Origin of the sequence: Nitratidesulfovibrio sp. D1 (genome assembly GCF_051133415.1) — a bacterium.
Lineage (GTDB): Bacteria > Desulfobacterota > Desulfovibrionia > Desulfovibrionales > Desulfovibrionaceae > Cupidesulfovibrio.
The window spans coordinates 326,920-442,262 of record NZ_JBPGNZ010000004.1 but is presented as its reverse complement, the minus strand read 5'-3'; the positions used below and the strand labels follow the sequence as shown (position 1 = coordinate 442,262).

At 68.1% G+C, this 115,343-nt stretch carries 86 protein-coding genes, 7 tRNA genes and 2 riboswitches (2 of these 95 only partly in view); of the genes, 29 read left to right on the top strand and 64 right to left on the bottom strand.

The features are described 5' to 3' along the window. The 6 genes from ACR4XJ_RS09900 to ACR4XJ_RS09875 form a co-directional block, all read left to right on the top strand. Positions 1-197 carry the 3' portion of a hypothetical protein gene (locus ACR4XJ_RS09900; RefSeq protein ID WP_333505246.1) on the top strand. Its footprint begins 76 nt before the window's first position, so only the last 197 of its 273 coding nucleotides appear in the window; the start codon falls outside the window, past its left edge; it ends in the stop codon at positions 195-197. A gap of 321 nt (positions 198-518) precedes the next feature. After that, entirely contained in the window at positions 519-1,799 is a 1,281-nt protein-coding gene (locus ACR4XJ_RS09895; RefSeq protein ID WP_434755059.1) for an MlaE family lipid ABC transporter permease subunit, read from the top strand. Between the two features lies 1 nt (position 1,800). After that, positions 1,801-2,649, top strand: coding sequence for an ABC transporter ATP-binding protein (locus ACR4XJ_RS09890; RefSeq protein ID WP_434755058.1), 849 nt, complete (start codon positions 1,801-1,803; stop codon positions 2,647-2,649). A 23-nt stretch (positions 2,650-2,672) separates the two neighbouring features. Next, entirely contained in the window at positions 2,673-3,596 is a 924-nt protein-coding gene (locus ACR4XJ_RS09885; RefSeq protein WP_434755057.1) for an MlaD family protein, read from the top strand. Further along, positions 3,596-4,297, top strand: a complete 702-nt coding sequence (locus ACR4XJ_RS09880; RefSeq protein WP_434755056.1) for an ABC-type transport auxiliary lipoprotein family protein — start codon at positions 3,596-3,598, stop codon at positions 4,295-4,297. The genes ACR4XJ_RS09885 and ACR4XJ_RS09880 overlap by 1 nt, the downstream gene beginning before the upstream one ends. Positions 4,298-4,441: 144 nt before the next feature. Next, entirely contained in the window at positions 4,442-6,502 is a 2,061-nt protein-coding gene (locus ACR4XJ_RS09875) for a methyl-accepting chemotaxis protein (RefSeq protein ID WP_434755055.1), read from the top strand. A 249-nt stretch (positions 6,503-6,751) separates the two neighbouring features. Here the strand turns inward: ACR4XJ_RS09875 and cobI are convergent, their stop codons facing one another. The 5 genes from cobI to ACR4XJ_RS09850 are packed head-to-tail and all read right to left on the bottom strand — an operon-like array spanning position 6,752 to position 11,654. Then, positions 6,752-7,540 carry a precorrin-2 C(20)-methyltransferase gene (cobI, locus tag ACR4XJ_RS09870; RefSeq protein ID WP_434755054.1) on the bottom strand — a complete coding sequence of 263 codons (789 nt, stop codon included), beginning with the start codon at positions 7,538-7,540 and terminating at the stop codon, positions 6,752-6,754. Between the two features lie 20 nt (positions 7,541-7,560). Then, positions 7,561-8,568, bottom strand: coding sequence for an ABC transporter substrate-binding protein (locus tag ACR4XJ_RS09865; RefSeq protein WP_434755053.1), 1,008 nt, complete (start codon positions 8,566-8,568; stop codon positions 7,561-7,563). Next, positions 8,561-9,493, bottom strand: coding sequence for an ABC transporter ATP-binding protein (locus ACR4XJ_RS09860; RefSeq protein WP_434755052.1), 933 nt, complete (start codon positions 9,491-9,493; stop codon positions 8,561-8,563). Before ACR4XJ_RS09860 ends, ACR4XJ_RS09865 begins: the two co-directional genes overlap by 8 nt. Continuing rightward, positions 9,490-10,668, bottom strand: a complete 1,179-nt coding sequence (locus ACR4XJ_RS09855) for a FecCD family ABC transporter permease (RefSeq protein ID WP_434755051.1) — start codon at positions 10,666-10,668, stop codon at positions 9,490-9,492. The genes ACR4XJ_RS09860 and ACR4XJ_RS09855 overlap by 4 nt, the downstream gene beginning before the upstream one ends. Then, positions 10,668-11,654 carry a sirohydrochlorin cobaltochelatase gene (locus tag ACR4XJ_RS09850; protein ID WP_434755050.1) on the bottom strand — a complete coding sequence of 329 codons (987 nt, stop codon included), beginning with the start codon at positions 11,652-11,654 and terminating at the stop codon, positions 10,668-10,670. Before ACR4XJ_RS09850 ends, ACR4XJ_RS09855 begins: the two co-directional genes overlap by 1 nt. Positions 11,655-11,843: 189 nt before the next feature. Next, positions 11,844-12,024: riboswitch (cobalamin riboswitch) on the bottom strand. Positions 12,025-12,492: 468 nt separating this feature from the next. Between ACR4XJ_RS09850 and ACR4XJ_RS09845 the strand changes: the two genes are divergently transcribed. Continuing rightward, positions 12,493-20,025, top strand: a complete 7,533-nt coding sequence (locus ACR4XJ_RS09845) for a VCBS domain-containing protein (protein ID WP_434755049.1) — start codon at positions 12,493-12,495, stop codon at positions 20,023-20,025. A gap of 280 nt (positions 20,026-20,305) precedes the next feature. Here the strand turns inward: ACR4XJ_RS09845 and ACR4XJ_RS09840 are convergent, their stop codons facing one another. The 4 genes from ACR4XJ_RS09840 to ACR4XJ_RS09825 all read right to left on the bottom strand — a co-directional run bounded on the left by ACR4XJ_RS09840 (position 20,306) and on the right by ACR4XJ_RS09825 (position 27,426). Further along, positions 20,306-20,671, bottom strand: a complete 366-nt coding sequence (locus tag ACR4XJ_RS09840; RefSeq protein ID WP_434755048.1) for an addiction module antidote protein — start codon at positions 20,669-20,671, stop codon at positions 20,306-20,308. 362 nt (positions 20,672-21,033) lie between these two features. Beyond that, complete coding sequence (locus tag ACR4XJ_RS09835; protein ID WP_434755047.1) at positions 21,034-22,383, bottom strand: TolC family outer membrane protein; 1,350 nt, start codon at positions 22,381-22,383, stop codon at positions 21,034-21,036. A gap of 697 nt (positions 22,384-23,080) precedes the next feature. Continuing rightward, the gene (locus tag ACR4XJ_RS09830) at positions 23,081-24,628 is read right to left on the bottom strand and encodes a sigma-54-dependent transcriptional regulator (protein ID WP_434755046.1); all 1,548 of its coding nucleotides are present in this window, start codon (positions 24,626-24,628) and stop codon (positions 23,081-23,083) included. Further along, positions 24,628-27,426, bottom strand: a complete 2,799-nt coding sequence (locus ACR4XJ_RS09825; protein ID WP_434755045.1) for a response regulator — start codon at positions 27,424-27,426, stop codon at positions 24,628-24,630. Before ACR4XJ_RS09825 ends, ACR4XJ_RS09830 begins: the two co-directional genes overlap by 1 nt. A gap of 325 nt (positions 27,427-27,751) precedes the next feature. Between ACR4XJ_RS09825 and ACR4XJ_RS09820 the strand changes: the two genes are divergently transcribed. Further along, positions 27,752-28,231, top strand: a complete 480-nt coding sequence (locus ACR4XJ_RS09820) for a cytochrome c3 family protein (protein WP_333505173.1) — start codon at positions 27,752-27,754, stop codon at positions 28,229-28,231. A gap of 40 nt (positions 28,232-28,271) precedes the next feature. After that, complete coding sequence (locus ACR4XJ_RS09815) at positions 28,272-29,825, top strand: ammonia-forming cytochrome c nitrite reductase subunit c552 (RefSeq protein WP_434755171.1); 1,554 nt, start codon at positions 28,272-28,274, stop codon at positions 29,823-29,825. Positions 29,826-30,168: 343 nt separating this feature from the next. Here the strand turns inward: ACR4XJ_RS09815 and ACR4XJ_RS09810 are convergent, their stop codons facing one another. The 3 genes from ACR4XJ_RS09810 to ACR4XJ_RS09800 form a co-directional block, all read right to left on the bottom strand. Further along, positions 30,169-31,491: a serine dehydratase subunit alpha family protein gene (locus ACR4XJ_RS09810; RefSeq protein WP_434755044.1), complete on the bottom strand. Its 1,323-nt coding sequence runs from the start codon at positions 31,489-31,491 to the stop codon at positions 30,169-30,171. 180 nt (positions 31,492-31,671) lie between these two features. After that, a tRNA-Glu gene (locus ACR4XJ_RS09805) sits at positions 31,672-31,749 on the bottom strand. 6 nt (positions 31,750-31,755) lie between these two features. Beyond that, a tRNA-Gln gene (locus tag ACR4XJ_RS09800) sits at positions 31,756-31,830 on the bottom strand. Positions 31,831-32,470: 640 nt separating this feature from the next. On the opposite strand from ACR4XJ_RS09800, the gene ACR4XJ_RS09795 reads away from it, so the two are divergent. After that, on the top strand, positions 32,471-32,992 hold the full coding sequence (locus ACR4XJ_RS09795) for a GNAT family N-acetyltransferase (protein WP_434755043.1): 522 nt from the start codon (positions 32,471-32,473) through the stop codon (positions 32,990-32,992). A gap of 62 nt (positions 32,993-33,054) precedes the next feature. Further along, entirely contained in the window at positions 33,055-34,134 is a 1,080-nt protein-coding gene (rsgA, locus tag ACR4XJ_RS09790) for a ribosome small subunit-dependent GTPase A (RefSeq protein ID WP_434755042.1), read from the top strand. 122 nt (positions 34,135-34,256) lie between these two features. On the opposite strand, the gene ACR4XJ_RS09785 is transcribed toward rsgA, so the two are convergent. Together ACR4XJ_RS09785 and ACR4XJ_RS09780 are read right to left on the bottom strand one after the other, a co-directional pair. Further along, positions 34,257-35,966: a glutamine--tRNA ligase/YqeY domain fusion protein gene (locus tag ACR4XJ_RS09785; protein ID WP_434755041.1), complete on the bottom strand. Its 1,710-nt coding sequence runs from the start codon at positions 35,964-35,966 to the stop codon at positions 34,257-34,259. Between the two features lie 148 nt (positions 35,967-36,114). Further along, a complete protein-coding gene (locus ACR4XJ_RS09780) occupies positions 36,115-38,322 on the bottom strand; it encodes a molybdopterin-containing oxidoreductase family protein (RefSeq protein ID WP_434755040.1) in 2,208 nt (735 codons plus the stop codon). A gap of 253 nt (positions 38,323-38,575) precedes the next feature. Between ACR4XJ_RS09780 and ACR4XJ_RS09775 the strand changes: the two genes are divergently transcribed. The 7 genes from ACR4XJ_RS09775 (at position 38,576) to ACR4XJ_RS09745 (ending at position 46,791) form a co-directional block, all read left to right on the top strand. Next, positions 38,576-39,463: a branched-chain amino acid ABC transporter permease gene (locus tag ACR4XJ_RS09775; protein ID WP_434755039.1), complete on the top strand. Its 888-nt coding sequence runs from the start codon at positions 38,576-38,578 to the stop codon at positions 39,461-39,463. After that, entirely contained in the window at positions 39,460-40,497 is a 1,038-nt protein-coding gene (locus tag ACR4XJ_RS09770) for a branched-chain amino acid ABC transporter permease (RefSeq protein ID WP_434755038.1), read from the top strand. The genes ACR4XJ_RS09775 and ACR4XJ_RS09770 overlap by 4 nt, the downstream gene beginning before the upstream one ends. After that, on the top strand, positions 40,494-41,273 hold the full coding sequence (locus ACR4XJ_RS09765; protein ID WP_434755037.1) for an ABC transporter ATP-binding protein: 780 nt from the start codon (positions 40,494-40,496) through the stop codon (positions 41,271-41,273). Before ACR4XJ_RS09770 ends, ACR4XJ_RS09765 begins: the two co-directional genes overlap by 4 nt. Next, positions 41,266-42,060 carry an ABC transporter ATP-binding protein gene (locus ACR4XJ_RS09760; RefSeq protein WP_434755036.1) on the top strand — a complete coding sequence of 265 codons (795 nt, stop codon included), beginning with the start codon at positions 41,266-41,268 and terminating at the stop codon, positions 42,058-42,060. The genes ACR4XJ_RS09765 and ACR4XJ_RS09760 overlap by 8 nt, the downstream gene beginning before the upstream one ends. Continuing rightward, positions 42,060-42,800, top strand: a complete 741-nt coding sequence (locus ACR4XJ_RS09755) for a GntR family transcriptional regulator (RefSeq protein ID WP_434755035.1) — start codon at positions 42,060-42,062, stop codon at positions 42,798-42,800. The genes ACR4XJ_RS09760 and ACR4XJ_RS09755 overlap by 1 nt, the downstream gene beginning before the upstream one ends. 95 nt (positions 42,801-42,895) lie before the next feature. Beyond that, on the top strand, positions 42,896-44,125 hold the full coding sequence (locus tag ACR4XJ_RS09750; RefSeq protein WP_434755034.1) for an ABC transporter substrate-binding protein: 1,230 nt from the start codon (positions 42,896-42,898) through the stop codon (positions 44,123-44,125). A 518-nt stretch (positions 44,126-44,643) separates the two neighbouring features. After that, positions 44,644-46,791, top strand: a complete 2,148-nt coding sequence (locus ACR4XJ_RS09745) for a sensor domain-containing diguanylate cyclase (RefSeq protein ID WP_434755033.1) — start codon at positions 44,644-44,646, stop codon at positions 46,789-46,791. On the opposite strand, the gene ACR4XJ_RS09740 is transcribed toward ACR4XJ_RS09745, so the two are convergent. The 3 genes from ACR4XJ_RS09740 to ACR4XJ_RS09730 form a co-directional block, all read right to left on the bottom strand. Beyond that, positions 46,778-47,137, bottom strand: a complete 360-nt coding sequence (locus ACR4XJ_RS09740; protein ID WP_434755032.1) for a DMT family protein — start codon at positions 47,135-47,137, stop codon at positions 46,778-46,780. The genes ACR4XJ_RS09745 and ACR4XJ_RS09740 overlap by 14 nt on opposite strands. Before the next feature lie 211 nt (positions 47,138-47,348). Next, positions 47,349-47,786, bottom strand: a complete 438-nt coding sequence (locus tag ACR4XJ_RS09735) for a hypothetical protein (protein WP_434755031.1) — start codon at positions 47,784-47,786, stop codon at positions 47,349-47,351. A 367-nt stretch (positions 47,787-48,153) separates the two neighbouring features. Next, positions 48,154-49,017: a flagellin gene (locus tag ACR4XJ_RS09730; RefSeq protein ID WP_434755030.1), complete on the bottom strand. Its 864-nt coding sequence runs from the start codon at positions 49,015-49,017 to the stop codon at positions 48,154-48,156. Positions 49,018-49,704: 687 nt separating this feature from the next. On the opposite strand from ACR4XJ_RS09730, the gene ACR4XJ_RS09725 reads away from it, so the two are divergent. After that, a complete protein-coding gene (locus tag ACR4XJ_RS09725) occupies positions 49,705-51,819 on the top strand; it encodes a ribonucleoside triphosphate reductase (RefSeq protein WP_434755029.1) in 2,115 nt (704 codons plus the stop codon). 115 nt (positions 51,820-51,934) lie between these two features. After that, positions 51,935-52,276 (top strand): hypothetical protein, encoded by a 342-nt coding sequence (locus ACR4XJ_RS09720; protein ID WP_434755028.1) that lies wholly within the window; start codon positions 51,935-51,937, stop codon positions 52,274-52,276. 103 nt (positions 52,277-52,379) lie between these two features. Here the strand turns inward: ACR4XJ_RS09720 and ACR4XJ_RS09715 are convergent, their stop codons facing one another. From ACR4XJ_RS09715 to ACR4XJ_RS09650, 14 genes are all read right to left on the bottom strand, one after another. Next, entirely contained in the window at positions 52,380-53,291 is a 912-nt protein-coding gene (locus ACR4XJ_RS09715; protein WP_434755027.1) for a hypothetical protein, read from the bottom strand. Next, positions 53,291-54,589: a L,D-transpeptidase family protein gene (locus ACR4XJ_RS09710; protein ID WP_434755026.1), complete on the bottom strand. Its 1,299-nt coding sequence runs from the start codon at positions 54,587-54,589 to the stop codon at positions 53,291-53,293. Before ACR4XJ_RS09710 ends, ACR4XJ_RS09715 begins: the two co-directional genes overlap by 1 nt. Before the next feature lie 186 nt (positions 54,590-54,775). Beyond that, on the bottom strand, positions 54,776-55,336 hold the full coding sequence (gene pyrE / locus ACR4XJ_RS09705; protein WP_434755025.1) for an orotate phosphoribosyltransferase: 561 nt from the start codon (positions 55,334-55,336) through the stop codon (positions 54,776-54,778). Between the two features lie 66 nt (positions 55,337-55,402). Next, positions 55,403-56,701 carry an adenylosuccinate lyase gene (purB, locus tag ACR4XJ_RS09700; protein WP_434755024.1) on the bottom strand — a complete coding sequence of 433 codons (1,299 nt, stop codon included), beginning with the start codon at positions 56,699-56,701 and terminating at the stop codon, positions 55,403-55,405. A 160-nt stretch (positions 56,702-56,861) separates the two neighbouring features. Next, complete coding sequence (locus ACR4XJ_RS09695; RefSeq protein ID WP_434755023.1) at positions 56,862-57,296, bottom strand: FmdB family zinc ribbon protein; 435 nt, start codon at positions 57,294-57,296, stop codon at positions 56,862-56,864. A 607-nt stretch (positions 57,297-57,903) separates the two neighbouring features. Next, positions 57,904-58,716: an ATP-dependent sacrificial sulfur transferase LarE gene (locus ACR4XJ_RS09690; protein ID WP_434755022.1), complete on the bottom strand. Its 813-nt coding sequence runs from the start codon at positions 58,714-58,716 to the stop codon at positions 57,904-57,906. 318 nt (positions 58,717-59,034) lie between these two features. After that, positions 59,035-60,207 (bottom strand): homocysteine biosynthesis protein, encoded by a 1,173-nt coding sequence (locus ACR4XJ_RS09685; protein WP_434755021.1) that lies wholly within the window; start codon positions 60,205-60,207, stop codon positions 59,035-59,037. Positions 60,208-60,351: 144 nt separating this feature from the next. Then, positions 60,352-61,716, bottom strand: a complete 1,365-nt coding sequence (locus ACR4XJ_RS09680) for a tetratricopeptide repeat protein (RefSeq protein WP_434755020.1) — start codon at positions 61,714-61,716, stop codon at positions 60,352-60,354. 247 nt (positions 61,717-61,963) lie between these two features. Beyond that, positions 61,964-62,725 (bottom strand): 2,3-diphosphoglycerate-dependent phosphoglycerate mutase, encoded by a 762-nt coding sequence (gene gpmA / locus ACR4XJ_RS09675; protein ID WP_434755019.1) that lies wholly within the window; start codon positions 62,723-62,725, stop codon positions 61,964-61,966. Positions 62,726-62,766: 41 nt separating this feature from the next. Beyond that, the gene (locus ACR4XJ_RS09670) at positions 62,767-64,254 is read right to left on the bottom strand and encodes a sigma-54-dependent transcriptional regulator (RefSeq protein ID WP_434755018.1); all 1,488 of its coding nucleotides are present in this window, start codon (positions 64,252-64,254) and stop codon (positions 62,767-62,769) included. 34 nt (positions 64,255-64,288) lie between these two features. Further along, entirely contained in the window at positions 64,289-65,800 is a 1,512-nt protein-coding gene (locus ACR4XJ_RS09665) for an HD domain-containing phosphohydrolase (RefSeq protein ID WP_434755017.1), read from the bottom strand. A gap of 87 nt (positions 65,801-65,887) precedes the next feature. Next, complete coding sequence (locus ACR4XJ_RS09660; protein WP_434755016.1) at positions 65,888-66,838, bottom strand: TIGR01777 family oxidoreductase; 951 nt, start codon at positions 66,836-66,838, stop codon at positions 65,888-65,890. 108 nt (positions 66,839-66,946) lie between these two features. Then, entirely contained in the window at positions 66,947-69,355 is a 2,409-nt protein-coding gene (locus ACR4XJ_RS09655; protein ID WP_434755015.1) for an ATP-binding protein, read from the bottom strand. A 14-nt stretch (positions 69,356-69,369) separates the two neighbouring features. Next, positions 69,370-70,038: a DUF4390 domain-containing protein gene (locus ACR4XJ_RS09650; protein WP_434755014.1), complete on the bottom strand. Its 669-nt coding sequence runs from the start codon at positions 70,036-70,038 to the stop codon at positions 69,370-69,372. Between the two features lie 530 nt (positions 70,039-70,568). Between ACR4XJ_RS09650 and ACR4XJ_RS09645 the strand changes: the two genes are divergently transcribed. Then, a complete protein-coding gene (locus ACR4XJ_RS09645) occupies positions 70,569-70,961 on the top strand; it encodes a helix-turn-helix domain-containing protein (protein ID WP_434755013.1) in 393 nt (130 codons plus the stop codon). A gap of 930 nt (positions 70,962-71,891) precedes the next feature. Here the strand turns inward: ACR4XJ_RS09645 and rpoC are convergent. From rpoC to rpmE, 20 genes are all read right to left on the bottom strand, one after another. Further along, the gene (gene rpoC / locus ACR4XJ_RS09640; RefSeq protein ID WP_434755012.1) at positions 71,892-76,049 is read right to left on the bottom strand and encodes a DNA-directed RNA polymerase subunit beta'; all 4,158 of its coding nucleotides are present in this window, start codon (positions 76,047-76,049) and stop codon (positions 71,892-71,894) included. 261 nt (positions 76,050-76,310) lie between these two features. Further along, entirely contained in the window at positions 76,311-80,429 is a 4,119-nt protein-coding gene (gene rpoB, locus ACR4XJ_RS09635; RefSeq protein WP_434755011.1) for a DNA-directed RNA polymerase subunit beta, read from the bottom strand. Positions 80,430-81,081: 652 nt separating this feature from the next. Then, positions 81,082-81,465 (bottom strand): 50S ribosomal protein L7/L12, encoded by a 384-nt coding sequence (gene rplL / locus ACR4XJ_RS09630; RefSeq protein WP_012612583.1) that lies wholly within the window; start codon positions 81,463-81,465, stop codon positions 81,082-81,084. A 56-nt stretch (positions 81,466-81,521) separates the two neighbouring features. Further along, complete coding sequence (gene rplJ, locus ACR4XJ_RS09625; protein ID WP_012612582.1) at positions 81,522-82,043, bottom strand: 50S ribosomal protein L10; 522 nt, start codon at positions 82,041-82,043, stop codon at positions 81,522-81,524. 185 nt (positions 82,044-82,228) lie between these two features. Then, on the bottom strand, positions 82,229-82,936 hold the full coding sequence (gene rplA / locus ACR4XJ_RS09620; RefSeq protein ID WP_333505219.1) for a 50S ribosomal protein L1: 708 nt from the start codon (positions 82,934-82,936) through the stop codon (positions 82,229-82,231). A gap of 141 nt (positions 82,937-83,077) precedes the next feature. After that, a complete protein-coding gene (gene rplK / locus ACR4XJ_RS09615) occupies positions 83,078-83,500 on the bottom strand; it encodes a 50S ribosomal protein L11 (protein ID WP_434755010.1) in 423 nt (140 codons plus the stop codon). A 64-nt stretch (positions 83,501-83,564) separates the two neighbouring features. Continuing rightward, positions 83,565-84,119, bottom strand: a complete 555-nt coding sequence (nusG, locus tag ACR4XJ_RS09610) for a transcription termination/antitermination protein NusG (RefSeq protein WP_434755009.1) — start codon at positions 84,117-84,119, stop codon at positions 83,565-83,567. An 11-nt stretch (positions 84,120-84,130) separates the two neighbouring features. Further along, positions 84,131-84,382, bottom strand: coding sequence for a preprotein translocase subunit SecE (gene secE / locus ACR4XJ_RS09605; protein ID WP_012612579.1), 252 nt, complete (start codon positions 84,380-84,382; stop codon positions 84,131-84,133). 154 nt (positions 84,383-84,536) lie between these two features. Then, positions 84,537-84,613, bottom strand: a tRNA-Trp gene (locus ACR4XJ_RS09600). 14 nt (positions 84,614-84,627) lie between these two features. Further along, positions 84,628-84,777 carry a 50S ribosomal protein L33 gene (gene rpmG / locus ACR4XJ_RS09595; protein WP_007523971.1) on the bottom strand — a complete coding sequence of 50 codons (150 nt, stop codon included), beginning with the start codon at positions 84,775-84,777 and terminating at the stop codon, positions 84,628-84,630. A gap of 3 nt (positions 84,778-84,780) precedes the next feature. Beyond that, a complete protein-coding gene (gene tuf, locus ACR4XJ_RS09590) occupies positions 84,781-85,974 on the bottom strand; it encodes an elongation factor Tu (protein ID WP_333505222.1) in 1,194 nt (397 codons plus the stop codon). 53 nt (positions 85,975-86,027) lie between these two features. Then, positions 86,028-86,103 (bottom strand) — tRNA-Thr (locus ACR4XJ_RS09585). A 33-nt stretch (positions 86,104-86,136) separates the two neighbouring features. Continuing rightward, positions 86,137-86,213 (bottom strand) — tRNA-Gly (locus ACR4XJ_RS09580). Between the two features lie 85 nt (positions 86,214-86,298). Beyond that, positions 86,299-86,384 (bottom strand) — tRNA-Tyr (locus ACR4XJ_RS09575). A gap of 4 nt (positions 86,385-86,388) precedes the next feature. Then, positions 86,389-86,464, bottom strand: a tRNA-Thr gene (locus tag ACR4XJ_RS09570). Positions 86,465-86,805: 341 nt separating this feature from the next. Then, positions 86,806-87,756 (bottom strand): UDP-3-O-acyl-N-acetylglucosamine deacetylase, encoded by a 951-nt coding sequence (gene lpxC / locus ACR4XJ_RS09565; RefSeq protein ID WP_434755008.1) that lies wholly within the window; start codon positions 87,754-87,756, stop codon positions 86,806-86,808. A gap of 208 nt (positions 87,757-87,964) precedes the next feature. Next, entirely contained in the window at positions 87,965-89,029 is a 1,065-nt protein-coding gene (prmC, locus tag ACR4XJ_RS09560; RefSeq protein WP_434755007.1) for a peptide chain release factor N(5)-glutamine methyltransferase, read from the bottom strand. A gap of 130 nt (positions 89,030-89,159) precedes the next feature. Next, positions 89,160-90,233: a peptide chain release factor 1 gene (gene prfA, locus ACR4XJ_RS09555; RefSeq protein WP_434755006.1), complete on the bottom strand. Its 1,074-nt coding sequence runs from the start codon at positions 90,231-90,233 to the stop codon at positions 89,160-89,162. 3 nt (positions 90,234-90,236) lie between these two features. After that, on the bottom strand, positions 90,237-91,169 hold the full coding sequence (locus ACR4XJ_RS09550) for a DUF1385 domain-containing protein (RefSeq protein WP_333505248.1): 933 nt from the start codon (positions 91,167-91,169) through the stop codon (positions 90,237-90,239). Positions 91,170-91,428: 259 nt separating this feature from the next. Further along, entirely contained in the window at positions 91,429-91,644 is a 216-nt protein-coding gene (rpmE, locus tag ACR4XJ_RS09545; RefSeq protein ID WP_434755005.1) for a 50S ribosomal protein L31, read from the bottom strand. A 314-nt stretch (positions 91,645-91,958) separates the two neighbouring features. Here rpmE and ACR4XJ_RS09540 point away from each other — a divergent pair, with 314 nt between their 5' ends. Beyond that, positions 91,959-92,858, top strand: coding sequence for a TlyA family RNA methyltransferase (locus ACR4XJ_RS09540; RefSeq protein WP_434755004.1), 900 nt, complete (start codon positions 91,959-91,961; stop codon positions 92,856-92,858). Between the two features lie 110 nt (positions 92,859-92,968). On the opposite strand, the gene gap is transcribed toward ACR4XJ_RS09540, so the two are convergent. Together gap and ACR4XJ_RS09530 are read right to left on the bottom strand one after the other, a co-directional pair. Then, complete coding sequence (gene gap / locus ACR4XJ_RS09535) at positions 92,969-93,985, bottom strand: type I glyceraldehyde-3-phosphate dehydrogenase (protein ID WP_434755003.1); 1,017 nt, start codon at positions 93,983-93,985, stop codon at positions 92,969-92,971. 11 nt (positions 93,986-93,996) lie between these two features. Then, complete coding sequence (locus tag ACR4XJ_RS09530) at positions 93,997-94,560, bottom strand: GAF domain-containing protein (RefSeq protein ID WP_333505228.1); 564 nt, start codon at positions 94,558-94,560, stop codon at positions 93,997-93,999. A gap of 334 nt (positions 94,561-94,894) precedes the next feature. Beyond that, a riboswitch (yybP-ykoY riboswitch) is annotated at positions 94,895-95,071 on the top strand. Positions 95,072-95,090: 19 nt separating this feature from the next. Here ACR4XJ_RS09530 and ACR4XJ_RS09525 point away from each other — a divergent pair. Next, positions 95,091-95,678: a TMEM165/GDT1 family protein gene (locus tag ACR4XJ_RS09525; RefSeq protein WP_434755002.1), complete on the top strand. Its 588-nt coding sequence runs from the start codon at positions 95,091-95,093 to the stop codon at positions 95,676-95,678. 69 nt (positions 95,679-95,747) lie between these two features. Here the strand turns inward: ACR4XJ_RS09525 and ACR4XJ_RS09520 are convergent, their stop codons facing one another. Both ACR4XJ_RS09520 and ACR4XJ_RS09515 read right to left on the bottom strand, forming a co-directional pair. Beyond that, positions 95,748-96,164 (bottom strand): MarR family winged helix-turn-helix transcriptional regulator, encoded by a 417-nt coding sequence (locus ACR4XJ_RS09520; protein WP_434755001.1) that lies wholly within the window; start codon positions 96,162-96,164, stop codon positions 95,748-95,750. 172 nt (positions 96,165-96,336) lie between these two features. Continuing rightward, the gene (locus tag ACR4XJ_RS09515) at positions 96,337-97,179 is read right to left on the bottom strand and encodes a cobalt transporter (protein ID WP_434755000.1); all 843 of its coding nucleotides are present in this window, start codon (positions 97,177-97,179) and stop codon (positions 96,337-96,339) included. 571 nt (positions 97,180-97,750) lie between these two features. Between ACR4XJ_RS09515 and ACR4XJ_RS09510 the strand changes: the two genes are divergently transcribed. After that, positions 97,751-99,049, top strand: a complete 1,299-nt coding sequence (locus tag ACR4XJ_RS09510; RefSeq protein ID WP_434754999.1) for an iron-containing alcohol dehydrogenase — start codon at positions 97,751-97,753, stop codon at positions 99,047-99,049. A gap of 147 nt (positions 99,050-99,196) precedes the next feature. Continuing rightward, positions 99,197-99,898: a hypothetical protein gene (locus ACR4XJ_RS09505; protein ID WP_434754998.1), complete on the top strand. Its 702-nt coding sequence runs from the start codon at positions 99,197-99,199 to the stop codon at positions 99,896-99,898. Between the two features lie 73 nt (positions 99,899-99,971). Here the strand turns inward: ACR4XJ_RS09505 and rlmN are convergent, their stop codons facing one another. From rlmN to ACR4XJ_RS09490, 3 genes are all read right to left on the bottom strand, one after another. Next, positions 99,972-101,066 (bottom strand): 23S rRNA (adenine(2503)-C(2))-methyltransferase RlmN, encoded by a 1,095-nt coding sequence (rlmN, locus tag ACR4XJ_RS09500; protein WP_434754997.1) that lies wholly within the window; start codon positions 101,064-101,066, stop codon positions 99,972-99,974. Positions 101,067-101,266: 200 nt separating this feature from the next. Continuing rightward, on the bottom strand, positions 101,267-102,766 hold the full coding sequence (locus tag ACR4XJ_RS09495; protein WP_434754996.1) for an MFS transporter: 1,500 nt from the start codon (positions 102,764-102,766) through the stop codon (positions 101,267-101,269). Then, the gene (locus ACR4XJ_RS09490) at positions 102,763-103,287 is read right to left on the bottom strand and encodes a MarR family winged helix-turn-helix transcriptional regulator (RefSeq protein WP_434754995.1); all 525 of its coding nucleotides are present in this window, start codon (positions 103,285-103,287) and stop codon (positions 102,763-102,765) included. The genes ACR4XJ_RS09495 and ACR4XJ_RS09490 overlap by 4 nt, the downstream gene beginning before the upstream one ends. 228 nt (positions 103,288-103,515) lie before the next feature. On the opposite strand from ACR4XJ_RS09490, the gene ACR4XJ_RS09485 reads away from it, so the two are divergent. Then, on the top strand, positions 103,516-104,361 hold the full coding sequence (locus ACR4XJ_RS09485) for an acyl-[acyl-carrier-protein] thioesterase (protein ID WP_434754994.1): 846 nt from the start codon (positions 103,516-103,518) through the stop codon (positions 104,359-104,361). Between the two features lie 160 nt (positions 104,362-104,521). Here ACR4XJ_RS09485 and ACR4XJ_RS09480 read toward each other — a convergent pair whose 3' ends face one another. The 4 genes from ACR4XJ_RS09480 to ACR4XJ_RS09465 form a co-directional block, all read right to left on the bottom strand. Continuing rightward, positions 104,522-105,847 carry an HD domain-containing protein gene (locus ACR4XJ_RS09480; protein WP_434754993.1) on the bottom strand — a complete coding sequence of 442 codons (1,326 nt, stop codon included), beginning with the start codon at positions 105,845-105,847 and terminating at the stop codon, positions 104,522-104,524. A 1,186-nt stretch (positions 105,848-107,033) separates the two neighbouring features. Further along, on the bottom strand, positions 107,034-108,314 hold the full coding sequence (locus ACR4XJ_RS09475; protein WP_434754992.1) for a dihydroorotase: 1,281 nt from the start codon (positions 108,312-108,314) through the stop codon (positions 107,034-107,036). Continuing rightward, a complete protein-coding gene (locus ACR4XJ_RS09470) occupies positions 108,311-109,288 on the bottom strand; it encodes an aspartate carbamoyltransferase catalytic subunit (RefSeq protein WP_434754991.1) in 978 nt (325 codons plus the stop codon). The genes ACR4XJ_RS09475 and ACR4XJ_RS09470 overlap by 4 nt, the downstream gene beginning before the upstream one ends. Before the next feature lie 14 nt (positions 109,289-109,302). Continuing rightward, positions 109,303-110,553 (bottom strand): amidohydrolase family protein, encoded by a 1,251-nt coding sequence (locus tag ACR4XJ_RS09465; protein WP_434754990.1) that lies wholly within the window; start codon positions 110,551-110,553, stop codon positions 109,303-109,305. Positions 110,554-110,910: 357 nt separating this feature from the next. On the opposite strand from ACR4XJ_RS09465, the gene ACR4XJ_RS09460 reads away from it, so the two are divergent. Then, positions 110,911-111,777: a WcbI family polysaccharide biosynthesis putative acetyltransferase gene (locus ACR4XJ_RS09460; protein ID WP_434754989.1), complete on the top strand. Its 867-nt coding sequence runs from the start codon at positions 110,911-110,913 to the stop codon at positions 111,775-111,777. Positions 111,778-111,802: 25 nt separating this feature from the next. Here ACR4XJ_RS09460 and ACR4XJ_RS09455 read toward each other — a convergent pair whose 3' ends face one another. Continuing rightward, positions 111,803-112,597 carry an amidohydrolase family protein gene (locus ACR4XJ_RS09455; RefSeq protein ID WP_333505243.1) on the bottom strand — a complete coding sequence of 265 codons (795 nt, stop codon included), beginning with the start codon at positions 112,595-112,597 and terminating at the stop codon, positions 111,803-111,805. Positions 112,598-112,704: 107 nt separating this feature from the next. Continuing rightward, positions 112,705-113,115 (bottom strand): acyl-CoA thioesterase, encoded by a 411-nt coding sequence (locus ACR4XJ_RS09450; RefSeq protein WP_434754988.1) that lies wholly within the window; start codon positions 113,113-113,115, stop codon positions 112,705-112,707. On the opposite strand from ACR4XJ_RS09450, the gene mltA reads away from it, so the two are divergent. Further along, complete coding sequence (mltA, locus tag ACR4XJ_RS09445) at positions 113,116-114,465, top strand: murein transglycosylase A (protein ID WP_434754987.1); 1,350 nt, start codon at positions 113,116-113,118, stop codon at positions 114,463-114,465. Positions 114,466-114,620: 155 nt separating this feature from the next. Beyond that, positions 114,621-115,343, top strand: partial view of a sensor histidine kinase gene (locus ACR4XJ_RS09440; RefSeq protein WP_434754986.1) — the 5' portion only. It continues 891 nt past the right edge of the window; only the first 723 of its 1,614 coding nucleotides appear in the window; its start codon is at positions 114,621-114,623; its stop codon lies off the right edge, out of view.

The window sequence follows — 115,343 nt, the reverse complement described above, 5'->3', positions numbered from 1 at the left end:
TGGCCGTGGCCGCCGGGGATACCGAGTTCCACATCGTCCCGCGCGGTGCCGGGGCCGACCTTGCGGCGCACATCAACGCCCACGTGGAGATCGTGGGCACGGTGCGCGAAAAGGACGGGGAGTTGCTGCTGCAAGTGCGCAGCTACAAGCTCACCGACGGCTACGAGCACGAGTGGTACGACGACGACGTGGAATAGCCGTCGCCGTCGCATCGCCGCCATCGGAGAGTCGCCATCGAAGGTTCGCATGGTGCGCGCGGGCTCGGGCCGCGCGGCTCTTGGCGTTTGGCTGCCGCCGGGGCCGCATGGCGCGGCGCGGTTCGCGGGCCGCTCTCCGGTCCGGCGCGCATGTCGGTTTGCGTTCCCTCCTCTCCCTTTCCGCCCCTTCCTCAGGACATCCCGCCCCCCTTCCATCTCCCCTTGGCCCCATTCGGCCCCGTCCAATTCCGCCCAGTCCCGTCGGGTCCCGTCCGGTCCGCAGCCCTTGGCGCTGTCCCTGGGGCGTGGTAGATTGACCCGATGCGCGAAACCGTCCCCCCGTTCCGGGAACCCACCCTCAAGGGCGACTACCGGCGTCCCGACCCGGACGCCCATGCCGGGCCGCACGAGCCGGGGCTGACCTGCGCGCCCGCCGCGCCGGGCATGGACGCGGCCCACGGCGGGGCGGCGGAAGCCTGCGCGCGCGAACAGGTGTTCACCTTTTCCGGCGCGTGGGAGGTGGGCTCCATCGGCCGCATGACCGCCCGGCTGCTGCGCCGCTGCGCCGAGGTATGCCAGAGTTGCGGCGCGCAGGGCGATGCCCCCGTGGTGCATCTGGACCTTTCCGGGGTGACCCGCCTGGACACCGCCGGGGCGCAACTGCTGTGCCGGGCCGCTGCCAACATGGCGGCGGCGGGGGCGCAGGTGGCGTGGCGCGTGCCCGATCCCGGCCAGTCCGTGCTGCTGGACCGGGTGCGGGCCATCGACATTTCCGTGGTGCCGCGCGAGCGCCGCGTCTCGCCGGTGCTGGGCGCGCTGCACGCCATTGGCGGCTCCATCGTCGAGGAACTGGAGCAGGCCCGCTCCATCGTGGGGTTCCTGGGCATGTTCCTGGTCTCGCTGGCCGCGTCCGTGGCGCGTCCGTGGCGGCTGCGCTGGGTGTCCATCGTGCACCACATGGAGCAGACCGGCATCCAGGCCGTGCCCATCGTGGCCCTGCTCACCTTCCTCATCGGGCTGGTCACCGCGTACATGGGGTCGGAGCAGTTCACCCGCTTCGGCGCGCAGGTGTTCGTGGTGAACCTGATCGAGGTCTCCACCCTGCGCGAGCTTGGCGTGCTGCTGACCGCGCTCATCGTGGCGGGCCGCTCCGGCTCGTCGTTCACCGCCCAGATCGGGGCCATGGTGGCCAACGAAGAGGTGGACGCCATGCGTTCCATGGGGCTGGACCCCATGGAAGTGCTGGTGATCCCCCGCGTGGTGGCGCTGGTGCTGATGCTGCCGGTGCTGACCTTCATCGCCGACTTCATGGGCGTGCTGGGCGGGGGCATCGCCTCGTGGCTGTCGCTGGGCATCTCGCCCGGCGCGTTCGCCGTGCGCTTCCAGGAGATCACACGGCTGACCAACTTCGTCACCGGGCTGGTCAAGGCCCCGTTCTTCGCGCTGATCATCGGCATCGTGGGCTGCTTCCAGGGCTTCCGGGTGACCGGCAGCGCGGAGTCGGTGGGCCGGCTGACCACCCAGGCGGTGGTGGAGTCGATCTTCCTGGTCATCGTGGCCAACGCGGGCTTCGCCATCCTGTTCATGTCGCTGGGGGTGTAGGGTGGGGGGTGCGCCGATCATCTCGCTGCGGGGCATCGCCAACCGCTTCGGCCCGGTGACGGTGCACGAGAACCTCGACCTGGACGTGCAGCCCGGCGAAGTGCTGGGGCTCATCGGGGGATCCGGCTCGGGAAAGTCCGTGCTGCTGCGCACCATCCTTGGCCTGCGCCGCCCCCAGGCGGGCGACGTGCGCGTGCTGGGGGTGGACATCACCCGCGCCGACGAGAACGCGCGCCGCGCCGTGCGCCGCCAGTGGGGGGTGCTGTTCCAGGACGGGGCGCTGTTCTCGTCGCTGACGGTCATCGAGAACATCAAGGTGCCCCTGCGCGAGTTCACCAACCTGCCGCCCGACGCCATGGACGACGTGGCCGCCATGAAGCTGCGCATGATGGGCCTGGCGCCGGAGGCGGCGCTGAAATATCCTTCCGAGCTTTCCGGCGGCATGCGCAAGCGGGCCGGGCTCGCCCGCGCGCTGGTCATGGACCCGGCGGTGGTGTTCCTGGACGAGCCCACGGCCGGGCTGGACCCCATCGGCGCGGCGGCCTTCGACGCGCTGCTCGCCGACCTGCGCGCCGCGCTGGGGCTTACCGTGGTCATGATCACCCACGACCTGGATTCGCTGTACGCCGTGTGCGACCGGGTGGCCGTGCTGGCCGAGAAGCGTATCTACGCCGTGGGCACCATCGGCGAGTTGCTGCGGGTGGACCACCCGTGGCTGCGCGAATATTTCACCGGACCGCGCGGGCGCGTGGCCGCCGGGGTGTCCGGCCACGCCGGGCATGGCGGCCTACCCGCCGTGCGCCCATCCGACGGACGCGCGGCGGATGGCGGCGCGGACGGGACACGCTAGGGGCTGTTTCCAAGGGAGAACGCATGGAAATCAGAGCCAGTTACGTACTGGTCGGGGTGTTCACGCTCATGGCCGTGGTGGGGGCGCTGGCCTTCATCCTGTGGACGGCCGGGCGCGGCGGCGGCGTGAACCTGGTGCAGTACGACATCAACTTCACCGGGCACGTTTCCGGCCTCAGCGTGGCCAACGACGTGCTGTTCAACGGGGTGAAGGTGGGCACGGTGAAGGCCATCACCATCAGCCCCACCGACCCCGGCCGGGTCAAGGTGCGCATCGAGATCGCGGCCGACACCCCGGTGCGCGAAGATTCCATGGCCTCGCTGGAGGCGCGCGGCATCACCGGGGTGACCGTGGTGCAGATTTCCGGCGGCACGGCCACCAGCCCGCTGCTCAAGCCGCACGACGGCGAGGATGTGGCGGTGATTCCCGCCCAGCTTTCGCGGCTGGAAGCCCTGTTCGCCGGGCTGCCCGCCGTGGTTTCCGACGGCCGCGAACTGATCCAGCGCATCGCGGGCATGGCCGACGACGAGAACCGCCGGGCCCTGGCCCAGACCCTGCAATCGCTGGACATGCTCACGGCGCGCCTTGCCGCGCGGGCCGACGCCATGGACCGCATCATCGGCAACCTGGACGTGACCACCCGGCGCCTGGCCAACGCCTCCGCCGGGCTGGAGGACGCCACCGGCGACCTGCGCGACTACCTGCGCACCGACCTGCGCGACTCCACCCGCGCCGTGGGCGACATGGCCCGGCGCATGGACGGGCTGGTGGCCCGGGCCGAGCCGGGCGTGGCCAAGTTTTCCGGCGAAGGGCTGGAGGACATGCGCCGCCTGCTGGCCGAGGCGCGGCAACTGGTGGCCACGCTGGACCGGCTGGCCCACAAGGTGGAAAGCGACCCCCGCCGCTTCCTGTTCGGCAACCCCGTACCGGAGTATGATGCCCGATGATGCCCGCCACCCATACGCGCGCATTCGCCCCGTACGCATTCAATCGGCCCGCGCCTCTTTCCGCCCGCCGGGGACTGCTGCTTTCGCTGTCGCTGGCCTGCCTGCTGCTGGCCGCGCTGTCCGGCTGCGCCCGCGTGCTGGACCCCGGCCCCGCGCCCACCCACCTGCTGCTGGCCCCGGCCATGCCCGCGCCCGGCGCGGGCGGTGCGCTGCCCCTGCAACTGGCCGTGTCCCTGCCGGAAACCAGCCGCATGCTGGATACCGACCGCATCGCCCTTGTCCTGGGGGGCGTGACCGGGCGCGAGGTGCGCTACTATGCCGGGGCCAAGTGGACCAGCCCCGCGCCGCGCCTGGTGCAGCGGCTGCTGGTGGAAGCCTTCGAGCGGAACGGGCGTCTGGACGGCGCGGCCGAGGAATCGGCGGGCATCTACCCCGACTACCGGCTGATGAGCGACCTGCGCCGCTTCAACACCCGCATGACCGGCGGCGCGTCTGCGCCCACGGTGGAGGTGGAACTGGCCCTGCGCCTGGTGGACCTGAAGACCGGGCGTATCGTGGCCTTCACCGCCATCGGGCGCGACTGCTCCGCCGCCGGGTCCGGCCTGCCGCAGGTGGCCGAAGCCTTCGAGACCGCCATGGGCGACGTGCTGGCGCGGGCCACCGCGTGGAGCCTGGACGCCATGGCCGCCACCCGTTCCTGACGCGGCGTCCGGCCCCATCCCGTTTTCCGCGCAGTATTTTTTGCAGCGCGGGACTATCGCCTGCCCGGCCGGCATGGTATGCTGGCACACTCGGGCTTTGATGCGATGCTCTCGGGGGAGGGCTGCAACAGGGCGAGGTGCTCCATGGGCTGGAATCTTCGCAACCGCTTCCTCGTGCCAACGCTGGGGTTGGTGCTGGCGGGCATGGCCGTGTCTTCGTGGCTGTCCTATTCCGTGTCGGAAAACGCCCTGCACAGCGCCATCAAGGCCCAGTCGGAAATGATGGTGCGCGCCGCCGTGGGCGAACTTGGCAGGCGCATCCAGGACCAGCGCGGGGACATCGCCACGCAGACCTCGCGCAACGTGCTGCTGGACGTGCTGCGGACGCCGCCGGGCGGCGACCCTGCCGCCCCCGACCGGGCCGCGGCCGTCCGCCGCGCCAATGAGGCGTTGCGGCAGGTGGTGGCCACCTACGACGTGTACCAGGTGGTCAATGTGCTGGGGCCCGACGGCGTGGTGGCGGCCAGCAACCTGGACGAATCCGTGGGCAAGGAGAACCGCTCCGGCCGCGACTACTTCAAGCGGGGCATGCAGGGCGAGGCCACCGTGTCCGAGCCGCTCATGAGCATGACCACCAACACCCCCGTGATCGTGGTGGCCGCGCCCATGACGGTGGACGGCAAGGTGGCGGGCGTGCTGTACGGTTCGGTGGACCTTGCCAAGTACGCCAAGGAGTTCATCAATCCCATCAGGATCGGCAAGACCGGCTATGCCTTTCTGGTGGCGCGCACCGGCAAGATCATCGCCCACCCCGACGCCTCGCTGATCCTGAAGACCGACATCGGCGAACTGGAATGGGGCAAGCAGGTGCTGGCGCAACGCACCGGCAGCATCGCCTACCCCTGGCAGGGCATCACCAAGTTCGCCTATTTCATGGAAGAACCCTCCACCGGATGGATCATGTGCGTCACCGTGGACGAAAGCGACATCCGCGACCCGGTGGCGGCCATCCGCAACGTCAGCGTGGCCGCCACCACGGTCATTCTGGTGCTGGTGGGCACGGTGATCTTCTTCATCGTGCGCAACATCGCCAACGCGCTGGGCAAGGGCGTGGAATTCGCCAGCGCCGTGGCCGGGGGCGACCTTTCGCGGCGGCTGGACCTGGCCCGCTCGGACGAAATCGGCACGCTGGCCACCGCCTTGCGCACCATGGTGGACCGGCTGAAGGACATGATCGCCACCTCGGAGCAGAAGACCCGCGAGGCCGAGGAGCAGGGCGCGCAGGCCCGCCGGGCCATGGCCGAGGCCGAGGCCGCCCGCGCCGAGGCGGAACGCGCCAGGAGCGAGGGCATGCACCAGGCCGCCGCGCGGCTGGAAGTCATCGTGGACCGGGTGGGCTCCGCGTCGGAGCAGCTGGCCGCCCAGATCGAGCAGGCCAGCCGGGGGGCCGACGTGCAGCGCGAACGCACCGGAGAGACCGCCACGGCCATGGAGGAAATGAACTCCACGGTCATGGAGGTGGCCCGCAACGCCTCGTCCGCCGCCGACAACGCGGAAAAGGCCCGCCGCCAGGCGGAGGACGGCGAGGGCATCGTGCGCTCGGTGGTGGAGGCCATCGAGGACGTCAACGACAAGACCGCCCTGCTCCGGGGCAGCCTGCACGAACTGGGTGACCGGGCCGAGTCCATCGGGCAGATCCTGAACGTGATCAGCGACATCGCGGACCAGACCAACCTGCTGGCGCTCAACGCGGCCATCGAGGCCGCCCGCGCGGGCGACGCCGGACGGGGATTCGCCGTGGTGGCCGACGAGGTGCGCAAGCTGGCCGAAAAGACCATGAACGCCACCCGCGAGGTGGGCGACGCCGTGCGGGCCATCCAGGGCTCGTCGCGCGAGAACGTGCAGGGCATGGAAGAGGCGTCCATGTCCGTGGGCCGCAGCACCGAACTGGCCACCATGGCCGGGGATGCGCTGGGGGTGATCGTGACCGTGGTGCAGGAAACGGCCGACCGGGTGCGGGCCATCGCCACGGCGGCGGAGGAACAGTCCGCGGCCAGCGAGGAGATCAACCGGGGCACCGAAGAGGTCAACCGCATCGCGGCCGAGACGGCGGAAGTCATGGAGCAGTCGGCGCAGGCCGTGGCCGAGCTGGCCCGCATGGGGCAGGAGTTGCGGCAGTTGGTGGAACAGTTGAAGCAGGGGTAGGGGCTGTTTCCAAATAGTCCTTTCGCCCGTTGGCTACGTCAAACTTCGCCTGCCATGTCGGTCGAATACGAGAAGAGTATACTCCCTCATGGCAGGCTTGTTTTCCTTGCCAACGAACGAAAATCCTGATTTGGAAACAACCCCAAGCGGCACACCATCCATATATTATGATGCGCACGAGAACGGGCCGTCCGGCGATGCCGGGCGGCCCGTTGGCGTTGCGGGAGCGGAACGGGGAACCGGGGGAGGCTACGCCCCGCCGGTGTCGTCGCCGCTGCGGGCCTTGGGCACCAGCAGCAGGGTCAGGTAGTGGGGCGCGTCCGGGGCCTCGGCCAGCGAGGGGGCGATGAACTCGCCGGGCAGGCCCAGGCGCGAGACGAACACCGCCTGTTCCGCCGCGCCCTGTTCGGCCAGCACCCGGCGGATTTCCGGAAACTTGCGGTACGCCTTCAGGATCACGGCGTTGTCCGCTCCGGCCACGTCGGCGGCCAGCTTGTCCATGCCGTTCACGCCCGGCACCAGCAGCAGGGTTTCGTCCGCCTCGCACAGGATGGTGCGGGTGCGGGCGGCGGCCGCCTGGTACGAGGTGACGCCCGGCACCACCTGCACCGCGTCGCCGGGCAGGTCCGGGGCCACCCGGCGCAGGGTGCGCAGCAGGTAGCCGAAGGTGGAGTAGATCAGCGGGTCGCCCAGGGTCAGGAAGGCGGCGTCCTCGCCCTTGCGCAGGGTGTCGGCCACGGCGCGGGCGTTGGCCTCCCACGCGGCGGCCAGGGCGGCCCTGTCGCGGGTCATGGGAAAGCCCAGGGTCTCGATGCGCGCGTCGGCGGGCAGGTGGGGCCGGGCGATGTCCAGCGCCACCGAGTAGTCGTTGCGCGTGGACGAGGCGGCGAACACCACGCGCACCCGCGACAGCGCGTTGGCGGCGCGCAGGGTGAGCAGGTCCGGTTCGCCGGGGCCCACGCCGATGCCGTACAGGGTGCCGCAGGCGGCGGGCGCGTCGTTGGGGGCGGGGCGGGAAACGTCGTTGGGGGCGGGCATGGAAAACCTCTTGAAGGATGCTATGGCGCGGTCGGCGCGGTCGTGGCCGGGGTGGGAGCCCATACATCGGGGTGCAGGTACCGGGCAAGCTCCTCCACGGCGTCCACGGCCCGGGGGCCGGGGCGGGAGTAGCGGGCCTCGTCCACGCCCAGCACGCGCCCGTTCCGGACGGCGGACAGGGTGGCGTAGTGGGGCCGGGCGGCGGGCGGCTCCGGTTCCGGGTTCATGGGGCCGCGTTGCAGCAGGTACACGTCGGGATTCAGGCGCAGCAATTCCTCTTCGCTCAGGCGGGCCACCCGGCCTTGGGCGGTGACGGGGTTGCGGCCGCCCGCGCGGGCGATGATGTCGGTGACGATGGAGTCGGCCCCGGCGGCCAGCAGGTTGGGGTGGCGCACCTCGAAGAACACCGTGGGCCGGGGGCGGTCCGCCACCCGCGCGGCCACCGCGTCCAGCCGGGCGCGCAGGGCCGCTTCCAGCGCGGCGGCGCGGTCCGGTTCGCCGGTCAGGACGCCCACGCGGCGCAGCACGCCGAACAGTTCGTCGAACGAGCCCACGCGGAACACCGCCACGGGAATGCCCAGCGCGCGCAAGCCCTCCACGGCTTCGCCCGCCTCGCGGCGGCCCTCCATCTGCAACACAAGGTCGGGGGCCACGGCGGCCACCATTTCCGGACTGGGCCGCATGTGCGTGCCGATGACCGGCAGGTGGCGGATGGCGGCGGGTTCCTCGTCGGCGGCGGTGCGCGCGGCGATGCGCCCGGTCAGGTCCATGGCCGCCAGCAGTTCGTTGAACGCCCCGTACAGGGCCACCATGCGCCGGGCGGGATGGGGCAGGCGCACCTCTCGCCCGGTGTCGTCGGTGATGGACACCGGCCCGTCCGGCTGCCCGGCGCGGGCGTCGGGAGGCGCGGTCAGCAGGAGCAGGGGCAGGAGCAGGGCCACGGCCAGCGTCCGGCCGGGGCGAAGGGGGCGCGCCGTGGCCGGGACCGTGGCGGGCAGATGAACGGGCGGATGCATGCGGTCAGTCATCCTGTGCCTCCGTGGGGAGGGGCGGAGTCTGTACGGAAATTCCGGACACGCCGGACGGCTCCGGGGGCGTTGCGGAAAGGGGAGAAGCGTGTCCGGAAAAACCGGACAGTGACGATGCAGGTTTCGAAAGCGGCACACCCGGCATGTAGCTGGCCTGCGGCGCGCCGGTGACCGGGTGCGGCCGGACCACCACCGGGGCCTCGTAGACCTCGGACAGGACGGCGGCGGTGAAGGTGCGGTCCACCGGGCCGTCTTCCACCACGCGGCCGTGCTTCAGGAATATCAGCCGGGTACAGTACAGCGCGGCCAGGTTCAGGTCGTGTACGGCGGCCACGATGCGCGCCCCGGCCAGATGGCGGGCGTGCAGCAGGTTCAGGATGTCCAGCGCGCGGGCCACGTCCAGCCCGGCCGTGGCCTCGTCCAGCAGCAGGGTGTCCGCGCCCTGGGCCAGCGCGCGGGCCAGCAGCACCCGTTGCAGTTCGCCCCCGGACAGGGTGTGCGCCCCGCGCGCCGCAAGGTGGGCGCAGCCCGTGTCGCGCAGGGCGGCCACGGCGGCGGCATGGTCGTCCGGGCCGTAGCCGCGCAGCAGCGTGGTGTGCGGGTAGCGGCCCATGAGCACCAGCGACAGGGCGTCCAGGTCGGGGATGTGCTCCGGCCGTTGCGGCACGGCGGCGATGCGCCGGGCGCGCTCGCGCGGGCGCATGCGGTGCAGGGGCGCGCCGTCAAGGGTCACCGAGCCCGAGCGCGAGGCCAGCACGCCGGACAGCACCAGCAGCAGGGTGGTCTTGCCGCTGCCGTTGGGTCCCAGCAGGCCCACCAGCTCGCCGGGGGCCACGGACAGGGACACGCCGTGCAGCACGTCGCTTCCGCCGGGGGCGTCGGCCCGGCGGCCGTACCCGGCATGCACGCGGGAAAGTTCGATCATGGCGCGCCCTCCGCCGCGGCCGCCGTCCGGGCTGCCGGGCCGCGTCCGCCGCGCACCAGCAGCAGGCAGAAGAACGGCCCGCCCAGCAACGCCGTGACCACGCCCACGGGCAGTTCCGCGCCGCCGGGCAACAGGGTGCGGGCCAGCACGTCGGCCCAGGCCAGCAGCACGCCACCCCCGAACCAGCCTGCCGCCAGCAGCGGCCCGTGGGCCGCGCCCAGGCGCAGCCGCGCCAGATGCGGCACCACCAGCCCCACGAAGCCGATGACCCCGCTTACCGCCACGCAGCCCGCCGTGATCAGGCTGGCGCCCACCAGCAGTTGCAGGCGCACGCGGGCCGTGTCCATGCCCAACTGCCGGGCCTGCACGTCGCCCAGGGCCAGGATGTCCAGTTCGCGGAAGCGCGGCAGCACCAGCAGCAGGCCCAGCGCCAGCCACGGCAGCAGCACCGCCGCGTGCGCCCAGCCGCGCCCTTGCAGGCTGCCCATGATCCAGAACACGATGCTGGACACCGATTCCTCGTCCAGAGCCTTGACCAGCGAGACCAGCGCCGAGAGCACGGTGGACACCACCACCCCGGCCAGCACCACGGTTTCGCGGCGAAAGGTTCCGCCGCCCGCCGCGCCGCCCAGCAGCAGCACCGCGCCCAGCGAGGCCAGCGCCCCGGCCAGCGCGGCCAGCGGCAGCAGGGCCTGCGGCGACAGCGCCGCGAACGCGGGCAGGTGCAGGGCCAGCCACGCGGCCAGCGGGCCGATGCCCAGGGTCAGCGCCAGCGACGCGCCGAAGGCCGCCCCGCCGGACACGCCCAGGGTGAACGGGTCGGCCAGCGGATTGCGCAGCACCCCCTGAAACACCGTGCCCGCCACGGCCAGCCCGCCGCCCGCCAGCAGGGCCAGACAGACTCGGGCCAGGCGGATGCGGGTGACCACCAGCATGTGGGTGGCGTCGGGCGCGGCGTCGGCCCCGCCGGTGAGAGCGCCGGGCAGCGCCAGTTCGGCCAGCGCGCGCAGCACGTCGTCCACGGGAATGCGGAACGGCCCGAACAGGCAGGCCAGCACCGCCGTGGCCGCCCAGAGCAGGGCGGCCAGCAGGATGCTGCGAAGGACGCGGCGCGGCCGCGCGGCCCCGGCCCCCGCCTGATGCGGCGCGGACCGGGGCGCGGTGGCGTTGTGCATTACTGGTTCGGCCGGTCCAGTTGGTCCAGCTGCTTCAGGGCGTCGTCCAGGTGGCGCAGCCAGATGGCCGCCACGGCGTCGGACGAGGCGGTGCCGCGCAGCACCGGGCGCGGGGTGATGCCCCGCTCGCGCAGTTGCGAGGCCCACGATTCCGGATCGTCACCGGCCATGTCGTTGCGGGCGTGGTCGCCCGCCACGGCCATCAGCGGCACCAGCCACGCGGTGCGCACCTTGCGCTCGGACAGGGCTTTGGCCACGTCGTCGAACGAGGGGGAGCCCTCGACCACGCCGACGAAGGCCAGCGGGTCGGCCTTGGTCAGGTAGAACTGCATGGCCGGGTAGCTCAGCGCGGCGGGGTGGTGCGGGTTGCCGTGGCCCAGGAACACCACGGCCTCGCCGGGCTTGCGCTCCTTGGGCAGCAGCGACTTCAGGGCCACGGCCAGGGATTCGGCGTCGTCGGTGGAAGCCAGCAGCGGCAGGCCCACGGCGATGCGGGTCAGCCCCTTGGGCAGCCCTTCCATGGCCCTGGCGGTGGCCAGCAGGCCGTGGAATTCCTCGCCGGTGATGGTGTGGAACGACTGCACGGCCACGTGGGTGAAGCCTTCCTCGGCCATGTCGGCCAGGGCCTGCTGGGGCGAGGCGGCGGGCTTGCCTTCGCTGATCAGCGAGGCGCGGGCCTTGCGGGCCGACCACGCCCAGCGGATTTCGGCGTCGGGATGGGCGGCGCGCACCAGCCGTTCGATGTTGTCCAGCGCGGGCCGGGCTTCTTCCACCGTGGTGCCGAAGGCCACCAGCAGGATGCCGTCCTTGCGGGCGGCTTCGCCGCCGTGCCCGGCCAGGGCGGCGCCGGGCAGTGACAGGCACAGGGCCAGCAGCAGGGCGGCCAGCAGCGGCAGGGGCAGGATGCGGGAGAGGGGGGGCGTCGCAAGGGCGCGCGAAAGGGCATCCCGCCGCGTGGCGGGCATGCCGGCAGGCACGTGAAGCATGGGGACCTCCGAAGAGGCAGGCGGGCAATTGGCGAGGCGGCGGGCACTGCGGGTGCGGCCCGGCACGGCCCCATGCGTCCGGCGGACCCGGCGGATATGCCGGGCGCGGCGCGACGGAATGGGGTGCGCGGGCGCGCGGAACGTGGCCGCCGGTCCCGGAAGGGCAAAAGCCCCGTTGCCTTCCGGGCATGGCCGATGACGCGTCAGGCAGGTCTTCCGGCTTGCCCGGCCTGCTCCGGCCTTCCCGGACCAAGGTCCAGTGGCGCTCGGGGGAGCAGGCGTTCCAGCGGGCTTACGGCGGCGGGTCCGCTCCCGATTCGCACGGGATTCCCTATCAAGTCCCAGGGACACCTGAATGGAGATGGATAGGCTTGGCGCGGCGAGGCTGTCAAGCGGCCTCGCCGCGCCCCTTCGCCCCCCCTCATCCCCCTCGTCCGGCGCATCTGCCTTATCCGGGCAATCCGGATGCGGCGCATCGGAATATCTTCGTAATACGCCTGTAATACAGGACTAATCAGGTTGGCATCGCCGTTGCAAAACAGTCGTTAGTCGCACTCCCGAATCCGGCTTGTCCGGACACGGCCGGATTGTGGGGAGCGGGCATGAAGGGAAATGAAAACAGCTTGGCATTCCTGAATAAAACATGAATGGCAGGCCAGTCCCGAAACGAATTTACGGTTGGATTCGGGGATTCCGGAAAAGCCGGACGGAAACGCGGCACACCGGATAACAGGCTGAACGCAGGCGGGGCGCGCCCGGAATCGGATTCCGAACGGCATTCCCGCACAACGCAAGGTCGGAGTGCGCAGCGCGCCTTCGCCAACATGGGGAGATAGCCATGGTTACGCAGAACACCACCACCGCAGGCGCCGCATCGGCGGCCCGCCACATCCAGCTGACCGAGCCGCAGGCAAACCAGCAGATCGTCATCGACAACATCGCTGGTGCGGCGCTGGACATGGGCTTCCCGTCCGAAGCGGCGCAACTGGAGCAGTCCGGCCAGGATCTCGTGTTCCTGTTCGAGAACGGCGGCCGCATCGTCCTTTCCAACTTCTTCGGCCTGTTCGAATCCAACCAGCTGCCCGCCTTCAACCTTGAAGACGGCCAGACGCTGCCGGGCGACGCGTTTCTCGCGGCCCTGCGCGAAGACCTGCTGCCCGCCGCCGGTCCCGGCGCGGGCGCGGCCGCGGGCAGCGGCGGCGTGGGCGACTACGACGACAACGCCGGCGACCTCATCGGCGGCGTGGACCGCCTTGACCCGCTGGGCACCGGCACCTTCGGCGTGACCCCGCTGGCGACCATCGAGGATGAAGGCATCATCGACCCGGCCAACGGCACGCTGCTGGTCAGCATCACCACCGGCGTCACCACCGAGATTCCGGGGCAGAACGGCGAAGTTCCCCTGCACCCCGATCAGGTTCCCCCCGGCACCTACGTGGGCGCGTTCGAAGACTGGCAGCCCAACCAGCACCTTGGCTTCACCGAAGCCTTCGCCGCTGCGTTCGGCTTCACCTTCACGCCCGACGACAACGAAGTGCTGAACTCCATCACCTTCATCGGTCCCATCGACGGCCACCTGCTGGTGAGCGGCGTGGAAGTGTTGCCCAACGGCGCGGGCAACTACGTCATCGCCGCGGCGGACATCGGCAACGTCACCCTGCTGCCCAACGCGGACAGCGGCACCGACATTCCGCTCTCCGGCTTCGCCAGCATCACCGACCCCGACTCCGGCCTGACCGGCACCGTGCCCTTCGCCTTTACGGCGGTGGTGGATGCGGTGGCCGACCGGCCCCTGGAACTGGGCGCCGAGGTCACCTACGGTCCGTTCGAGAGCATTCCCGGTGGCGAGGAAGAGGCCATGGAACAGCTCGCCCGGTGGGGCAGGCCCAGCTATGACACCGTCCCCGACGGAAATGAGGACAGCCGGACCGCCGCCGACCCCGGCGGCGCGGACGAGGTCAACAGCGCGGTGCACATCACCCTGTCCGCCACCTTCGGCGACTATCAGGACGGGTCGGAGCAGCACTACCTGATCATCGAGAAGAAGGGAGACTGGACCTACGAAAAGGTGGTCTTCCCCGATGGCACGGAACTGGACCTTTCGGAATTCCTGGAGCTGGGTTCCGACATCGCGGCTTCAGGCACGCAGGGTGGTGGTCTGGGCGGCATCGATCCGGATGGGCTTTACTACGTCATTCCCGTGGGTGACGAGAGCATCACCGGCTACCCCAATTACACCGACGCGCAGGGCCAGCTCCATGAACAGGCCACCAAGTCGGTCACCCTGGTCATGTACCCGCCGGATGAACCCTACCAGCCGGGGGAAGGCAGCGAAGAACCGGTTCCCTCCCTCGCGTTTTTCGGCGGCGACAAGCACGACGGCAACAACCACGACTACCAGGAACACTTCGTCACCGGCGCGCTGGCCGTGGACCGCGACGCGGACGGCAGCCTGACCACCGTGAACGACGCCTCGCTGGTGCTCGGCTCCGTCACCGTGGAAGTGGCCCCGGCCGACGGTTCCTTCAAGGTCACCGGCCAGCACTGGGGCCTCGAAGACCCGCAGGCGTACGTGAACGATCCGTGGCACGGCTCGCTCAAGGACATCGACCTGAACTTCAAGTTCACCCCCGATGACGACGAAGTGCTGGACAATATCCAAATCGCTCTTGACCCCACCAAGGGTACGATACTTGTGGGTGGTGATGAACTTAAGGCGTTTGGAGCAGAAGAAGGCCAGAAGAGCTACTATGTGACGGAAGAAGATGGACAGCGCATCTACATCATCTCCGCAGACGACATGCATCGCGTCACGCTGATGCCCCCGCAGCACAGCGACGCGGACGTGACGCTGACCGTCACCGCCCACTTCCACGACCCGGACAGCGGCGACACCGCCACAAGGACGGTGACGCACACCGTGTTCATCGACGCCGTGGCCGACAAGCCCGACGTGCACGTGGACGTGTATCAGCCCGAGGGTACCGATACCGGAAAGTTCGAGGGTTCTTTCCAGTACGGCGAGCAGGCCATGGTCAAGGTAACCGCCACGTTCTACGACCTGGACGGTTCCGAAGAGCATATCGTGAAGCTGTTCATCCCGAAGGGGTTTGAACTGCCGGAAGGCTACGAGATTCCGGACGGCGGGGTACTGCACGAGACACCTTTCGGCAACTACATAAGCTGGGAGGTTCCTAGTTCGCAGGCTGACTTCTTGCAGGATATCCCCGTGGTTTACACGGGCTCCGCGAATTCCGGTTCGGTGAAGTTCGTCGCTTCAGCCACTGCCGAGGAAGTGGACCTTTCGGGTAGGGAATTGACCCACCTTAACAACTGGGCCGAAGATTCGTCGTCGGAGTGGGTCCAGATCAAGGACAAGGATCCCCACGCGAAGGACGAGAAGATCACCTTCGACGAAGACCGGCTGAACGTGGCCGACCCGCTGCATGACGGGACGAACCCGTCAAACCCGTCGGAGACAACCGCCACGCTGTCCATCTCCGGCAACCTCACCTATGGGTTCGGGTACAGCGATCCGGCCACGGGCGCGTTCAAGTGGGGCACGTCACCCTACAAGGCGACGGAAACCGACCGGGATGACCATTGGACCACCTGGGGCAAGAGCGTGGCGCTGAAGTCCGGCGGACATAATGTGGAATGGGCACTGTCCGAGGATGGAAGGACGCTGATCGGCTACGTCGGTGACGACCCGGATGCCGAAGGCGCGAAGGTAATCAGCATTCAACTGACGAACCTGACCAACGGCGGGTACACGGTGACGCTGCATGGTCCCATCGACCATCCGGACAATGATGCGCGGGGTACGGGTTCGGATTCCGACAAGAATGATGTGATCCAGATAGAAATTCCGTACACCATCACCGACGAGTTCGGCAGAACCGCCAGCGGTGAATTGCAGGTGAGCATCAAGGACGACGCTCCGGTTGCCTGCCCGACGGCTTCTTCGTTCGGTCTGAATACGCTGTCTGGTGCGGAACTTGAATTCAGTCTTGGCAGCGAGACCGGCGTCGCGGTGCTGCTGTCCAGCACCGTCGTTGACCTGCGCGTGGATGGCGGAACGCCGTTCTTCAGCTCTTCCGGCCTCGGGGTGACCTACGACGGCAAGCATGTGGCCGATGGCCCCATGTCGCCGGATCGTGAAAACGAGGTTGGATACCGCGACGACAAGCTCGGTCACGAGCAGGAAGGCGTGGTGTTCAAGCTGGACGGCGTGGCCAACAGCTTCAGCCTGTCCACGGGTGCCTTCTACAGTGGCGGCGAAGGCGAAGTTGGCACGGTGAAGTTCTACCTTGGCGACACGCTGGTTTCGACCAAGACCCTTTCCGCGGCGGATCAGGCTGGCGGGTTCTCCTTCACCGGCCTGCCCTTGTACGACAGAGTGGTGGTTTCGGGCGCGGACAACAGCGGTGGCACCTCCACCACCGACAACAGCGACTTCTACATCACCAACGTGAAGTTCGGCATGGTGTCGCAGATTGGCGCTTCCTCCGGCGACCTGAATATCGAGTACGGCGCGGATGGGGATGGATCGCTCGCCATCTCGTACAATGCCGGCGACATATGGACCTGGGACGGGCACAAGGTGAATGTGGTCGCCGATGGCACCGGGCTCAAGGGCGTCATCGACGGTACGACCGACGTGGCCTTCACCATGTCCATCGATGCAACCGGCAAGTGGGTCTTCACGCAGAACGTCCCGCTTGACCTTCCCGGCAGCAGCACGCCCGGCGTCGCCGGCTACGCATTGAGCAACCTGCAGTTCAAGTACACCGCGTACGACGGTGACGGTGACAAGGTTTCCGGCACCTTCAAGGTGAACGTGTTCGAGGTGGAGCGCGCCCCGGATATCGACATGCCTGCCGTGGCCCATGTGGTGCACGAAAAGGGGCTTACCAGCGACGCTGATAACTCCGAAATCGTCAGCGGCAGCTTCACCATCGACATGCAGGACGAGGAGTTTGCGAGCAGCAATGCCATCAAGGTCGGCGACAGGGCGTTCTCTTCTCTGAATGAACTGAAGAACGCTGGTGAGTTGCTCATCGACAGCAACGGGCGTGTGACCACCAACCTGGAAAACGCCGTCGGCAAGCTGGATGTGACGGATTGGTCACAGGGCTCCGATGGCAAGTACACAGTGGAGTACACCTACACCCTGCTCACCAACGTCGATCACAACTTCCCCGATGGCGGCGTGACCGGCAACATCATCCCCGTCGAGGTGAAGGATGCCAGCGGTGACACCGCCAGTGCGACCCTGACCATCGCCATCGTGGACGATGTGCCCACGGCTAAACCCGACACCAACAGCGTGACGGAAGACACCGTACTGACCGCCACTGGTGGTGATCTTGATGCTAACGATGTGCTCGGCGCGGACGGCGCACATGTCTCCGGGGTCGCCTTCGGCTCGACGGGCGCCCAGGTGGTCGAGGGTGGTTGGGAAGTAAGTGGGCTGTATGGCAAGCTGGTGGTCAGCGCCGACGGCACCTACACCTATACGCTGAAGAATGGCAGCGAACTGGACGATCTGGATGCCGGCCAAACCCGTACGGAAACCTTCGCCTACACCTTGACCGACGGCGACGGCGACACCAGTACCGCCAACCTGACAATCACCATAAACGGCGCGGATGAAGAGCGCGACCTGAGCATCACCGGCCTTGCTGGAACGGATATCTCAGTGGACGAATCCGGGCTTGCGCATGGTTCCGCACCGAGTGCCACGGCTACGCATGGTGAAGGTTTCTTCACCATCACTGCCGAAGCCGGTCTCGACGACGTGATCATCGGCGGCAAGACGGTGATCTCTGACGGCGACCTGGCGGTTTCGCTGGCGGATCGCACCATCGATACCGGCCACGGCAACATCGTGATCACCGATGTCACCCCAGAGGGTGATGGAACCTATACGGTCTCGTACAAGTTCGACCTGTCGAGCGCCGCAGACCATTCGGGAGGTCCGGTCACGCTCTCGTACGAGGTGAAGGTCACCGACCAAGCCGGGCAGGAGATCAGCTCCGGCACTGAAAAGCTGGATATCTCGATTGCCGACGACAAGCCGACGGCCATCTCGGAAGTGGACGACTACAGCGGCGGCATGACCACCAACCTCATCATCATGCTCGACCGTTCCGGCAGCATGGCCTACGATTCCGGCGTCGACAATCCTGAGCCCGGCAAGGGGAACTACACCCGCTGGGAAGTGGCGAAGCAGGGCGTGCAGGAACTGATCGCCGCCTACGCCGACCTCGGTTCCGTCAACGTGAAGATCGTGGACTTCTACGGCGGCACGGCGGCTTCGAGTACGTGGTTCTACGATGCCAAGTCCGGCACCGTGACGACCTACCTGACCGGCAAGAACCCCACCGGCGGCACCAACTACGAGGCCGCCACGAACACGGTGATGGCGGACGTCGCCAACGGCATGCCGCCCGCGGACAAGTCGGTGGTGTACTTCCTGTCCGACGGCAACCCAGACCCGCCTGAGCGTGGCCTGTCCGGCAACGAGATCACCAATTGGGAGACCTTCCTCGCGGGGACTTCCATCGACGCGGTGTACGCCTTCGGCATCTCCAATAACGTGAATGAGGGGCCGCTGGGCACCGTGGCATGGACGAGAGGTGGGGATGACAAGGTTGTGGTCGTTGACGACCTCAACGACTTCTCGCAGGCCCTGCTCGATACCGTGCCCGTTACCGGCAACCTGCTGGCCAACGACAAGTCGGGTGCGGACGATCCCGGAGATCTCGATGGCCAGCCTGATCTGCACGCGATAGTCTCGGTTATGGTAGGCAGTACTTCGTACCCCGGTGTGGTCGATGGGACAGATACGGTGTTCGACCTTGGCGCGACAATCGGCAAGCTGATCATCGACACTGAAGGTGGTTACAGGTTCGAGCCTGGTTCAAACCCCAACGGCACGGTAGTGGTGACGTATACGGTGGCCGATGCTGACGGTTCGGTATCTGACCCTGCCACCCTGACCCTGAACCTGCGCGGCTCGGAACTGGATGCGCACGACAACTACGTGAACACGCAGCCGGGCAGTGTGACGACGGATATGTTTGATTCGGACCTGAGTGGCTGGGCCAGCGGTACTGGCATCAGTTCGACGGGCGGCGAGTTGCTTCTCAACCTGGGTAGCGACAACGCTACCAGATCTACTTCCAAGGAATTCACGGTCAACGCTGGCGACACGGTGAGCTTCGATTGGAGAGCCGTGGCAAGCGGCGGAAACTGGTTCTTCGGCTACGAGGGCGACAAGCTTGAGATAGTTGTCGACGACGGCACCGGCGCGAAGACCATACACACCGCGACAAGCGGCGGAACGGTTACCGGTACCTACACCCATACCTTCACCTCTTCCGGCACCTATCACATAACCTTGCGGGCGGTGGACGGTGGGGGGTGGTTTAGCAGCGGGAACCTTAACGTCTACATCGACGACGTGGTCTTCACCCACGCCGTGATGCTGACGGGCAACGTGGTTACCGACGCTTCGGCGACGGAGTTCGCCGACCAGATCGGCGGGCAGACCGCCTACGTGACTGAAGTGAACGGAGTCGCACTTCCCACCACTGGCGCCTACCTTGAAATAGAAGGCGACTACGGGACGTTGCGTATCAACCACTTCGGCCAGTACGAGTACAAGGCCCATACGGGCACGGATGCTGGCCACGATGACGCCTTCGTGTACAAGTTGGCTGGCACCACCAGCGACTATGCAACCCTCAACGTGCACATCGGCGATGCGTCCGCGCCAGCAACTCCGGCTACTCCGGAAACCGACTACCATATGGGTGCCTCCGACAATGGGTTCCACCTTGGTACGACCTCCGGCGATACGATTCACGGCACGGGCGGCAACGACGTCATCTTCGGCAACTATGGCAACGACACCATCCACGGCGGAGACGGCAACGACTACCTGCATGGTGGCCACGGCAATGACACCCTCTACGGCGATGCCGGCAACGACATCCTCGTGGGCGGACAGGGCGAAGATACCCTGACCGGTGGTGCAGGCGCGGACACCTTCGTGTGGAACGCGGAAGACTTCACCGCCGGTGTCCAAGACGTGGTGAAGGACTTCAATATCGGAGAAGACGTGCTGCGCTTCGCCGACGTGCTGCTCGACAGCGACGGCAACTCCGGCAACGGCATCCAGCTGAACCTGGTGCAGAACGGGGACAACGCCCAGCTCACGCTGCACCATGGCTCCGAAGCGCCGCAGACCGTGGTCATCGAAAACGTGTTCAACAGCAGCATGAGCAGCAGCGATGTGAGCAACGTCCTGCAGGCCATCGAACAGCACATCCTGAACCACAAGATCGTCACCGAAAACAGCTAACCGGCGCGCCGCCACCCGGCGGCACACCCTGAACACACGGACGCCCCGGCTTCGGCCGGGGCGTCTTGCGTGGTGGCAACCTCTGTTTTGGTACGCCTCCAACTGACAAGGACGACAACCGTTACACGAGCCTTCGAGTGCTGCCCCCGCGTTGGCGAGTCTTCCCGCCTTAGGGGGACAGCAACGCAGGGATTGCGGTCGTAGCGCGGCAAGACCCCTTGGAATCCCGTGATAACGTGTTTCCGACATCAAAAAGCCCCATTCCAGGGGCTTTTTGATGTCACGCAAGGTGCGCTGTTTCTCCGCTCTGGCGTATGCCAAGCGGCACTCCCAACGCGTTTGTTATCTTGAGAATCGTTTCGAAACGCGGTTTGGTTCCGGGAGAAAAGGTCTTGTAAAGGCTCTCCCGGCTCAGTCCGGTTTCCTTGGCCAACTGGGCGACCCCCCGTGCTTTCGCCACCTCTCCGAGGGCTGCAAGAAACACGTCCGGGTTCGGATCCTCCAGACACGCGGCGAGGTATTCGGCAATCATTTCCTCGCTGTCCAGGTACCTTGCCGTTTCATATTCACGGATAGCAACGTTGCTCATTGCCGTTCCTCCCTCCGAAAACCGGCTGGTTTCGTGGAAGATGTTTTTCTTCTGCACGACTTGATTGTAGCCTGTAGGATACAAACGTCAAGAGGGAATATGGCGCTGTCCGGTCAGTGTCGAAAGCGGCCGCAGTCACGCCCTGCGTCTCTCCACCGCCGTGCCCGGAAAGGCAGCCGTCGTGCTCAGGCAGGCGGAGAGGAGGCATTTCCGCCGGGATGCGGCGCCAACGCCTGCAAGCCCGCCTCCCATGCCGCGCGCATGGCGCGCCCCACATGCCGGAACGCCGGTTCATCCCGTATCCAGACGTTCGCCCGGCCTGGCGGTCCCGTTCCCCGCTTCCACTTTTGCCCACGCAAGAAGGGGCCGGTCCTGTGGACCGGCCCCTTCGGGTATGCCGTTCTCTGCGGGAGCGGCTATTACTCGGTGTTCTTGCGCAGGGCGTCGCGGTCGATGCCCAGGCTGTCCAGCAGCTTGCCGCCAAGGGCCAGCAGGCGGTACTGGGCGCCGGCGTCGTTCATGCGCGAGGTCACTTCCTGGATGGACGAGCTGTACAGTTCGTTTTCGGCGTCCAGCACGTCCAGCAGGCTGCGCTGGCCCACCAGGAACTGCTGCATGTACGCGTCGCGGGTCTGCACGTTGTAGTCGATGGCCGACAGGAAGTAGCGCTGCTGTTCGCGGGCGGACAGCATCTGGGTCCAGGTGGAGCGGGTTTCGCGGCCCAGTTCGTCGATCTGGTTTTGCAGTTCCTGGCGGCTCTGGCGCGAGCGGGCGGAGGCGCCCTTCACCGCGGCCATGTCGGCGCCGCCGTTGAACAGGTTCCAGTTCATGCGCAGCATGGCCGCGGTGCCCCATTCATACGTACGGCTGCTTTCCACCTGGTCCTTGTAGGTGGGGCCCACTTCCGCGTAGATCACGGGGTGGTAGCCGGACTTGGCGAGGTCGATTTCCGCTTCCGAGGTGCGCACGTCGGAGATCAGCGCCTGCACCTTGGGGTTGGTGGACTGGCTGTCGGCCAGGGCGGCGTCGACGCTGGGCGGGGTGGCCGTGGGCGCTTCCGCCGGGCCCAGGGTTTCGGGCACCATCTGGCCGGTCAGGCGGAAGTAGGCGGCTTCGGCCACCTGCAGCGCGCTGCGGGCTTCGATGAGGGTCGACTGCGCGCGGGCCAAGCGGCCCTGGGTCTGGGTGACGTCGGAAACGCTGGCCGCGCCCATGCGCGAACGTTCCTGCTGCGAACCCAGGATGGACTCGTGCTGCTGCACGTTGATTTCGGACAGGCGGACGATTTCGCGCTGGCGCAGCACTTCGATGTGCGCGAGCACGGCGTCCAGCCCGAGGGCTTCGGCGTTGTCGATGAGGCGGTTGTCCACCGACCCCAGCTTGTTCTTGTTGATGTCCACGCGGCTGGCGGTGGCCAGGCCGTCCCAGATGGTCTGGCTGAGGGTCACCGAACCTTCGCTGCGGTCGTACCAGTCGTTTTCGTGGCCGGACTGGCGGGTGGAACGGTCGTTGTACTGCTCCACGCCCACGCCGCCGCGCACGTCAAGGCGCGGGAACCAGCCGGCACGCGCGCGGTCAACGTCGTGTTCGGCAGCCTGGCGGTTTTCCTGGAAAGCCTTGAGGCGGGGATGCGTTTCAAGGGTGTTGACGACTGAATCCTTCAGCGTCACTTCCTGCGCTTGCGCCGGCCCCCCAAGCGCAAGCCCCAGCACGGCGGCCAGCGCGCAGAACGCGAGCCAGCGCCGTTTTTGCGATTTCCTTTCCTTCATGACAGTCCTCCTCGTTGGGCCCCCCCCCGTGCACGCGGATCGGAGAGCGCGTATTGATTCCGGAAAATTGGTGCGGCCCTGTCCGCACTTTCTGCTTTTACGGTGATACTGCATACAACATTACATTGTTTTGGCCGTCGTGCGCAATAGGGTTAGTTACAAGGCCCACAAGTTTTTGAGGGAAATTTTGCGGTTTCGCCGAGCCGGGGTGGGGCGGGGAGGGAGGGCGGGAACGCATGCCGGGATGTGCCGGGAGGGCATGTGCGATGCCGGCATGCCATGCTGCACGGTCTGCTGGTATGCCGATGACCATGCGACAGGGCGGTGAAGAACGAAGAATCCGTTTCACAATTTCAATATGCAGGAAGAAAGGGGGATGACGCGAAAATTTTTGCGTGATTTTCGCATGAAAAGTCATTTCATGGGAAAGATGCAAAAATAATGGATGACTGCCTCTGGGGGGCGTAACGTGGTAATCGTCACGGGTTCCCCCCACTCGTGGCAGGCTCCGTATTGCCCCCTTTCCGGTTGCCCGCTCCGCGCCGGAAGGGGGGCTTGCCGTCATGGAGGGGTGGAAAAAATATCTTCACGACAGGTAAAAAGCGTGGGCTGACACGATGATGGGGCAGGGCGGACACGATAAGGTCCCGCCGGGGCGGGGTACGGAAGGCCGGACGGGTGCCCGGCCCCCTGCCCGTCAGTCGGCCTTTCCGAAGCCGTGCTTCTTGAGCAGTTCGTAGAAGTGCCCGCGCGAGACGTCCGCCAGCCGGGCCGCCTCGCGGATGTCGCCGCGACAGTGGGCCAGCATGCCGGCCACGTAGGCGCGCTCCGCGTCGGCCTTGTGGGCGCGCAGGGTGGGGGGGGCGGCATCCGGCGCGGGGGCGGACGGGGCTGGCGGGACTAGCGGTACTGGCGGGACTAGCGGGACTGGTGCGACAGGGGGAACTGGCAGGACTGGCGGGGCGGACGCCGCGTGACCGTCCATCCTGTCGCGGGCCACCCGCACCCGGATTTCCGTGGGCAGTTGCCGCGCGTACAGGGTGGTTTCGTCGCGCGCGGCGGCGCAGGCGCGCTCCACGGCGTGCACCAGTTCGCGCACGTTGCCCGGCCACGGGTAGCTGGCCACGGTCTCCAGAAAGTCTTCTGCCGGGAACTTGGGGGGCAGGTCGTGCCGCTGGCAGAACCGGTCCACCGCCCAGGCGCACAGGCCGGGCAGGTCTTCCGCGCGCTCGCGTAGCGGGGGCAGGGTGATGGTCAGGCCGCGCAGCCGGTACAGCAGGTCGCTGCGGAACATGTCCAGCCGCACCATTTCGTGCAGGTCCTTGTTGGTGGCCGCCACCAGGCGGAAGTCGCTCTCCACCTCCTTGCTGGCCCCCACCGGGCGGAACCGCCGCAACTCCAGCGCCCGCAAGAAGGCCCCCTGGATGGACAGGGGCAGGTCGCCGATTTCGTCCAGGAACAGCGTGCCCCCGTGGGCCAGGCGCAGCAGTCCGTCGCGGCTGCGGTCCGCGCCGGTGAAGGCCCCGCGCACGTGGCCGAACAACTGGCTTTCCACCAGGTTTTCGGTCAGCGACGCACAGTCCAGGGTGACGAACGGCCCCGCCGCGCGCGCGCTGTTGCGGTGCACGGCGCGGGCGAACAGTTCCTTGCCGGTGCCGGTTTCGCCCAGCACCAGCACGTTGACCGAACTGGCCGCCGCCTCGGCCATCAGTTCCAGCGCGGCCTCGAGGGCCGGGCTGTTCCCCACGATGCCCTCGCGGTAGAGGGGGGAAGGTTGCGGCGCGGCGGGCGGCGTGGTCTGGGCCGCTACGTCCCGGCCGTTGCCGCCGTGCGCCGCAGGGGGGACGCCGTGGCCGTTGCCCAGCCCGCGCCGGGCTCGGCCGGTGCGGTAGGCCAGCACGCGGGACAGCGAAAGGGTGATGTCCTGCACGCGCAGGGGCTTTTGTAGGTATTCCCACACCCCGTGGCGCAGGGCGGTTTCCGCGCCGTCGGCATCGCCGAAGCCGGTAACCACGATGATTTCCGGGGCGCACGGCAGGCGGCCGAAGGTGGTCACGTGGGCCAGTCCGTTACCGTCGGGCAGCAGCACGTCCAGGTAGACCACGTCGGGGCCGGAGGTGCCGGCAAGGCGCAACCCTTCGTCCAGGGTGGCGGCGGTGAGCGCCTCGTGCCCCATGCCCACGGCCACCTCGCGCAGCATGGTGCGGACCATGGCTTCGTCGTCCACCACGAGTATGCGGGCCATCAGCGTTGCATCTCCTTCGCCGGGGCGGTCTCCGGCGTTGCGGCGTCGGATCCGCCGGTTGTGACGGCGCGCACGCGGGCCACGCCCGCGTCCAGCATCGGCAGCAGTTGATCCAGCAGGCCGCCGAGATGTCCGTCGGGCGATCCGGCCGGGCGGCCCGCCGCGCTTTCCATGGCGTCGCACAGGCCGTGCAGGGCCGAAAGGCGCAGCATGCCCGCCGAATTGCGCAGGGCGTGCGCCTCGCGCAGGGCGTCCTGCCGCCGGTCCTCGCGCACGGCGGCGACCAGGGCGGCGCGCCGGGCGTCCACCTCGTCCAGGAATGCCTGGCACAACTTCACGAACAGGGGGAGGTTGCCGCCCAGGGCCTCCAGCGCGGCGGCCTCGTCCATTATCTCGTGCGGGGTTTCGTGCGGGGGGTCGTCCGTCGCTTCGTCCGGCAGGGCATTGGCCGTGGGTGCGGTGCCGGCGGACGGCGCGGGTTCGCCTTGGGGTGCAGGTTCCCGCCAGTGGTGCATGCCCGCCGCGTAGCCGCCGGTTCCGGGGCATTCCAGGGGGGTGCCCCCGGCGGCGGCGTCGGCCACGGCGGCCAGCAGCATGGCGGCGGTCAGCGGCTTGCACACGCAACCGGTCATGCCCGCGCCGAGCAGGGCGGCGCTCTCGCGGCCCACGGCCGACGCGGTGACGGCCAGCACCGGCATGTCCGGCGCGACCCCCGGCACTTCACCGGTGCGCAGGCGGCGGACCACCTCCGTGCCGTCGCAGCCAGGCATGCGCACGTCCAGCAGGGCCAGGTCCGGCCGTAATTCCTCCAGCAGGCGCAGGGCCTGCGTTCCGTCCACGGCCACGGCCACCTGGTGCCCCGCGCCGCGCAGCACGTCCTGCATGAACAGCCGGTTCACCGGGTTGTCGTCGGCCACCAGCAGCCGCAACGGTGCGGCGGCCGGGCCGGGCTGTTCCGCAGGTCCGGTGTCGGCTGCCGCCGCCATTGACGCCGCCGGGCAGGCGTTCGGTGCTTCGGGGGAGCTGTCACCGTCCGTGGCGTCGCCGTCGGCAGCGGGCGGACCCGCCACGGTGAACCGGGCGGTGAACCAGAATTCGCTGCCCGTGCCCGGCGAACTGGATACGCCGATGTCGCCGTCCAGCATGCGGGCAATCTCGCGCGAGATGGCAAGGCCCAGCCCGGTGCCGCCAAGGCACAGCGAACTGGCCGCCTCGCCCTGCACGAAACTTTCGAAGATGGATTCCTGCTGCTCCGCCGGAATGCCCACGCCCGTGTCCACCACGGCGAAACGCAGCAGCACGTCGCGGGGGGCCGCCCCGGCCGGGGCCGGTCCGGCGGACATGGGGGGACGGTGCGGCGCGGGTTCCGGCACCAGGTTCACCACCACGGCGATGCCCCCTGCGCGGGTGAACTTCACCGCGTTGCCGATGAGGTTGCCGAGGGCCTGGCGCAGCCGGAAGTCGTCGCCCAGCAGCGCGTCGGGCACGTTTTCCGCCACGTGCAGCGACAGCGAAAGCCCCTTGCGTTCGCCCGCGAAGCGGAACAGCCCCAGGCACGCCTCCAGCGCGGGGCGCAGCCGGAAGGTGCGCGGCGCAAGGCGCATCCGGCCCGATTCCAGGCACGAGAAGTCGGTGATGTCGTTGACGATTTCCAGAAGGTTGGCGGCCGCGCAACGCAACTGCCCCAGGTATTCGTTGTAGCGGGCCTGGCGTTCGGCGGCGGGGGCATCCTCATATATGGATGCACCGGCGGGAGGCGGCGCGGCGGGCGCGGCGCGGGCTCCCGCCTCCTGCCCGGGCTGGAAGCCGGACAGCAGTTCGGCCATGCCGATGATGCCGGTGAGCGGGGTGCGCATGTCGTGGCTCATGTTGGCCAGAAAGGCGCTTTTCATACGGTTGGCCGCCTCCGCCAGGGCCTTCTTGCGGCTGACCTGCAACGACGCCCCCCCGATGCCCAGCAGCCCCACCACCCCGATGATGGCATAGGCCATCCCCATCTGGTCCAGGCGCTGGCGCTCCAGGGCCAGCAGCGGCGTGGCCGCGATGGACACGCTGATGCCCCCGCGCAACCCGCCCACGGTGTCGTCGGCGGTGCGGTGGCAGCCCAGACAGGTCTGGTCGGTCATCAGCGGGGCCATGTAGCGGAAACTGGGGCCGTGCCGGGTGTCCGCACCGGCGGCGCCTGCCGTTGCCGGGTGGGGGTGTTCGTCGTTCGGGGACTGCACCAGGGTGAAGGTTTCCCGTTCGCCCCGGCCGAAGGACCGCAGCGACTGGGCCTCCCACGGGTCGGCTCCGTTTTCGGGCCGCAGGGGGTGCAGGCTGGTGATGCGAAAGCTCACCCCCTGGCTGGTGGTGAGGAATTCCGAGATCTGGCGGGTCATGTAGGCCGGGTTCATGCGGGTGAGCAGGGCGCCGTCGGCGGCCATCAGGGTGCGCTGGTCGGGCGGCAGCCAGGGGTTGGGCTGGCCCAGTTCGCTGGTCTGCACGAACACTCCCCCATGGGCCGCGTTCCAGGCCCTGGTGGAGACGATCTGCGAAAAGAACGCCCGGGCTTGCAGCAGCGCCAGTTCGCGCACGTGGGCCGCCTCGTTGCGGGCGTTCCACTGGTACAGGGCCAGCAGCAGCACGCCCCACAGGGCCACCAGCACCGCCGGGCCGATGAAGGTCTGGATGTTCCAGCGCAGGGCCGGGCGCTTGCGGCGCAACCGGGCCCGCGGGCCTCTTGCCGTCCGGCCCGGCGAGGCGGCGGAGGTTTCGCTGGCGGGTCGTGGCGCGGGTTGTGCCTGGTGTTGCGTCATGGGGCGTCCCCCTGTGCGGAGTCGGAGCAGTCTGAAAAGTCTGACTTGGTCAGATTTTTCTGTCTACTTGTCATGAAAATATGACAAGCGCAAGGCCCATCTCACCGCCAATGATTTTGCAGCGACAGACAACACGCTGAAATTATTTTTGAACGGGTGGATGTGCCGGATTTCACGTAACGGCACGGGTCTTGAAGACCGGGCCTCACCAAGTGCCGTGCGCGTCCGTCGGGCTGAACGGGCGCGGGCACGGATGCACCCGGAGGTGCGAACCCCCGGCCGCATGCGGACGGGGTGGGCGCACCTCCACAGCAAGGAGGCGGAAATGTCAGAGGAAGCACCTCGCAACGGACGAACGGGGCTGCGGCTCATCGTCGTCGGGGCGGCCCTGGGGGTCGTGCTGGCGGCGGGGGCGGGCTTCGGCATGAAGGTCACGGACCGGCGTCCGTTCTGCGCGAGCTGTCACATCATGCAGGAGGCGGCGTTGACGCACAAGGCGTCCACGCACGCCAAGCTCGACTGCAACGAGTGCCACGCTCCGCACAACCTTGCCGCCAAGCTGCCCTTCAAGGCGGCGGCGGGGGCCAGGGACGTCTACATGAACACGCTGGGCAGGCCGGACGACGTGATCCATTCGGGCCAGTCCACCAAGGACGTGGTCAACGCCAACTGCAAGGCATGTCACACCATGACCAACACGCAGGTGGCCAGCATGGATACCAAACCCTATTGCGTGGACTGCCACCGCAACGTCCAGCACATGCGCATGACGCCGATCAGCACAAGGAAGGTCGCCGATGGATAATCTGAGGAATGACAAGCTGTCGCTTCGCAAGGCGTGCGGCATGGCCCGCAGGGGGGCCCTGCTGCTTGCCGTTTCGCTGGTCCCCTTCGTTCTCGCGGGCTGTTCCGACGTTTCGGAACTGAAGACGCCGGTGTTCAAGACCAAGATCGCGGCGGAAGAAACCCGCAGCAGCGCGTTCAAGGCGGAATTTCCCCAGCAGTACGCCAGCTACGAGCGCAACGATGAAAGCACCGTGATGACCGAATTCAACGGCTCGGTGCCGTTCAACAAGAACGACAACGTCGATCCGCTGCCCGAAGGCTACAAGCACGCCCAGCCGTACCTGAAGAACCTGTGGCTGGGCTACCCGTTCAGCTACGAGTACCGCAACGCGCGCGGCCACACCAAGGCGCTGGAAGACTTCCTGCACATCGACCGCATCAACACCTACGCCGAGAAGGGCGGCCTGCCCGCCACCTGCTGGAACTGCAAGACCCCCAAGATGATGGGCTGGGTGAAGCAGTACGGCGACGACTTCTGGGCCAAGGACGTCAACGAGTTCCGCGACAAGATCGACATGAAGGACGAGACCATCGGCTGCGCCAACTGCCACGACCCGCAGACCATGGAACTGCGCCTGTACAGCGAACCGCTGAAGGACCAGTTGAAGGCGCAGGGCAAGGACTGGGCGACGCTGACCCGCAACGAGAAGCGTTCGCTGGTCTGCGGCCAGTGCCACGTGGAATACTACTTCCAGGACAAGGAAAAGGGCGTCGCCAAGAAGCCCGTGTTCCCCTGGGCCGACGGCTACGACCCGCAGGACATGTACGCCTACTACAAGACGGCGGGCAATTCGCAGGCCAAGGGCTTCGAGGGCAACTTCGTGGACTGGACGCACCCGGTGTCCAAGACGCCCATGATCAAGGCCCAGCACCCCGAATACGAAATGTGGCAGAACGGCGTGCACGGCGCGGCGGGCGTTTCGTGCGCCGACTGCCACATGGGCTACACCCGCACCGACGACAAGAAGAAGATCTCGGGCCACTGGTGGACCTCGCCCCTGAAGGACCCGGACCTGCGCGCCTGCCGCCAGTGCCATTCGGACAAGAGCCCCGACTACCTGCGCTCGCGCGTGCTGTTCAGCCAGCAGAGAACCTTCGACCAGTTGCTGAAGGCCCAGGACCTGTCCGTGAAGGCGCACGAGGCCGTGCGCCTGGCCTCGGAATTCCAGGGCGCCAAGCCCGCCAACTATGACGAACTGATGATTCAGGCGCGCGAAATGGTGCGCAAGGGCCAGTTCTTCTGGGATTACGTCTCCGCCGAGAACAGCGTGGGCTTCCACAACCCGGCCAAGGCGCTGGACACGCTGGCCTCTTCGCAGCAGTACAGCCAGCAGGCCGTGGACCTGGCCAGCGAGGCCACCGGCTTCGCCATCTCCAAGGACCTGGCGGGCGACATCCACAAGATCGTGCCGCCCATCCTGAAGCACAGCCGCAAGCTGCAACAGGACCCCGAACACATGAAGACCCACGTCTGGTTCAGGTACATCCCCGTCCTGCCCAAGGCGGACAAGGTGTGGGACGGCCAGAAGAAGCTGGTTTCCGCCGCCCAGTAGGGCGGATGGAGAGGAGTGGACGGAAGGCGGGGGCCGGGTAGGTCCCCGCCCGCGAGAACGACATGACGTGCCGCGCGGGCGGCACGCGGCGCGCGCCGGATCGATTTCCCACGGCGCGCCCGCCGGGCCGGGAAGGATCCCTTTCCGGGGGCCCGACGCCCGAAGCCACCGCCCGCGCGGCGCATTGCAGACATGGTTTCGCCTTGGATATCCTTCACAGGGACACGACAGACAGGGGGGCGCCCATCGGGGGCGCCCTTCGTCGTTGTGTGGGGGGGAGAGGGGATGGAGTGGGGGGGGCCGACGCGCCCCGGCGGCCGCACCGTTCGTTTAGAAACAGCCCCTACTGCACGCCGCGCTCCAGCAGACGGATGATGGCCACGTCCACGGCGGCGAAGCCCAGGCTGGACACCTCGCCCAGCGAGCGCAGCGAGGCGCGGAAATCGGGCGAGACGATGCCCTCGGCCCCGGTCATGCCCGGCCCGTGCAGGGCCAGTTGCGCCGCGCTCCAGGCTTCGGCGGCGGCGGTGCCCACCTTGAGCGCGCAGCCGCCCTTGGCCCCGTCGCAGATCATGCCCATGACCGACGAGAACACCAGCGCCACGGCCTGTTCGGCCTGCGCGGGCGTGCCGTCCGCAAGGCGCACCAGCGCGGCGGCGGCGCCCGCCCCGGCGGCCACGGCGCAGCCGCACAGCGGGGTGAGGCGGCCGGTGCGGGCCTTTACCGCGCCGGTGACCAGGTGCGACAGGGCCAGCGCGCGGGCCAGTTCCGCATCGCTGCGGCCCCAGGCGCGCGCGGCCAGCGCCGGGGGAATGATGGCGGTAAGCCCGTGGTTGCCGGAACCGGCGCTGCTCATGACCGGCTGGTTGGCCCCGGCCATGCGTACATCGGCGGCGGCAGCCGTGGTGGCCTTCACGCGTGCCCCCAAATCCCGCGCGCCGATGTCCGGCGCGCAGGTGTCCGTACAGTCCCCGTCGCACTGGGTCACGCCCAGAGCATGCCCCAGGGTGTGTCCCACGGCGAGGCCCCATGGGCTGGCCAACCCCTGCCCGGCCACGGCCAGGTTCATGTCCGCGCCGCGCAGCAGGTCGCGTGCGAGGGCGTCGTCGATTCTATCGGCCCAGGCCCACAGGTCGTCGAAGGCGGCCCGTTGCAGGTCGGCCATGTACGGGGGCAGGCTGTCGCCGCCCAGGGCGTCTTCCGCGCGGTAGACCACCTGTCCGTTGTGGCGAACCTCGGCCACGCGGTCGTGCCGCCCCGCCACCACGGCCACCACCAGGTGGCCGGGCCGGTACAGTTCCGCTTCGGCGTACACCGTGGGCACGTCCTGCACGATCTCCTGCGTCACCGCGCCGCGTTCGGTCAGGGCGCGGGCGGCGGCCACGTCGCCGGGGGTGACGGCGGCCAGCGATTGCAGGCCCATGTCCGCGTCGCCCGCCAGGGCTCCCAGCGCGGAGGCCAGCATGTTGCCGCGCAACCCCTGCGCCCCGGGAATGCCCACGGACTGGCCGTTCTTGTAGATGTTGGCCGAAAGGCGCAGGTGGATGCGCTCCGGCGGGGCGGGCAGATGACGCGCGGCGGTGGCGGCGGCAAGGGCCACGGCCCCCGGTTCGGTGCAGCCCAGCGCGGGCTTTACTTCGGCGGCGAAAAAGGCGGCGATGTCCATAGGGCCTCCTGCTTGTGCGCGGGCGGCCGGGAGGAGAAGGGGGAGCGGATTCCGGCATGCCGCGCGGTGTGCGGGCGTCTGTTGCGTGTACGCCCGTTGGCGTCGCCTGGCGAACGGCGCGCCCGCTGGGTGGGTACGCGAAAAGGGGCCACGGCGAACCGTGACCCCTTGATGGCGTGGTGGCGTTCCCAGGGGGATTTGAACCCCCGTCGACGGCGTGAAAGGCCGTTGTCCTAGGCCGGGCTAGACGATGGGAACGCATGTTGGCTGGGCTGCTAGGACTCGAACCTAGATTAGCGGAGCCAGAATCCGCCGTCCTGCCAATTGAACGACAGCCCAACAACGAGGTTGTGTATCTATCCGTCAGGCCCCCGGATGTCAACGGGAAATGCGCGAGGGTGGCGCACTTTTTATTCCTTGCGCGCAATGTCGTAAAAATGCACGGGGAATTGATGTAGGCAACGCGCGGAAGCCTTCCGGCCGCATGCCTGAGGGGATGCGCCGCCACGTCCCGAAGGGGCTTTGCCAACGCGAAAATCCGTACTATGCTCCGCCCGTCCGCATCGGACATCCGGCGGATTGCTCCGCGCGCTGCCCCGGTGGCTGCGGCGTGGCCCGTCCGGCACACGTTCTCATGTTGATTGGCGTACGCGCCGAGGTTTTTTTGCAGCGATTCGCACCAGAGAATGTCGCACCGGTTGTCGGCGAAAGCCGCACCCGGTAGGCGCGACGGCACGCCGTCCCCTGTCTGAGGGGAGGGCTGCCCGCACGGGGCCGTTGCCCGGCTCCGCCCCATCCCGTCCTGCCGATTCCGTCCGATGTCATCGGATGGTGGTCTTTGTTTTCGCCTCGCAACCATCCTTCTGACGTTTCCAGGCCGACCCTTCGCCATGCGCGCCGCATGGCGGTCGTGCGCCAGCCGGGCAGCCTGCCCGGTCCGCGCCCGTCATGCCGCGCGCCATACTTCAGGAGCGACGCAATGCACATCAGGGACGAACGCCCCGGCAACGAACAGGACTGTCGGATCATTACCCGTATCGAATACACGGCCTTCAAGGGGCACCCCATGCACGCCCCCGGCGCCGAACCCACCGAACACCTGATCGTGGAACGGCTGCGCGCCAGCGGCAACCTGACCCTGTCCCTGCTGGTCGAAGTGGACGGCGAACCCGTGGCTCACGTGGCCCTTTCGCCCGCCGTGGTGGGGGCGGACCATGTCGGCTGGTACCTGCTGGGGCCGGTGGGCGTGCTGCCGCCCATGCAGGGCAAGGGCATCGGCTCAGCCCTGATCCGCGATGCGCTACGCCGCATGCGCAAGGCCGGAGCCCTGGGCGTGGTGCTGGTGGGCGACCCCGGCTACTACGCCCGGTTCGGCTTTGCATGCGTGCCGGGCCTTGGCTATCCGGGCGTGCCCGGCCAGTACGTGCTGGCCGTGGGCTTCGGCGACCGGCTGCCGCAGGGCGGTATCATCGCCCACGCGGCCTTCGCGGAACCGGCATAGCGCCAACAACACGATCAGGAGGGGCCGAGGCATGCGTCCGGCCCCTCACGAGGGATACCATCATGTTGCAATCATGGGGTTTTGACCCGTGGTTTGCCGCGAACGCGGCGGAAATGGCCATGGAAGGTTGCGGCTTCGCCCGTGTCTGCACGGTGGATCGGGGGGCGTACCGCATACAGGGCGAGGGGGGCGAGGTTCCGGCGGAACTGGCGGGCAGGCTTGCCTACCATGTGGACAGCCCCGCCGACCTGCCGTGCGTGGGCGACTGGGTGACGGTGCAGTTCCACAGCGACGGAACGGCGGCCATCATTCACCGGGTGTTCCCGCGCCGGACCGTGCTGCGGCGCAAGACGGCGGGCGAAGGCTGCGCCGTGCAGATGATCGCGGCCAACATCGACACGGCGTTTATCGTCCAGTCGTGCCGCTACGACTTCAACCCCGGCAGGCTGGGACGCTATCTGGTCATGCTGGCGGACGGGGGCGTGGAACCTGTCGTGGTGCTGACCAAGACGGACCTCATCACCCCGGATGAGCTCTCGCGCCTGCTGGCGGTGGTGGCCGCCGTCACGCCCGCGCGGGCGATCGCGCTCAGCAGCGTGACCGGGGCCGGGCTGGATGTGCTGCGGCAGGAGCTTGCGCCGGGCAGGACCTACTGCCTGCTCGGTTCATCGGGCGTGGGCAAGACGACCCTGCTCAATCGACTGACGAGAGGGCAGGCGCGGGCGGAAACCCCCGCGGGACATGCCTTTGCCACGCGGGCCGTCAGCGCCACGGGCGAAGGGACCCACACCACCACGCGTCGCCAGCTCACGGTGCTGGATGGCGGGGCGCTGGTCGTGGACACGCCGGGCATGCGCGAGGTGGGCACCGTGGCCGCAACGGACGGCGTGGATGCGGGCTTCGCGGACATCGCCCTGCTGGCGGGCAACTGCCGCTACGCCGACTGCCGCCACGAACACGAAGCAGGCTGCGCCGTGCGGGCCGCCGTGGAGCGTGGCGAACTGGCCGCCGCACAGTACCATAACTGGCTGAAACTGCGGAAAGAGGCCGCGTTCAACGAGATGTCGCGCCTGGATCGGCGCAGAAAGGACAAGGCGTTCGGCAAGCTGGTAAAATCGGTGAAAAAGCACAAGGGGTACTGAGGCCGATCCTGCTTCCCTCCTTTTGAGGGGCGGCAGGGCGCTTCATGCGCCGTAACACAGAAACACCCCGGCGGAATGGCTCCCGCCGGGGTGTCGTTCGTTTTCTTCGGTCCTTGTCCGGCCTACGCGCCTTCCTTCTTCTCTATCTTGGCCCAACTGTCGCGCAGGCCCACGGTGCGGTTGAACACCGGCTTGCCGGGCGCGCCGTCCTTGTCGGCGCAGAAGTAGCCGATGCGCTCGAACTGTACCCGCGTGCCGGGGGCCACGTCGGCCAGGGCCGGTTCCAGCATGGCGGTGACCACCTTCAGCGAATCGGGGTTCAGGTAGTCCACGAAGGTCTTGCCGACTTCCGCCGCGTTGGGGTTTTCCACCGAGAACAGGTGGTCGTACAGGCGCACCTCGGCATGCAGGGCATGCGCGGCCGACACCCAGTGGATGGTGCCCTTCACCTTGCGCCCGTCCTGCGACCAGCCGCCCTTGGTGGCCGGGTCGTAGGTGCAGCGCAGTTCCACGATGTCCCCATTGGCGTCCTTCACCACCTCGCGGCAGGTGATGTAGTAGGCGTAGCGCAGCCGCACCTCCGCGCCGGGGGCCAGGCGGTGGTACTTCTTGGGCGGGTCTTCGCGGAAGTCGTCGCGCTCGATGTACAGCACCTTCGAGAAGGGCACCGTGCGCGAACCGTGCGCCGCGTCCTCCGGGTGGTAGGGCATGTCGAAGGTTTCCACCTGCTCGTCGGGGTAGTTCTCGATGACCACGCGGATGGGATCCAGCACGCCCATCACGCGCGGGGCCACGGCGTTGAGGTGTTCGCGCATGCAGAATTCCAGCAGCGAGAAATCCACCACCGAATCGGCCTTGGCAACCCCGATGCGCGCGCAGAAGTCCTGCAACGCCTCCGGCGTGACGCCCCGGCGGCGCAGCCCGCTGATGGTGGGCATGCGCGGGTCGTCCCAGCCGTTCACGTAGCCGCCTTCCACAAGCTGGATCAGCTTGCGTTTGGACAGCACGGTGTAGGTCAGGTTCAGCCGGGCGAACTCCAGCTGCTGCGGGTGGTAGATGCCCAGGGTGTCCAGCGTCCAGTCGTACAGTTCGCGGTTGTTCACGAACTCCAGTGTGCAGATGGAGTGGGTGATGCCCTCGATGGAATCAGAGATGCAGTGCGTGTAGTCGTACATCGGGTAGATGCACCACGCGTCACCGGTGCGGTGATGATGAGCATGGCGGATGCGGTACAGCGTGGGGTCGCGCATGACCACGTTGGGCGAGGCCATGTCGATCTTGGCGCGCAACACGTGTTCGCCGTCCTTGAATTCGCCCGCGCGCATGCGCCGGAACAGGTCCAGGTTTTCTTCGATGGACCGGTCACGGTAGGGGCTTTCCTTGCCGGGGGCGGTGAGCGTGCCGCGATGCTCGCGGATTTCGTCGGCCGACAGGCTGTCCACGTAGGCCTTGCCCGCCAGGATCAACCGCTCGGCGTGCTGGTAGAGCTGCTCGAAATAGTCGGAGGCGTAGAATTCGCGGTCTTCCCAGTCGCCGCCCAGCCACTTCACGTCCTCGCGGATGGAATCCACGTATTCCTGGCTTTCCTTCAGCGGGTTGGTGTCGTCGAAGCGCAGGTTGCACTTGCCGCCGAATTCCCGCGCCACCCCGAAGTTGAGGCAGATGGACTTGGCGTGCCCGATGTGCAGGTAGCCGTTGGGTTCCGGGGGAAAGCGGGTGTGCACCCGGTTGTCGAAGCGGTCGCTGGCGTTGTCGGCGGTAATCAGCGCGCGGATGAAATCGAGACCCGGCTCGGCCTTGCGGTCGGGCTCGCTGGCGTTGTGATCGCTCATGATCGTGTGGTCCTGCTGGGGGTTTTCCGGCGGCCGTTCAGGCGGTCCGTCCGGGACGCGAAGAAAGATGCGGCAGGATACGGGAAGTGGTGTGCCCGGTCAATTCGGGGGAACGGGTCCTGCCGCCTTTGCTTCGCGTCCCTTCGGGTTACTCCCGTTCGATGCGGCACAGCCCGCACTTCAGGGGTTCCGCGCCGCTGTCCGGGTCGAAGTGGTCGTGCCCGTAGAGCAGGTTGGCGCAGCTTTCGCGCCAGCCGTGGTCCGGCCCGGCCCGTTCGGGAAACCACCAGCCATGGTCGGCCTGGACCACGTCGGGCGGCAGGCCGTCGTCGGCGGCGGCCAGAAAGCGCGCCTGCCCGTAGGGGGACACCACGCGCACCGGGTCGCCGTCGGCAAGGCCGAGGCGGGCCAGCGCATCGGGGTGCATGGCCACGCGGGGTTCCGGACGCAGGCGGCGCAGCGCGTCGATCTGCCGCCCCTCGGAATGGAAGAAGGGCAGCACCTTGCACCCGGACATGAGGATGAAGGGGTACTCGGCCGCCACGTCCGGTGTGGACACGGGCGACAGGGGCGGCTCCACGTACACCGGCAGGGGCGGGCGGCCCGCCCCGGCCATGACCGAACTGCGCAGTTCCACCCTGCCGCTGGGCGTGGGAAAGCCGTCCGTCTCGTGCTTGCGGTAGCGCATGGGGCCGAGCACCAGCCCCTTTTCCGCGAAGGCGCGGAAATCCATGCCGGAAGGTTCCAGCAGCCAGGCCAGGTAGGCGTCCCAGTCCGGCCACGGGAAGGCTTCGTCCAGCCCTAGGCGGTGGGCCAGGTCCAGGATCACGGCGCGATCGTCGCGGGCCTCGCCGGAATGCGGGCCGAAGGCCAGCCTGCGCCGGGCCAGCACGCACCACAGCTTGTGGAAGTAGACCACGTCGTCCTGCTCCAGCCAGTGGGCGGCGGGCAGCACCAGGTCGGCCAGTTGCGCCGTGGGCGTCAGGAAGAAGTCGGAGACCACGCTGAACTCCACGTGGTCGCGCAGGGCGGCTTCGATAACGTCGCCCCGGGTGGCGGTGAGCATGGGATTGGTGCCCACCAGCCACACCGCGCGCGGGCGGTACGGCTCGCCGCTGACGCAGGCTTGCCAGAAGCTGGGCTGGTGGCACCCCGGCCCGAAGGGAAAGCGCCCCGCGCCGATCATGCGCGCCTTCTGCTCCGGCGACAGCAGGTGCATGCCCAGCACCTTCTTGTTTTCCAGCGGCGACTTGCAGCGGATGTCCGGCGGGGGCACCCAGTGGACCATGCCGCCCGGCACGTCGAGGTTGCCGGTGACGGCCATGAGCAGCAGCAGGGCGCGCCCGGTCTGGAAGGCGTTGACGCTGGTGTCGATGCCGTTGCCCCACAGCAGGCAGGCGGGCTTCACCGTGGCCAGCGTGCGGGCGGCGGCGCGGATGTCTTCGGCGGGCACGCGGGTGACGGGCGCGGCCCATTCGGGGGAGAAGGAGCGCACGTGGTCGGCAAGCTCGGCGAAGCCGGTGCAGTGCCGCTCCACGAAGTCCGCGTCGTGGAGCCCCTCGCCGATGATCACGTGCAGCAGGGCCAGCGCCAGCGCGCCTTCCGTGCCGGGGCGCAGTTGCAGGTGGCGGGTGGCCGCGCGGGCGGCGGAGGTGCGGCGCGGGTCGGCCACGATGACCTGTTCCGCCCCGCGCAGGGCGCGGCGCATCATGGCCCCGCACATGCCGTCGGCGGCCCCGGTTTCCATGGCGTTGGCCCCGAACACCAGCACGCATGCGGGCATGACCCCGCCGTGGCCGTACACGTCGGCCACGGGCAGCCAGCCCATGGTGATGGACGAGGCGATGACGCGCGGCAGGAAGCAATTGTGCCCCGGCGTGACGAAGTTGGGCGAGCCCAGCGCATGGATGAACCGCCCGGTGAATTCGGTGTACGGACGGCCCGTGCCTTGGCACAGCCCGATGTATTCCGGGCCGGATTCGCGCCGCACCCGGTCGAAGGTGGAGGCCATGAGGGTGAGCGCCGCCTCCCAGCCGATTTCCTTCCACTGGCCTGCGCCGCGCGGCCCGGTGCGCAGCAGGGGACGGCGCACCCTGTCCGGGTGGGCGACCAGTTGCGGCCCCGCCGCCCCCTTGGGACAGATGTAGCCCCGGCTGGTGGGGCTGTCCGGGTCGCCGGTGACGCGCACCGGGTTGCCCGCCTCGTCCAGATGCACCAGCACCTGGCACACCCCGTGGCAGCCCCGGCACGAGGTGCGCGCCACGCGCCGGGCCAGCCGCAGGGCCGGGCGGGATGATGGCGGGAAAGAGGGGCGGCGCGCGGGCCGGGAAGGGGACGGGGGCAGCGGTGATGGCATGGCCGGCTCCTTGGCGGGTGGAACCTTGAGGGGGGCGGAGGCCTCCGCCGCGCCGCGCGCGGACGGGACCCTGATTCCTGTGTGTCCGCATTGGATTGTCATGTCAATGTGCGCGCGGGTGGCTGACGGTGACTGTCGGATTGACCCTGCTTCGTATTTTGTATACGGTATGCAGCAGTCACCGCGCCCGTGCGCGCGGCCGTTTTTTCCTCTCCGGCCCACGTCGGCCTCCCGCAACCGGACGCACATCTCCATGCCGCCAGACGCCATCAACGCCCTCGCGCAGTACACCGCAAGCGGGCTGACCACCGGGTCGGTCTACGCGCTGCTGGCGCTGGGCTACAGCCTGATCTTCAACGCCACGGGCATCGTCAACTTCACCCAGGGCGACTTCCTGAGCCTTGGCGGGCTCGTGCTGTATTCCCTGCTGGCCAGCCAGGGGCTGCCCATCTTCGCGGCCTTTCCCGCCACCATCGCCATCGTGGCGCTGGCGGGCGCGCTGGTGGAGCGGGTGTGCCTGCGCCCGGCCCGCAGCCGCCAGATGATCATCCTGATCTTCATCACCATGGCCGCGTCCACGCTGATGCGCGGCTTGATGAAGCAGGGCTGGGGCAAGCTGCCCCTGGCCCTGCCGCCCCTGTCGCCCGACGTGCCCTTCCGCCTGCTGGGCGCGGTGCTGACCCCGCAGAACCTGTGGGTGATGGGCATGACCCTGTGCGGCATCGCGGCGCTGGCGTGGTTCTTCCGCGCCACGGTGACGGGCAAGGCCATGCGCGCGGCGGCGGCGGACCCGCGCACCGCCCGGCTGATGGGGGTGGAGGTGGAACGGCTGACCACGCTGTCCTTCGCCTTTGCCGGTGCGCTGGGCGCCCTTGGGGGCATGCTCATCACGCCCATCACGTCGCTTTCGTACGACATCGGCCTGATGCTGGGGCTGAAGGGCTTCGCCGCCGCCGTGCTGGGCGGCTACGGCAGCTTCGCCGGGGCCGTGGCGGGCGGGGTGCTGCTGGGGCTGTTCGAAAGCTACGGCGCGGGCTACGTGACCAGCGCCTACCGCGACGTGCTGGTGTTCGGCCTGCTCATCCTCGTATTGTTCGTGCGGCCGCAGGGGCTGTTCGGCGCCGCCGGGAGGCGCGCATGACCCTCCCAGGAACCGGCCCCGCCCCCGGTCGCCATCCGCTGCTCACCCCCCCGGCCCGCCGCTTCGCGCGCGGCTGGCTGGCCCTGGCCGTGGCCGTGGCCCTGCTGCCGCTGGCCCTGCGGTCGGGCTACCAGTTCACCGTGCTCAACGTGGTGGCGGTGAACCTCATCGTGGTCACCGGGCTCAACCTGCTGATGGGCTATGCCGGGCAGATCAGCTACGGCCATGCCGCGTTCTTCGGCATGGGGGCCTACGGCAGCGCCATCCTTTCCGCCGCCCACGGGGTGGACCCGTGGCTGGCCATGGGCGTTTCCGCCTGCGGGGTGGCCGTGGCCGCCGCCGTGGTGGGCGTGCCCACCCTGCGCCTGAAGGGCAACTATCTGGTCATGGCCACGCTGGGCTTCAACCTCATCGTGGACGTGATCCTGGTGCAGTGGAGCGAGGTCACCGGCGGCTCCAGCGGCTTCGTGGGCGTGCCGCCGCTGGCCGTGGCGGGCATTTCGTTCGACACCGACCGCTCGTTCTACTGGCTGGCCTGGGGCGTGGCCCTGCTGCTGCTCATCCCCGCGCGCAACCTTGTCCATTCGCCGGTGGGCCGCGCCCTGCGGGCCATCCACGATTCCGAGCCGGGGGCGGAAGCCTGCGGCGTGCCCACGGCCAGCTACAAGGTGCAGGTGTTCGTCTTGTCCGCCGTGTTCGCCTCGCTGGCCGGGTCGCTGCACGCGCACTATCTGGGCATCGTGGCGCCCAAGACCTTCGACATCTTCAAGTCCGTGGAGTTCGTGACCATGTGCCTCATCGGCGGCATGGGCTCGCTGTGGGGCGGGCTGGCCGGGGCGCTGCTGCTCACGGTGCTGCCCCAGATGCTGGGCGTGTTCGAGGAGCACCACGACCTGATCTTCGGCGGGCTGCTGCTGTTCATGCTCATCTTCATGCCGCGCGGGGTTTCCCCGTGGCTGCGGGACGTGCTGCACAAGGGCGTGGGGCGCGGGAAGCGGCACAGTGCGCCGGAAAGCGGGGAGGCCCGGCCATGAGCCTGCTGGAGGTACGCGACCTTTCTGTGGCCTTCGGCGGCATCCGCGCGCTGGACACGGCCAGCTTTTCGGCGGAAGCCGGGGCAATCACCGCGCTCATCGGCCCCAACGGCGCGGGCAAGACCACCCTGGTCAACTGCGTGACCGGCATGGTGCGCCCCGATTCCGGCCGGGTGGCCTTCGGCGGGCGGGACATCACCGGCATGGCCGCCCACCGCCTGCCGCGCCTGGGGCTTGCGCGCACCTTCCAGCATTTGCGGGTGTTCGGTTCCATGAGCCTGCTGGAAAACGTCATGGTGGGGCTGCACGGCCACGTGCGCACCGGCATGCTGTCCAGCATGCTGCGCCTGCCCGGGGTGCGCCGCACCGAACGGGCCATGCGCGACGCGGCCATGGAGGCGCTGGACTTCACCGGGCTGTCCGGCCGGGCCGACGAGCCCGCCGGGCTGCTGCCCTACGGCGACCAGAAGCGCCTGGTGCTGGCCCGCGCCCTGGTGGGCGGCCCGCGCATGATCCTGCTGGACGAGCCGGTGGCGGGCCTGAACCCGGCGGAAACCCACGAGATGGGCGGCCTGATCCTGGCCTTGCGCGCACTCGGGGTGGCGGTGCTGCTCATCGAGCACGACATGTCGCTGGTGATGCGCGTGAGCGACGCGGTGGTGGTGCTGTGTTCCGGGGCAAAGATCGCCGAGGGCGCGCCCGACGCGGTGAAACGCAACCCCGAGGTGGTCGGCGCCTACCTTGGCGGGGGCGAGGAGTTCGGCCTGCATGCTTGAGTTGCGCGACGTTTCCTTTTCCTACGGCGGCGCGAAGGTGCTGTTCGACGTGTCCCTTTCCGTGGGCGCGGGCGAGGCGGTGTGTCTGCTGGGCATGAACGGCGCGGGCAAGACCACGCTGCTCTCGCTGGTCAGCGGCCTGGCCCGGCCCGCGTCGGGGGCCATCCTGCTGGACGGCGCGCCGCTGCCTGCCCGTCCGGCGGACATCGTGGCCGCCGGGGTGGTGCAGGTGCCCGAGGGGCGGCGGGTGTTCACCCAGCTTTCGGTGCGCGAAAACCTGGAAATGGGCGCCTACCTGCGCCTGAAGAAGGGTGGCCGCGCCGGGCGCGCCGCCGTGGCCGACGACCTGGCCCGCATGCTGGACCTGTTTCCGGTGCTGGGCGAGCGCATCGGCCAGCCCGCGGGCAATCTTTCCGGCGGCGAGCAGCAGATGCTGGCCATGGGCCGCGCCCTGATGGCCCGGCCGCGCCTGCTGCTGCTGGACGAGCCCAGCCTGGGCCTTGCCCCCAGGGTCACGGCGGCCATCTTCCGGGTGGTGCGCGACCTGCCGTCCATGGGCTGCTCGGTGCTGCTGGTGGAGCAGAACGCGCTGGGCGCGCTGGCCATCTGCGACCGGGGGTACATCATCACCAGCGGGCAGATCCGGTTTTCCGGCGCCTCTGCCGACATACTTTCCGACGAACTGCTGCGCGAGGCGTTCCTTGGCCCGGCCAACGGGGAGGCAGGGACACCGGCCGGGATGACGGACGGCATGCGTGACGGCACCGTCATGCAGGAGGGCAACTGATGGCGAGACTGGTCAAGCAGTCGCTGGGGCAGGAAGTGACGCGCATGCTCAAGCGCATGATCATCGATGGCGAACTGGAGCCCGGCCAGCGGCTGGTGGAAGACCGCCTGGCGGCGGAACTGGGCATCAGCCGCACCCCCCTGCGCGAGGCCCTGCACCGGCTGGAGCAGGAGGGCCTGTTGCAGAAGCGTTCCGCCGGGGGCTATGTGCTGCGTCCCTTCGACGCGGAAGAGGTGGAAGAGGCGGTGCAGGTGCGCGCCCTGCTGGAAGCGCGCGTGGCCGCGCTGGCCGCGCGCCGGGCCGGGCCGGACCAGGTGCAGGCCCTGCGCGCCAATCTGGCCGCCTTCCGCGCGGCGGCGGCCGGGGGCGACCTGGCCCGGCTGGCCGAACTGAACACCGAATTCCACCTGCTGCTGCGGGCGGCGGGCGGCTCCATGCTGCTGGCCCGCCTGCTGGACGAGATCGAAGGGGTGGTGGAGCGCATCATCCGCGCGCTGGTGCCCCTGCGGGAGGCCGGGGAATGGTCGGACCACGACCACGCCCGCATCGTGGCCGCCATCGAGGCGGGCGATGCCGATGGAGCCGCCGAGGCCATGCGCGCCCACGTGCTGCACGGCGGCGAGGCGGTGCTGGACACCCTGCGGCAGCCCGATGGTGGGGCCGATGCCGCGCCCGATGCCGCGCCCGATGCCGGTCCGGTCCGGCCCCCTGCGGGCAAGACCGCATCGAAGAAGCAATGATTCCCTTCGCGCCGCCGGGGTTCCGTGCTTCCGACACGGCGCGCAACCATGCACCCGTGCGCCACCCCATGCGCCGCATGGGAGAGGAGATTCGCATGACTTTCGCACGCATGTTCCGCGCGGCGCGCCGCCTGGGCGTGGCCGCCCTGCTCCCTGTCGCGCTGTTCCCTGTGGCGCTGCTCCTTGCCGCGCTGTCCGCCACCGTCGCGCAGGCGGCCGAGCCGGTGAAGATCGGCGCGTTCTTCGCCCTGTCCGGCCCCACCGCGCCCGTGGGCGCCCCCACCAAGCTGGTGGCCCAGATGTTCGTGGACAAGGTGAACAAGGAAGGCGGCATCAACGGCCGGCCCATCGAACTGGTGCTGGGCGACACCGAGGGCGACCCCACCAAGGCGGTGCTGACCTTCAAGCGCTTCGTCAGCGAGGAGAAGGTGGTGGCCGTCATCGGGCCCACCCGCACCGACGAGGGCATGGCCGTGAAGCGCCAGATCGAATCCTCCGGCATTCCCACGGTGATGACCGTGGGCGGCGACCCGGTGATCATGGAAGGCAAGGTGGGCAACATGGACTTCGGCAGCGCCCGCCACGTCTTCAAGTCGCCCCAGCGGTCGTCCACGGCGGTGCGCAAGGTGCTGGGCCACCTGAAGAAGCATGACCTGACCAGGGTGGCCCTGCTGCTTTCGGGCGACAACTTCGGGCAGGACGGCGAACGCTGGCTGCGCTCGCTGGCCCCGGAATACGGCATCGAGATCGTGGGCACCGAGCAGTTCAAGCCCACCGACGTGGACATGAAGACCCAGCTCACCGCGCTGGCGGGCAAGGGGCCGCAGGCGGTGATCTGCTGGACCATCGGCCCCGCCGGGTCCATCGTGTCCAAGAACCATCACGCCCTGGGCCTGACCATGCCCCTGCTGCAATGCCACGGCCTGCCCGACCCGGCCTACATCAGGCTGGCGGGAGAGGCGGCCGAAGGCGACCTGATGCCCGCCACCAAGCTGATGACCTGGGAAGCCCTGCCCGACAGCGACCCGCAGAAGAAGGTCATCGCCGAATTCGTGCGCCTGTACCGCGACGAGTACAAGTACGACGCGCAGTACCCCCTCAACACCCACTCCGGCTACGCCTGGGACGCCTTGCTGCTGCTGGTGGAGGCCATGCGCAAGGTGGGCACGGAGCCAGCGAAGGTGCGCGACGCCCTGGAGGCCACCAGCGGCCTGGTGGGCGTGAGCGGCGTGTTCAACCTGGGGCCGCAGGACCACAACGGCCTTGGCGAGGATTCCATGGTCATGTTGCAGGTCAAGGGCGGCAGGTTCGTGATGGTGGAATAGGGGCTGTTTCTAAATTGTCCTTTCATCCGTTGGCTGACCGACCCGAAGGGCGCGGAGCGTGCCCGTTAAGCGAGCTTGCGAGCTTTACGGGCATCGAGCGCAACGCGGTCAAACTTCGCCTGCCATTTTGGTCGAATACGATAAGAGTATACTCCCTCATGGCAGGCTCATTTTCCTTGCCAACGAACGAAAATCCTAATTTGGAAACAGCCCCTGGACGGTTCATTACCCGCAGTGACATATTGCGGCGCGCGGGAGAGGGGCCTTTCCCGCGCGCCATGCGTTTCGGGGTGTCCCGCCCCGCCGGGCCCGCATCCGGCGCCTGCCCGCGCCAGGCGCCATTCTAACGGGTTTGCGCATCTTCCCCGGAAAGGTCATAGAATACGGGAGCAGAGGGAGGGCGGCACATGGCGCATGGCAACAGGCGGCAGGTACCCGGCACGCCCGGGATCGGCAGCGGCGGGGGACGGAAGTCCCGGCGCGACCCCTCGCCTGTTCCCGGCGGTCCGGCCGAGCCCGTGACCGCTCCCGTGGCCGCTCCCGTGACCGGCCCTTCCGCGGCCTGCTCCTGCGGCCTTCCCGCGTCCCTGTCTCCCGGCGTGTCGCTGTACGAACAGCTGTTCCGGCACCATTCGGCGGTGATGCTGCTGGTGGACGCGGAAACGGGCTGCATCATCGAGGCCAACCCGGCGGCGTCCGCCTTCTACGGCTATCCGGACGGGGTGCTGTGCGGCATGACCGTCCACGCCATCAGCACGCTGCCTGGCGACGAGCAGGCCCGGCAACTGGCCGACCTGCGCGCGGGGCGGCTGACGCGCTTCGTCTCGCGCCACCGGCTGGCCTCGGGCGAGGTGCGCGAGATCGAGGCGCATTCCGTGCCGGTGCGGCTGTTCCAACGCGTCCTGCTGTACACCATCATCCACGACATCACCGACCGCACCCGGGCCGAGGAAGCCCTGCGCCGCAGCGAACAGCACCTGGAAATGGTCATGGACGGCGCGGGCATCGGCAGCTTCAACTGGCACGTGGTCACCGACGAGGTGGGCTGCGACACCCGCTGGGGCGAAGTGCTGGGCCTTGGCCGGGTGGAGTGCGCGCCCATGATGGAGTCGTGGCGGGCCCTGGTCCACCCGGACGATTTGCCGGGGCTGGAACGGTCGCGGCGGCGGCATCTTTCCGGGTTCTCGCCCCGGTACGAGACGGAGTACCGCGTGCGGAGTGCGGACGGCGCGTGGCGCTGGGTTCAGGAAACCGGCAGGGTGGTGGAGCGTGCCGGCGACGGCCTGCCCCTGCGGGTGGCGGGCATCGTGCGCGACGTGTCCGCCCGCCGGCGCGCCGAGGAGGACCGGCGGCGTCTGTTCAGCCTGTCGCCCGACCTGATGTGCGTGGGCGGCATGGACGGCTACCTCCGCGAGATGAACCCCGCGTGGCAGGACGTGCTGGGCTGGTCCAAGGAGGAATTGCTGGACCGCCCGTGGGTGTCGCTGCTGCACCCCGAGGACCGGGCCGCCGCCATGGGGGAGATGGACCTGCTGCGCGAGCGCGGCGTGATCACCAACGTGGAGAACCGCTACCTGTGCCGCGACGGATCGTGGCGCTGGATATCCTGGAATTCCACCTTCGTGCCCGAGCAGGGACTGATCTACGGCGTGGGGCGCGACGTCACCGCCCACCGGCGCATGGTGGAAGAACTGCGCGCCAGCGAAACGCGCCTGCGGGCCCTGGCGGCCACGGTGCCGGGGGTGGTGCTGCAATGGCGCGAGATGCCCGGCGACCGGCGGTTCACCTACGTCAGCCCGCGCAGCCGCGAGACATTGGGCCTTGACCCCGAACTGCTGCTGCGGGACTGGCGGGCTCTGCCGGTGCACCCGGCGGACCGCACGGTGTGGGAACTTTCGCTGCGCGACGCGGCGGAGCGGCGCGGGGACTGGCTGTTCGAGGGGCGTCTGGTGCTGCCCGGCGGCGAGGTGCGCTGGTGGCGGGGCGAGGCCAGGCCCGTGCACGCCGACGGGCCCGACGGATGCGCCGACGGGCCGGGCGTCGTCTACTGCGGCATCATCACCGACACCACCGAACACCGCGAGGCGCAGGAACGGCTGCGCGAACTGGCCACCACCGACGGGCTGACCGGGCTGGCCAACCGCAGGCGGTTCCTGGAGGCGCTGGAGCACGAGGTGCAGCGCCACCGCCGCTACGGCACTCCGCTGGCCTTGGTCTCCATCGACGTGGACCGCTTCAAGCGGGTCAACGACACTTGGGGCCACGCCGTGGGCGACGCGGTGCTGCGCGCCCTGAGCGCCATCTGCCGGGCGGAGGTGCGCGACGTGGACACCGTGGGGCGCATCGGCGGCGAGGAATTCGCCGTGCTGCTGCCCGACACCGCCCCGGAAGAGGCCATGGCCGTGGCGGAACGGCTGCGGGTGGCCGTGCAGGCCGCGCCGCTGCTGACCGCCGCCGGGCCGCTTTCCGTCACCCTGAGCCTGGGCGTGGCCGCAAGCCCTCCCTGCGACGGGGCCGACGCGCTGCTGCGCGAGGCGGACAGGGCGCTCTACCGGGCCAAGGCGAGAGGCCGCAACCGGGTGGAACAGGCCGCCGAGCCGTCAGGCGACCTGTCCGGTGCCCGAGAAACGGGCGACGCCGCCGATTCCCTGCTCACCATTCCTTGAAGATGAAGAACGTGGCTGCCACGATCATCCCGAACCCCACAAGATAGTTCCACTTCATCGGCTCGCCCAGGTAGAGCACCGAGAAGACCATGAACACGGAGAGCGAGATGACCTCCTGGATGGTCTTCAGTTCCGCCGCGTTGAAATGGCCGTATCCGGCTCGGTTGGCGGGCACCTGCAGGCAGTACTCGAAGAACGCGATGCCCCAGCTCGCCATGATGGCCACCATGAGCGGCGTGGCCCTAAACTTCAGGTGGCCGTACCAGGCGAAGGTCATGAACACGTTGGAGAGCAGCAGCAGGCCGACGGTGACCACGGGTACGGGCAGCGCGAAGGGCGCGGGCATGGGAAGGCTCCGGTTGGAGGTGCGCGGGGGCGTGCCCCGCATGGCCGCCGCCTTTTCGCATGGTGCGCGGCGGCTGGCAAGACGTCCGCCAGGGGGCGCGGCGCGGGGGCGCGCGGGAACCCCGCAACGATGCGGGGCCGCCGACCGGTGAAGGTCGGCGGCCCCTGTCCGTCGTCAACATGCGCCGTTCAGGGAACGGCACGTCCGGATGCTATTCGGCGGCAGCGGGCGGCACGGGACGGTCGTTGCCGCGATCGTCCCTGTGGTCGCCGGGGCGATTGTCGGAGCCGCCCTTGGGGCCGTCCTTGGGGCCGTCTTTGGGGCGATCACCGGGGCGGCCGTCCTTGCGGTCGTCACGCCGGTCACTCCGATCATGGCGGTCATCCTTGCGGCCGTCATGCTGGTCACGCCGGTCGTCCTTGCGTTCCATGCGGCCGTCATGCCGGTCGTCGCGGCGGTCATCCTTGCGCTCCATGCGCTGGCCGGGCCGGTCATCACGATGATCCTTGCGGTCGTCCTTGTGTTCCTTGCGCAGGCCGGGGCGGCCGTCGGGGGGCGTGGCGTCGTCCGCCAGGGCAGGCAGGGCGGGCAGGGCGACGGCGGCGGCAAGGGCAAGCGAGGCGAACAGGGTGGTCGTTTTCTTCAGCATGTCGGTTCTCCTTCATGAAAACCGTGGGTGCGCCGCGGGCAGGGCGGCAGAAGCCGGTGAACATGCGGTCCCGCGTGGTTCCGGCAGTGGCCGGGAGCAGCGACGGGGCCGCGCGTGCCGGACACACCGGCACGTCGAGGCGCATATCGCGCCGAAGCCGTGCGAAGTCAACGGCGGCGGCTCACAAGTTACGTTTCGTAACATCATGTAGTGCGGCGGTAATGGAGCGGTGCGGGGCTGCCTGGGATATCAGGGCGGTTCGCAAGGAATGGCGCGGGGCCGGGTGACCGGGGCGCTTCCGGCCATGTTGCGGACGAGAGTGGCGCTGCCGATGACGAAAGGGCGAGGGCGCCGGGGCGTGTGCGGCTCAGGCCTCTTTGTCGGCGATGGTGCCGGTTTCGCGCAGCAGGAGGTCCAGCACCAGTTCTTCCAGCGAGCGGTTTTCGTTGGCCTTGGCGCGGGTGGCGGCGGCGGTGTCCATGATGTCGGCCTGCGCCGCCAGCGCCGCGGCCTGGCTGTCCAGGTTGGTGGAGCGCGCGGCGTAGTTGGCGGCCACCGTGGTCACCGTGCCGATGTGCCCGGACAGGGTGGTGACCATGGCGGCGGCCTTGCCCGCGGTGTCAATCTGGGTGCTGGCGAAGGCGTTCTTGAACGACGAGAAGTCGTACAGGGCCAGGTTGAAGCTGCCGGTGCCGGACTGGATCGCGATGTTGCCCGAACCGCCGGACGCGGCGACCCGGTCGTCCGAGGCCCAGGCCGAACCGTCCAGCAGCCTGATGCCGTTGTACGAGGCGGAGGCCACGGTCTGGGTGATCTGCGAGGCCAGCGAATCGTATTCCGCCTGCACGGCGGCGTAGGCCATGGTGCCGGTGGACACGCCGGTGGCCAGTTCCTTCATGCGGGCGAGGGCGGTGTTGATCGTCGTGGCGGCCGAGTTGGCCAGGTCCACGATGGACTTGGCCTCGGACACGTTGCTCGATGCCTGGCGCAGCATGGCCGCGTCGGAGCGCAACCGCCCGGTGAGCGCGGCGGCGGTGGGGTCCGTAACCTTCCGCGACCGGCTTTCGGTCAGCAGCATGTCGCGCAGCGACCTGCCGACGGGCCCGCCCATGAACAGCGAGTTGGTCAGCATGTCCTGCTGCAAAAGTTGCAGCGAATATTCCACCAGCATGGTGTTCAGCGACTTGTCGGCCACGTCCGCTCCCCGGCGGGTGGATACACCACGCCTCATGAGGCATATCGGCGGATTTCGCGTGGGCTTTAGGGTGGGTTCCGGATTGGTCGTCGTTTCGTGCGGGGGCGCACTCCGTGGCGGGCAGGCCGGGTCGGGCGGGGCGGGGTTCCGGGCGGGGAGCTTTTTTTCCGCCTAGGGCGGCAAGGGCCACGGGCCATGGCGGGGCGCTTTGGGCCGCCGGCGGCGCGTTCGGCTGTTGAACCCGGCATCCGGTTTTGCTACATGCTGAAGGCATTGGCGACGTGCGCCGCAGGGCCGCGTCGCACCCGAGAAAAACAGCCACGAAGATTTCCAAGGATCTCCGGCAAAGGGAATCCGGTGCGAAACCGGAGCGGTCCCGCCGCTGTGATCCCCGCGCGCATGGCGCGCAACGTCCGCCCACGGGGCCGGGCGCGCGAACCCCGCCGTTCGCCGTCCCGCCGCCGCAGCGCCACTGGCACCGGGTTCCGCCCGCGCCGGGAAGGCGGGCCGGACGGGGGAGAGCCAGAAGACCTGGCCGGAGCGCTTCTTGCCGCCACGGGCACGCGGATGCCCGGAACGGACTCAAGAAGATTCACGGAACACGCCGCGCGCCGGGGGACGTTACCGACGTACCCCCGCGACGCGCCCGACCACGGGCGGCCCGCCGCCGTGCGCCATTGGCGCGCGGAAATCCGTCGGCCCGCCGTCCGGGAGCCATTGCCCATGCCCCAACACATTTGCAAGCGCGACGGCCGCGTGGAAACCTGGTCCGTGGACCGGGTGGCCCACGCCATCAACAAGGCCCTGAAAGCCAGCGGCATCAAGGACCCCCTGCTGGGCAAGCGCCTGGCGCAGCGGGTGGAGGCCAAGCTCGACGGCGTGGACATGCCCGAGCAGGAACAGGTGCAGGACCTGGTCCAGCGCGTGCTGATGGAGGCCCGCCTGTACGCCGTGGCCGAGCGGTACATCATCTACCGCGAAAAGCGCCGCGAACTGCGCAGCCAGAACGAGGCCTACCTTGACGTGGCCCGGATGATCGAAAGCTACCTCGACCGGTCCGACTGGCGCGTCAACGAAAACTCCAACATGGGCCATTCGTTCCAGGGGCTCATCCTGCACATGGCCGGGTCGGTGCAGGCGCGCTACGTGCTGGAAAAGTACCCCGAGGAAATCCGTCTGGCCCACACCCATGGCTATTTCCACGTGCACGACCTGTCCTTCGGCCTGGCCGGGTACTGCGCAGGCTGGAGCCTGCGCGACCTGCTGCTGGAAGGCTTCAACCTCAAGGGGCGCTGCTGCGCGTCCCCGGCGCGCCACTTCGACGCGGCCTGCGGGCAGATCGTCAACTTTCTTGGCACGTTGCAGAACGAATGGGCGGGCGCGCAGGCGTTCAACAACATCGACACCTACCTCGCCCCGTTCATCCGCCACGACAAGCTGAGCTACGACGAGGTCAAGCAGGGCGTGCAGAAGCTGGTGTACAACCTGAACACCACCTCGCGCTGGGGCGGCCAGAGCCCGTTCACCAACTTCACCCTGGACATGGCCCCGCCCAGGCACATCGCCAATGAGCCGGTGATCATCGGCGGCGAGTTCCAGGACTCCACCTACGGCGAGTACGCGGCCGAGATGGAGATGTTCAACCGGGCCTTCATCGAGGTGATGCTGGAAGGCGACGCCGACGGGCGCATCTTCTCCTTCCCCATCCCCACCTACAACGTCACCCCCGACTTTCCGTGGGACACCGACACCGGCAAGATGCTGCTGCGCATGACGGCCAAGTACGGCGCGCCCTACTTCCAGAATTTCATCAACTCGGACCTCAACCCCGAGGACGTGCGCTCCATGTGCTGCCGGTTGCAGATGGACCTGCGCGAAATCCGCAAGCGCACCGGCGGCCTGTTCGGCTCGGGCGACCTTACCGGTTCCATCGGCGTGGTCACCCTGAACCTGCCCAAGTTCGCGTACCTGGCCCAGGGCGAGGAAGACTTCCTGGACATGATCACCGAGTACGCGGAAATGGCGCGCGACGCGCTGGAGTTCAAGCGCAAGCTGTGCACCCAGATGCTGGAGGCGGGCATGTTCCCGTTCTCGCGCCGCTACCTCAAGAACGGCTACGCCGGGCACTTCTCCACCATCGGGCTCATCGGCGGGCACGAGGCGTGCCTGAACCTGCTGGGCAAGGGCATCGAGACCGAGGCCGGGCTGCGCCTGATGAAGCGCGTGCTGCACCACCTGCGCGAACTCACCGTGCGCTTCCAGGAAGAGACCGGGCACATGTACAACCTCGAAGCCACGCCCGGCGAAGGCACCTGCTACCGCCTTGCGCGCATCGACCGCGCCCTGTACGAAGACATCATGACCTCGGGCGGGGATACGCCCTATTACACCAACTCCACCCTGCTGCCCGTGGGCTTCACCGAGGACGTGTTCGCCGCGCTGGAGCACCAGAACGAGTTGCAGACCCTGTACAACGGCGGCACGGTGTTCCACTCCTTCCTCGGCGAGGCCGCGCCCGACGAGGCATCCGTGAAGAACTACCTGCTCAAGGCCATGCAGAAGACGCGCATCCCGTACATCTCGGTCACGCCCACCTTCTCGGTGTGCCAGACCCACGGCTACCTGCGCGGCGAACACCTGAACTGCCCCGAATGCGGGGAGGAAGCGGAAGTGTACACCCGGGTGGTGGGCTACTACCGTCCGGTGAGCCGTTGGAACCTGGGCAAGCAGCAGGAATACAGGGAGCGCGTGGAATACGGCATGGGCTCGTTCTGCGATTGCGGCGCGCCCGCGACCGAAGCGGATACCAGGCTGCCCGAGCCCGCCACGGCCGACTAGCAGGAAATGGCAGGTGCCGCGCGGCGCCCCGTTCGCGCGGGGGCCGCGCGGTTCCGCAACCGCGAACCCGCAATCGTCCCCAACCGGAACCGCCCACGGTTCCACCCCTGACCCCGTGATCCTGAACGCCACCCAACTCGAAGCCATCCGCCAGCGCAACGACGAGGAATTGCGCCGGGGCGCGCACGCCACGCCGGGCTACCCGGCGCACACCGTGCGCGACCTGTTGCAGACCGTGGAGGCGTTGAAGAAGGAAAAGAAGAAGTGGCAGCGCCTGGCGCAGGAACGCGGCCAGGCCCTGGACACGGTGCGCGAAGTGCTGGACGCGGTGCGCCCGGCGGAAGGACGCAACGGCAACGGGCATGGGGAACCGGGATTCCGCGACCGGGACGCCGAGCCCGGCGCCCGCCAGCCGCTGGTGGGGCCGGACGGCGGGGACGCCCCCCTGCGGGAGTGACCCGCGAGGGTGACGGTATCCACACGGAATGAAGAGAATGGCCGCCCGGCATGCCCCGCGTATGCCGGGCGGTCGTGCGTCCGGCGGGGGCCCGCCAGGCGGATTATTTTTCGGGCGCGGGAACGGGGTACTGTTCGCGGTAGATGATCCGGCCTTCGGCTTCCAGTTCCACCGTCAGGGTCTGCGCGTCGGCGGGGGCCAGCCCTTCGGGCAACGGGGCCGAGGTGACGATCTTCTTGTAGCGCGAGATCTGGAAGCGGGTGGTGTCCGGTTCCACCTTCAGGGGCAGGGTGCGTCCGTCGGCGGCCTGTACGGACAGTACGGCCTGGCCGGTCAGCTGCTTCTTGGGGTCCGGGTTGGTCAGGTCGAAACTGATGCGCAGCCGTTTGCCCGACCCGTGGCGCACGGCCAGGTTGTCCACGCGGGCTTCGCCGGTACTCAGGGCCTCGCGCGCTTCGCCGGGGGTGTCGGCCACGGCGGCGGCCACGGCCTGGCTGGCCGCGTCGGGCACGCGGGCGTCGGTCCCGTTGAGAGGGGTGGGAGGGGCGGAGGCCGCGTCGGCGGTGGCGCCCCCCGGTTGGCTGGATGTCTGGCCGGATATTTGGGCGGACGTCTGGCCGGGGGCGGCCACCACGCCGTCGCCCGCGCCGTTGGCGTCGCCGGGTTTGGCGGGGGCCTGGTCCGGGGCCGGAACGGGGGGCGAGGCCAGGGCCGCGCTGCCCAGCAGGGCGCGCAGTTCCTCGGGGTCGCTGCTGCGCAGCAGCGATTCGAGGTTGGAAAGGCGCTCCAGTTCCACCCGCGCTTCCTTCAGTTCGCGGTCCAGGGACTGGTTCTGGCCCACCAGCGCCCGGTTGGCCTGCCAGAACGAGAAACCGGCCCACACCCCGAAGGCCGCCAGCAGCGGCAGCAGCACCAGCGAAATGGTGAGCAGCCGCAGGGACAGGGGGCTCACGCGCAGGCGACGCACGCGGCAGTCGTCGCGCATGAGCAGCAGGCTGTATTTCTCGTCGGTCATCATCGGGCGGCGGGACTCCATTCTTCCTTGACGATTTCCCAGCCCTGGCCGTCCTGGCGCAGCAGCAGGGTCTTCACGCCCCGGTCGGAGTAACCGGTGGCGTCGCGGTAGTCCTGGGTCATGTCGGCGCGCACGCCGCCGGCCACGGCCTCTATGCGCAGGCCCTTCAACTGGACCTTGGCGGGCTTGGCCTTGCGCCACAGTTCCTGCTTCTGCTGGCGGATGGACGATGCGCCCTTGCGCGGGGCCTGTTCGGCATCGTTGGCGTAGCAGGCGATGTAGCCCTTCACGTCGCCGCGTTCCCACGCCTTGCGCCACTTTTCGACGAAGGCGGTGACCTGCGGCGATACCGTTTCAAGATAGTTGGCCTCCATGCCCACGTCGGCGGGCACCCATTCCATGCCCACGATGCGGTACTCGCCCTTTCTGTCGGGCTGCCAGTACAGGCGGCGGATGCCTTCGGTGGTCATGTTGGGGGCGCGGTAGTACTGGTTGAACCAGGTCACCCAGTAGCCGGGGCCCTGCATCACCTGCACGTCGGAAACGGAGGTCTGGATCCACGCCAGTTGCTTGAACAGGCGTTCCTTCTGGCCCCGGAATGCGGCGAACGACTCGTCCTGCGCGGCGGTGTAGGCATCGGCGTCGTAATAGTCGAACATGGCGGGCGAGCGCGAACCCCACGCCCTGGCCCAGCCCTTGACCTTGTCTTCCAGCTTGCGCGCGGTGGCCTTGTCCTCCTTGGAGGGGGAGGCGTCGGTGCCCACGTCGTCCGCCACGGCCACGGCCGTGCCGGGCGCGAACAGCTTGCCCGCCTTGTCGATGTCCGCGCGGTTCAGGGCGATGCAGCCCTTGGTCTCGCGCGGGACGATGTCGCGCCCCTTGCTGTGGATCCAGATGCCGGAGCCGGTCTTGCGGCGCAGCTTGTCCACGGGGTTGGGGTAGTTCAGGGTGTAGGCGATGCCGCCGTACATCTCCATGTCCAGCCCGGCGGACAGCTTGTTGACCACGAAGTAGATGCCTTCGGGGGTCTTCAGGTCGCCGGCGGTCTGCTTGTCGCCCGTGGCCTGCCCGGTGGTGCAGACGTAGCTGGCGGCCAGCTTGAGCGGGCTGCGGCGTTCGTAGATATGCAGCTTCTGGTCTTCCTTGTCCACGGCCACCAGGCGGCGCGGCGTGCCGGGGTCGTCCGGGATGCGCACGCGCCAGCCGTCGGCGGCGGCGGAAAGGGGACAGAAAAGGGAAAGCAGCAGGGCAGCGGCGGGCAGCAGGCGGTGGAGGGCGCGGATGGTGCTTCGATGCATCTCGGTGCGCGGGCTGTGCGCCCCGTGCGGGGGCGCGGTGATCCGTCGGGACGGCGGATATCTTGCCTGTGCCCCCCTGGGAGCGACCGCTGGCCGTCGTGGTGGCGCGGTGCCGGTGGGGGCTGGCCGCCGGGGCCTTTCGCTGTGTCTGCCGGAACTGCCGGTGGTTCCGGGCGGAAAATCCGTCTAGGAGCGGGCGGCTTCCACCAGTTCCTTGCGGGTGAAGATGGAGATCAGGTCGTACCCCGCATCCTTGATGGCCTGGCGGCCGCCTTCCTCGCGGTCGAGCACGGTGCACACGGCCACGATGCGCAGACCTGCGGCCTGCACCCGCTCGCAAGCCTGTAACAGGGAACCGCCAGTGGTGACAACGTCTTCCAGCATGGCCACCGGGTCGCCGGGGGCGAAGTTGGCAAGGCCCTCCACGTACTGGCCGGTGCCGTGCCCCTTGGGCTGCTTGCGCACGATGAAGCCCGCCAGCGGGCGGCCCCGCTCGTGCGAGATGACCGTGGTGGCGGAAATCAGCGGGTCCGCGCCCAGGGTCATGCCGCCCACGCCCACCACCGGCACGTCGCGCAGAAGGTCGTTGAACAGCGAGCCGATGAGCCACGAGCCCTCGGCGTGCAGGGCGGTCTGCTTGCAGTCGAAGTAGTAGTCGCTCTTGCGGCCCGAGGTAAGGGTGAAATCGCCCTCACGATATGATTTTTCCACAAGCAGGCGGGCCAGGCGGATGCGAAGGTCGTTCATGGGTATCCTTGGTGATGGCGGGTGCGCATGGCGCCGGAATCCGGCAGGGCCGTGCCCGTGCTGGCCTCAACTGCGGCCGAACACCCGCTGGAAGATCAGGTTTTCGTGGCGCAGATAGTAGCCGGGATCAAACAGTTCATCAAGGACGGAGGGGGCGAGGCGCGCGGCGATGTCCGCGTCGGCCCGCACCATGTCCGGGAAGGGCTTTCTGGTTTCCCAGCTCTGCATGGCGCAGCGCTGCACCATCACGTAGGCCTCCTGGCGGGCCATGCCCGATTCCACCAGGGCCAGCAGCACGCGCTGCGAGTAGTACAGCCCGTACGAACCGGACAGGTTGCGGTCCATGTTTTCGGGGATCACCCGCAGGTTGGACAGCAGGCCCGACAGGCGGTGCAGCACGTAGTCCATGAGGATGGTGGAGTCGGGCATGATCACCCGTTCCACAGAGGAATGGCTGATGTCGCGCTCGTGCCACAGGGCCATGTTTTCCATGGCGGCCAGCGAGTTGGAGCGGATCAGGCGCGAAAGGCCGGTCATGTTTTCGGCCGAGATGGGGTTCTTCTTGTGCGGCATGGCCGACGAGCCCTTCTGCCCCTTGGCGAAGCCTTCCTCGGCCTCCAGCACTTCGGTGCGTTGCAGGTGGCGCAGTTCTACGCACAGGCGTTCCACGCCGCCGGCGGCCAGGGCCAGCGCGGTGAAGAAGTGGGCGTGCCGGTCGCGCTGGATGACCTGGGTGGAGATGGGGTCCACCGTCAGGCCCAGGATTTCGCAGGCAATGGCTTCCACGCGGGGGTCGAGCATGGCGTAGGTGCCCACGGCCCCGGAAATCTTGCCCACGCGCACGCTTTCAAGCCCGTCGCGGAAGCGGGCCACGTGGCGCTGGAACTCGGCGTGGAAGCCCGCCATCTTCAGGCCGAAGCTGGTGGGTTCGGCGTGGATGCCGTGGGTGCGGCCCATGCACAGGCGGCCCTTGTTGGCGAAGGCCAGGGTTTCCAGGGTTCCCAGCAGCCGTTCGAAGCCCTTGAGGATCAGTTCCCCGGCCTGGGCCAGCAACAGGCCGTTGGCCGTGTCCACGATGTCCGACGAGGTGCAGCCCAGGTGGATGAACCGGGCCGGGGGACCCACCTTCTCTTCCACGGCGGTGAGGAAGGCGATGACGTCGTGGCGGGTTTCCTGTTCGATTTCCAGGATGCGGTCCACGTCGAAGTCGGCCTTTTCGCGGATGGCGCGCATGTCGTCCGCGCCGATGACGCCCAAGCGGCGCCATGCCTCGCACACGGCCAGTTCCACGTCCAGCCAGGCGCGGAAGCGGTTTTCGAGGGTCCAGATGCGGGCCATCTCGGGGCGGGAATAACGGTCGATCATCGCGGCTTCCTTGCTGGTGCTGTGCTGGTGCGGTTGCATGGGGCCGCCGGGGCGGCCGGAATGTCTGTTGCCGGCGTGGGGCGTCGGCGTGCGGTGACGCGCGGCGCGGGCCGTGACCCGGTCGTGAAAAGGGGCAGCCTTGCTGGCTGCCCCGGTGTTGCTACGAGCCCGTGGCCGACGCGGCGGCGCAGCCGCCCGACGGGGCGGCCGAGGCACACTTGGCCGGGCTTTCACCCGACGACGCGGCCGTACCCGACGCGGCGCCGTTGTCCGGGCTGCCGCCCGATCCACCCGATCCGCCCGATCCGTTAGACCCGCCCGATCCGTTGGACCCGCCGGAGCCGTTGGACCCATTAGACCCGGCGTCACCGGCAGAGGCTTCCGCCCCCGCCCCGGCATGCGAGTCGGCGGACGCGCGGTTGCCGTAGTCGGTGACGTACCAGCCGCCGCCCTTGAGCACGAAGCTGGTGTTGGACACGATGCGGTCGGCGCGGCCGCCGCACACCGGACAGGAGCGGGGGGCTTCGTCGAAGGTCTTCAGCCATTCCTCGAAGATCTGCTCGCAGTCGCTGCAACGATATTCGTAGATGGGCATGCTACCCTCCTTGCAGAACCTACGCGTGATGCACGAGCCTAAACAGCGTCGTACGCGTTGTCAAACGGGAAGGCCATGCGATGGAGCACGGGGCGGCCTGCACGGCGGCGTGGCGCCGTGCGGCGGGCGGGGCGTGGTCACCGCCATGCCCGCTGCCTGGTGCTGCATGCATGGCGAGGTATATGTTCCGGATGCTGCATGAGCCGCCACGACGTCCCGGTGCATGCCGCTTGCAATGCGGCGGGCAGGCGCGGACACGTGGGGCGGGCCGCACCGCAGGAAGCACACGCGCCTCGGGCGACGTGCCAGCATGGGCACGTTGCGCGAAGCGCGGGGCGTTCTTGCGGCGGAACGAAAAACCTGGATGCCTAGGACTTGGCGGCGGCCTTCGCTTCGCGCACGCGCTGCTTCAGGCGCTCTTCGCGGCGCTTGCGGCGGCGGTCCAGTTCCTTCTTGCGTTCGATCTTCTTGTGGGCCATGGGACTCCTCCGTGAAATCGCGTGAGATAAGAGGGACCACCTACCCCGAACCACGGGTTTTGTCCAGTGGTGCGTGGCCGGACATGCGGCCCGGACATGCGGCCGGGACATGCGGCCGGAGCGGGGCGTCAGCGGTCGAAGTAGCCGCTCACCGGGCCGTCCGCGTCGATGGCGGCATCGCCGAAGCCGTGCCGGACCAGTATCCGCAGTAGGTCGCCGCACCGGGCGGCACCCGCCGGATCGTCGTGCGTCGCGTGTGCCGGGCCGATTTGCAGGCGGGGCGGCGCGTCCGGCGCAAGGCGCAGGCGGAAGTCCCACAGGCCAAGGTCTTCCAGTTCGCCTTCGGCGGCGGCCAGCCGGGCCAGGGTGGCCGCGTCCGGCCGCATGCCGTAGGCCAGCCGGGTGAGCAGGCAGGGCCGGGCGGCCTGGTCCGGGCGGTCCATGCCGGTGCGCGCGGCCAGGGCGCGGATGTTGGCCTTGGTCAGGCCCGCCTCGGCCAGGGGCGAGCGGACGGCCAGTTCGCGCAGGGCGCGCAGGCCGGGACGGTAAGCGGTCAGGTCGTCGGCGTTGGTGCCGTCGCACAGGGGCAGGGGGCCGGCCTGGGCGAGCAGGGCGGTGAAGGCCGCGTGCTTGCAGTGGTAGCAGCGGTCGCGGTCGCCCGCCGCGATGGCCGGGATGGTCAGCGGGTCCAGCGCCACGGTGATGAAGGCGGCCCCGCGCGATGTGGCCCAGTGGCGCGCCTCGGCGGTTTCGCGGGGGGGCATGTGCGGGCCGGTGATGTGCAGGGCGGTGACGCGGCAGCCTGCCAGCAATGCGGCGTGGGTCAGGAAACGGCTGTCCAGCCCGCCGGACAGGGCCACGGCCAGTTCCGGCATGGCGGCCAGCAGGTCCAACAGGGGGGTGGGCAGGGCGTCGGGGGGCGGGGTGTCGGTGGTGGTCATGTGGTGTGCTTAGGTGCGCGCGGGCAGGCTGCATCGGAATCCGTCTTTTGTCCGGCGGACAAAACCCGTAATTCCTCGCATCCTGACCGCACCCGCCATCCGCGCCGGTCTTCCGGCGCGGAGTATAAGGAAGAAAGGCAATTGGCGGACAGGGAGAGAACACTGTCAGGCAACGCCATGGCAGATGCAGTGTCTTGGACAGAGCAGAAGGTAGTGCTTCCACGCCGCGCGGCAAGCCCTTGCGGGGCCGGAAAACGAAACCCGCCGGATGCGCGTCGTTGGCGCGCACCCGGCGGGCTGTTCAGTTCGTATGCGCGACTAGGCGGAGGGCAGCAGTTCCACCGGCTCGGAGAGCAGGAATTCGCCCTTCTCGATCCACGACTTCAGGATGTTGGCCACTTCCAGCGACAGCGGGTAGCTGGTCATGGGCACGGTTTCCACCTTCTTGCCCATGATCTCCACCTCGCCGCTCTTCAGGTCTTCGTAGGTCACGTGCTGGATGACGCGCGGCAGGCAGTTGGGGTAGTCGTGCCCGTAGTCCTTGACCGGCATCTGGATGTCGCTGTCGTCCACGCCGGTGAACCAGGCGATTTCCTCGTTCAGGATGGGGATGGGAATGCCCACGCCCACCGCCAGCGAGCAGCCGTAGCCCAGGAAGGACAGGCCGCGCAGGAAGCGCGCGTTCATGCCCTTCAGGTCGCCCTTCAGCATCAGGGTGCCCGCAGGGGAGAGCGGCAGGCCGCGCTCGTTGCGCTTGGGCGCGGCCACGTGCTGCGTGCCCGCCCCGATGACGTACCCCGTGCCGCCGCCCAGGAATATCCTGGTGCCAAGGCCGATGGTGCGGAACAGCGGGTCGTTGAACAGCGGCGAGATGCGGCCCGCCGTGGCGAAGTTGACGTTGCGCAGGTTGGGCTTCAGCGGGCCCATGTACGTGTAGATGATGCGGCTCGTCAGGTTCACGGCCGCGTTGTAGTTCTGGTAGCAGTTGCGCGGGTTCAGCAGGTGCGCGTAGGGCAGTTCGGCCAGGGTGATCTTCTTGTCCAGCGACTTGCGCGGGTAGCAGTCGGTGCCGTAGGCCTCGGCCCGCAGGTGCACGGCCTTGCCGCGCACCAGGTCTTCGATGACGTGCCCGCCGCCGTACTTGAACCGGCCGGGGTAGACCTTGTTCAGGGGGTCGTCCTCGGTGGGCTCGGTGGCGCCCAGGTAGGCGTCCACGGCCGCGAGGCCCGCATAGGCGGGGACGTCGTTCATCCAGACCTTGGCGGTCTTGAGGGTGGGCGGGTCCTGCTGGCCGATGTTGAAGAGCAGCCCGGAGGAGCACATCGGCGAGAACGTTCCGGTGGTGACGACGTCGATTTCACGGGCGGCCTTTTCCTTGCCCATTCGACGGACGGCCTCGGTCATCTCCTCGGCATTCAGAACCACGGCCTTGCCCTGGCGGATGCGCTCGTTGATTTCCGCGATCGTCTTGTTCACCTTGAAACTCGCCATCTTGCTATCCTCCGTTGGTGGCGTCGTGCGCCGTTTCAGTAAATCAGGATATCAGCATATGGAAAAGCAGTCCGGATTGCAACCCGCAAAAAGGGGGCCTTTCGCAGGCCCCCCATGAAATTAGCGGATTGATCGGGTAATCCATCAGGATGATTGTCCCAATCGTTCCAGGGCCTGCCGCGCGAGGTCGAAATCCGGGTCCATCTCCAGCGCCACGCGCAGGCAGCGTTCGGCATAGTCGCGTCCGCCCGCCCGCATGAACACTAGGCCCATGTTGAAGGCGATGGTCTTGTCGCGCCGGGGCAGTTCCGGGTTGATGGTCATGGCCTTCAGCATGTTGGCGCGCGCCTCGCGGAATTCCTTGCCCTCGGCGAAGGCCATGGACATGTTGTAGTACAGGTTTTCGTCGTCCGGCGCGATGCGCAGGGCCTTCTGGTATTCGATGGTGGCCTCTCGCCACTTGCCCTGTTTGCGCAGGGCGATGCCCAGGCGGTTGAAGGTGCCCAGGTCCCCCCGGTCCAGCATGTCGCCCTTGGCGTCCAGGGCCTTGCGCAGGAAGCGTTCGGCCCGTTCCGGGTCGCGTTCGCTGTAGATGCCGGCGATGCGCTCGGAAATGTCGCCGATGTAGGCCATGGCCTCGCGCGTGGCCTGGGCCACGGCCAGTTCGAACAGCTCCTCGGCCTTTTCCTGGTTGCCCATCTCCACGTGGATTTCGCCCATGTCCACCTTGCGTTCCACGTTGAGGGGCGAGAGGCGGTCCAGCTTTTCCAGGTATCCCAGCTGGGCTTCGCTGTCGCCGATCTGCTTGTTCAGGTCGGCCAGCTTCTTCAGCGGTTCCAGGTACAGGTCGGCGTTGCGGCTGGCCTCTTCGAAGCATTCGCGGGCGCGGTCCATCTTGCCCAGCGCCTGGTAGGCGTCGCCCATGACCAGCAGTCCGGCGGCGCTGTTGGGCTTCAGTTCCAGTATCTTGCGGCACACCTTCAGGGCGCTGTCGTGCGAGCCCTGCTGCACCATGGCCCGCGCCGTGTCGATGAGCTGGCCCAGCTTGCCCTGCGGCTTGATGGTGAAGGCGATCTTCTCGATGAGCGTGTTCACCGAGATGGGCTTGCTGATGAAGTTGTCCGCGCCGATTTCGTGCAGCAGCACCAGGCGCTGCCGCTCCGTCTCGCCGGTAAGGATGATGATCTTCACGTCCGAGTAGGCGTTCTTGACCTGCCGGACCAGGATGCCGGTGTCGCGGCCTTCCAGCATGCGCTCCATGAACACCAGCACGTTCTTCTTGCGCAGGGAGACGTCGCGGATGGACTTGATGATGTAGTCCGTATTGGTGACCACAGAAAGGGCATCCGTGGCAATGGCGAGATGTTTGGCCACCGTGTTGCGCAGCAGGGAGATGAAGTTCTGGTCGTCGCTCACTACGAGAAAGTAGCCTTTCTTCTCGCTGATGAACTCGACGACGGTACTTTCGTACTGCTTCTGCTTGAGCTTGAGGTTGATGTTGCTCGCCATGCTTGCTCCTTGCGGCATGCCTCCCCCCGCCGAGGGCGCTGGCCTGTGAGTGTGTCTTCGCGCTGCGCGCGGTGTGGAACGGTAGGTACGCGTGCGGGGCTTGTCAATGTAAGCGATGGGTAAGCGATGGGTGAGCGATGGCCCGCCGGAATGCTCCGCCCGCAAGTATGGCACAGTCTGCGGGACGTGGCGAGCCGTGCGCGCCCGCTCCCCGCGCGGTCGACGCCCGTTCCTTTCGTTGCGTCCGCTATTTCCGCGCCGCGCCCTGCGCCGCCACGGCCCTGGCCTTGGCCTCGGCCACAGCCGGGTCGCCAAGGTACCGGTGGCCCAGCGGGCGCAGTCTGTGGTCCAGGGTGTAGACCAGCGGCAACCCGGTGGGGATGTTCAGCCTGGTGACGGCCTCCTGGGTCATGCCGTCCAGGTGCATGGCCAGGGCGCGCAGGCTGTTGCCGTGCGCCGCCACCAGCACCCGCCGCCCGGCCAGCACCTGCGGCGCGATGACGTCGTGCCAGTAGGGCAGCACGCGGGCCACGGTTTCCTTCAGGCTTTCGCTGGCGGGCAGCACGTCGGGCGCGAGGTCCGCGTAGCGGGCGTCCCCGGCCGGATTGCGTGGGTCGTCCGCGTCAGGGGATGGGGGCAAGGGAGGGGGCGGGGTGTCGTAGCTGCGCCGCCATTCGAACACCTGGTCCTCGCCGAAGCGGGCGGCGGTTTCCGCCTTGTCCAGTCCCTGCAAGGCGCCGTAGTGGCGCTCGTTGAGCCGCCAGTGCTTGTGCACCGGCAGCCAGCACAGCCCCAGTTCGTGCTGCACGATGTACAGGGTGCGGATGGCCCGGGTGAGCACCGAGGTGTGGCAGACGTCGAAGGCCAGCCCTTCGTCCGCCAGCAGGCGGGCGGCGTCGCGCGCCTCCTGCTCGCCCTCGGGCGAAAGGTCCACGTCGGTCCAGCCGGTGAAGCGGTTTTCCAGGTTCCACGCGCTTTGCCCGTGGCGCAGAAGTACCAGCGTGTGCATGTTGCCTCCCGTCTGTGCCCGGTGTGGCCGGGTATGCCCGGTCAGTCGGCCGTCTGGATGTTGTAGCCCTTCAGCTTGCGGTACAGGTGGCTGCGCTCGATGCCCACGGCCTCGGCCAGCCGGGTGACGTTGCCGCCGCACTCCGCAAGGCGCGCGGCAAGGTAGTGCGCCTCGAAGGCGGCGCGGGCCGCTTTCAGGTCCATGCCGGGGGCCAGCAGCGCGGCCATGTCGGCCAGGTGGTCCCCGCCGGAAGACTGGCCCGGCCACTGGTCTGATGACTGGCTCGGCCCGGATGCCGCCCCGGCGGCGCACGCGGTCCCCGCTCCGGCTCCGGCGGTCCCGTTCACGCCAGCGCCCCGGCGGGGCAGGAATTCCGGGGGCAGCATGGCCCGCGTCACTTCCAGCCCGGCGTGCAGGATGAGCATGCGCTCCACGAAGTTGCGCAGCTCGCGGACGTTGCCGGGCCACGGGTAGCGCGCCAGCGCCTCCATGGCGTCGGGCGCGAAGGTGGCCGGGCGCACGCCGTAGTCGCGGGCCAGGCGCTGGGCGAACAGGTCGATGAGCAGGGGCACGTCGCCCTCGCGCTCGCGCAGGGGGGGCAGCAGCAGGGGGAACACCCGCAGCCGGTAGTACAGGTCTTCACGGAAGGTCCCGGCGGCGATTTCGTCCTCCAGGTTCTTGTTGGTGGCGGCGATGACCCGCACGTCCACGCGCATGGTGCGGTGGCCGCCCACCCGCTCGAACTGCTGCTCCTGCAGGATGCGCAGTATCTTGGCCTGGGTCTTCAGGCTCATGTCGCCGATCTCGTCCAGGAACAGCGTGCCCTTGTGGGCCATTTCGAACTTGCCCGCCTTGGCCGCGTCCGCCCCGGTGAACGCGCCCTTCTCGTGCCCGAACAGCTCGCTTTCGATGAGTTCTTCCGGTATGGCCGCGCAGTTCACGGCCACCAGCGGCCGGCCGGCCCGGCGGCTCCCCGCGTGGATGGCCCGGGCCGCCAGTTCCTTGCCGGTGCCGTTCTCTCCGGTGATGAGCACCCAGGCGTCGGTGGGGGCCACCCGCGCGATCTGGCCGCGCAGGGTTTCCATCACCGGCGAGCGGCCGTTCATCTCGTCGGCGTGGGCCGTGGGCAGGCTGTCGCGCAGGGCTTCGTTCTCGCGGCGCAGGTCGCCGTATTCCAGGGCGCGTTGCGCGGCGATGAGCACCTTTTCCAGCGACAGCGGCTTTTCGATGAAGTCGTGCGCGCCCTTGCGGATGGCGTTGACCGCCGTCTCGATGGTCCCGTGGCCGGAAATCATGATTACCGGCAGGTCGGGGCGCTGGGCGTGCAACTGGTCGAGCACGGCCAAGCCGTCCATGCCGGGCATCCAGATGTCCAGGAACACCAGGTCGGGGGTCTCGCGGGCCAGCAGGGCCAGGCCGTCCTCGCCGCTGGGGGCTTCGAGCACCTCGAAGCCTTCGTCCTCGAGGATGCCGCGCAGGGAGAAGCGGATGCCGTCTTCGTCGTCGATGATCAGGATGCGGGCGTGCATGGCGTGTCCGGTGGCGGGTTCGGGAAGGTGGTGGTCAGGAAAGGATGAAGCCGTCGTGGAACAGGCTGACGCACACGTCCACCATGTTGCGGTCGTAGCGCGTGCCGCGCCCGGCCGCTATCTCGGCCAGGGCGGGGCCCAGCCCCAGCGAGGCGCGGTACGGCCGGTGCGAGGACATGGCTTCCACCACGTCGGCCACGGCCAGGATGCGCGCCTCGGGCAGGATGGACTCGCCGGAAAGGCCCTCGGGGTAGCCGGAGCCGTCCAGCCGTTCGTGGTGCTGCAAGACGATCTGGGCCACCGGCCACGGGAATTCGATTTCCTTCAGGATGTCGTAGCCCACCTGGCTGTGGGTACGCATGATGCCCATTTCCAGGTCCGACAGGCGGGTGGGCTTGGCCAGGATTTCCGCCGGGATGTGGATTTTTCCGATGTCGTGCAGCATGCCCGCCACGCGCAGCCCTTCCAGCCGTTCGCCGGAAAGGCCCACCCGCACGGCCATGGCGTGGGCCAGTTCCGCCACGCGCGACTGGTGCCCCGCCGTGTACGGGTCGCGCTTTTCCGAGGCGGTGGCCAGGGCGGAAACGGTCTGGCGCAGGGTGCGGCGCAGGTCTTCCACGCTGCGGCGCAGGGCCTCTTCCGACTGGCGGCGTTCGGTGATGTCGCGGAACACCAGCACCGTGCCCACGCGGCGTCCGTCCGGATCGGCCAGGGGCGAGGCGCTCATCTCCACGGGGTGGGCCGCGCCGTCGGGACCGTGCACGAAGGCCTCGGTCATGGCCGATTGCCCTGCGGGGGCGGACTGGAGCGGGGGGATGGGGTGCGCGGCCGAGGACCCCGGCGACAGGTGTGACAGGGGAGAGAAGGAAGAAGCGGCGAAGCCGAAGCCTGTCCCGGTGGCCTGCGCCGTCTGCGCGGTCTGTGCGATCTGGGTCATCTGGGCCAGCAGGTCGTTGGGGTCCTGAAGGCGGTGGCTGCCGCCGTTGGACCGGATGTCCACGTGTTCGGCGAAATGGCGGTCGATGCAGGCGTGATGGTCCGCGCCGGTCATGGCTTCGGCGCTGGCGTTGATGTAGGTGATGCGGCCGTGGCGGTCCACGGTGAGCACCGCGTCGGCGATGGAGCGCAGGGTGGTGGCGAACCAGCGTTCCTTGCGCCGGGTTTCGTGGTCCATCTGGTGCTTGTACAGCGCCATCTCGATGCAGGTGCGCAGATCGCGGTCCTCGAAGGGCTTCAGCAGGTACCCGAACGGCTCGGTGATCTTGGCGCGTTGCAGGGTTTCCGGGTCTTCGTGCGAGGTCATGTAGATGACGGGCACGGCATGGTGGGCCAGGATGCGCCCGGCGGCGTCGATGCCGTCCATGCCCTGGCCGAGCACGATGTCCATCAGCACGAGGTCGGGCTTTTCGTCCCGGGCCCTTTCCACGGCCTCCTCGCCGCTGGTGGCCAGCACCGGCTCGCCGTAGCCGAGTGAGCGCAGCCGGCGGCGCATGTCCAGCGCCGAAACGGCCTCGTCCTCGACCAGCAGTATCTTGCAATATGCCATGCCCGCTCCGGAGCGTTGGTGTATGGTCCCCGCGCGGCGGGCTCCGGCCCGGTGCGGGGTATGGTTTCGCGCGGGTGCGCGGGTGCGTCAGGCGGCCAGCAGGTCCGCCAGGGCCGCGTCCAGCGTGGGGAACCGGAATGCATGGCCGGAGTCGGCCAGCCGGTCCGGCGGGGCCACCTGCCCGGCCAGCAGGGCTTCTTCCGCCAGTTCGCCCAGGGCCAGCCGCAGGGCGAAGGCGGGCGCGGACGGCGTGGGCAGCCACGCCGGGCGGCCCACGGCGCGGTTCAGCGCCGCCGCGAATCCGGCGTTGTCCACGGCCTGCGGCGCGGCAAGGTTGTACGGGCCGGAGCAGGACGGGGTGTCCAGCAGATGCAGGATGGCCCCCACCTCGTCCGTCAGGTGAATCCACGAAAAAGGCTGTCTGCCGCTGCCCAGCGGGCCGCCCAGCCAGGCCCGGAACGCGGGCAGCATGCGCGCCAGCGCGCCGCCCGGCCCCAGCACCACCCCGCTGCGGATGATGCAGCGGCGCACGCCCATGGCCTGCGCGGGGGCGGACGACGCCTCCCACCGGGCGCAGGTTTCCGCCAGGAATCCGGCCCCCGGCGGGTCGCCCTCGCCGCAACGCGGCGCGGCGGCCATGTCGGGCCAGCAGCCATAATACCCCACCGCCGACGCCTGCACCAGCACCGCCGGAAGCCCCGCGCCGTTCATGGCCCCCAGGGCCGCGGCCACGGCCTGCCCGGCCGCCACGCGGCTGTCCACGATGCGCGCCTTGCGCTCCGGCGTCCAGCGGCCGCCCGCGATGTTTTCGCCCACCAGGTTGACCACCGCGTGGGCGTCCTTCAGCAGGCGGATAAGCGGTTCCGGGTCGCGCCCGTTCCACGTGGCGGTGCTGAAGCCCCGCGCGCCCCCCGCGTCCCCTGCGCCGGGCGTACCGGGCGCACGCGAGGACACGGTGACCGCATCGCCGCGCGCCAGCAGGGCGCGGGTGAGGGCCGAGCCGATGAATCCTGTTCCGCCAAGGATGACGACGTGCATGCGGAAACTCCCGTGGCGTGTGGCCGGACCTTGGGACCTTGCCGATCCCGCCGTGCCGCGAAGGGAAAGGCCCTCCGCGCGGCACGCGGGGCACCGGTATATATTCCCTTATGCCACAGGAAGCTCGACGGTGACAACGGTGCCTCTGCCGGGGGTGCCTCTGCTGGGGGCGCCTCTGCCGGGGGTACCGCTTCCGGCAGCCGCATCGGCCATGCCCGGCGCAGGGGACGGATCGGGCGCGGCGGGGGCGGCGTGGGCGCGCACGTACCCGCGATGGTCCGACACCACCGACTTGACGATGGTCAGGCCAAGGCCGGTGCCGCCCTTCTTGCGCGAGAAATAGGGCTCGAACAGGCGCGAACGTTCCTCGGGCGTGAGGCCGGGACCATTGTCGGCCACGTCCACCCGCACCAGGTTGAGGGCGGTGTTGTGCACGGCGGTAATGGTCACCGCGCCGTCATCGCGCCCCTGCAACACTTCCGCCGCGTTGGTCAGGATGTTCAGGAAGGCCCGGTGCAGCGCTTCCTGGTCCATGGGCAGCACCGGCAGCGGCGCGGGGATGTCCAGCGTCCACGAGATGTTGCTGTGGCTGTTGCGGAACAGGGCGGTCAGTTCCTCCAGCAGCGGGGTGAGGTCGCCGGGCCGGGGGGTGACCTCCGGCAGCTTGGCGAAGGCGGAGAACTCCTCCACCATCTGTTGCAGGTGTTCCACCTGGCGCACGATGAGGTCGGTGCACTGGCCGAACACCGGGTCGCCCACCGCGCCTGCGAACTTGCGCTCCAGCCGCTGGGCCGAGAGTTTGATGGGGGTGAGCGGGTTCTTGATCTCGTGGGCGATGCGCCGGGCCACCTCGCGCCAGGCGGCCATGCGCTGCATGCGCTCCAGTTCGGTGATGTCCTCGAACACGGCCACCGCGCCCCGGTACTCGCCCTCGGGCGTGGTCAGGCTGACGGCGGTGAGCAGCAGCTTCAGGGCGCGGTCGCCCTGGCCGGAATCCACCTGGCTCTGCCAGCGGCGGCCGGGCCGGGCCCGCACCTCGTCCAGCATCTGGCGGTTCATGGCCGCGTCTTCGGGCGAAAGGTATTCGCGGGGGTCGCGGCCCACGATGTCGCCCGGCTCCACCCCGAACATGGCGCAGGCGGCGGCGTTGATGGTGGCCACCCGGTCGTCCGGGCCGAACGAGACCACCCCGGCGGCGATGTTGTCCAGCACCGTGGCGATGTACCGGCTGCGCTCGCCCATTTCCACGTTTTGCAGGGCAAGCATGTCGTTGGCGTCGGTGAGGCGGGTGCGGCTGACGGAAAGGTCCTCGGCCATGCGGTTGAACGAACGCACCAGCAGGCCCAGTTCGTCGGTGGCCGCGTCCTCCAGCCGGAAGGCCAGGTCCCCGCGCGCGATGCGCTCCGTGCCTTCGGCCAGGGCCAGGATGGGCGCGGTGAGTTCCTTGGACAGCCGGAACCCGAACCAGATGGATCCCAGGATGATCAGCACGCTGAGCACCGCGAGGATGAACAGGAACGAGACCTTCAGCGGCCGTTTCAGCGTCTTCAGCTTCTTGTAGTCGTCGAAGCCCTGGGCGATGCGCTCCAGTTTCAGCATCACCCCCTCGCCGATGGATTCGGCCACCACCAGGTAGCCGGTGCGGCCGCCGTCCACGGCCAGCACGCCGAAGACGTAGTCCGCGCTTTCGCCCTTCCACAGCAGGGAAACGTACTGCTGCGCCGCCGCCTGGTCCCAGGCGATCTTGCGGCGCGCCTCCTTCCACGTGGGATTCAGGTCCGCCGGGGCGTGCCAGTTCTGTTCCACCCGGCCGGGGGTGACCACCCCGGTCAGCGACAGGCCGTATTCCTTGCGCTTGCGCTCCAGCAGCGTGTCCATGGCCTGGCCGCCCCAGGTCAGGTGTCGGTCGGCGATTTCCGCCACGATGGATTCGCCGCGCGCGCGCAGCCGGTCGGCCGAGGCGGTGTAGAAGCTGCGCCCCACGTCCAGCGCGCTGTCCAGCGAGACCTCCACCTGGTTGTTGAACCAGTAGTCCACCGAGGTGCCCACCACCCGGTTGGAGGCCAGGAACATGATCACCGTGGGCACCAGCGACAGGGCCATGAAGGCCAGCACCAGCCGGGTGCGCAGGTGCGAGCCGAACACCCGGCGGCGGCGTTCGAGGATCAGCTTCACCCCGTTGCGCAGCACGATGAACAGCACCACCAGCAACAGGATGAAGTTGATGTTCAGCAGGACCAGGAAGATGTACGAATCGACGCCGAACAGGTTCAGTTCCACCCAGGTGGCCACCAGCATGGCCACCAGCACGCCCGCCGCCACGTAGATTTCGCGCTGGCGGCGCTTGCGTTCGCGGGTGTCCGTGGGGCTGACCCGGATGACGCGCGGAAAGACGGGGTCGTCGGCCGGATACCTGTCCGCAGGGTGTCCGTCGTTCGGCCGGTGCCCGTCGTTCGGCCGCTGCCCGTCTGGAGGGCGGCCGGAGGGCTGGTCGGGCGTCACGGTGCGGCGGGCCATGGGGCGGCGGGGGGTCAGTAGGTGAAGTCCTGTGTGAAGGTCGCGTCGGGCACGACCTCCCAGGACCAGAAGAACAGGGTGCGCGAGAGCCAGGGCGGCACGTCGGTGTGGCGCAGGGACAGGGCCAGCGACACCCGGTGCGGTTCGCCCTTTTCCAGCGTGGAGATGGGGGCCAGGGGCAGCACCAGGCGCTTCCAGGTGGCCTCCAGCAGGCGGGCAAGGTTCTTGTCGCGCCATGGCGACTCGCGGCCTTCCAGGCGCAGTTCGAACTCGCGGGTCAGGGTGTCGTGGCGCAGCACGCACGCAAAGACCTTTTCGGCCAGGGTCACGTCGGGCAGCACGCCCCGGCGGCGGGTGAGCGTGGCCGTGCCGCGCAGTTCCATTTCGGCGCCGTCCTTGAGCAGGTCGCGCAGGCCGTCGGGGTCGTCCACGCCCACGCCCAGGCGCAACACCAGGGTATCGTCGCGGGTTTCGATGGCGAAGGTGTCGAGCACGAACTGGCGCGGGGGCGCGGCCTGGGCCGGGTTGGCCACGGACAGCAGGAAGAGGGCGAACAGGATCAGCAGGACGAGCGGCGCGGCAAGGCCGTCGGACACGGACCGGGCGCCAGCGCCGAAAGGCCGGACCGGGGCGGGCCGGTGCGGCAGGGGGCGGAAACGGCGATGCTGGGAGTGCGGCGGCATTGGGTGTCCTTGTCTTGGATGCCCGCTCAAGGCACCACGTTTTCGCACAGCCGGGCAATGATGGCAAGTCGGTGACGGGGGTTAGGGTAGGGTGGACGCTACGCTGGAGGGGCAGGGATATCCCCTCCTTGGCCCCCATGGCATCCCCCCTGGCGCTTTCCCGTTCCCTTCCTTTTCCTTCCGCTTTTTTTCGCCGTCGAGACCACATCTCCCAACGGCTCCGGGTACTTGACGCCGCCCGTCCCGGTGCCGCATAGTGCGGGCGGGTGTACGTAGCACCTTTATCCACAGGCGGTCCGCCGCCGACATTGCGGGGTTGTGCATGCGCAAGCAGGCACGGCCGTCTTCATGCACGCGTGTCGGGAGTGCGGAGAATACAATACCCCGCAAGGGGGAATAATCCCACCGTCCTGTGGCGGCTACGAGCTCCCGGCAATTGCTCTTCCGGGAATCCTTTGCGGCCGGGCGTCCGTTCCTTCGGGCGTTCCGTGCTCCGGGCAGTTGCCAACCTCGCAATGCCGGAGCGTGCCATGAGCGAGATTCCTTCCTTTTACGGGCCAGATGCCAGGGCGCAGCTGGCCCGCATCTTTGAGGCCACCGGGTGCCGGACGCTGGCCGCGCTGGCGGAACTGCTGGGCCTCAGGCTGTCTGCCATCGTCGAGGCCGGAAAGCACGGCCGTATCCCGGCGGACTGGTTGATACGGCTGTCGCGGCTGGGCATCAATACCTACTGGATCGTCACCGGCCTCGGGCCCGTCTTCGCCGAGCATGCGCCCGCCGCAAGGGAGAACGAGGCCGAGGCCCGCCGACGGCCCGATGCCGGCGTCGTCCTGCGCGACATGCTGCGCTGCGTGCCCACGCAGGACCTGACCGAGGAACTGGACAGGCGGAAGGGGATGGGTGGGCGACGTCCGGCGGGGTGAAGGGGATGGGGCAGTGTCTTGTTGGACGCGGCTTCTACGAAGGAAGTTGTGCGCTGTTGGATGCGCTCGATTTCGTTATGCCTCCGGCGGGCAAGGGGCCATTAAGCGATGGCCCCTTGCATCCCCGCGCTCCAGGGGGGCTTCGCCTCCCCTGGACCCCCAACGTATCCTGCGCGGCGTCCCTTCGGCGGCAGCTTCCCTCCGGCGCAAAAGCGCCTTCGGGCGATCTGCCGCCGGTGACGCCAATGCACGCTTGGCTCCCGCAGGTAATATGCCACGAGGCTGCCGTTACCTTGGCCCTCGTTGCGACGCATGTGCCGCCGTCAAGGCCCGGCGTCACACGCTTCTACGCACGAAACGGGGTCGGTGGGCAATTGCGTTGTCTTTCGGCTGTCTTTCTAACTTTATAAGAAATGCATTCCCTTCGCCTGAGCGCGGGAAACCTTTGTGCGGCGATACGCATCCGTAGCCGGAGATCGCCGCCGGAGGCTTTGCGACGGCGGAAGCTCCGGCGTCGCGGATGCGCGCCGCGACGGGGTGAAACTATGGGCACCCTCGCTCAGCTATGCCAGCGGGAGCCTCGCGCGCATTCGCATTCCGCCGGGCAGATCACCCGAAGGCGCTTCAGCGCCGGAGGGAAGCTGCCCGGCGCCGGAATGCGGTGCATGACGACACGGGGTTCCAAGGGGCGGGGCCCCTTGGAACGCGGGGGTGCAGGGGGTGTTCGTTACAACACCCCCTGCCCGCCGGAGGCATAACGAAACCGAGGGCAATCATCAGCGCGCAACTGTCTTCGTAGAAGCCGTCCCCAGCAGCGCACTCCCCCTCCTCCCTTCCCGTTCCCCCTTCCCCATCCATCACCCCACAAAAAAAGGGCCCCCGCCCGAAAGCGGAGGCCCTGTCTTTTCTTCTTCTTGGCGCAAGCCCTTCCTAGAAGATATCCACCAGCAGCGGATTCTCTTCCAGGTCTTCCAGGAACTTGTCCGGGCGTTCCTTCTGTTCCGGCACGGAGATGTCGGAATGCACGTACTCGCGGTAGCCGGTCCCGGCGGGGATCAGGCGGCCCACGATGACGTTTTCCTTCAGGCCGCGCAGGTAGTCCATCTTGCCGCGCAGGGAGGCTTCGGTGAGCACCTTGGTGGTTTCCTGGAACGACGCCGCCGAGATGAACGACGAGGTGGTCAGCGAGGCCTGGGTGATGCCGAGCACCAGCGGTTCTGCCGTGGCCGGGGTGCGGCCTTCGCCCATGGCGCGGGTGTTTTCCTGGCGGAATTCGCCCTTGTCCACCTGTTCGCCCACCAGGAAGCTGGTGCCGCCCGGATCGAGCACGGTGATCTTGCGCAGCATCTGGCGCACGATGACCTCGATGTGCTTGTCGTCGATGCCCACGCCCTGGAAGCGGTACACTTCCTGGATTTCATCCACCAGGTAGCGGGCCAGGAACTTCTCGCCCTTGGTGCGCAGGATGTCGTGCAGTTCCGGATGGCCTTCGGTCAAGAGTTCACCGGCTTCCACGAAGTCGCCGTCGGAAACGGTGATGTGCTTGCCCTTGGGCACCAGGTATTCCTTGGCTTCGCCCGTTTCGGGGGTGACCACCAGCTTGCGCTTGCCCTTGGTTTCGCCCGCGAAGGTGACCGTGCCGTCGATTTCGGACACCACGGCCATATCTTTCGGCTTGCGCACTTCGAACAGCTCGGCCACGCGGGGCAGGCCACCCACGATGTCCTTGGTCTTGGACGATTCACGCGGCTTGCGCGCGATGATGTCGCCGGCCTGCACTTCCTGCCCGGCCTTGACCATGATCAGCGCGCCGACGGGCAGCGAATACGTGGCGGGCAGGTTGCCGCCGCGCATCTTGGGCTCGCCGTTCTCGTCGCAGATGGAGATGGACGGACGGAAGTTGGTGGTGCGGTATTCGATGATCGACTGCGTGGTCATGCGCGTCGCGTCGTCCATCTTTTCCTGGTAGGTCTTGCCCTCGATGATGTCGGTGAACTTGACCGTACCTTCTACTTCCGAGACGAACGGTTCGTTGAACGGGTCCCATTCGGCCAGGACGACGCCCTTCTTGATCTCGGTGCCGTCGGTGACGTTCAGGCGCGAGCCGTTGGGCAGGATGTACTTTTCGCGTTCGCGGCCCTGCTCGTCCACGATGGCGATCTGGCCGCTCTTGCCGAGCACCATCATCTGGCCGTCGCGGTTGCGCACGGCCTTCACGCGCGACAGGATCACGCGGCCGGGGTGCTGCGCCACGATGCTGGAACGCTCGATTTCGCGCGACGCGGTGCCGCCGATGTGGAACGTGCGCATGGTGAGCTGGGTGCCCGGTTCGCCGATGGACTGGGCCGCGATGATGCCCACGGTCTCGCCGATGTTGACGAGGTGGCCGCGCGCAAGGTCGCGCCCGTAGCAGCGGGCGCACACGCCGCGCTCGCTCTGGCAGGTCAGGGCCGAGCGGATGGTCACGGTGCTGATGCCCATGGCCTCCAGGGTCTGGGCCACGTCCTCGTCGATCAGCGTGTTCTCGGGGAACAGCAGTTCGCGGGTTTCGGGGTCGAACACGGGGTACAGCAGCACGCGGCCCAGCACGCGGTCGGACAGGCGCACCTTGATGTCGCCGCCCTTGATGAAGTGGCCGATCTCGATGCCGTCCACGGTGCCGCAGTCAAGCTCGCTGACGATGACGTCCTGCACCACGTCCACCAGGCGGCGGGTGAGGTAGCCCGAGTTCGCCGTCTTCAGCGCGGTGTCGGCAAGGCCCTTGCGCGCGCCGTGGGTGGAGTTGAAGTACTGCAACACGTCGAGCCCTTCGCGGAAGCTCGAGGTGATGGGCGTTTCGATGATTTCGCCCGAGGGCTTGGCCATCAGGCCGCGCATGCCCGCAAGCTGGCGCATCTGGTCCTGGTTGCCTCGCGCGCCCGAGGTGGACATCATGTAGATCGGGTTGAAGCTGCTGTTGACCTCTTCCTTCCCGGTCCTGGGGTCCACGATGACCTCGTGCGAGATCTCCTTGGTCATCTCGTTGGAGATGTCCTGGGTGGCCTTGGTCCAGACGTCCACCACCTTGTTGTACTTTTCGGTACGGGTGATGATGCCGTCGCGGTACTGGCGCTCGATGTCGTCCACCTCGTTCTGCGAGGCTTCCAGCATGGCCTTCTTCTTGGACGGGATGCGCAGGTCCTTCACGCCGATGGTGATGCCCGCGCGCGTGGCGTATTCGTAGCCCACGTCCTTCAGGCGGTCGCACAGGATGACGGCGGCCTTGGTGCCCGCGTCACGGTAGGCGGCGCCCACCAGGCGGGCGATGTTCTTCTTGGTCAGGGTGCAGTTGACGAACTCGAAGCCGACGCCCTTGGGCAGCACTTCCCAGACCAGGATGCGGCCGGGGGTGGTGTCCACGGTGTTGCCGTCCTCCATGCGCACCTTGACGCGCGCATGCAGCGAGACGGAGCCGGAATCGTAGGCGGCCACCACTTCCCACGGGGCGCAGAAGGCCATGCCTTCGCCCTTTTCGAACGAACGCTCCACGGTCATGTAGTACAGCCCGAGGACGATGTCCTGCGAGGGCACGATGACTGGCGAGCCGTTGGCCGGGGACAGGATGTTGTTGGTGCTCATCATGAGCACGCGGCATTCGATCTGCGCCTCGACGGAAAGGGGCACGTGCACGGCCATCTGGTCGCCGTCGAAGTCGGCGTTGTAGGCCGAGCAGACCAGCGGGTGCAGCTGGATGGCCTTGCCTTCCACCAGCAGCGGTTCGAAAGCCTGGATGCCCAGACGGTGCAGGGTGGGGGCGCGGTTGAGCAGGATGGGGTACTCGCGCACCACCTCTTCCAGGATGTCCCACACCACCAGTTCCTCGCGCTCCACCATCTTCTTGGCGCTCTTGATGGTGGAGGCCAGACCTCTTTTTTCCAGCTCGGAATAGATGAAGGGCTTGAACAACTCGAGGGCCATCTTCTTGGGCAGGCCGCACTGGTGCAGCTTCAGCTTGGGACCCACCACGATGACCGAACGGCCGGAGTAGTCCACGCGCTTGCCCAGCAGGTTCTGGCGGAAGCGGCCCTGCTTGCCCTTGATCATGTCCGACAGCGACTTCAGCGGGCGGCCGTTGGTGCCGGTGATGGCGCGGCCGCGGCGGCCGTTGTCGAACAGGGCGTCAACGGCTTCCTGCAACATGCGCTTTTCGTTGCGGATGATGATGTCGGGCGCGCCGAGCTCCATCAGCCGCTTGAGGCGGTTGTTGCGGTTGATGACGCGGCGGTACAGGTCGTTGAGGTCCGAGGTGGCGAAGCGGCCGCCGTCCAGCGGAACCAGGGGGCGCAACTCGGGCGGAATGACGGGGATGACTTCCATCACCATCCATTCCGGCTTGTTGGCCGACTCCAGGAACGCCTCGACGATCTTCAGGCGCTTGGTGAGCTTCTTCTTCTTGGTCTGCGACTTGGTGGCCTGCGATTCCTCGCGCAGCATGGCGCGCAGTTCCTCGAGGTTCAGTTCCTCGAGCAGGCTGCGCACGGCTTCCGCGCCCATGCCCACGGTCAGGGCGTCCTCGCCGTAGTGGTCGATGACCTGAAGGTACTGGTCCTCGGAGATGACCTGCATCTTGGCGAGGTTGGTGGAACCCGGATCGAGCACGATGTACGAGTCGAAGTACAGCACCTTCTCGAGGTCGGCCATGGTCATGTCGAGCAGGGTGCCGATCTTCGAGGGCAGGGTCTTCAGGAACCAGATGTGCGCGACGGGCGCGGCCAGTTCGATGTGGCCCATGCGCTCGCGGCGCACCTTGGAGGCGATGACCTCGACCCCGCACTTTTCGCACACGATGCCACGGTGCTTCATGCGCTTGTACTTGCCGCAGTTGCACTCGTAGTCCTTCACCGGCCCGAAGATCTTGGCGCAGAACAGGCCGTCCCGCTCGGGCTTGAAGGTGCGGTAGTTGATGGTCTCGGGCTTCTTCACCTCGCCGTACGACCATTCCCGGATGCTCTCCGGCGCGGCGATGGAGATCTGGATCGCCTTCAGGTTGCGGATGTTCGCGACGTTGGCCGACGAGCCCCGAACGGTGAACAGATCGTCTAAGGTCATATCGTGTTCCCTACCCGAAAAGGTTGTTTGCACGCCTTCGGTGAGCAGAGGGCCTTGCCCCCTGCACCCCCACAAGGGGGCGGTGGCCCCCTTGACCCCTTTTTCGGCGCATTTCGCGCTGCGCGCGGAATGCGCCGTGGGGGGCGGAGAAAACGTTGTGCGCAGACTTATAAAAAGTTTGGGGGGATGGGGGTCCGGGGGAAGGGGACCCTTTTCAAAGGGTCCCTTCCCCCGGTCTTTCTTCTCCCAAACCGGATATCGCTACAGCGCGTTCATGAAGCCGACGCGCTTGGGACGCTTCTTGCCTTCTTCCTGGTGCAGGGTGACGTCGAGGCCCAGCGACATGAGTTCCTTGACGAGCACGTTGAACGATTCGGGCAGACCGGCTTCCAGGAAGTTGTCGCCCTTCACGATCTTCTCGTACATCTTCACGCGGCCGGTCACGTCGTCCGACTTCACGGTCAGGAATTCCTGCAACAGGTAGGCCGCGCCGTACGCTTCGAGCGCCCACACTTCCATTTCGCCCAGACGCTGGCCGCCGAACTGGGCCTTGCCGCCCAGGGGCTGCTGGGTCACCAGCGAGTAGGGGCCGGTGGACCGGGCGTGGATCTTCTCGTCAACCAGGTGGTGCAGCTTGAGCATGTACATGACGCCGGTGGTGACGCGGTTGTGGAACCGTTCGCCGGTGCGGCCGTCGTACAGCACGGTCTTGCCGTCGTCGTCGATGCCGGCGCGCACCAGCCACGACCAGATTTCCTCTTCCGCCGCGCCGTCGAACACGGGGGTCTTGGTCACGATGCCGCGGCCCAGCTTGGCCACGGCGGCGCGGAAGTCGTCGTCGTCCATGGAGTCCACCAGCGAGTTGATGGGGGCGGAGTCGAACGCCCGCTTCACCTCGTTGCGCAGCGCCTTCAGCGGGTCGTTGCGCTCCAGCATTTCGGCGAGCTGGCGGCCCATTTCCTTGGCGGCCCACCCGAGGTGGGTCTCCATGATCTGGCCGATGTTCATGCGCGAAGGCACGCCGAGCGGGTTCAGCACGATGTCCACCGGGCGGCCGTCCGCGAAGAACGGCATGTCCTCGGCGGGCAGGATGCAGGAGACGACGCCCTTGTTCCCGTGGCGGCCGGCCATCTTGTCGCCCACCGAGAGCTTGCGCTTCACGGCGATGTAGACCTTGACCATCTTGATGACGCCGGGGGGCAGGTCGTCCCCTTCGGTCACCTTGCCGCGCTTGGACTCGTAGATGTTGCTGATGAACTGCACCTGCTGGTCGTAGCTTTCCAGCAGGGCGTCCACGGCCTCGTTGACCTCGCGGCTCTTGAACAGGCTCGCGAACTTCTTCAGGGGCACGTCGGCCAGCATCTCGGCGGTGGCGGAGGCGCCCGCCTCGGCGATGACCTCGCCCTTCTTCTTGCCCGCCAGGGTGGTGCCGATCTGCTTGCCTTCCACCACGGCCATCAGCTTCACGCGGGTGGCGTCGCCGAGGCCCCGGATGTGGTCCTGTTCCTTGCGGTCCAGGCGGCCCAGTTCGTATTCCTCGATCAGGCGGGCGCGCTCGTCCTTCTCGCCGGAGCGGCGGTTGAACACCTTGACCTCGATGACCGTGCCCTCGATGCCCGGCGGCACCTTGAGCGAGGTGTTCTTCACGTCGCGGGCCTTGTCGCCGAAGATGGCGCGCAGCAGCTTTTCTTCCGGGGTGAGCTGGGTTTCGCCCTTGGGGGTGATCTTGCCGACGAGGATGTCGTCCGGCTTCACGTTGGCCCCGATGCGGATGATGCCGCTGGCGTCCAGGTTGCGGAGCATGTCCTCGCCCACGTTGGGAATGTCGCGGGTGATTTCTTCCGGTCCCAGCTTGGTGTCGCGCGCCACGACCTCGAACTCCTCGATGTGCACCGAGGTGAAGGTGTCTTCCTTCACGGTGCGCTCGGAGATGAGGATGGAGTCTTCGAAGTTGTAGCCGCACCACGGCATGAACGCGACAACCAGGTTTTTGCCCAGCGCCAGTTCGCCGTCCTCGATGCCGGGGCCGTCGGCCAGGATGTCGCCCTTGGCCACGACCTGGCCGGGGTGGCAGGTGGGCTTCTGGCCGAAGCAGGAGTTCTGGTTGGACTTGTGGAACTTCTGCAGGTCGTAGGCGCGCACGCCGCCCCGTTCGGGGTACAGGCCGTTCTCGTAGCTGACGATGATGCGGTCGGCGTCGGCGTAGCGCACGATGCCCGGCCCTTCGGCGATGATGCACGCGCCCGAGTCCTGGGCCACCGGGCCTTCCATGCCCGTGCCCACGAGGGGCTTCTCGCACTGGAGCAGCGGCACGGCCTGGCGCTGCATGTTCGAGCCCATCAGCGCGCGGTTGGCGTCGTCGTGTTCCAGGAACGGGATCAGCGCGGCCGAGATGGACACCATCTGGCTGGGCGAAACGTCCATCAGGGTCACTTCGTCGCGGGGCGACATGAGCACGTCGCCCTTGACGCGGGTGGTGACGAACTCGTCGGCCAGCTTGCCTTCGGCGTCGAAGGGCGCGTTGGCCTGGGCGATGACCTCGCCGTGCTCGCGCGAGGCGTCGAGGTAGACCACCTCGCCGGTCATCTTGGTATCGCGGATGACGTGGTACGGCGTCTCGATGAAGCCGTAGTCGTTCACCTTGGCGTAGGTGGTCAGCGACACGATGAGGCCGATGTTCGGGCCTTCAGGCGTTTCGATGGGGCAGATGCGGCCGTAGTGCGAGGTGTGCACGTCGCGCACCTCGAAGCCCGCGCGTTCGCGGGTCAGGCCGCCGGGGCCCAGGGCGGACAGGCGGCGCTTGTGCGTCACTTCCGACAGGGCGTTGGTCTGGTCCATGAACTGCGAGAGCTGCGAGGTGCCGAAGAATTCCTTCAGCACGGCGGCCACGGGCTTCGGGTTGATCAGGTCGTGCGGCATGAGCGTGGAGACTTCCTGCAGGCTCATGCGTTCCTTGATGGCCCGCTCCATGCGCACGAGGCCGATGCGGTACTGGTTTTCCACCAGTTCGCCCACGGGCCGCACGCGGCGGTTGCCCAGGTGGTCGATGTCGTCGGCCGGGCCGTGGCTGTCCTTGAGGTGCACCAGCACCTTGATGGCGGTCAGGATGTCCTCGTCGGTCAGCACGCGCAGGTCCAGCGACTGGTCGAGGCCCAGGCGCTGGTTCAGCTTGTAGCGGCCCACGGGGGAAAGGTCGTAGTAGTCCGGGCTGCGGAACAGGTTGTCGAAGAAGCTTTCCGCGATTTCGGGCGTGGGCGGCGACGAGGGGCGCAGGCGGCGGTAGATTTCCACCTGGGCGGCTTCCTTGTCGGCGGTCTTGTCCAGCACCAGGGTGTCGCGCAGCGAGGACGAGGTGTCGATGCCCTTGGTGTGCAGGATGGGCAGGCGATCGATGCCCGCCTCGCGCAGGCGCTCCAGCACGCCGGGGGTCACTTCGTCGGCGGCCTCGGCCAGCACTTCGCCGGTGGAGGGGTTCACCACGTCCTCGGCCAGGAACAGGCCGTCCAGGGTGTCGGGAGCCACTTCGAGGGCTTCGAGGCCCGCCTCGCAGATCTGGCGCCAGGCGCGCTTGGTGATGGGCTTGCCCGCCTTGACGAACATGGTGCCGTCGGCGCCCGCGATGTCGGCGAAGGCCGAATCCTTGCGGAACATGTCCTTCTGCACTTCCCAGAACACGCGGCCGTCGTCGGACAGGCGGTAGAACTCCTTCTTGTAGAAGTAGTCCAGGATGTCCGTCTTGTTCATGCCCATGGCCTTGAACAGGATGGTGGCGGGCATCTTGCGGCGGCGGTCGATGCGGACGTACAGGATGTCCTTGTGGTCGAAGTCGAAGTCGAGCCACGAGCCGCGCATGGGAATGACGCGGCAGGAGTACAGCACCTTGCGGCTGGAATGGGTCTTGCCCGAATCGTGCTCGAAGATGATGCCCGGCGAGCGCTGCAACTGGTTGACGATGACGCGCTCGGTGCCGTTGATGATGAAGGTGCCCTTCTCGGTCATCAGCGGCAGGGTGCCGAAATAGATGTCCTGTTCCTTGATGTCGCGGATGGTGCGGTTGCCGGAATCGTCGTCCACGTCGTAGACCACGAGCCGCACCTTGATGCGGATGGGCGCTTCGTAGGTGAGGCCCTTCGAGATGCATTCCGCCTGGTCGAACTTGGGCTCGCCGATGTCGTAGCTGACGTATTCGAGGCTGGCGGTGCGGTTGAAGTCCTCGATGGGGAACACGGACCGGAAGACCCCTTCAAGGCCCTCGTCGGGCTTGCGTTCGGCAATGCCTTCCTGAAGGAACTTGATGTACGAGTCCACCTGAAGGTTCAGGAGGTGCGGAATGCCGAGCGATACGGGAATCTTGCCGAACTTTTTCGTGAGTTGGCCCATGGTTTCACCTCAGAAAGACGGTTTTCCGGCGGGGCTCTCAGCGCGAGAGGCCGAACGACCCGTGCGGGTCGGATGGAGCGGACGCGTGCACGGCACGCTGGGCGGCGGGACGGGCGGCGTGGCCGGCGTCCCGCGTTTCGGGGGCAGCGGGCGCATGGCGCATGGCTGCCGGGGCGAAGCGACAACGAAAGGCGGCCGCGTGAAGGGGGTGTCCCTTCAACGCCGTGCCGCGGACGAGGCTAAGCGGACGCGCGACAAGAGCGACGCGCCCACCGGAAAGGCTGTCGGTTCGGGGGGTGGGAAAGAGGGGTGCAGCGTACAACGTACCGCCCGGGTCAGGAGCTGGGTTGGTGCGAAGTGAGTTCGACCAAATTGCAACAATAGTCGTTTCGGAAAAATTTTGCAAGCCTGTGCGGCTTGCCACACGACTGCTTCCCGTCCGGCGCGGCGGCATGCCGCCCCGTCCCCTCTCGTCCCTTTCCGTCCCGCGACGCCGTGCCGCCCGCATGTGCCGCGCCTGTCGGCATATGTCCGGCGCATGGCCGCCACCCGAAATGCCGAGGATGCCGGACAAGGCGATAAAGCAGAAGAAGCGCGGGCGATGAACTCGCCCGCGCTGTTCCGATCGCCTGTGCGGCGCAGCGAATCGAGTCTACTTGACTTCGACTTCGGCGCCGGCTTCCACCAGCTGCTTCTTGGCTTCTTCGGCTTCTTCCTTGGAAACGGCTTCCTTCAGGGTGGAGGGAGCGCCGTCGACCTTGTCCTTGGCTTCCTTCAGGCCAAGGCCGGTCAGGGCGCGGACCACCTTGATGACGCCGATCTTGTTGGCGCCAGCGGCCTTCAGGATGACGTCGAATTCGGTCTTTTCTTCTTCGGCCGGGGCGGCTTCAGCGGGGCCGGCGGCAACCATGGCCATGGCCGGAGCGGCGGCGGACACGCCGAACTTTTCTTCAAGTTCCTTGATGAACTCGGAAAGTTCGAGGACGGTCATGTTGGCGATGAATTCGACGACCTGTTCCTTGGTGATGCTGGACATGATTTGCTCCTTTCGGGTGTCTTTGGCGTAAGGGTTGGGTTCGATTCCGGTGTTGCCTAGGCCGCGGCCTTCTTCTCTTCAATGCCCTTCAGGGCGTAGAGAAGGCCACGGATGATGTTGGCGAACAGCGAAACGAAGTTGGTGGGCACGGCGTTCATCGTGCCAAGAGCGCGCGCGATCAGTTCGGGCTTGCTGGGCAGCTTGGCGAGGTCAGAGACCTGTTCCCCGGAAAGGAACTTGCCTTCAAGGCTGCCGTGGCGCACCGTGAAGATCTTGCTCGTCTTGGCAAAGTCGGTAACCGCCTTTGCCACAGCGACGGGATCAGCGAACCCAAGGGCGACGGCGCAGTTCTCTTTGAACACGTCTTTGATGACGTCATGCGCTCCGTCGGTAAAGGCGATCCGTGCCAGGGTGTTCTTCACGACGTGGTATTCCGCGCCGTTTTCACGAAGCTTCACTCTGAGACGGGTCAGCTCTTCCACCGACATACCCTTGAAGTCGGTCACGACCGCGATGGAAGCGCCTTCAGCACGAGCCTTGAGCTGCTCGATGATGGCTGCTTTCTCGGACCTGTTCACGTGACTCTCCTCAGGTTCGGGTGTGTCTGGGTGGAAATGCCGAGCCAAAGACACTGTGGTCTCGGCAGGACTTAACGCAAGGGTGGAGAACCCCCGCCGCCTGCTTTCTTCGACTCGTATTTCCGGGCCTGTTGCCGGTAAAGGCCCGGCTGCGCAGCAACCGGGCCAAATATCAACGAAGGGGGTTAGCCTTCGAGGAACTTCTTGATGGTGGTCGGGTCGACCTTGAAACCGGGGCCCATGGTGGTGGAGACCGCCATGGCCTTCATGTAGGTGCCCTTGGCCGTGGCGGGCTTCAGGCGGTTCACGGTTTCAAGCAGCGACTTCAGGTTGCCCAGGATCTTTTCGGAACCGAAGGACACCTTGCCGAGCGGGGCATGCAGCACGCCCGCCTTGTCGACCTTGAATTCCACGCGGCCGGCCTTGGTTTCCTTCACTGCGGTGGCCACGTCGAAGGTGACGGTGCCGGTCTTGGCGTTGGGCATCAGGCCGCGGGGGCCGAGCACGCGGCCGATCTGGCCGACCAGGGCCATGACGTCGGGGGTGGCGATGGCCTTGTCGAAGTCCAGCCAGCCTTCCTTGATCTTGGCGACCAGTTCTTCGGCGCCGGCAAAGTCTGCGCCGGCGGCCTTGGCTTCGGCTTCCTTGTCGCCCTTGCAGAACACCGCCACGCGCACGGTCTTGCCGAGGCCATGGGGCAGGGTGACGGCGCCGCGCACCATCTGGTCCGAGTACTTGGGATCGACGCCGAGGCAGATGGCCACGTCGACGGTTTCGTCGAACTTGGCGAACGAAGCCGCGAGGGACTTGGCCACCGCGTCTTCGAGAGCGAAACGTTCGGCGATGTCGCGTCCTTCCGTCGCCGAGCGATATTTCTTGCCGTGCTTGGGCATTGTACCCACCTTTTCCTTTTGCTGACGTTCGCAATCTCCTGCCGCCTTGGTCACGCACCCCACTGTGTGCAGGGGATGCGCCCCGGCTTGGCCGGGAAGGCCGACCGTGTCGGCGGACGGCAGTGCAACTGATCCGAAACGCTACTTGATTTCGATGCCCATGCTCCGGGCGGTGCCCAGAATGGAGCGGGTGGCCGCATCGAGATCCTTGGCGGTGAGGTCGGGCAGCTTCAGCTTCGCGATCTCTTCAACCTGCGCCATGTTCACCGAGCCGACCTTGTTCCGGTTCGGTTCGCCAGAGCCCTTTTCGAGCTTGGCGGCCTTCAGCAGCAGCACGGAAGCAGGGGGGGTCTTGGTGATGAACGTGAAGGAACGGTCGGAGTAGACGGTGATCACCACGGGGGTGATCATGCCCTTCTGCTCCATGGTCTTCGCGTTGAAAGTCTTGCAGAATTCCATGATGTTGAGCCCGTGCTGGCCGAGCGCGGGACCAACCGGCGGGGAAGGGTTGGCCGCCCCGGCCGGAATCTGCAGCTTGATCTTGGCAACTTCTTTCTTAGCCATTGTTCTGTCCCTCTATGGGCGGCGCGGGCCGCGATGGTTACCGCGCAAGATCATCGAAAGGGGGCTAGCCCTTGGAAACCTGGACGAAGTCCAGCTCGACCGGGGTCTGCCTGCCGAAGATGGAGACCGACACCCTGAGTTTGCCCTTGTCGTAGTTGACGTCCTCGACGACGCCATTGAAGCCGCCGAAAGGCCCGTCTATGACGCGAACCTCGTCCCCGCGCTCGAAGTTGAACTTCGGCCGGGGCTGCTCCTGCCGCGATTCCATCATGGTCAGGATGCGTTCGGCTTCGCTGTCACGCATGGGAGTCGGACGGTTCTTGCCGCCGACGAAACCGGTAACCTTGGGAATGGACTGGACGAGGTGCCACGAGAAATCGGTCATGGTCATCTTGACCATGACGTACCCGGGGTAGAACTTCCGCGTGGAGGTCCGCTTCTCGCCCTTGACGAGCTCGATGACCTTCTCGGTGGGCACCACGACCTCTTCGATGAGTCCCTGCGCCTGACCGGTACGGATCATCTCGCGTATGGTCTGCTCGACACGCTGCTCGAAGCCCGAATAGGTGTGGACGATGAACCAGCGGGCCTTGCCGGCCGTGGGGATCGATTCGGTCATTTCGGTGTCCGTCACGAGAGGATGTATTCGACGAGCTTGGTCAGCCCAAGGTCCACGACACCGAGGAACAGGGACATGACGAAAACGAGAACGAGCACGGCGATGCCCGTTGCCGTGGTTTCCTTGCGCGTGGGCCAGGTGACCTTGCGCAGTTCGCCCTTGGCTTCCTCGAAGTAATCCCTGAGCTGGGTGATCTTGTCGCCGATGCCGTTGCCGGAATCGGCGGGGGTCGCCTCGGGCGCGTTCTGCTGCTTTTTCGCCATGGTCGCCTCTGGAGCCATTTCGACTGGTCGACTTGCCATCGTTCGGGGGGGACCGGCCCGCCCGGCGGGCGAACCGTGGGTTCGCCGGGCCGGGCGGAAAGGTGCCGTGGGGCGCCTTGGCACGTTGCCGTGCGCTGTCCCGCTGGGAAAGGAGTGGCAGGGCAGGAGGGATTCGAACCCCCAACATCCGGTTTTGGAGACCGGCGCTCTAGCCGTTAGAGCTACTGCCCTGCACTATGAGGATACTACTTGGTTTCGCGGTGAACCGTGTGCTTCTTGTCCCAGGGACAATACTTCTTCAGTTCGATGCGGCCGGTAGTATTCTTCTTGTTCTTGACGGTCGCGTAATTGCGCCGCTTGCACTCGGTGCAGGCGAGCAGGAGATTGACGCGCATCGTTTACTCCAGGATTTCGGAGACCACGCCCGCGCCGACGGTGCGGCCGCCTTCGCGGATGGCGAAGCGCAGGCCCTGCTCCATGGCGATGGGAGCGATCAGTTCCACGGTGAAGGTGGAGTTGTCGCCGGGCATGACCATTTCGACGCCGTCAGCCAGCGCGATGATGCCGGTGATGTCCGTGGTGCGGAAGTAGAACTGCGGACGGTAGCCCGAGAAGAACGGGGTGTGGCGGCCGCCTTCTTCCTTGGACAGGACGTACACTTCGGCCTTGAACTTGCGGTGCGGCTTGATGGACTTGGGCGCGGCAAGAACCTGGCCGCGTTCCACGTCTTCACGCTTGATGCCGCGCAGCAGGGCGCCGATGTTGTCGCCGGCCTGGCCCTGGTCGAGCAGCTTGCGGAACATTTCGACGCCGGTGCAGGTCGACTTGACGGTGTCCTTGATGCCGACGATTTCCACTTCTTCGCCGACCTTGATGATGCCGCGTTCCACACGACCGGTCACCACGGTGCCGCGGCCGGAGATGGAGAACACGTCTTCGATGGGCATCAGGAAGGGCTTGTCGATGTCGCGCTGCGGCTCGGGGATGTAGCTGTCGCAGGCGTCGAGCAGGGCCACGACCGGAGCGGCTTCGGGGGAGTTGGGATCGTCGGTTTCAAGGGCCTTCAGGGCCGAACCGCGGATCACCGGGATGTCGTCGCCCGGGAAGCCGTAGAGCGAGAGCAGTTCGCGGACTTCGAGTTCCACGAGTTCGAGCAGCTCTTCGTCGTCAACCATGTCGCACTTGTTCAGGAACACCACCAGGTAGGGCACGCCGACCTGACGGGCGAGCAGGATGTGCTCACGGGTCTGGGGCATGGGGCCGTCGGTGGCGGCGACCACCAGGATACCGCCGTCCATCTGGGCGGCGCCGGTGATCATGTTCTTGATGTAGTCGGCGTGGCCGGGGCAGTCCACGTGGGCGTAGTGGCGGGTGGCGGTTTCGTATTCGACGTGGGCGGTGGCGATGGTGATGCCACGTTCCTTTTCTTCGGGAGCCTTGTCGATTTCGTCGAACGCCACGAACTTGCCGTTGCCGCGCAGACCGGCCACCTTGGTGATGGCGGCGGTCAGAGTGGTCTTGCCGTGGTCGATGTGGCCGATGGTGCCGATGTTGACATGCGGCTTCTTGCGTTCAAATTTTTCCTTACCCATAGGTGTTCTCCCTGGCGTGGTTTTCTTCTTGCGTTAATCGTTAGGCACGGAAATGGAGCCCACAATGAGACTTGAACTCATGACCTCTTCCTTACCAAGGAAGTGCTCTACCGCCTGAGCTATGTGGGCCGATTGCTTGCTTGAGGAGAACCCGGGCTAGGATGGAGCGGGAAACGAGACTCGAACTCGCAACCCTCAGCTTGGAAGGCTGATGCTCTAGCCACTTGAGCTATTCCCGCACGTCCAGCATGCTGCCGTACTTCCAGGAAGCCGTAGTTCTCCGACAGGCCTTCCTGTCTCCTACAGCCAAGATAGCTTGTCAAGTGGTGGAGGGGGGTGGATTTGAACCACCGAAGTCTTACGACGACAGATTTACAGTCTGTTCCCTTTGGCCACTCGGGAACCCCTCCACTGTGGAGCTGGCGATGGGACTCGAACCCGCAACCGGCTGATTACAAATCAGCTGCTCTGCCAGTTGAGCTACGCCAGCCAACGAGAAAGCGCTTCTACCCGCTCCCTTGGGAAAAGGCAAGGGGGAAAAGCGGGGGAATGCGCGTTTTTTTGCGCGTTGCGTGACGGATTGGCGTCCGGCGCGGCTTTGCGGGGGCAAATTTGTGGGGCGCCGCCGCGAGGGCGCAGGGGCGTGGAGGCGTGTCGGGCGCCCCGCCCCGCCGCCCATTCATTATAATAAGGTGCGCCCGCTCTCGCAGGGGCGCGCGTGAAGGCGGCAACGCACCACCGGAAGACAGCGCACGTCCCGGTCCGGAATATTCCGCGCAACGAAAAAGGGCCGCCCGAAGGCGGCCCGGAATGGCGAAAGGGGGGAGTCGGCTAGACCGTGGCGGGCTGCCCGGCATGGACCGCAGCACGGGCGGGGGCCACGGCGGGACGGCGGGCGGCCTTTTCGGCGGCGGGTTCGTCCAGCGTCACTTCCTGCAGGTAGATGTCCGCGTTTTCGGTCAGCACGCGCAGGAAGGCGTTGTTCAGGGCATGGCCGGAGCAGTGCACGATGAAGTGCCCCTGAAGGGGAGTGCCCAGCATGGCCATGTCGCCGATGAAGTCCAGGATCTTGTGGCGCACGAACTCGTCGGGGAAGCGCAGGCCGTCGTCGTTGAGCACGGCGTAGTCGTCGAGCACCACGGCGTTGTCCAGCGAGCCGCCAAGGGCCAGGCCCTTGCTGTGCATGTACTCCACCTCGCGCAGGAAGCCGAAGGTGCGCGCCTTGGCCACTTCGGCGAAGGTGCGGGGCGTCACTTCCAGACTCATGTGCTGCACGCCGATGAGCGGGTGGGCGAAGTCGATGGTGTAGTCCACGCGAAAGCCGTCGTAGGGCAGGGCGCGGATGGACTTGCCGTCGCTCTCGTGGCTGATGGGCTTGGCGATGCGCAGCACGCGGCGGGCGCGCGACTGGGCGCGGATGCCCGCGTTGCGCAGCAGCATGACGAAGGAGGCGGCGCTGCCGTCCATGATGGGCACTTCACCGCCCTGCACCTCGATGATCATGTTGTCGATCTCGAGGCCGCGGATGGCGGCAAGCAGGTGCTCCACGGTGGCCACCGAGGCGTCCTGGCCGTTGCCGGACACGCCGAGGGTGGTAGCAAGGCCGGTGGCGACCACGGCCTGGGGATTGGGCGCCACGCGGCGCACGCCCTGGGCGGTATGGATATCGAACACAATGCCGGTGTCTTCGGGGGCGGGACGCATGGTCAGGTGGACCATCTTGCCGCCGTGCAGGCCGACGCCGGAACATTCGATGGATTTCTTGATGGTGGTCTGGTTCATAACCCCTCCGCTGCCGATAGAGCATGAACCGTGCCAAAATCTAGACTTTTGCAATGCACTGGAATTGCAGGTGTTGTCTGCGTTGCGAGACACGCGCGGGTGTGTGTTTCACGCACTTGTGTGGCTTTTGCGCACCTGTCGCCGTGGTGCGAAAACCACACATTCGGGTGGCGTTGGCGTTACGCGCCGCCGCGCCAGGCACCCCCCGTCACGCGTGCCGTTCGCGCCGGGCCACCACGAAGCGGTCGAGACCGGCCAGGTCCTTCCGGATGTCCACCCCGGCCCACAGCGGCGCATGCGGCGCGAACAGGGCGGCCACGGCCTGTCCCTGCGCGCTGCCGAACTCCATCAGGAACAGCCCGCCGGGCCGCAGCACCCGGCCCGCCTCGGCCACCAGCACCCGTGCATGGCCCAGGCCGTCCGCCCGCCCTTGCGCCGTGGCGGCATCATCCAGCCCCCCGCCCGCGCAGGGCACCAGGGCGGCGCGCGGCTCGCGGTCGCGCACCTCCGGGGCCAGGCCCGCGTGTTCGGACTCGCTGACGTAGGGCGGGTTGGAGACCAGCAGGTCCAGCGCCCCGTCGCGGAACAGGGGGCGGGTGAAGTCGGCCAGCACCGGCTGGCAGCGGAGAAAGGCCGCCCGGCGCGCCGCGTCCGGCTTGCCGCCGCCGAGGTGCGCGATCATGTTGCGGGCGGCCACGGCCAGCGCCGCAGGCGAGATGTCGCAGGCAATTCCGTGGATATCCATCCGCTCGGCGCACAGGGTCACGGCGATGCACCCGGTGCCGGTGCCGCAGTCGGCGAAGCGCGCCCCGCGCGGGGCCAGCGACAGGGCGGTTTCCACCAGAAGTTCCGTTTCCGGCCGGGGGATCAGCGTGGCCGGGGTGACCAGGAAGTCGCGGCCGTGGAATTCCCGCTCGCCCAGGACGTGCGCCGTGGGCTCCCCGGCGGCGCGGCGGGCCAGCAGCGTGGCGGCGCGGGCCAGCGCGTCCTCCGGCACCGGCGCGGCCGGGTGCATGGCCAGGCGCAGCAGCAGGTCCTGCCGGGACAGCCCCAGCGCCCGCGCCGCGAACAGTTCCGCCGTCAGGCGCGGCGCGTCGTCGCGCACCGAGGGCGACGGGCTGGCCGCGAGGTATGCGGCGGCGGCGCGCACCACCTCGCGCAGGCCGTGCGGCGCGGCCGTGCCCAGCGCCGCGAGGGCGGGTGCGGTGTCCGGCGCGCAGGGCGTCTCTGCCCCGAAGGTGTCGGGAAACGGCGGGGTGCGATGGTCGCTCATGGGGCGGAGCAGTAGCGCAGCCGGGGGCGCGCCGCAAGTGGCGGGTGCGTCCGGTTCAACGCACACGGGACCGGAAAACGGCCCGCCGCTTGCGCGACGGGCCGTCTTTGTTCGGTTCTTTTCTTCGTGCCTAGTGCACGTCGGCCTGGGCCTTCAACGCCTCGGTCTGGGCATGGGTGGACAGGGCATCGAACAGGGTCTGCGCCTCGCCTTCCATGACCCGGTCCAGCGAGTACAGGGTGAGGTTGATGCGGTGGTCGGTCACCCGGCCCTGCGGGAAATTGTAGGTGCGGATGCGTTCCGAGCGGTCGCCGGAACCCACCTGCGAGCGGCGGTCGGCGGCCACCTCGTTGTGCTGGCGGTCCTGCTCGGCCTGCAACAGGCGCGAGGCCAGCACCTTCATGGCCTTGGCCTTGTTCTTGTGTTGCGACTTCTCGTCCTGGCACGAGACCACGATGCCGGAGGGAATGTGGGTGATGCGCACGGCGGATTCGGTCTTGTTGACGTGCTGGCCGCCCGCGCCCGAGGCGCGGAACACGTCGATGCGGATGTCGTCGGGGCGGATTTCCACGTCCACCTCCTCGGCCTCGGGCAGGATGGCCACGGTGGCGGCTGAGGTGTGGATGCGGCCCTGCGATTCGGTGGCGGGCACGCGCTGCACGCGGTGGGTGCCCGATTCGAACTTCAGGCGGCTGTACACCTTATCCCCGGCGATGAGGGCGATGATTTCCTTGTAGCCGCCGGTGTCCGATTCGTTGGCGCTGAGGATTTCCACCTTCCAGCCGCGCATTTCGGCGTAGCGGGAATACATGCGGAACAGGTCCGCCGCGAACAGGGCCGCTTCCTCGCCGCCGGTGCCCGCGCGGATTTCCACGATGGTGTTCTTTTCGTCCAGCGGGTCCCTGGGCAACAGCAGCAGTTGCAGTTCCTGCTCGATTTCGGGAATGGCCGTCTCGAGGGCTTTGGCTTCTTCGTGCGCCATGGACCGGATTTCCGGATCTGCGTCGTCCAGCAGTTCCCTGTTGTCGGCAAGGTTCTGGCGCAGTTCCTTGTAGCGGCGGAACACGTCCACCACTTCCTTGAGGTCTGCGTGGGCCTTGGTGAGCTTGCGGTAGCGGTCCTGGTCGTTGAAGACCTCGGACGAGGCAAGCTGCTGCTCCAGGTCTTCGAAGCGGCGTTCCAGGTTTTCGAGCTTGGCGAACATCCGTCACTCCGTGGCGGGGGCCTGATGGCGGTAGGCGGGCGCGCGCACCGTTGCGGGGGCGGCGTCTCCCAGGGCCTCGCGCAGGGCCACTATGGCGACCTCGAGCTGGTCTCGGTCGGGTTCATGGGTGGTCAGCATCTGCAGCAGCATGCCGGGGGCGCGCAGCGCCGCGCCCAGCAGGCCGTCGCCGAGGCGGGCGGCGTAGCGGATGGCCTCGTAGGCAAGCGCGCTGATGGGCACCATCAGCAGGAATTTGAACAGCACCGTTCCGGCGTGCTTGGTCACCGCGCCGTCCGGCGTCCAGATCAGCAGCAGCAGGGGCACCAGCACCGCGTGCAGGATGATGGAGATGGACAGCACGAACAGCAGAAAGGTGGTGCCGCAGCGCGGGTGCAGGCGGCTGTGAATGGCGGCGGTTTCGGGCGTCACGTCGCCGCGCGCCTCGAAGGCGCGGATCACCTTGTGTTCCGCCCCGTGGTACTGGAACACCCGGCGGATGTCCGGCAGGAACGAAATGGCCAGGATGTACCCGATGAAGATGGCGAACTTGAACAGGCCGTCCCAGGCGTGGAACGACAGTCCTTCCACGTCGCCGCCAAGGCCCAGCCACTTCATGCCCAGCGAGAACATGTGCGGCAGCACCACGAACAGGCCAAGGGCCAGGGCCACCGACACCGCAAGGGTCAGGGCCAGGTGCCACGACTTCAGTTCTTCGCCGGTTTCGCCCTGGGCGGCGTGCTCGGCCGAGCGGTTCAGGGCCTTGATGCCGTTGACCAGGGTTTCGACCAGGGTGGGAAAGCCGCGCACGAAGGGGCGCTTCAGCCAATCCGCGGACGACAGGGTGTACCACGGGCGGCTTTCGGCCAGGATTTCGCCGTCGGGCAGGCGCACCGCAAGGGCAAGGCGCTCGCCGTTGCGCATCATCACGCCTTCCATGACGGCCTGGCCGCCGATGGTGCAGGGCGCGTCGGCCGCGAGGGAAAGCGCGGCGGGCAGCGCCCGGCAGGCGCGGCCCCAATGCGAAAACGCCGCGCGGAGCGCGCCGGTCACGCCGGTGGCCCGTGTCCTGCCCATTGCGCCCATGCTGAACCCCTTGCGGCTGATGGCAATGAAGATTTCTCCCCGGAGGGCGAACCCCTCCGGGGAGGAAAAATCGACGTCGGCGCGCGCGTGCGCACCGCCCGAGGCAGGCAGACTACTTGCCTTCGCCGAACTTGGCGTACTTCTTGCGGAAGCGGTCGATGCGGCCGGCGGTGTCAACGAAGCGCTGCTTGCCGGTGTAGAACGGATGGCACTGCGAGCAGATTTCCACGTGCACGACCTCGCCCTTGGTGGAGAGGGCTTCGGCTTCGTAGCCGCAAGCGCAGGTCATCTTGGCCTTGTACACGTTGGGATGGATGTTTTCCTTCATCTTGGACTCCTCGTGGGGAAAATCGGAACGCACGTTGATACGCCCATCTTCCCGTTTTGGCAAGGCCCCCGATGCAACGGCGTTGCGGGCCGTCCGGGCCTCGTGTAGTCTGCCCATCGCCGCGCCCCGTGCGTCGGGGCAGGGCGGGCAGGCGCAGGCAACAGGTATGCCGGGGGCGTGTCCCTGTCAAGGCGGGGCTTGGCGTCGGCTGGCGGGGTCGGCCCTGCGGGCGCTTCTCCGCCCGGCGGTCCATTGTCCCCATTATTCCGGAATCCTTTCCCGCGCGGCCCGCGTCGCGTCACGACGAGTTTTTCATGTCCCGCACCACCGATGTTCGAAAGGATGTGGCTGCCGCGCCGCCGGATTCCTCCGGCGAAGGCGCGGCGGCCCCGCGCCCCCGCCCCGCGCGCGCCCCGAAGAAGGAACGCGCCGACCAACTGGTGTTCGAGGCCGGGCTGGCCGAAAGCCGCGAGCAGGCCAAGCGGCTGATCATGGCCGGGCAGGTGGTGGTGCTGCCGGAGGGCGGCGGAGACGAGGACGCCGGCGGCGCGGGGGGGACGGTTGCGCCGGAGCGGGCCGTGCGCCCCGTGCGAGTGGACAAGCCGGGCCACAAGTACCCGGTCGCCACGCGGTTCGAACTGTACGGCCGCGAGCGCTTCGTGTCGCGCGGGGCGTACAAGCTGCTCACCGCCATCGAGTATTTCGGGCTGGACGTGACCGGATTCATCTGTCTGGACGCCGGGGCGTCCACGGGGGGCTTCACGGATTGTCTGCTCCAGCACGGGGCGGCGCGGGTGTACGCCGTGGACGTGGGGCACAACCAGTTGCACGAACGGCTGCGGGCCGATGCGCGCGTGGTGTCGCACGAGCACACCAACCTGCGCACCGCGCCGCCGGATCTGATTCCGGAGCCGGTGGACCTGGTGGTGGCGGATGTCTCGTTCATCTCGTTGACGCTGGTGCTGGCGCCGTGCCTGCAATGGCTGAAGCCGGGCGGGCGGGTGGTGGCGCTGGTGAAGCCGCAGTTCGAGGTGGGGCCGGGGCAGACCGAGAAGGGCGTGGTGCGCGACCCGGCCCTGCGGCAGGCCGCCGTGGACAAGGTGGTGGCGTACTGCCGCGACGCGCTGGGACTGGACCTGGAGGGCGTGGTGCCCTCCGCCATCACCGGCCCCAAGGGCAACCAGGAATATCTGGCGGCGTTCCGGCGGCGGTAGGCGGCCTGCGAGCCTTGGTGGATGTCCGTTCCCGGAAGGCGGAAACGGGAAAACCCCCTCGGTGCGTTGCGCCGAGGGGGTTTTTGTTCGGGCGAAAAGACGGCGCGCGGCTACAACCCCTTCTTCGCCATCAGCGCGGCAAGGTCCGCCACGCGGCAGGAATAGCCCCACTCGTTGTCGTACCACGCCAGCACCTTGGCCATGTCGCCGTTCATCACGGTGGTGAATTCGGCGTCCACGATGCTGGAATGCGGGTCGGCGATGAAGTCGGACGACACCAGCGGCTTTTCGCAGTAGGCCATGATGCCTTTCAGCGGCCCTTCGGCGGCGGCCTTCAGGGTGGCGCGCAATTCTTCGGTGGTGGTGGGCTTTTCAAGCTCGGCCACGAAGTCCACGATGGACACCGTGGGCGTGGGCACGCGCAGGCTGATGCCGTCGAACTTGCCCTTCAGTTCGGGGATGACCTTGGCCACGGCCTTGGCCGCCCCGGTGGAGGTGGGGATGATGTTCTGCGCGGCGGCGCGGGCGCGGCGCAGGTCCTTGTGGGGCAGGTCCAGGATGCGCTGGTCGTTGGTGTACGAGTGCACCGTGGTCAGCACGCCCTTGACGATGCCGAAGGCCCTGTGCAGCGCCAGGGTGACCGGGGCCAGGCAGTTGGTGGTGCACGAGGCGTTGGAGACGACGTGGTGTTTTTCCGGGTCGTAGTCCGCGTCGTTGACCCCGAGCACGATGGTCAGGTCTTCTTCCTTGGCGGGCGCGGTGATGATCACCTTCTTGGCTCCGGCGTCGATGTGCGCCCTGCACTGCGGCCCGGTGCGGAAGATGCCCGTGGACTCGATGACGATGTCCACGCCAAGGTCGCGCCAGGGCAGCACCTTGGGGTCGCGCTCGGCATAGTTGCGCACGGTCCAGTCGCCCACGTGGATGGTGCCGTCGCGCACTTCGGCGTCCACCTTCAGGCGGCCGTAGCAGGTGTCGAACTGCAACAGGTGCACGTTGGTGGCCACGTCGTACAGGTCGTTGACGGCCACCACTTCCATGGTGTCGGGGTAGCGGTCCAGGATGGCCTTGAACACCTGACGGCCTATCCGCCCGAACCCGTTGATGGCAATGCGGAGTTTGGTCATCGGGGGTTCTCCTACAGTTCGTGGATGGTGTTGTTGTACGCGGTGAGCAGTTCGTAGTCGGTTTTCAGCGCCTGGTGCATGCGCGCGTTCTCGATGGCGATGGCGCTGAGGTTGGCGATGGCCCCGGCGAATTCCACCTCTTCGGGCGTGAAGTCGCGCCGCGTGTCGGAGTAGACGCGCAGTGAGCCGATGGCCTTGCCGTCCACCAGCAGGGGCAGGACCAGGATGGACACCAGCCCTTCGGCGCGGGCGGCCTCGGGGTACTGGAAGCGCGGGTCGGTGGCCACGTCCTGGATGTGCACCACGTTGCCCGCCAGCACTTCGCGGTCAAGGCCGCTCTTGGCGATCTCGATGGGTCCCTTGCGCAGGTAGCCCTTGCTCAGGCCCCACGCGGCGCTGGCCAGCAGGGTCGTGCCCTGCCGGTCGATGAGCCGCAGGGTGCAGGCCCTGGCGTTCAGCGCGCCGGCCACCTGCTTGGCGATGGTGTCGAGCACGGTGGTCGGTTCAAGGCTGGAGTTGATGACGCGGACCAGGTCGTAGAGGGTACGGTAATAGGTGTGTTCGCGTTCGCCCATGGCGATGCCTCCGGGGTTGGGGTTGCGGTGGACGTGCGGCGGTCGGGACATGACGCAGGGGCGCGGGAGCACTGTTGCCCCGGCCGTCTGGGGTGTGCGACGCCTTGGTCCTTGCCGCGTGAATTCGGGCCACGTTTGTTGGCCGCATGGCGTTTTCGCATGCGGCCCCTGGGGTTGCATGCCGCCGCCTGACGGACATGCCGGACCGGGGGGCGGCGCGGGACGGCCGCCGGAAATCCCGGTTTCTGTCATGCTATACCCGCTCGGGAGAAAAGGCACAAGCGGCCATAGCCGTGGGGTGCGGGTTGCCATCGGCGGCGAAGCGGGGTAGGGTGCGCGCGTCATTGGGGAGTAGCCGCCTCCGCAACGGAGGAGCCCACGTCAACATACTTGGCCCGCGCATCGCGCCGCGAGCCATGGCGTGGGCGGCATCAGCCTGGCGAGACCTTTGACTCCACCACCAGAGCCGGGCCGGCGCTGGCGGATGGGGTCATGGGTATGCACCGCCGCCGGCCCCCAGGATATCCCGCGTGGAAGCGTTCATCGCCGCCTTCGGAATGGTAGCCATCGCTGAAATGGGCGACAAGACCCAGTTGTTGTCGTTCGTCCTGGCCACGCGCTTCTGTGGCCGCCAATGGCCCATCATCTGGGGCATCTTCGTGGCCACGGTGGCCAACCACTTCTGCGCCGCCTACGTGGGCGGATGGGTGTCCGCCAACATCGGCGAGGACATGCTGCGCTGGGGGCTGGGCCTGGCCTTTCTGGCGTTCGCCGTGTGGGCGCTGATCCCCGACAAGCTGGAATCGGAAGGCGAGTGCAAGACGCGGGAAAGCGCCTTCCTGTCCACCGTGGTGCTGTTCTTCCTGGCCGAGATGGGCGACAAGACCCAACTGGCCACCGTGGCGCTGGGCGCGCGCTACGCGGATCTGGGGGCCGTGACCATGGGCACCACCCTGGGGATGATGGCCGCCAACACGCCCGCCGTGCTGCTGGGCGAACGCCTGAGCCAGATGTTTCCGCTGGACAGGATGCGCTTCGTGGCCGCCGCGCTGTTCGCGGTGTTCGGCGCGCTGATCCTGCTCAAGGTGGAGATGGGGCTGGGGCTGGGAGGGTTGTAGCCGTCCCTGCCGGGTGCGGCCTGCCGTTCACCGTTGTTTTTGGATGGCGGCCCGTCCGGAGTGCCGCGCCTAGAACGAGCCGTTCATGGTCTCCAGGCAATGCAGCAGGGCGGCCTTCTGCTCGGGGGTCAGGTCGGCGGTCAGGTCGTCGGTCAGGCGGCGGTGCAGGCGGTCGTGTTCCTCGTACTGCTTCCGGCCGTGCTCGGTCAGGGCCACGAGGATGGACCGCCGGTCGTGCTCGTGCGGGCGGCGCACCACAAGCTGCTTGTCCTCCAGTCGGTCCACCAGCACGGTGAGCGTGCCGGTGGTCACCCCCATGCGGGCGGCCAGTTCCTTCATGGGCAACGCGCCGTGGATGCCCAGGATTTCCAGGGTGTGCGTCTGGGGCAGGGTAAGCCCCTGCTCGCGCACCACGTCGTGCTCCCATGAGGAGAGTTTTTCGTAGAATTCCACGATGGCGTGGGTGAGCTTGCCGGTGTCGGACATGGCGGGCCTGCGTGCGGAGGGTGGACGCCGGAAGGGCGCAAGGGGGTGCGGCGACGCACCCCGTTTTCGTCGTGGCGCCGGGCGGCATGGTTTCGATGCCGGTCCGGCAGTGGAGTTATAGCCAGCGCCGGGTGCGGCGGCAAGGGCGCGGCGGCGCATGCCCAGCCCGGCGTCACCCCGGCAGAAAGGTCATGCCCACCCCCAGCCCCGCCAGCAGCAGGGCCATGGCCCATCGGGCGGGGCGGAAGGGAAAGTCCGGCCGCCATGCCTCGGGACGGTCCAGCCCGCGCGCGGCCACGGCCACGGTCTGGGTCCAGGTGCGCTGCCCCAGGATGCGCAGCACGGCGGCGGGCAGCAGCACGGCGCGCCGCCGCAGGGGCAGCGGGCCGCGCAGGTCCCCCGCGCGGGACACCTGCGCGAAGGTGCCCTGGGCCATGGGCAGGAAGTGGACCATCAGGGCCACGCCCAGCGCGGGCTGCCACGCCCGCGCGCCCAGCACCGGGCGCAGCAGCCATACCAGGGCCAGCCCCAGCGCGCGGGGCGACGCGGCCAGCGCCAGAGCCAGGCCGATGCCGATGAGCAGGGCCAGGCGCAGCCCCAGCAGCGCGGATTCGCGCGCGGCATGCGCCAGCAGCGGGCCGTCGGGCCATGCAAACCGCAGGACGCCGAAGACGCCGCCTGCCCCTCCATCCACGGCGGAAGTGTCTCCCATCGGCCCCAGACAGGCCAGTGCGAAGCGCAGCGCCACCCACACCAGCACGAACCACGCATGGCCGCGCAGCATGCCCGGCCGCAGCCTGTGGCGCAGCGGCGGCGTGGCGAACAGCCCGGCCAGCCCGGCCGCCACCACGGCCAGCCCCAGGGGGGGCAGGCGCCATACCAGCACGCCGTAGCACCCGGCCAGCAGCAGGTGCAGGCGCGGGTCCGGCGGGCCGCCGGGGGGGACGCCGGGACATGCGGACCCCTGCGGAACGCCCGTCAGGGGGGACGCGGGAAGGGAAGCACGGTTCGACATGAAGATATAACGAATGGCGCGAGTTAAAGTTTTTCTTGATTTTTTCGAACATGCCCGGAGCGGCTCGGCAAAGGGCTGTCCCGGTCGTGCACGGCTCCGCCGGACCCTTCACGCGGGGCCGGCCGGAGTAGTCCGGGCCGGTCAGATCAGTCGGGAAAGGCCGAGCCTATGGTAGCCGGGTCCCCGCAGTTCCGCAAACGGGAAACTTACCGTCAAGCGCCTGCACCTGCGCGGGGGGGCGGCTGTCCCATGAAGGGCTCGACCGCGTCTTCCGTCCGGGGTATCCCAACACCAAGGCCGGGGTGGCCCAGTTTTGGCCCAGTTTCGGCCCGATTTCGGCCTGACCCCGCGCGACGCGGAAGCGTCCCCCGGAAACGTTTCGCCAACCATGCCCGCCGGGCGCGGAAAACCACGGTGCTTCACGCCCGACGCCATTCCGACAAATTCATGCGCTATGCACACGGTACGTCACCTGTTGCCCGGCAGCCCCGCAGGCGGCCCTTCCGCCGCGCGTAGCGAAGGGTGCGGCGGCAGGCGGCGGACCGGTGCCACGGCGCCACAAGGAACAGCCATGAAGGATTTCGTCTATCACAATCCGGTGGAGGTCCGTTTCGGCCCCGGTGTTCTGGCCGGGCTCGGCGCGCGGGTGCGCGCGGCGGGCCTGGACCACGTGGTGCTGGTGGGCGGCGGCGAGGCGGCGCGCCGCGTGGGCGCATACGACCAGGCCGTGGCGTCCCTGGACGCGGCGGGCGTGCGGCGCAGCGAAGTGTGGGGCGTTGCCGCCAACCCGGACCTGGGCACCGTGCTGCGCATCGCCGCGGCGGCGGGCGCCGTCCCGGAAGGCGCAACCGGTCCGCAAGGCGGCGGGGACGCAGTCGCTGGCGGCACGGGTTTGATCGCCATCGGCGGCGGCAGCGTCATCGACGCCACCAAGGCCGCCGCTGCCCTGGCGCCCCTGCTGGCCGAGGGGCGCGACCCGTGGAGTCCCTTTGCGGAGCGCAAGCCGGTCACCCGCTCGCTGCCGGTGTTCGCGGTGTCCATCCTGTCGGGCACCGGTTCGGAAATGAACGGCAACGCGGTGATCACCCGTGGCGCATCGGGCCACAAGTGGGGCATGCGCTGCCCGCCGCCGGTGGCCACCTTCGTGGACGTGACCTTCCAGCAGGGGCTGCCCTGGCACCTGACCGTGAACGGCGCGGCCGACGCCATGAGCCACGTGCTGGAATTCTCGGTGACGGGCACGCCCGCGGCGCCTGTCGCCGGGCGGAAGCACGCGGAATTTCCCTTCTTCGCGGAAGAGGCGGTGCTGGCCCAGAACGAGGCCTTGCTGCGCACCATCGTACGCGCCGCCACGCGCCTGCGCGCCGACGCGCACGACACCGTGGCGCGCGGGGCGCTGGCCTGGGCGTCGGGCGTGGGCCTGTCCGGCCTGACCGGGGTTGGCCTGGGGGCCGGGTCGTGGGAAGCGCACGCGCTGGAGCACGCCGTCAGCGGCCTGCATCCGCACGTGCCGCACGGTCTGGCCCTGGCCGTGATCTACCCGCGCTGGATGGAAGAGGTGGCGGTGGACAAGGCCCCGGCCATGCGCAGGCTGGCGGCGGCGCTGGAAACCACGGTGGCCGAGGCCCTGGCCGAACCCGGCGAGGACGGCAACCCGTCGTCCCCGCCCGCCGGCGGCCGGGACGCGCCGGAACGTTGCGCGCTGCTGCTGGGCGCGCTGTTCCGGCACTGGGGCGCGCCCTCCGGGCTGTCCCACTGGGGCGTCACCGAGGGCGATGTGCCGCGTCTGGTGCGGCTGGCCAGGGAGTATCCACGTCCGCTGCAACTGGCGGCGGAACGGGTGGAACGGGTGTTCCGCGCGTCCCTGTAAGACAGCCGGACATGCCGGGCATGCCGCGTGGGGGATGGTGCGGAAACAGGGTGCGGATGCGGGCGGTAACGGCGCGAGGGGGTGTGCGCGCCGCCGGAACACCGGCAGGTGGAGGTCTGCATGGGCACGGAACGGACGACGGGGGGGATGCCCGCCGCAACGGTGGATGACGCAGCGGAGCGACGGACAGGTGATCGCCGCCAGGACGACCGGCGGCGCGACGGACCCGCCACCCGCGCCGGTAACCCGGCAGGCCCCGACGGTATGCCCAAGGCCCGTTGCTGCACCTGCGGCAGCCGCGATGTCTGGCTGCTGCACGACGGGGTGCTGCATCTGGTGGGCTGCCGCCGCTGCGGCCGCACCGGACCGGGGGCGCTTTCCGCGCCGCTGGCCGTGGAGGCGTGGAACGACGCCGACGAGGCCCGGTTCAGCCGGGGGTTGCCGCCCGGCGCGGAGATGATGGCCCCCTGCGTGTGCGAGGCCCAGCATCCCGACGCGGGCGTGGCGGTGTCGCACCCGGCCCACCTGCGCCCGCTGGGCAGACAGGTGACGCCCGCGCCGGTGCGGGTGCACCGGCTGTCGCCGTACGGCGTCCAGCTTTCCGGCCAGGGCGATGCCCTGCGCCAGTGGCTGGAGGGAGCGGATGCCGCCCTGTGCGAACTGGCCATGCCCATGGCCGACGGCCGGGGCTGGACCCTGTTCGCCCTGCGCGTGGAATCGGTGCGGCGCGAAGGGGACAGCCTGCTCGTGGGCGGCGGCTTCGTGCGGCAGGACGACCGCCAGCGCGGCCTGCTGGCCCGCCTGCTGGAAACGGTGGAGGAGCGCGCCGGGGGCGACGTGGCGCGCTGACCTCGCCCGGCTCCCTGATTTTCTGCCTGTCTTCCGGCCCGGCCTGCCTTTCCGCGCCGGGCCGGGCTGGGCGTCACTCGTCCCCGGCCACCCCTTCGGTCCCTTCGGCCAGTTCCGCCAGCTCGGAGGCCTTCAACTGGCCGCAGGCGGCCTTGATGTCCTGCCCCTTGCTCTTGCGGATGATGGCCGTGACGTTCTTGGACCACAGGTACTGCTCGAAGGCCAGGATGCGCGCTTCGCTGGGGGCCTCGTAGGGCATGCCCTCGGCCGGGTTGTACACGATGAGGTTCAGCTTGGCCTTGGTGCGCGAGACAAGGCGCACCAGTTCGCGGGCGTGCTCGATGGAATCGTTCACCCCGCCCAGCAGCAGGTATTCGAAGGTGATGCGCTCGCGCGTTTTCAGCGGGTACGATTCCAGCGCGGCGATGAGGTCGTCGAGGCTCCAGCGCGCCGCGCGGGGCATGATGCGGCCGCGCAGTTCCTGGTTGGGCGCGTGCAGCGACACGGCCAGGAAGGCCAGGCCGCTTTCGCCAAGCTCGCGCAGGCCCTTCTCGATGCCGCAGGTGGACACGGTGATGCGCCGGGGCGAGAAGCACAGCCCGAATTCGTCGTTGAGGGTGCGCAGGGAGCGCATGACCTCGGTGAGGTTCAGCAGCGGTTCGCCCATGCCCATGAACACCAGGTTGCGCACGATGGGGTGGTCCGGCCGGTCGTCGCCCAGGTATTCGCGCGCCACCAGCACCTGCCCGAGAATCTCGGCCATGGTCATGTTGCGCTCGAAGCCCATGCTGCCCGTGCTGCAGAAGGTGCAGCCCATGGCGCAGCCCACCTGGCAGGACAGGCACTGGGTCATGCGCACCTTGCCCTCGCGCGATTCGCTGGGAATCAGCACCGTCTCCACCAGCGCGCCGTCGGCCAGGGCCAGCAGGAACTTCACCGTGCCGTCGGAACTGGTCTTCACGGTGCGGATTTCCGGCCAGGCGATGCGGGCCACCTCGGCCAGGCGGGCGCGGGTGGCCTTGGAAACGTTGGTCATGGCGTCGAAGGACCGGGCGTTCTTCTGCCACAGCCACTGCCACACCTGACGGGCGCGGAAGCGCGGCTCGCCGAGTTCGCCGGTCATCCACGCTTCCAGTTCGTCGCAGGTCAGGTTCAGTATGTCGATCATGGGCTATGGGGGGCAAGGGTTGGGCCGGATGGCCGGGCCGTGGCTGGTTGCATCCGGGTATGGGTAAGCCCGCGCGGCGGGTTCGTCCAGTGCGCGGGATGCAGGTGCGCGGCCCGCAGGCAATACAGCGGAACGGCCGCGAGGGGAAGCCCCCGCCCGTTCCGCCCGTTCCGCATGTCGCGCCTTCCGCCCGGCGGGCGTCAGCGGTCGGCGTCGGTTCCGGCAGGGGTGCCGTCACACGGGGTGCCGGTGAGCATCACCTGTTCCTGCCCCTTGCTCCACACCCGTCCCAATGACAGCAGCACCCCCGCCGCGCACAGCGCGCAGAAGGTCCACAGCGCCGTGCGCATGGCGGACAGGAAGCCCGGCAGGGTGGCCGCCGACACCGGCTGCCCGCCCATGAACACGGAAAACACGATGGTCACCACGATCATGGACGCCATCATGCCCAGGGTGCGCATGGTGCTGGTCATGCCGGACGCCACGCCCAACTGGCGCGGCTCCACGCTGCCCACGATGGCGCTGGCGTTGGGCGAGGCGAACAGGCCGTAGCCCACGCCCAGCAGCACCAGCACCGTCACCGTCAGCGCGGTGGAGGTGTCCTGTCCGATGAACGCGGCCACGCCAAGGCCCACGGCGCACAGCACCATGCCCACAGTGGCCACCCGTTCGGCCGGAAAGCGGTCGGCCAGCCGCCCCCCGATGGGCGAAAGCACCATCTGGATCACCGGCTGGATGATCATCAGCAGGCCCGCGTCGCTGGGGGTAAGCCCGCGCACGTATTGCAGGTACAGCCCGAGAAAGAACAGCACCCCGAAGGTGGAGGCGTAGTTGACGAGCGCGGACAGGCAACTGAGGGTGAACAGCCGGTTGCGCGACAGCAGGGTGACCTCCAGCAGCGGAAAGCGGGTGTGCGATTCCAGCCACAGGAACAGCCCGCCGCAGACCAGCCCGGCGGCCAGCGTGCCCCAGGCCCACGCGCCCTCGTCCAGGTGCGACGAACCCAGGGTGAGCAGCACGATGGCGCCGCCGTAGACCAGGCTGCCGCGCAGGTCGAAGGGTTCGCCCCTGGCCGAGCGCCATTCGCCGCGCAGCCGGGTGAACACCAGCAGCAGGGCGGAAAGGCCGAAGGGCAGCACCATCAGGAACACCCAGCGCCATCCGAAATGGGTGGTCAGGAATCCCCCGATGAGCGGCCCGCACGAGATGCCCGCATAGGCCGCCGCGGAAACGATGCCGATGGTCCGGCCGCGCTCCTCGCGCGGGAACACTTCGAGCATGATGGCGAAGCTGTTGGCCACGATCATGGCCGCGCCCATGCCCTGCAAAAAGCGCAGGCCGATGACCATGCGGATGGACTGCGACAGCGAGAGCACGGCGGTGATGGCCGTGAACAGCACAAGGCCCGCCAGGAACAGCCTGCGCCGCCCGAAGATGTCGCCAAGGCGGCCCATGATCAGCAGGAACACCGACAGGGCCATGACGTAGGTGGTCTCCACAAGGCCCACCTGCATGGCCGTGGCCGCGAGGTCGCGCCCGATGGCGGGCAGCGAGACGCCCACGGCGGACATCATCAGCGGCATGAGGATCATGGACGTGCTGACCACGAACAGCACCGCGCCGCGCGACACGGGCGCGGGAGCGGGGCGGGGCGCGTCGCCGTGGCCCGGAGCGCGAAAAGGAAAGGAGGCGGGGCTCATTCCGCCTCCCGGCAGGTCCGGCCTGACCTGTCTGATCTGTCTGGCCTGCCGGATTTGTCTGGCCTGCCGGATTTGTCCGGGCGGCCCAGTTCGGCCAGCACGTTGCCGATCATGCGGTCCAGAAAGCCCAGGGCCTGCTCGCGCTCGCCGCCGGAAAAGCCGCGCACCATGATTTCGGTCAGTTCGCGCAGGGCGGCCAGGAAGGGCTCGCGCAGCTTTTCGGCGTCCGGGGTCAGGGTGATGACCATCTGGCGGCGGTTGCGCGGGTTCACGGCGCGGGTCACCAGACCCGCGGCTTCCAGCTTGGCCAGCGAACGGGCGGCCGCGCCCTTGTCGAAGTGCAGCTTTTCGGCCAGATCTTCCTGCGACACGCCGTCGCCGCCCTGAAAGAGTTCGGCCAGGAAGGGTATCTGTCCCTTGCCCACCGGCCCCAGCGGGGCGATGCGCTCGATGGCCAGCAGCAGCACCAGGCGGCGCAACTGCCCCACGCGATAGGCGAAGGACGTGAGTCTTTGTTCCATGCGAAATGCCCCATTGTTGCCATTGCAACTGTTGAAGGGGCAACAGATAGGCGTGCGGCGGCCGGGTGTCAAGGCGGGGGATGTCCTGCGCTGTCACGCGGGCCGGAATATGGCAGCGCCACCCGCGCGCGCGGCAGTGGACGCGGCGGCCTTGCGGCGCTATGCCGTGGCGGTGCGCTACGCTGCCGCATGCCGCGCCGCACGGACAACCGTACAAGGAGCCCCCGCATGCCCGATACTCCCGATACGCCCGAGGCGACCGGCCTTCCCGCACCCGAAGCCGCGCAGATCCCCGTGCAGGTTCCCGCCGACCTGCGGGTGCACCAGGAAACCTTCCGGGTGCGCGGCTACGAGGTGGGGCCGGACGGCACCGTTTCCGCCCAGATCATCTGCGACTATTTACAGGAGGCGGCGGGGGTGCATGCGGACCGGCTGGGGCTTTCGCTGGCCGCGCTGCACGAACAGGGGCTGGCGTGGGTGCTGGCCCGGCTGGTGGTGCAGGTGGAGCGCGCCCCGGCGGAAGGCGAGACGGTGACGGTGCGCACTTGGCCGTGCGGGGTGGAGCGGCTGCAATTCCGGCGCGACTACCTGATGCTGGGCGGTGACGGGGCAGTGGTGGCGCGCGGGGCCTCGTTCTGGGTGGTCATCAACCTGGCCACCCGGCGGCCGGAGCGCATCCCGCCCACGGTGGCGGCCCTGCTGCCGGAACAGCCGCCGCTGGCGCTGGAAACCGGCGACCGCCGGCTGCCGGCGCCCGAAGACGGCGCGGCGCCGCTCTCTTCCATTCCCTTCGCGGTGCGCCGGGCGGACATGGACCGCAACCGCCACGTGAACAACGTGCGTTACCTGGACTGGGCGCTGGAAGGCGTGCCCGGCGCGGTGCAGGAGGCGGCCCGCCCGGTGTGGCTGGACATGCACTTCCGGGCCGAGACGGTGTACGGCGACACGGTGGAGGCGCAGTGCCTGCCCGCGCCCGCCGATGCGGCCACGCCCGGCACCGCCCGCTTCGTGCACATCCTCGCCCGCCGCTCCGATGGCCGGGAGGTGGCGCGGGGGCTTACCGGCTGGCGTTAGGGGGGGCTGTCTTCATTCGGGAATGGCCGGAACGAGCGAGAGGCCAGCCGTTCAACCGCGCCTTGTCGTATCCCGCCGCCCCTCCCCAACAAAAAACGGGGGAAGGAACCTGCGTCCCTTCCCCCGCGTCTTCCGCAAGGAATCAATCAACATTCCGGCCCTAGCCGAAATTCTTCGCCTTGTACTCGCGAATGTAGTCCACGGCCTCGGGCACGCTGGTCACTTCGCCCGCCACCTGCGCCTTCAGCAGCGCATCGCGCAGCATGCCCACCTGGGGGCCGGGGTGCAGGTTGGTGAACTCCATGATCTCGTTGCCGTTCAGCAGGGGTTCCAGCATCTGCTCCGGCGTTTCGGCGCGCTCCAGGTACTTCATGTTGTGATTGAAGTAGGTGTAGCTGCCGTCGCGGGCTTCCAGGTCGGCGCGGGCGATCTGGATGAGCCGGGGGTATTCGTCCAGCGACTTGAAGCGGCGGATGCCCCGGTCGGTGAGCATGAAGTGGAAGCGCATGTGATGGCGCACCAGATGGCACACCGTTTCCACGTCCTCCGGCAGGAAGTGCAGGCGGCGCAGCAGCTTGCGCGTCACCTTGGCGCCCACGCGATGGTGCTGGTAGAAGTTCCACTTTCCGTCGAAGTATTCCGCCGTGTACAGCTTGCCCACGTCGTGGAACAGCATGGCGAAGGTGCCCAGCCAGTCGTAGTTGTATTCACCCTCGGGGTAGTGGCGCATGCAGTCCAGGGTGTGCTCGAGCACCGACTCTTCCGCGCCCTCGTCGTTGCGCTGCTGGCGCACGCGGGACAGGGCCGCCACTTCGGGCAGCAGGCCGTGCAGGATCTGCGCGTCGAACAGCAGTTGCACGAACTTCCACATGCACTCGGCTTCCACCTTGCGCCATTCGTCCATGATGTCCGAGATGCGCACGTAGTCCAGCACGCGGCTGGCGGCGCGGATGATGGCCATCCACGAATTGGGCTCGATGGGCAGGTCGAAGTTGGCCGCGAAGCGCATGGCCCGGATGACCAGCAGGTAGTTGCGGCGCAGGGTTTCGTCCGGAATGCCCCGCAGTTGCACCTTGCCCTTGGAGAAGTCCTCGAAGCCTTCGTACACGTCGCCGGTGTGGGCGATGTAGGGGCAGGCGAGGGCGGGGGGCACCTTGCCCTGTTCTTCCAGCACGCGCAGCATGCGCGGGGTGATGCGGGCCAGGGTATGCTCGGGGTGCGAGGATTCCTCGGTATCGGTGTGGTAGAAGCGGATCAGCGCTCCGCCTTCGCGCATGGTGGCGACCACGCCCTCTTCGTTGGAGCGCTCGAGGCTGGGGAAGAGCTTGCCGAGCTCTTCGTAGTCGGGCTCGCAGGCGATGTCGATTTCGGTTTCGCGGCCGTCCAGCAGTTCCTTCTGCAACTGCGCGTTGACCACGTAGGCGTCGTAGCCGTTGCGAAGGATGGCCTTGCAGATGGCTATGGCGTCCTTGAAAGGTTGGCTCATCCCTGTCCTCCTGAAAGTGATGAAAAGCGCGCCCTCCGGCGCGGTGCCATCCGTGCATCACAGGCGCGGCCCGAAAAGTCAAGGCGCGGCGCGGCCAGCGGCCGGTCGGGCGCTCACCGGGAGGGGCGGCCCATGGCTGGGCGGGTGTGCACGGGAAATGCGTCCGTGTGATTGTGCCAAAATGCACAAAATCGGGAGGGGATGCAAGGGGAGGATGGGGTGGGGGCGAGCGGTTGCGGGGGGAGAGGGGAGGAGTGTTGTTCGATTGGGGTGTGCCGTGATGGGTCCGGCCTCTACGAAGACAGTTCTGTTTTTTTGATCACCCTCGATTTCGTTATGCCTCCGGCGGGCAAGGGGCCTGCGCTTTGCGGTCGCCATCCGTAAAACTCGCGCTTTGCGCTCGCCTAACGGCTGCCGCTGAGCGGCGGCCCCTTGCATCCCCGCGCTCCGGGGGCACTGCCCCCTGGACCCCCGGCTCATCTTGCACCGCATTCCTTTCGTCGCCAGCTTCCCTCCGGCGCTGAGGCGCCTCTGGGTGATCTGGCGACGGGAACGCGATGTGCGTCAATCTCTCGTCGCCTTGACGAAGCGGGGGTGCCTTTACCATCGCCCCCGTTGCGACGCATGTGCCGCCGCCAAAGCCCGGCGTCACACGCTTCTACGCGCTTTACCTTGCCTTCGAACACCCCCGCCACCGCTACCGCCCTCTCCCTCCCAAGCATGCCGGTTCTCTCAACCCCGACGTCGCGGGCACACCGCAGACTGACTTCCAATAAGGGCAGCCCTGTGCCGTTCAACGGAAACGTGGCGTGCGAAGAAGCGTGTGACGCCGGGCTTTGGCGGCGGCACATGCGTCGCAACGGGGGCGTGGATAAGGGCACCCGAGTGGGATGGAGGCGATGAGAGATTGGTGCACATCGCATTCCGCCGGGCAGATCGCCCGGAGGCGTCCTGCGCCGGAGGGAAGCTGCCCGGTGAAGAATGCGGTGCAGGATACGTTGGGGGGACCAGGGGGGCAGCGCCCCCCGGAGCGCGGGGGTACAGGGGGCCGCCGCTTAGCGGCCCCCTGTCCGCCGGAGGCATAACGAAATCGAGGGCGGTCAATAGCGCTGGTGTGTATTCGTAGAAGCCGCATCCAACAGGGGCACAACTCCTTCCATTCCCGTCAGGAATCACTCCCCAGCCCCTACACCACCTTCACCCCGCCAAGCCACAGCCCCTTCACCCTGCCCACAAGGTCTTTCCCTAAAAACGGCGTGTTGCAACTCTTCGAATGCATGGTCTCGCGCGAGACCACCCACTTTTCCTCGGGGTCCAGCAGGAAGAAATCCGCCGGGTCGCCCACGCCGAAGCCGTTCACGGGCAATCCGAATATCTTTCCCGGTTCCACCGCCCACAGGCGCACCATATCCGCCTCGGTCAGCAGGCCGTCGCGCACCAGTCCCCAGGTCAGGGCCACGGCGGTGTCCAGACCCGTGATGCCGTTGGGGGCCTCGTCCAGCGGGGTCTCCTTTTCGTGGGCGGCATGCGGGGCATGGTCGGTGGCCAGGATGTCGATGACGCCGGTCCGCACCGCCTCGCGCAGGGCGGCCACGTCGTCGGCGGTGCGCAGGGGCGGGTTGACCTTGGCCTTGGTGTCGTAGCCCAGCAGTTCCCTGTCGGTCAGCAGCAGGTAGTGGGGGCAGGTTTCCGCCGTCACCGGCACGCCGCGCTGCTTGGCCCAGGCGATGAGCTCCACCGAGCGGCGGCACGAGATGTGCGCGAGGTGGATGGGCAGCTTCAGGTAGTCGGCCAGCAGGATGTCGCGCGCCACGTGCAGCGCCTCGCCGATGTCCGGCTGGCCCTTCACCCCTATGCGCCCGCTGGTTTCCCCTTCGTTCATGTGCGCGCCCTTGGCCAGGTAGGGGTCCTCGCAATGGTCGATGACCACCTTGCCCTGGTCGGCGGCGTATTCCACGCAGCGGCGGAACATCTCGGTGTCCGGCACCGGCGCGCCGTCGTTGGAAAAGGCCACGCAGCCCGCTTCGGCCAGTTCGGCCAGCGGGGCCAGTTCCGCGCCCTTCAGCCCCACCGTGGCCGCGCCGATGGGGTGCAGGCGCGGGCCGTGCGGCCAGTGGCGGCGGGCGGTGTCGATCATGTCGCGGGTGATGGAGGCGTCGTCGTTGACCGGTTTGGTGTTGGCCATGCACAGCACGGCCCCGAACCCGCCGTGGGCGGCGGCGGCAAGGCCGCTGGCGATGTCTTCCTTGTATTCGTAGCCCGGCTCGCGCATGTGGGTGTGCGCGTCGATGAAGGCCGGGAACAGCACCATGCCGCGCGCGTCGATGGGTTGCGCGCCCTCGGGGGCGCAGCCCGCGCCGCTGTCGGTCACGGATGCGATGCGCCCGTCGGCCACGCCAACGTCCACCATGCGCCCCAGCAGGCGGGCGTTGCGAAGAAACAGGGAAGCGGAAGTGGTGGCGGTCATGCGCGGCCTCCGTGGTCGGCGGTCTGCCCGTCACCGGTGCGGGTGGCGAGCAGGAAGAGGATTGCCATGCGCGTGGCCACGCCTGCGGCCACCTGGTCGAGGATCAGGCTTTCGGGCGCGTCGGCCAGCACGGACGAGATTTCCAGGCCCCTGTTCATGGGACCGGGGTGCAGCACCTTCGCGCCCGGCGCGGCCATGTCCAGATGCCGGGGCGACAGGCAGTAGCGCTGCGCATATTCCCGCAGGTCGGGCAACAGGCCCGCCTGCTGGCGTTCCAGTTGCAGGCGCAGGCACATCACCGCGTCCGCGCCCTGCACGGCGTCGTCCAGCCGGTTGAAGATGGTCACCGGCCAGTTGCGCACTCCGGCGGGCAGCAGGGTGCGCGGCGCGCACAGCCGCACCTTGACCCCCAGCGACGAGAGCAGATGCACGTTGGAGCGGGCCACCCGGCTGTGGGCAATATCACCAAGGATGAGCAGGCTGCGTCCCTCGAACGCATCGCCCCAGGCCTGGCGCAGCGAATAGCAGTCCAGCAGGGCCTGGGTGGGGTGGGCGTGCCAGCCGTCGCCCGCGTTGACCACCGAGCAGTCCAGCCGTTCGGCCAGGAACTGCGCCGCCCCGCTGGAGGAATGGCGGATGACGATGATGTCCGGCGTCATGGCTTGCAGGGTGAGGGCGGTGTCCTTCAGGCTTTCGCCCTTGGACAGGCTGGACCCGCTCTTGGCCAGCGAGAAGGTGTCGGCCGACAGCCGCTTGCCCGCCACGTCGAACGAGGTCTTGGTGCGGGTGCTCGGCTCCGCGAAGAACAGCACCACGCTCTTGCCCTTCAGGGTGGGCACCTTCTTCACGGGGCGTCGGTTGATGTCGTGGAACTGGGCCGCCGTGTCCAGCAGGTGGAACAGTTCGGCCCGCGTCAGTTGGGTGACGTCCAGCAGGTCCTTGTGGGGCCACGTGGGGCGTTGTGCGTGCTGCATGTGGGTGTGGGGGTTTACGGGGTTGTCCCCAATGCTTCGGAAAAGTCTTGCGGCAGCAGGGCCAGCCGCGCGCGGCGGCCGGGGGCGATGACGCCGATGTCGCCCCGCCCGAGGGCCGATGCCCCCCCGGCGGTAAGCAGGCGCAGCAGCGCCGCCGGGGGCAGGTCCTGCCCGGCGGGCAGGTCGCGCAGGGCGCGGGCCTCGTTCCACAGGTCAAGGTCGTGGTTGGATGCCAGGCTGTCGGTGCCCAGGCACAGCGGCGCGCCCGCCTCGGCCAGCGCGCGGGCCGGGGCCGCGCCCACGTTGATGGCCGCGTTGGAGCGCGGGCACAGGCAGACGTGCGCGCCCGATTCGGCCAGCAGGCGGATGTCCGCCGCGTCCAGTTGCACGCAGTGCACGGCCAGCGTGTCCTCGTCCAGCAGGCCCAGTTCGGCGGCGTAGGGGACGGGGCGCATGCCCGGCGCGGCGAATCCCGGCGGCAGCACGCGCACGGCCAGCAGGTCGGCCAGCGCGCCGCGCCCGGTGGTCAGGAATTCCACCTCGTCCGGGTGCTCGGCCAGATGCATGGAAAAGACGCGGTGGTTGCGCTCGCACCAGCGGCGGGCGGCGGCCAGGGCCACCGGATGGGTGGAATACAGGGCGTGCCCGGCCAGGGCGGCGTCCGGGTGGACGGGGAAGGACGCGCCGGAGCCGCCTTTCGCGCCGCCCTCCGCGTCACCCTCCACGTCAACCATGACGTCGTCCGCCAGCAGTTCCGCCATGGCCCGGGGCCACAGGGCGGCGGTGTCCGCCGGGGCCGCCGGTTCGCCGCCGGGCGTGGCGAAGCGGTAGCCGAACACCTCCGCGAAGTGCGAGCAGCCGATGGATGCGGCCTGCAATGCCCGGCGCACGGCGGCCGGGGCCACGGCGGTGATGTCGCCCACGTGGGCGGTGTGGCAGGCCGCAAGCTGGCGCGCAGCGTCGGCCAGTGCCGCGGCGCGGGCTTCCGGCGGGGTTTCGGTCCCCGCCCCGGCTCCCGTGAGAGACAGCAGGCTTTTCACCCACGGCACGAAGCCGCCGCCCAGCACGGTGCGCCCGGCCTGGTGCGAAAGTTCGAGGTGGGTGTGGCAGTTGACCACGCCGGGGATCAGGGTGACGTCGCCAAGGTCGGCCAGGGGCACACCCGCGCGGCGACGAAAGGCGTCCATGGGCTCCACGGCCTCGATGACGCCCCCGCGCAGGCCCGCCAGAATGGGGGGCAGAATGGGGGGCAGAACGGGGGGCAAAACGCGGGCCGCGCCGTCCAAGAAAACGCCCCGGATCACAACGACGTGGTCGTCGAGAACGCGGGGCGGCGAAAACAGGTCGCGCGGGTCTCGTGACGGACCCTCACCTGCGAGGGGTATGACGCGTCGCGCGCGGACGGCGATGAGCATTGTCTGTACGGGGGGTTGGGTGTACAAGCCGGGCACGGCGATGCCGGGCGCGGGCGCACGCCGTTGGACGCACGCCCACAAGATAGTGTTCCACAATCAGGTGGGGATGTAAAGAAAACGGGCGCGCCCGCCGAACAGATGGCGAAGGACCGGCCGCAGGCCGCATTTTCACCGCAACTCCAGCCGCCTTGTTTCGCGCAGATTCCCATGACCGCACCGCACCGCAGCCTCTGCCTCATCCACGCCAACTGCCAGGGCGACCCGCTGGCGGCCCTGCTGGCCGCATCGCCGCAGTTCGCGGAACGCTACGAAATCCGCAGGTACACCAACTACCTGCGCGAGCGCATCGCCCCCGCCGAGCTTTCTGGCTGCGGCCTGTTCCTGTACCAGCACCTGGGCGAAAAGTGGGACGACCACGCCTCGGACCGGCTGCTGGCCATGGTCAACCCGGCCGCGCGGGTGCTGCGCCTGCCCAACATGCTGTTCACGGGCTACTGGCCGTTCTGGACCAACAAGAGCCCCATGGACTTCGGCGACGCGTTCCTGGACCGGCTGGTGTCCATGGGCCTGAGCATGGCGGAAATCCTGCACGTGTACCTGCACGGCGACATCGCGGCCAAGTACGACCTGGACGCCATGCTGCGCCACTCGCTTGCGGTGGAGCGGGACAAGGAGCGCGGGGCGGGGGATGCGGCCGCGCCCGGCGCCATTCCCGCCGTGGTGGCCCCCACGGTGGACCTGGTGGAGGCGCTGTGGAAGCAGGAACGGCTGTTCGCCACCATCAACCACCCCAACCGGCGGCTGGTGCTGCACGTGGCGGAAGGGGTGCTGGCGGCGCTGGGCATGGACCCGCTGCCCCCGGCAGTGCGCGACGGCTTCACGGACCCGTACCCGGAATTCGAACTGCCCATCCACCCGCAGGTGGCCGCCCACCACGGTCTGGCCTTCGGCGGGCCGGACGCCACGTTCAACATCTACGGGCGGCGCATGACCTTCGAGGACTACGCGCGCCGCTACGCCGACTGCCGCCTGCGCGGCATCGACAATTTCATCGGATACTTGCAGCTGGTGTGATCCGCCGGGGCGGGGCAGCGTTCCGCTACCCGTCGAGCCCCAGCAGGGTGGCCGCGCCGGACAGCAGCACTTCTATTTCCCCGTCGGACAGATCCAGCCGCCGTTGCAGGCGGTGGCATTCGTCGGCGGGGTCGAACAGGGGGTAGTCGCTGCCGAACAGGATGTGCTCGCGGTCGTGCCCGTCGAAGATGGCGCGCAGGGTGGCGTCGTCGATGAACGAAAGGCTGCTGGAGGTGTCCATCCACACCTCGCGGCCCACCAGCGCTTCCAGCGCGTACTTCCAGTGCAGGTAGCCGCCGAGGTGCGCGGCGATGAACCGGGCGCGCGGAAAGGCGTCCAGCAGCGCGGCCAGCTTGTACGGGCAGGAGGGGTTTTCCGCCGGGGGAAGTTTGTCGCCGATGTGGCACATGAACACGAAGTCGTCCTGCGCCGCCTCGATGATGGGCAACAGGCGCGGGTCGTCCAGCCGGAAGCCCTGGAATTCCGGGTGCAGCTTCAGCCCCCGGATGCCCGCCGCGCGCAGCCGGTCCAACTGGTGCTCCCAGTCCTGGTACTCCGGGTGCACGGTGCCGAAGGCCACCACCCCGGGGTGGCTGCGCTGCAAGTCCACGGCAAAGGCGTTGGCGGGCACCACCTGCGCGGCGGCGGTGGCGGCGCAGTGCACCACCACCCCGTCCAGCCCGGCGCGCCGGGCGCGGGGCAGCAGGTCTTCCACCACGCCTTCGCCCACGGGCGAGATGCCGTAGTGCGCTTCCAACTGTTGCAGGACCTTGGACGCGATCTTGGGATGGAAGGCGTGGGTGTGGACGTCGAGGAACATGGGCTTGCCCTACGCCCGGTCCACTGGTCAGTCAAGGAGCAGGCACATTCATTTCATGAAGTGCGCCCGGCTCGGGCCATGGTTGCCCGCGTCGGCCCGTAAGGAGATTACTTCAGCAAATCGCGCAGCCAGCCGGGCACGGGCACCGGCTTGCCGTCGCGGTTGACGCAGGCGTGCTGGGTCATGCCGTCGGCCAGCAACCTGTTGCGTCCCTCGTCCCGAATCTCGTACACGAAGGTCAGCGAGGCGCGGCCCCATTCGCTGATGCCCGCGCGTATCTGGAGCAGGTCGTCGAACTTCGCCGGGCTGCGGTAGCGGCAGCGCGCCTCGCGCACCGGCAGGATGATGCCGCGCTCTTCCACCGTGGCGTAGCCCATGCCCCGCGAGCGGATGAACTCGCTGCGGGCGCGCTCGAAGAAGTGCAGGTATTCCGCATAGTACACAACGCCCATCATGTCCGTTTCACCGTAGGACACGCGATGGGCCAACCAGATTTCCGGCACGGGAAAGCCGTCCATATGTTTCGCAACCTCCTGCCGCGTGGCGCGGCGTCTCGATTCGTACGTCATTTTGCCCTGAAAGCCAAAGCCGCGCGCGGGCGCGGCGCGTTTCCGGCCAGCCTCCCGGCCGCCATCGGCTCGCTGGCGCTTTCGCTGTTCCTGTCCGGCTGCGCATCGCGCGCGCCGGAGGTTCCTGCCCGCGCGCCGGTGGCGCCCGTCGTCGAGCAGGCCCCGGTCCCGGCGCGCCCGGCCCTGTCGCTGCCGCCCCTGCCCGCGTACACGGAAGTTTCGCCCGACGAGATCCGCGCCGCCATCGCGGCCATGGACCCGCGCAGCCAGGGGCTTGCCTCGTGGAACGACCTGGCCCCGGCGCTGGCCCAAAGCCTTTCCTACATGGCCACCCGCCCGGCCGACGGCGTGGCCCTGGACCGGCCGGGAGTGCGCGTGACCAACGCGGACTTCATGGCCGCCCTGCGGCAGCTGTCCGGCCTGCTGCCCTCGCTGGACGCCAACCCCGGCCTGCTGTCCGAACGGTTCCGCTGGCTGCGCGTGGACACCGCCTGGACCGGCTACTACGAGCCGGTGCTGCTCGCCAGCCGCCGCCCCGCGCCCGGCTACGCGCATCCCATCTACCGCACCCCGCCCGACATGCGCGTGACGGAACTGGCCACGTCCGGCTCCGGCAGGCAGCGCATGACCTACCGGGTGGTGAACGGCCCCAAGGGGCGCGTGCTGCGGCCCTACTACGACCGCACGGAAATCGACGCCGGGGGGGCGCTGCGCGGCAAGGGGCTGGAACTGGCCTGGGCGGCGGACCCGGTGGACGTGTACATCCTGCAGGTGCAGGGTTCCGGCAGGCTGCGCTTCACCGACGGCAGCGAGGCCCGCGTGCTGTACGCCGCGCAGAACGGACGCCCCTACGTGTCCATCGGGCGCATCCTGAAGGAACGGGGCGATCTGCCGCCCGACGGGGTGAACATGCCGGCCATCCGCCAGTGGCTGGAAGACCACCCCACGGAGGCGCAAGCCCTCATGAACACCAACCCCAGCTACGTCTTCTTCCGGCTGGAGGAAGGCGCGGGCAGCGGCCCGCTGGGGTGCACGGGCAGGCCGCTGACCCCGTGGGTAAGCCTGGCCACCGACCGTTCCGTGCTGCCGTCCGGCGCGCTGGTGGCCTTTTCCACCCCGGTGCCGCAGCACGCGGGCGGCGGCGCGGTGACCGGCCTCGGCCTTGCGCAGGACACCGGCGGGGCCATCAAGGGATACCGCATCGACCTGTTCTGCGGCGCGGGCGACCGCGCGGCCGCCGTGGCCGGGCATCTGGACGCCTCCGGCCCGGCGTGGCTGCTGTTGCCCCGCGACCGGTAGGGGCTGTTTGCAAATAGTCTTTTCGTCCGTTGGCGTCGTCAAACTTCGCCTGCCATGTCGGTCGAATACGATAAGAGTATACTCCCTCATGGCAGGCTCGTTTTCCTTGCCAACGAACGAAAATCCTTATTTGGAAACAGCCCCAAGGAGAACGCATGGACCCCCGCCAGCCCGCCGATCGCATTCCCGCCATCCTCGTGGTGGATGACGACCCGGTGGCCCGCGCCGCCATGTGCGGCTACCTGCGCGATACGGGCTATGCCGTGCGCGAGGCGGACGGCGGGGCCGACGCGCTGGCCCTGTTCGACGAGCGCGGGGCCGACGCGGTGCTGCTGGACTGGCGCATGCCCGGTAAGAGCGGGGCCGAGGTGCTGCCCCGCATCGCCGCGCAGGACCCCACGGTGCCGGTCATCGTGGTGTCCGGCACCAGCGAGGTGCGCGAACTGGCGCGAGCCCTGCGTATGGGGGCGTGGGACTTCGTGATCAAGCCCATCGAGGACATGGCCGTGCTCGACCGGGCGCTGGTGCGCTGCCTGCTGCGCGCGGAACTGCTGCGCGAGCAGGGCCGCCGCCGCGAAACCCTGGAGGACCTGGTGCGCCGCCGTACCGAGGACCTGGAGGAGGCCAACCGCCGCCTGCGCCGCGAGATTGCGGAGCGCGGCGAGTACCAGCGTGCCCTGGCCGAAAGCGAGGAACGCTTCCGCCAGTTGATGGAGAGCACCAACGAGGTGTTCTGGGTGCGCGACCTGGCGGGAGACCGGCTGCTGTACCTTTCGCCTGCCTACGAAACGGTCTGGGGACGCCCGGTGGAAGATGCCATGCGGACGCCCGCCACATCGCTGGACACGGTGCACCCCGAGGACCGCGACGGCCTGCGC

Excerpts from the sequence above, each read along its gene's own strand:
- ACR4XJ_RS09760 (WP_434755036.1), top strand. The coding sequence starts at position 41,266 with ATGCTTGAGTTGCGCGACGTTTCCTTTTCCTACGGCGGCGCGAAGGTG.
- ACR4XJ_RS09730 (WP_434755030.1), bottom strand. The coding sequence starts at position 49,017 with ATGAGGCGTGGTGTATCCACCCGCCGGGGAGCGGACGTGGCCGACAAG.
- rpmG (WP_007523971.1), bottom strand. The coding sequence starts at position 84,777 with ATGCGCGTCAATCTCCTGCTCGCCTGCACCGAGTGCAAGCGGCGCAAT.
- ACR4XJ_RS09510 (WP_434754999.1), top strand. The coding sequence starts at position 97,751 with ATGAAGGATTTCGTCTATCACAATCCGGTGGAGGTCCGTTTCGGCCCC.
- rplL (WP_012612583.1), bottom strand. The coding sequence starts at position 81,465 with ATGTCCAGCATCACCAAGGAACAGGTCGTCGAATTCATCGCCAACATG.
- ACR4XJ_RS09820 (WP_333505173.1), top strand. The coding sequence starts at position 27,752 with ATGTCAGAGGAAGCACCTCGCAACGGACGAACGGGGCTGCGGCTCATC.
- rpmE (WP_434755005.1), bottom strand. The coding sequence starts at position 91,644 with ATGAAGGAAAACATCCATCCCAACGTGTACAAGGCCAAGATGACCTGC.
- ACR4XJ_RS09725 (WP_434755029.1), top strand. The coding sequence starts at position 49,705 with ATGCCCCAACACATTTGCAAGCGCGACGGCCGCGTGGAAACCTGGTCC.
- ACR4XJ_RS09650 (WP_434755014.1), bottom strand. The coding sequence starts at position 70,038 with ATGCCGCCGCACTCCCAGCATCGCCGTTTCCGCCCCCTGCCGCACCGG.
- ACR4XJ_RS09515 (WP_434755000.1), bottom strand. The coding sequence starts at position 97,179 with ATGTCGAACCGTGCTTCCCTTCCCGCGTCCCCCCTGACGGGCGTTCCG.
- ACR4XJ_RS09765 (WP_434755037.1), top strand. The coding sequence starts at position 40,494 with ATGAGCCTGCTGGAGGTACGCGACCTTTCTGTGGCCTTCGGCGGCATC.
- ACR4XJ_RS09875 (WP_434755055.1), top strand. The coding sequence starts at position 4,442 with ATGGGCTGGAATCTTCGCAACCGCTTCCTCGTGCCAACGCTGGGGTTG.
- purB (WP_434755024.1), bottom strand. The coding sequence starts at position 56,701 with ATGATCGACCGTTATTCCCGCCCCGAGATGGCCCGCATCTGGACCCTC.
- ACR4XJ_RS09770 (WP_434755038.1), top strand. The coding sequence starts at position 39,460 with ATGACCCTCCCAGGAACCGGCCCCGCCCCCGGTCGCCATCCGCTGCTC.
- ACR4XJ_RS09795 (WP_434755043.1), top strand. The coding sequence starts at position 32,471 with ATGCACATCAGGGACGAACGCCCCGGCAACGAACAGGACTGTCGGATC.
- ACR4XJ_RS09860 (WP_434755052.1), bottom strand. The coding sequence starts at position 9,493 with ATGATCGAACTTTCCCGCGTGCATGCCGGGTACGGCCGCCGGGCCGAC.
- ACR4XJ_RS09810 (WP_434755044.1), bottom strand. The coding sequence starts at position 31,491 with ATGGACATCGCCGCCTTTTTCGCCGCCGAAGTAAAGCCCGCGCTGGGC.
- ACR4XJ_RS09715 (WP_434755027.1), bottom strand. The coding sequence starts at position 53,291 with ATGACCGACGAGAAATACAGCCTGCTGCTCATGCGCGACGACTGCCGC.
- rplA (WP_333505219.1), bottom strand. The coding sequence starts at position 82,936 with ATGCCCAAGCACGGCAAGAAATATCGCTCGGCGACGGAAGGACGCGAC.
- ACR4XJ_RS09455 (WP_333505243.1), bottom strand. The coding sequence starts at position 112,597 with ATGTTCCTCGACGTCCACACCCACGCCTTCCATCCCAAGATCGCGTCC.
- ACR4XJ_RS09830 (WP_434755046.1), bottom strand. The coding sequence starts at position 24,628 with ATGGCCCGCATACTCGTGGTGGACGACGAAGCCATGGTCCGCACCATG.
- ACR4XJ_RS09550 (WP_333505248.1), bottom strand. The coding sequence starts at position 91,169 with ATGGAAGGCGTGATGATGCGCAACGGCGAGCGCCTTGCCCTTGCGGTG.
- ACR4XJ_RS09735 (WP_434755031.1), bottom strand. The coding sequence starts at position 47,786 with ATGCTGAAGAAAACGACCACCCTGTTCGCCTCGCTTGCCCTTGCCGCC.
- ACR4XJ_RS09690 (WP_434755022.1), bottom strand. The coding sequence starts at position 58,716 with ATGACCACCACCGACACCCCGCCCCCCGACGCCCTGCCCACCCCCCTG.
- ACR4XJ_RS09460 (WP_434754989.1), top strand. The coding sequence starts at position 110,911 with ATGACCGCACCGCACCGCAGCCTCTGCCTCATCCACGCCAACTGCCAG.
- ACR4XJ_RS09885 (WP_434755057.1), top strand. The coding sequence starts at position 2,673 with ATGGAAATCAGAGCCAGTTACGTACTGGTCGGGGTGTTCACGCTCATG.
- ACR4XJ_RS09540 (WP_434755004.1), top strand. The coding sequence starts at position 91,959 with ATGTCCCGCACCACCGATGTTCGAAAGGATGTGGCTGCCGCGCCGCCG.
- ACR4XJ_RS09845 (WP_434755049.1), top strand. The coding sequence starts at position 12,493 with ATGGTTACGCAGAACACCACCACCGCAGGCGCCGCATCGGCGGCCCGC.
- ACR4XJ_RS09670 (WP_434755018.1), bottom strand. The coding sequence starts at position 64,254 with ATGCACGCCCGCATCCTGATCATCGACGACGAAGACGGCATCCGCTTC.
- ACR4XJ_RS09750 (WP_434755034.1), top strand. The coding sequence starts at position 42,896 with ATGACTTTCGCACGCATGTTCCGCGCGGCGCGCCGCCTGGGCGTGGCC.
- ACR4XJ_RS09785 (WP_434755041.1), bottom strand. The coding sequence starts at position 35,966 with ATGAGCGATCACAACGCCAGCGAGCCCGACCGCAAGGCCGAGCCGGGT.
- rlmN (WP_434754997.1), bottom strand. The coding sequence starts at position 101,066 with ATGATCGACATACTGAACCTGACCTGCGACGAACTGGAAGCGTGGATG.
- ACR4XJ_RS09755 (WP_434755035.1), top strand. The coding sequence starts at position 42,060 with ATGGCGAGACTGGTCAAGCAGTCGCTGGGGCAGGAAGTGACGCGCATG.
- cobI (WP_434755054.1), bottom strand. The coding sequence starts at position 7,540 with ATGCCCGCCCCCAACGACGTTTCCCGCCCCGCCCCCAACGACGCGCCC.
- ACR4XJ_RS09880 (WP_434755056.1), top strand. The coding sequence starts at position 3,596 with ATGCCCGCCACCCATACGCGCGCATTCGCCCCGTACGCATTCAATCGG.
- tuf (WP_333505222.1), bottom strand. The coding sequence starts at position 85,974 with ATGGGTAAGGAAAAATTTGAACGCAAGAAGCCGCATGTCAACATCGGC.
- prfA (WP_434755006.1), bottom strand. The coding sequence starts at position 90,233 with ATGTTCGCCAAGCTCGAAAACCTGGAACGCCGCTTCGAAGACCTGGAG.
- ACR4XJ_RS09490 (WP_434754995.1), bottom strand. The coding sequence starts at position 103,287 with ATGGAACAAAGACTCACGTCCTTCGCCTATCGCGTGGGGCAGTTGCGC.
- gpmA (WP_434755019.1), bottom strand. The coding sequence starts at position 62,725 with ATGCACACGCTGGTACTTCTGCGCCACGGGCAAAGCGCGTGGAACCTG.
- ACR4XJ_RS09520 (WP_434755001.1), bottom strand. The coding sequence starts at position 96,164 with ATGTCCGACACCGGCAAGCTCACCCACGCCATCGTGGAATTCTACGAA.
- ACR4XJ_RS09850 (WP_434755050.1), bottom strand. The coding sequence starts at position 11,654 with ATGCTTCACGTGCCTGCCGGCATGCCCGCCACGCGGCGGGATGCCCTT.
- ACR4XJ_RS09865 (WP_434755053.1), bottom strand. The coding sequence starts at position 8,568 with ATGACTGACCGCATGCATCCGCCCGTTCATCTGCCCGCCACGGTCCCG.
- rpoB (WP_434755011.1), bottom strand. The coding sequence starts at position 80,429 with ATGGGCCAACTCACGAAAAAGTTCGGCAAGATTCCCGTATCGCTCGGC.
- ACR4XJ_RS09645 (WP_434755013.1), top strand. The coding sequence starts at position 70,569 with ATGAGCGAGATTCCTTCCTTTTACGGGCCAGATGCCAGGGCGCAGCTG.
- ACR4XJ_RS09505 (WP_434754998.1), top strand. The coding sequence starts at position 99,197 with ATGCCCGCCGCAACGGTGGATGACGCAGCGGAGCGACGGACAGGTGAT.
- ACR4XJ_RS09695 (WP_434755023.1), bottom strand. The coding sequence starts at position 57,296 with ATGCCCATCTACGAATATCGTTGCAGCGACTGCGAGCAGATCTTCGAG.
- ACR4XJ_RS09775 (WP_434755039.1), top strand. The coding sequence starts at position 38,576 with ATGCCGCCAGACGCCATCAACGCCCTCGCGCAGTACACCGCAAGCGGG.
- ACR4XJ_RS09450 (WP_434754988.1), bottom strand. The coding sequence starts at position 113,115 with ATGGACGGCTTTCCCGTGCCGGAAATCTGGTTGGCCCATCGCGTGTCC.
- ACR4XJ_RS09710 (WP_434755026.1), bottom strand. The coding sequence starts at position 54,589 with ATGCATCGAAGCACCATCCGCGCCCTCCACCGCCTGCTGCCCGCCGCT.
- ACR4XJ_RS09655 (WP_434755015.1), bottom strand. The coding sequence starts at position 69,355 with ATGGCCCGCCGCACCGTGACGCCCGACCAGCCCTCCGGCCGCCCTCCA.
- ACR4XJ_RS09480 (WP_434754993.1), bottom strand. The coding sequence starts at position 105,847 with ATGAGCCAACCTTTCAAGGACGCCATAGCCATCTGCAAGGCCATCCTT.
- ACR4XJ_RS09825 (WP_434755045.1), bottom strand. The coding sequence starts at position 27,426 with ATGACGCAACACCAGGCACAACCCGCGCCACGACCCGCCAGCGAAACC.
- ACR4XJ_RS09815 (WP_434755171.1), top strand. The coding sequence starts at position 28,272 with ATGGCCCGCAGGGGGGCCCTGCTGCTTGCCGTTTCGCTGGTCCCCTTC.
- lpxC (WP_434755008.1), bottom strand. The coding sequence starts at position 87,756 with ATGAACCAGACCACCATCAAGAAATCCATCGAATGTTCCGGCGTCGGC.
- ACR4XJ_RS09740 (WP_434755032.1), bottom strand. The coding sequence starts at position 47,137 with ATGCCCGCGCCCTTCGCGCTGCCCGTACCCGTGGTCACCGTCGGCCTG.
- ACR4XJ_RS09485 (WP_434754994.1), top strand. The coding sequence starts at position 103,516 with ATGCCCGATACTCCCGATACGCCCGAGGCGACCGGCCTTCCCGCACCC.
- ACR4XJ_RS09680 (WP_434755020.1), bottom strand. The coding sequence starts at position 61,716 with ATGGCGAGCAACATCAACCTCAAGCTCAAGCAGAAGCAGTACGAAAGT.
- nusG (WP_434755009.1), bottom strand. The coding sequence starts at position 84,119 with ATGACCGAATCGATCCCCACGGCCGGCAAGGCCCGCTGGTTCATCGTC.
- ACR4XJ_RS09470 (WP_434754991.1), bottom strand. The coding sequence starts at position 109,288 with ATGCAGCACGCACAACGCCCCACGTGGCCCCACAAGGACCTGCTGGAC.
- rpoC (WP_434755012.1), bottom strand. The coding sequence starts at position 76,049 with ATGACCTTAGACGATCTGTTCACCGTTCGGGGCTCGTCGGCCAACGTC.
- ACR4XJ_RS09660 (WP_434755016.1), bottom strand. The coding sequence starts at position 66,838 with ATGCACGTCGTCATCCTTGGCGGAACAGGATTCATCGGCTCGGCCCTC.
- ACR4XJ_RS09835 (WP_434755047.1), bottom strand. The coding sequence starts at position 22,383 with ATGAAGGAAAGGAAATCGCAAAAACGGCGCTGGCTCGCGTTCTGCGCG.
- mltA (WP_434754987.1), top strand. The coding sequence starts at position 113,116 with ATGTTTCGCAACCTCCTGCCGCGTGGCGCGGCGTCTCGATTCGTACGT.
- ACR4XJ_RS09780 (WP_434755040.1), bottom strand. The coding sequence starts at position 38,322 with ATGCCATCACCGCTGCCCCCGTCCCCTTCCCGGCCCGCGCGCCGCCCC.
- secE (WP_012612579.1), bottom strand. The coding sequence starts at position 84,382 with ATGGCGAAAAAGCAGCAGAACGCGCCCGAGGCGACCCCCGCCGATTCC.
- ACR4XJ_RS09895 (WP_434755059.1), top strand. The coding sequence starts at position 519 with ATGCGCGAAACCGTCCCCCCGTTCCGGGAACCCACCCTCAAGGGCGAC.
- ACR4XJ_RS09530 (WP_333505228.1), bottom strand. The coding sequence starts at position 94,560 with ATGGGCGAACGCGAACACACCTATTACCGTACCCTCTACGACCTGGTC.
- ACR4XJ_RS09685 (WP_434755021.1), bottom strand. The coding sequence starts at position 60,207 with ATGGCGAGTTTCAAGGTGAACAAGACGATCGCGGAAATCAACGAGCGC.
- rsgA (WP_434755042.1), top strand. The coding sequence starts at position 33,055 with ATGTTGCAATCATGGGGTTTTGACCCGTGGTTTGCCGCGAACGCGGCG.
- ACR4XJ_RS09855 (WP_434755051.1), bottom strand. The coding sequence starts at position 10,668 with ATGCACAACGCCACCGCGCCCCGGTCCGCGCCGCATCAGGCGGGGGCC.
- pyrE (WP_434755025.1), bottom strand. The coding sequence starts at position 55,336 with ATGAACGACCTTCGCATCCGCCTGGCCCGCCTGCTTGTGGAAAAATCA.
- rplK (WP_434755010.1), bottom strand. The coding sequence starts at position 83,500 with ATGGCTAAGAAAGAAGTTGCCAAGATCAAGCTGCAGATTCCGGCCGGG.
- prmC (WP_434755007.1), bottom strand. The coding sequence starts at position 89,029 with ATGAGCGACCATCGCACCCCGCCGTTTCCCGACACCTTCGGGGCAGAG.
- ACR4XJ_RS09495 (WP_434754996.1), bottom strand. The coding sequence starts at position 102,766 with ATGAGCCCCGCCTCCTTTCCTTTTCGCGCTCCGGGCCACGGCGACGCG.
- ACR4XJ_RS09665 (WP_434755017.1), bottom strand. The coding sequence starts at position 65,800 with ATGGCATATTGCAAGATACTGCTGGTCGAGGACGAGGCCGTTTCGGCG.
- gap (WP_434755003.1), bottom strand. The coding sequence starts at position 93,985 with ATGACCAAACTCCGCATTGCCATCAACGGGTTCGGGCGGATAGGCCGT.
- ACR4XJ_RS09475 (WP_434754992.1), bottom strand. The coding sequence starts at position 108,314 with ATGACCGCCACCACTTCCGCTTCCCTGTTTCTTCGCAACGCCCGCCTG.